The organism is Rugosimonospora africana, assembly GCF_016862975.1.
GTDB classification, from domain to species: domain Bacteria; phylum Actinomycetota; class Actinomycetes; order Mycobacteriales; family Micromonosporaceae; genus Rugosimonospora; species Rugosimonospora africana.
In genome coordinates this window covers 1-91,497 of record NZ_BONZ01000073.1, presented here as the reverse complement: position 1 = coordinate 91,497, position 91,497 = coordinate 1, and the positions used below count along the sequence as shown (strand labels likewise).

The 91,497-nt window shown below is 71.4% G+C and carries 71 protein-coding genes and 2 pseudogenes; 30 read left to right on the top strand and 43 right to left on the bottom strand.

What is annotated here, in order from left to right:
- Together Raf01_RS34910 and Raf01_RS50660 are read right to left on the bottom strand one after the other, a co-directional pair.
- Positions 1 to 1,289: extracellular solute-binding protein (locus Raf01_RS34910; protein WP_203922362.1), on the bottom strand; the 1,289-nt coding region annotated here is incomplete at its 3' end.
- 215 nt (positions 1,290 to 1,504) lie between these two features.
- Entirely contained in the window at positions 1,505 to 2,215 is a 711-nt protein-coding gene (locus Raf01_RS50660) for a GntR family transcriptional regulator (RefSeq protein WP_275413119.1), read from the bottom strand.
- Positions 2,216 to 2,581: 366 nt separating this feature from the next.
- On the opposite strand from Raf01_RS50660, the gene Raf01_RS34900 reads away from it, so the two are divergent.
- The 4 genes from Raf01_RS34900 to Raf01_RS34885 all read left to right on the top strand — a co-directional run bounded on the left by Raf01_RS34900 (position 2,582) and on the right by Raf01_RS34885 (position 5,834).
- The gene (locus Raf01_RS34900) at positions 2,582 to 4,015 is read left to right on the top strand and encodes a cellulose binding domain-containing protein (RefSeq protein ID WP_203922360.1); all 1,434 of its coding nucleotides are present in this window, start codon (positions 2,582 to 2,584) and stop codon (positions 4,013 to 4,015) included.
- 172 nt (positions 4,016 to 4,187) lie between these two features.
- Complete coding sequence (locus tag Raf01_RS34895; RefSeq protein ID WP_203922359.1) at positions 4,188 to 4,922, top strand: hypothetical protein; 735 nt, start codon at positions 4,188 to 4,190, stop codon at positions 4,920 to 4,922.
- Between the two features lie 77 nt (positions 4,923 to 4,999).
- Positions 5,000 to 5,410, top strand: coding sequence for a VOC family protein (locus Raf01_RS34890; protein ID WP_203922358.1), 411 nt, complete (start codon positions 5,000 to 5,002; stop codon positions 5,408 to 5,410).
- A gap of 43 nt (positions 5,411 to 5,453) precedes the next feature.
- A complete protein-coding gene (locus Raf01_RS34885) occupies positions 5,454 to 5,834 on the top strand; it encodes a VOC family protein (protein WP_203922357.1) in 381 nt (126 codons plus the stop codon).
- Positions 5,835 to 5,838: 4 nt separating this feature from the next.
- Here the strand turns inward: Raf01_RS34885 and Raf01_RS34880 are convergent, their stop codons facing one another.
- The 3 genes from Raf01_RS34880 to Raf01_RS34870 all read right to left on the bottom strand — a co-directional run bounded on the left by Raf01_RS34880 (position 5,839) and on the right by Raf01_RS34870 (position 8,241).
- On the bottom strand, positions 5,839 to 6,570 hold the full coding sequence (locus Raf01_RS34880; protein ID WP_203922356.1) for a hypothetical protein: 732 nt from the start codon (positions 6,568 to 6,570) through the stop codon (positions 5,839 to 5,841).
- Complete coding sequence (locus tag Raf01_RS34875; RefSeq protein WP_203922355.1) at positions 6,567 to 7,136, bottom strand: RNA polymerase sigma factor; 570 nt, start codon at positions 7,134 to 7,136, stop codon at positions 6,567 to 6,569. The genes Raf01_RS34880 and Raf01_RS34875 overlap by 4 nt, the downstream gene beginning before the upstream one ends.
- A gap of 133 nt (positions 7,137 to 7,269) precedes the next feature.
- Positions 7,270 to 8,241: an NAD-dependent epimerase/dehydratase family protein gene (locus tag Raf01_RS34870; RefSeq protein ID WP_203922354.1), complete on the bottom strand. Its 972-nt coding sequence runs from the start codon at positions 8,239 to 8,241 to the stop codon at positions 7,270 to 7,272.
- A 228-nt stretch (positions 8,242 to 8,469) separates the two neighbouring features.
- Between Raf01_RS34870 and Raf01_RS34865 the strand changes: the two genes are divergently transcribed.
- Positions 8,470 to 8,841 (top strand): nuclear transport factor 2 family protein, encoded by a 372-nt coding sequence (locus tag Raf01_RS34865; protein ID WP_203922353.1) that lies wholly within the window; start codon positions 8,470 to 8,472, stop codon positions 8,839 to 8,841.
- Positions 8,842 to 8,923: 82 nt separating this feature from the next.
- On the top strand, positions 8,924 to 11,143 hold the full coding sequence (locus Raf01_RS34860) for a serine/threonine-protein kinase (RefSeq protein WP_203922352.1): 2,220 nt from the start codon (positions 8,924 to 8,926) through the stop codon (positions 11,141 to 11,143).
- A gap of 326 nt (positions 11,144 to 11,469) precedes the next feature.
- On the opposite strand, the gene Raf01_RS34855 is transcribed toward Raf01_RS34860, so the two are convergent.
- The 15 genes from Raf01_RS34855 to eccD all read right to left on the bottom strand — a co-directional run bounded on the left by Raf01_RS34855 (position 11,470) and on the right by eccD (position 32,578).
- The gene (locus Raf01_RS34855; protein WP_203922351.1) at positions 11,470 to 13,728 is read right to left on the bottom strand and encodes a transglutaminase TgpA family protein; all 2,259 of its coding nucleotides are present in this window, start codon (positions 13,726 to 13,728) and stop codon (positions 11,470 to 11,472) included.
- Entirely contained in the window at positions 13,725 to 14,939 is a 1,215-nt protein-coding gene (locus Raf01_RS34850; RefSeq protein ID WP_203922350.1) for a DUF58 domain-containing protein, read from the bottom strand. Before Raf01_RS34850 ends, Raf01_RS34855 begins: the two co-directional genes overlap by 4 nt.
- Before the next feature lie 15 nt (positions 14,940 to 14,954).
- Positions 14,955 to 15,947: an AAA family ATPase gene (locus Raf01_RS34845; protein WP_203922349.1), complete on the bottom strand. Its 993-nt coding sequence runs from the start codon at positions 15,945 to 15,947 to the stop codon at positions 14,955 to 14,957.
- A gap of 73 nt (positions 15,948 to 16,020) precedes the next feature.
- The gene (locus Raf01_RS50655; protein WP_203922348.1) at positions 16,021 to 18,366 is read right to left on the bottom strand and encodes a fibronectin type III domain-containing protein; all 2,346 of its coding nucleotides are present in this window, start codon (positions 18,364 to 18,366) and stop codon (positions 16,021 to 16,023) included.
- Positions 18,367 to 18,467: 101 nt separating this feature from the next.
- Positions 18,468 to 18,818, bottom strand: a complete 351-nt coding sequence (locus Raf01_RS34835) for a hypothetical protein (RefSeq protein WP_203922347.1) — start codon at positions 18,816 to 18,818, stop codon at positions 18,468 to 18,470.
- 5 nt (positions 18,819 to 18,823) lie between these two features.
- Positions 18,824 to 20,248, bottom strand: coding sequence for a HEAT repeat domain-containing protein (locus Raf01_RS34830; protein ID WP_203922346.1), 1,425 nt, complete (start codon positions 20,246 to 20,248; stop codon positions 18,824 to 18,826).
- The gene (locus tag Raf01_RS34825; protein ID WP_203922345.1) at positions 20,220 to 26,021 is read right to left on the bottom strand and encodes a WXG100-like domain-containing protein; all 5,802 of its coding nucleotides are present in this window, start codon (positions 26,019 to 26,021) and stop codon (positions 20,220 to 20,222) included. The genes Raf01_RS34830 and Raf01_RS34825 overlap by 29 nt, the downstream gene beginning before the upstream one ends.
- A gap of 10 nt (positions 26,022 to 26,031) precedes the next feature.
- On the bottom strand, positions 26,032 to 26,352 hold the full coding sequence (locus Raf01_RS34820) for a hypothetical protein (RefSeq protein ID WP_203922344.1): 321 nt from the start codon (positions 26,350 to 26,352) through the stop codon (positions 26,032 to 26,034).
- Between the two features lie 7 nt (positions 26,353 to 26,359).
- Positions 26,360 to 26,827, bottom strand: a complete 468-nt coding sequence (locus Raf01_RS34815) for a YbaB/EbfC family nucleoid-associated protein (RefSeq protein WP_203922343.1) — start codon at positions 26,825 to 26,827, stop codon at positions 26,360 to 26,362.
- Between the two features lie 5 nt (positions 26,828 to 26,832).
- Positions 26,833 to 28,320 (bottom strand): hypothetical protein, encoded by a 1,488-nt coding sequence (locus tag Raf01_RS34810; protein WP_203922342.1) that lies wholly within the window; start codon positions 28,318 to 28,320, stop codon positions 26,833 to 26,835.
- A 37-nt stretch (positions 28,321 to 28,357) separates the two neighbouring features.
- The gene (locus tag Raf01_RS34805) at positions 28,358 to 28,765 is read right to left on the bottom strand and encodes a hypothetical protein (RefSeq protein WP_203922341.1); all 408 of its coding nucleotides are present in this window, start codon (positions 28,763 to 28,765) and stop codon (positions 28,358 to 28,360) included.
- A 26-nt stretch (positions 28,766 to 28,791) separates the two neighbouring features.
- On the bottom strand, positions 28,792 to 29,091 hold the full coding sequence (locus Raf01_RS34800; protein WP_203922340.1) for a WXG100 family type VII secretion target: 300 nt from the start codon (positions 29,089 to 29,091) through the stop codon (positions 28,792 to 28,794).
- 145 nt (positions 29,092 to 29,236) lie between these two features.
- A complete protein-coding gene (locus Raf01_RS34795) occupies positions 29,237 to 29,563 on the bottom strand; it encodes a WXG100 family type VII secretion target (protein WP_203922339.1) in 327 nt (108 codons plus the stop codon).
- A gap of 175 nt (positions 29,564 to 29,738) precedes the next feature.
- The gene (gene eccB, locus Raf01_RS34790; RefSeq protein WP_203922338.1) at positions 29,739 to 31,190 is read right to left on the bottom strand and encodes a type VII secretion protein EccB; all 1,452 of its coding nucleotides are present in this window, start codon (positions 31,188 to 31,190) and stop codon (positions 29,739 to 29,741) included.
- A 2-nt stretch (positions 31,191 to 31,192) separates the two neighbouring features.
- Complete coding sequence (gene eccD / locus Raf01_RS34785; RefSeq protein WP_203922337.1) at positions 31,193 to 32,578, bottom strand: type VII secretion integral membrane protein EccD; 1,386 nt, start codon at positions 32,576 to 32,578, stop codon at positions 31,193 to 31,195.
- Between the two features lie 164 nt (positions 32,579 to 32,742).
- On the opposite strand from eccD, the gene eccCa reads away from it, so the two are divergent.
- Positions 32,743 to 36,690 (top strand): type VII secretion protein EccCa, encoded by a 3,948-nt coding sequence (gene eccCa / locus Raf01_RS34780; protein WP_239134208.1) that lies wholly within the window; start codon positions 32,743 to 32,745, stop codon positions 36,688 to 36,690.
- Between the two features lie 24 nt (positions 36,691 to 36,714).
- Here the strand turns inward: eccCa and mycP are convergent, their stop codons facing one another.
- The 5 genes from mycP to Raf01_RS34755 form a co-directional block, all read right to left on the bottom strand.
- Complete coding sequence (gene mycP / locus Raf01_RS34775; RefSeq protein WP_203922336.1) at positions 36,715 to 37,902, bottom strand: type VII secretion-associated serine protease mycosin; 1,188 nt, start codon at positions 37,900 to 37,902, stop codon at positions 36,715 to 36,717.
- A gap of 202 nt (positions 37,903 to 38,104) precedes the next feature.
- The gene (locus tag Raf01_RS34770; protein ID WP_203922335.1) at positions 38,105 to 39,058 is read right to left on the bottom strand and encodes a PfkB family carbohydrate kinase; all 954 of its coding nucleotides are present in this window, start codon (positions 39,056 to 39,058) and stop codon (positions 38,105 to 38,107) included.
- Positions 39,055 to 40,665, bottom strand: a complete 1,611-nt coding sequence (locus tag Raf01_RS34765; protein ID WP_203922334.1) for a purine-cytosine permease family protein — start codon at positions 40,663 to 40,665, stop codon at positions 39,055 to 39,057. The genes Raf01_RS34770 and Raf01_RS34765 overlap by 4 nt, the downstream gene beginning before the upstream one ends.
- Before the next feature lie 14 nt (positions 40,666 to 40,679).
- On the bottom strand, positions 40,680 to 41,729 hold the full coding sequence (locus Raf01_RS34760) for an ADP-ribosylglycohydrolase family protein (protein WP_203922333.1): 1,050 nt from the start codon (positions 41,727 to 41,729) through the stop codon (positions 40,680 to 40,682).
- Positions 41,730 to 41,784: 55 nt separating this feature from the next.
- Complete coding sequence (locus tag Raf01_RS34755) at positions 41,785 to 42,489, bottom strand: GntR family transcriptional regulator (RefSeq protein ID WP_203922332.1); 705 nt, start codon at positions 42,487 to 42,489, stop codon at positions 41,785 to 41,787.
- Between the two features lie 153 nt (positions 42,490 to 42,642).
- On the opposite strand from Raf01_RS34755, the gene Raf01_RS34750 reads away from it, so the two are divergent.
- From Raf01_RS34750 to Raf01_RS34715, 8 genes are all read left to right on the top strand, one after another.
- On the top strand, positions 42,643 to 42,822 hold the full coding sequence (locus Raf01_RS34750) for a hypothetical protein (protein WP_203922331.1): 180 nt from the start codon (positions 42,643 to 42,645) through the stop codon (positions 42,820 to 42,822).
- On the top strand, positions 42,819 to 44,027 hold the full coding sequence (locus tag Raf01_RS34745) for a UbiA prenyltransferase family protein (RefSeq protein WP_203922330.1): 1,209 nt from the start codon (positions 42,819 to 42,821) through the stop codon (positions 44,025 to 44,027). The genes Raf01_RS34750 and Raf01_RS34745 overlap by 4 nt, the downstream gene beginning before the upstream one ends.
- A 62-nt stretch (positions 44,028 to 44,089) precedes the next feature.
- The gene (locus Raf01_RS34740) at positions 44,090 to 45,142 is read left to right on the top strand and encodes an aldose epimerase family protein (protein WP_203922329.1); all 1,053 of its coding nucleotides are present in this window, start codon (positions 44,090 to 44,092) and stop codon (positions 45,140 to 45,142) included.
- An 82-nt stretch (positions 45,143 to 45,224) separates the two neighbouring features.
- Positions 45,225 to 45,827 carry a GNAT family N-acetyltransferase gene (locus tag Raf01_RS34735; RefSeq protein ID WP_239134207.1) on the top strand — a complete coding sequence of 201 codons (603 nt, stop codon included), beginning with the start codon at positions 45,225 to 45,227 and terminating at the stop codon, positions 45,825 to 45,827.
- 71 nt (positions 45,828 to 45,898) lie between these two features.
- Positions 45,899 to 46,369: a GNAT family N-acetyltransferase gene (locus Raf01_RS34730; protein WP_203922327.1), complete on the top strand. Its 471-nt coding sequence runs from the start codon at positions 45,899 to 45,901 to the stop codon at positions 46,367 to 46,369.
- 118 nt (positions 46,370 to 46,487) lie between these two features.
- Positions 46,488 to 47,084, top strand: a complete 597-nt coding sequence (locus Raf01_RS34725) for a GNAT family N-acetyltransferase (RefSeq protein WP_239134206.1) — start codon at positions 46,488 to 46,490, stop codon at positions 47,082 to 47,084.
- 262 nt (positions 47,085 to 47,346) lie between these two features.
- Complete coding sequence (locus Raf01_RS34720; protein ID WP_203922326.1) at positions 47,347 to 47,886, top strand: DinB family protein; 540 nt, start codon at positions 47,347 to 47,349, stop codon at positions 47,884 to 47,886.
- 212 nt (positions 47,887 to 48,098) lie between these two features.
- Positions 48,099 to 48,941 carry an SAM-dependent methyltransferase gene (locus tag Raf01_RS34715; RefSeq protein WP_203922367.1) on the top strand — a complete coding sequence of 281 codons (843 nt, stop codon included), beginning with the start codon at positions 48,099 to 48,101 and terminating at the stop codon, positions 48,939 to 48,941.
- 256 nt (positions 48,942 to 49,197) lie between these two features.
- Here the strand turns inward: Raf01_RS34715 and Raf01_RS34710 are convergent, their stop codons facing one another.
- The 7 genes from Raf01_RS34710 to Raf01_RS34680 form a co-directional block, all read right to left on the bottom strand.
- Positions 49,198 to 50,091: a class I SAM-dependent methyltransferase gene (locus Raf01_RS34710; RefSeq protein ID WP_203922325.1), complete on the bottom strand. Its 894-nt coding sequence runs from the start codon at positions 50,089 to 50,091 to the stop codon at positions 49,198 to 49,200.
- Positions 50,091 to 51,083 (bottom strand): ABC transporter substrate-binding protein, encoded by a 993-nt coding sequence (locus tag Raf01_RS34705; RefSeq protein WP_203922324.1) that lies wholly within the window; start codon positions 51,081 to 51,083, stop codon positions 50,091 to 50,093. The genes Raf01_RS34710 and Raf01_RS34705 overlap by 1 nt, the downstream gene beginning before the upstream one ends.
- Before the next feature lie 554 nt (positions 51,084 to 51,637).
- Positions 51,638 to 52,180 (bottom strand): P-loop nucleotide/nucleoside kinase family protein, encoded by a 543-nt coding sequence (locus Raf01_RS34700; protein ID WP_275413116.1) that lies wholly within the window; start codon positions 52,178 to 52,180, stop codon positions 51,638 to 51,640.
- Positions 52,177 to 52,896, bottom strand: a complete 720-nt coding sequence (locus tag Raf01_RS34695; protein ID WP_203922322.1) for a maltokinase N-terminal cap-like domain-containing protein — start codon at positions 52,894 to 52,896, stop codon at positions 52,177 to 52,179. Before Raf01_RS34695 ends, Raf01_RS34700 begins: the two co-directional genes overlap by 4 nt.
- 31 nt (positions 52,897 to 52,927) lie before the next feature.
- A complete protein-coding gene (locus tag Raf01_RS34690; protein WP_203922321.1) occupies positions 52,928 to 53,947 on the bottom strand; it encodes a hypothetical protein in 1,020 nt (339 codons plus the stop codon).
- A gap of 296 nt (positions 53,948 to 54,243) precedes the next feature.
- A complete protein-coding gene (locus tag Raf01_RS34685; RefSeq protein ID WP_203922320.1) occupies positions 54,244 to 55,536 on the bottom strand; it encodes a sensor histidine kinase in 1,293 nt (430 codons plus the stop codon).
- Positions 55,526 to 56,206, bottom strand: a complete 681-nt coding sequence (locus Raf01_RS34680) for a response regulator transcription factor (protein WP_203922319.1) — start codon at positions 56,204 to 56,206, stop codon at positions 55,526 to 55,528. Before Raf01_RS34680 ends, Raf01_RS34685 begins: the two co-directional genes overlap by 11 nt.
- 231 nt (positions 56,207 to 56,437) lie before the next feature.
- Here Raf01_RS34680 and Raf01_RS34675 point away from each other — a divergent pair, with 231 nt between their 5' ends.
- Entirely contained in the window at positions 56,438 to 57,034 is a 597-nt protein-coding gene (locus tag Raf01_RS34675) for a M15 family metallopeptidase (protein ID WP_203922318.1), read from the top strand.
- Between the two features lie 215 nt (positions 57,035 to 57,249).
- Complete coding sequence (locus Raf01_RS34670; RefSeq protein ID WP_203922317.1) at positions 57,250 to 58,548, top strand: hypothetical protein; 1,299 nt, start codon at positions 57,250 to 57,252, stop codon at positions 58,546 to 58,548.
- Positions 58,549 to 58,733: 185 nt separating this feature from the next.
- Here the strand turns inward: Raf01_RS34670 and Raf01_RS34665 are convergent, their stop codons facing one another.
- Both Raf01_RS34665 and Raf01_RS34660 read right to left on the bottom strand, forming a co-directional pair.
- Positions 58,734 to 59,546, bottom strand: a complete 813-nt coding sequence (locus Raf01_RS34665; RefSeq protein ID WP_203922316.1) for an SAM-dependent methyltransferase — start codon at positions 59,544 to 59,546, stop codon at positions 58,734 to 58,736.
- Positions 59,547 to 59,722: 176 nt separating this feature from the next.
- The gene (locus tag Raf01_RS34660; protein ID WP_203922315.1) at positions 59,723 to 60,427 is read right to left on the bottom strand and encodes a polysaccharide deacetylase family protein; all 705 of its coding nucleotides are present in this window, start codon (positions 60,425 to 60,427) and stop codon (positions 59,723 to 59,725) included.
- Positions 60,428 to 60,679: 252 nt separating this feature from the next.
- On the opposite strand from Raf01_RS34660, the gene Raf01_RS34655 reads away from it, so the two are divergent.
- Positions 60,680 to 61,705, top strand: a complete 1,026-nt coding sequence (locus Raf01_RS34655) for a LacI family DNA-binding transcriptional regulator (RefSeq protein WP_239134205.1) — start codon at positions 60,680 to 60,682, stop codon at positions 61,703 to 61,705.
- Between the two features lie 24 nt (positions 61,706 to 61,729).
- Here Raf01_RS34655 and Raf01_RS34650 read toward each other — a convergent pair whose 3' ends face one another.
- Positions 61,730 to 65,197, bottom strand: coding sequence for a methyltransferase domain-containing protein (locus Raf01_RS34650; protein ID WP_275413115.1), 3,468 nt, complete (start codon positions 65,195 to 65,197; stop codon positions 61,730 to 61,732).
- A 169-nt stretch (positions 65,198 to 65,366) separates the two neighbouring features.
- On the opposite strand from Raf01_RS34650, the gene Raf01_RS34645 reads away from it, so the two are divergent.
- Positions 65,367 to 68,432 carry a LuxR family transcriptional regulator gene (locus tag Raf01_RS34645; RefSeq protein WP_239134204.1) on the top strand — a complete coding sequence of 1,022 codons (3,066 nt, stop codon included), beginning with the start codon at positions 65,367 to 65,369 and terminating at the stop codon, positions 68,430 to 68,432.
- 290 nt (positions 68,433 to 68,722) lie between these two features.
- Positions 68,723 to 69,445: a DUF5995 family protein gene (locus Raf01_RS34640; RefSeq protein ID WP_239134203.1), complete on the top strand. Its 723-nt coding sequence runs from the start codon at positions 68,723 to 68,725 to the stop codon at positions 69,443 to 69,445.
- A 35-nt stretch (positions 69,446 to 69,480) separates the two neighbouring features.
- Here Raf01_RS34640 and Raf01_RS34635 read toward each other — a convergent pair whose 3' ends face one another.
- The 3 genes from Raf01_RS34635 to Raf01_RS34625 form a co-directional block, all read right to left on the bottom strand.
- Entirely contained in the window at positions 69,481 to 70,539 is a 1,059-nt protein-coding gene (locus Raf01_RS34635) for a hypothetical protein (protein WP_203922310.1), read from the bottom strand.
- Positions 70,540 to 71,392: 853 nt separating this feature from the next.
- The gene (locus Raf01_RS34630; RefSeq protein ID WP_203922309.1) at positions 71,393 to 72,442 is read right to left on the bottom strand and encodes a zinc-dependent alcohol dehydrogenase family protein; all 1,050 of its coding nucleotides are present in this window, start codon (positions 72,440 to 72,442) and stop codon (positions 71,393 to 71,395) included.
- A gap of 64 nt (positions 72,443 to 72,506) precedes the next feature.
- A complete protein-coding gene (locus Raf01_RS34625) occupies positions 72,507 to 72,911 on the bottom strand; it encodes a nuclear transport factor 2 family protein (RefSeq protein ID WP_239134202.1) in 405 nt (134 codons plus the stop codon).
- 377 nt (positions 72,912 to 73,288) lie between these two features.
- Between Raf01_RS34625 and Raf01_RS34620 the strand changes: the two genes are divergently transcribed.
- Both Raf01_RS34620 and Raf01_RS49995 read left to right on the top strand, forming a co-directional pair.
- Complete coding sequence (locus Raf01_RS34620; RefSeq protein WP_203922308.1) at positions 73,289 to 74,500, top strand: low temperature requirement protein A; 1,212 nt, start codon at positions 73,289 to 73,291, stop codon at positions 74,498 to 74,500.
- Between the two features lie 188 nt (positions 74,501 to 74,688).
- Positions 74,689 to 75,288 (top strand): annotated as a pseudogene (locus tag Raf01_RS49995) (RICIN domain-containing protein); the annotation flags it as partial.
- A gap of 1,001 nt (positions 75,289 to 76,289) precedes the next feature.
- On the opposite strand, the gene Raf01_RS49990 reads toward Raf01_RS49995, so the two are convergent.
- Positions 76,290 to 77,594 carry an RNA polymerase sigma factor gene (locus Raf01_RS49990; RefSeq protein WP_239134201.1) on the bottom strand — a complete coding sequence of 435 codons (1,305 nt, stop codon included), beginning with the start codon at positions 77,592 to 77,594 and terminating at the stop codon, positions 76,290 to 76,292.
- Positions 77,595 to 77,657: 63 nt separating this feature from the next.
- Here Raf01_RS49990 and Raf01_RS34610 point away from each other — a divergent pair, with 63 nt between their 5' ends.
- Positions 77,658 to 77,873, top strand: a complete 216-nt coding sequence (locus tag Raf01_RS34610) for an RICIN domain-containing protein (protein WP_203922306.1) — start codon at positions 77,658 to 77,660, stop codon at positions 77,871 to 77,873.
- 363 nt (positions 77,874 to 78,236) lie between these two features.
- Here the strand turns inward: Raf01_RS34610 and Raf01_RS34605 are convergent, their stop codons facing one another.
- On the bottom strand, positions 78,237 to 78,704 hold the full coding sequence (locus Raf01_RS34605) for an NUDIX domain-containing protein (RefSeq protein ID WP_203922305.1): 468 nt from the start codon (positions 78,702 to 78,704) through the stop codon (positions 78,237 to 78,239).
- A gap of 54 nt (positions 78,705 to 78,758) precedes the next feature.
- Here Raf01_RS34605 and Raf01_RS34600 point away from each other — a divergent pair.
- Both Raf01_RS34600 and Raf01_RS34595 read left to right on the top strand, forming a co-directional pair.
- Positions 78,759 to 79,688 (top strand): annotated as a pseudogene (locus Raf01_RS34600) (DUF2332 domain-containing protein); the annotation flags it as partial.
- A gap of 139 nt (positions 79,689 to 79,827) precedes the next feature.
- On the top strand, positions 79,828 to 80,691 hold the full coding sequence (locus Raf01_RS34595; RefSeq protein ID WP_239134200.1) for a maleylpyruvate isomerase N-terminal domain-containing protein: 864 nt from the start codon (positions 79,828 to 79,830) through the stop codon (positions 80,689 to 80,691).
- Between the two features lie 330 nt (positions 80,692 to 81,021).
- Here the strand turns inward: Raf01_RS34595 and Raf01_RS34590 are convergent, their stop codons facing one another.
- Positions 81,022 to 81,480 (bottom strand): GNAT family N-acetyltransferase, encoded by a 459-nt coding sequence (locus Raf01_RS34590; RefSeq protein WP_239134199.1) that lies wholly within the window; start codon positions 81,478 to 81,480, stop codon positions 81,022 to 81,024.
- Positions 81,481 to 81,658: 178 nt separating this feature from the next.
- On the bottom strand, positions 81,659 to 82,795 hold the full coding sequence (gene rhaI, locus Raf01_RS34585; protein ID WP_203922304.1) for an L-rhamnose isomerase: 1,137 nt from the start codon (positions 82,793 to 82,795) through the stop codon (positions 81,659 to 81,661).
- Between the two features lie 806 nt (positions 82,796 to 83,601).
- Between rhaI and Raf01_RS34575 the strand changes: the two genes are divergently transcribed.
- From Raf01_RS34575 to Raf01_RS34555, 5 genes are read left to right on the top strand one after another with little or no spacing between them, the layout of a single operon-like run.
- Positions 83,602 to 84,906: an ABC transporter substrate-binding protein gene (locus tag Raf01_RS34575; protein ID WP_203922303.1), complete on the top strand. Its 1,305-nt coding sequence runs from the start codon at positions 83,602 to 83,604 to the stop codon at positions 84,904 to 84,906.
- A gap of 46 nt (positions 84,907 to 84,952) precedes the next feature.
- Positions 84,953 to 85,912 carry a carbohydrate ABC transporter permease gene (locus Raf01_RS34570; RefSeq protein ID WP_203922302.1) on the top strand — a complete coding sequence of 320 codons (960 nt, stop codon included), beginning with the start codon at positions 84,953 to 84,955 and terminating at the stop codon, positions 85,910 to 85,912.
- On the top strand, positions 85,912 to 86,817 hold the full coding sequence (locus Raf01_RS34565; RefSeq protein WP_308442685.1) for a carbohydrate ABC transporter permease: 906 nt from the start codon (positions 85,912 to 85,914) through the stop codon (positions 86,815 to 86,817). The genes Raf01_RS34570 and Raf01_RS34565 overlap by 1 nt, the downstream gene beginning before the upstream one ends.
- A gap of 5 nt (positions 86,818 to 86,822) precedes the next feature.
- Positions 86,823 to 87,554 (top strand): DUF624 domain-containing protein, encoded by a 732-nt coding sequence (locus Raf01_RS34560; RefSeq protein ID WP_203922301.1) that lies wholly within the window; start codon positions 86,823 to 86,825, stop codon positions 87,552 to 87,554.
- Positions 87,551 to 88,678: a Gfo/Idh/MocA family protein gene (locus Raf01_RS34555; protein WP_203922300.1), complete on the top strand. Its 1,128-nt coding sequence runs from the start codon at positions 87,551 to 87,553 to the stop codon at positions 88,676 to 88,678. The genes Raf01_RS34560 and Raf01_RS34555 overlap by 4 nt, the downstream gene beginning before the upstream one ends.
- Positions 88,679 to 88,896: 218 nt before the next feature.
- Here the strand turns inward: Raf01_RS34555 and Raf01_RS34550 are convergent, their stop codons facing one another.
- A complete protein-coding gene (locus tag Raf01_RS34550; protein ID WP_203922299.1) occupies positions 88,897 to 91,476 on the bottom strand; it encodes a polysaccharide lyase family protein in 2,580 nt (859 codons plus the stop codon).
- Between the last annotated feature and the right edge of the window lie 21 nt (positions 91,477 to 91,497).

The window sequence follows — 91,497 nt, the reverse complement described above, 5'->3', positions numbered from 1 at the left end:
TTGAGGGCCTGGCCCAGGTGGGTGTCGAAGTCCTTGGCCGCGGCGGCCGGTGTCTTGCGCCCGGTCGCGATGTCGCCGAAGAACGTGCCGATCGACTTGTCGCCCTCGATGGTCGCCCATCCCGGTGTCGCGGGTGTGGCCACGCTGTCCTTGGCCGCCGTGAAGAACGCCTGCGAGGTGGCCGGCAGCGACGCCTTGGCCTGGTCGATGATCTGGGCGGAGACTGGCGTCCAGCCGTCGATGCCGACCACCGCGTCCTTCTGCACCGTCGGGTCGGTGGCCGCCTTCAGGTAGGCCAGCGCCAGCTTCTGGTTGGCGCTCTTCGCCGCGATGGCGAGGTCCGACCCACCGAGGAAGACCGGCTGGTTCTTGCCCGGCGTCGCGCTGGGAAACGGGAACGTGCCGATCTGGTCCTTCATCGCCGGGTTGTCCTTGAGGATCGTGTTGATGCTGGTGTCCAGGATCGCGGCGGTCTTCCCACCGGCGAACAGCGCCGCCTGGTCGGGCGTCTTGTTGTCGGTGTTGCGCGAGGCGGCCGGCGAGTACGTGTTCTGGAACTGCTTCCACGCCGTCAGGCCCTGCTGCGCCGCCGGGCTTTCCAGCGCGCCGGTCCACTTGCCGCCGCTCTGGGTGGCGATCTGGCCGCCCGCGTCCCAGACGAACTGGACCGCGCCGTGCCAGTACTGGCCGGGGAGGTAGAACGCGGAGAAGTCGGCCGCGGTGTTCTTCGCCCTTATCCTGTCCAGGTCGGCGGTCAGGTCGGCGAAGCTGGCCGGTGCGGTCGTGACCCCGGCCTTGGCCCAGATGTCCTTGTTGTAGATGACCGCGCGGTTGCCGGCGAACAGCGGCGCGGCGTAGAGCTTACCGTCCACTGTGGCCGGTCCGACCAACCCCGACAGCCAGGTCTGGCCCGCGGACAGCTCCGCCCGGTGGCTGGTGATGTCGGCGAGGCCACCGGTCGCCGCGAACAGCGGAACGTCGGTGTTGCCGAGGTCGAGCACGTCCGGCGGGTTGTCCTGGGCGAGCGCTGTGCTGATCTTGGTGTTGATGTTGTCCCACTGCTGGATCTGCACGTTGACCGCCGCGCCGGTGGCCTGCTCGAACTGGTTGTTGATGGCGGCCACCGTCTTGTCGGTGAGGTCACCGTCCATGAGCCACACGGTCAGCGTCTGGCCCTTGCCGGATGCCGTGTCGGTGCCGGAGTTATCGGTGGAGTGGCTTCCACAGCCAGCGGCGGCGAGAACCACGCACATACCAGCGGTCAATGCAGCGATGGAGCGTGTGCGCACGGGATCCTCCTCAAAGAAGCCGCAGGTCATGTCCTATCCGTCGGCAGAGGATCGAAGCGCGCCGACGCCGGACGCGTGGCCCGCGACGATTGAGGAGGATGCTTGCACTTGACCAGTGGTCATGTCAATGGCGAGGATCCGGCGAGGTGGACAACCTCTGGTCAGGTTGGGTCGAGCGGACCGGCTCGGCCGGGCTCAGTGGGGTTCGGCGAGGCTCAGCCGGACTCGCTGTCGAAGCGCAGGTGCGTGGTGATCCGGTACCGGTCGCCCCGGTAGATCGAGCGCACGTATTCCACCACTCGCCCACCCGAGTCCCGGGTGGTCCGCTCGAACATGAGCGCGGGCGCGTACAGCGGGACGCCGAGCAGTTCGGCCTCGGTGGCGTCGGTGACCGTCGGCTCGATCGTCTGTACCGCGTCGGTGACCACCACCTGATATCGCACCCGCAGCAACTGGTAAAGCGAGCCGGACTCCAGGTCCTTCGGGTCCAGGCCGGGCGCGACCGCCTGCGGCAGCTGGATCTTCTCGATGGCCATCGGCTCGTCCCCGACCAGCCGCAGCCGGGTCACGTTCAGCACCGGCTCCGAGGGCGAGACCCGCAGCCGGTGCCCGAGCTGCGCACCGGCCGGCGCGACCTCGAACGCCATCACCCGGGACAGCCAGTTGCCCTCGGCCGGCGGCGCGTAGAACTCCGTCATCGTGGACGGGGTGATCTCCTGGGTCACCTTGTGCGCACTGGTGAACGTGCCCCGGCCATGCTGCCGTACCAGCAGCCCGGCCTGGGCCAGGTCGTCCACCGCGGCGCGCAGCGTCGGCCGGGACACGCCCAGGCGCTCGCTCAGCTCCCGTTCCGAGGGGATGAGCTCACCCGGCCCGCGCCCCTCGATGAGCGTCAACAACTGCTCGCGTACCCGGGCTCTCTTCACCCCGTCCTCCTCGCGCCGCGTCCCGCCGACCCAGACGACAATATCAGTGACCTGCGTTTTCTGACCACTGGTGATATTCATTCGCCGGGCCAGGAACGCCGTTGGTCATCAAATCCCGGGTATGCCCAGGCAGGTGCGTTCCCCTTGACATAACCATCGGTATGGTTCACTGTCCCTACAGGCGCGCCAAAGCTATTCACCACTGGTAAGGACCGAGGGGCGAGGGGCTGCCCCACCGGTCGTACCCGGCCCCGTCCCCGCTCGCCGGCGCCGCACCGCCGCGGCATCCACCCGACTGGTCCGGCTCGGCGCGTCTGGCGCCGCGCGACGACCCAGACCGGTCGCCTCTCCCCCGTCGGAGGATCAGTGCGCAAGAAGACGCTCGCGGCCGTGCTGGCCGCCACCCTCACCGGCCTCGGGCTGACCGCCCTGACCGCCACCGCGTCGTCGGCGGCCACCGGGGTCCACGTGCAGTACCGCACCACCATGACCGGCGCCAGCGCCTACGAGATCGAGCCGTGGCTCAACGTCGTCAACGGCTCGTCGGCCAGCATCCCGCTGTCCCAGCTGACGCTGCGCTACTACTTCACCGCCGACACCGCCGGCTCCTACACGTTCGCGTGCGCCTGGGCGGTGGTCGGCTGTGGCAACCTCACCGGCACCGTGGTCACGATGCCGACCACCACCGGCACCGCCGACCACTACCTGCAACTCGGCTTCACCGGCTCCGGCAGCCTCGCCGCCGGTGCCAGCACCGGGGACCTCCAGCTGCGGCTCTACCGCTCCGACTGGCAAAACGTGAACCAGGCCAACGACTACTCGTTCAACGGGAGCCTGACCAGTTACGCGGACTCCACGAAGGTGACCGCGTACCGGAGCGGCTCACTGGCCTGGGGCACCCCGCCGGTACCCGACGGCACCGGGGGCCCGACCGGCGGCCCGAGCAGCTCGCCGACGACCGGGCCGACCAGCCCGCCGCCGTCCACCGGAGCGTTGTTCGACGACTTCAGCTACACCAGCCCCAACGACGCCAGTTTCGCCGCCCACGGCTGGTCCGCGCGCAGCGGCGCGGGGGGCCCCGGCATCCTGGACAGCTGGAAGACCAGCGCGGTCACGTTCCCCACGGCATCCGGCAACACGGTGATGCAGCTGGCCGCGACGACCGACGGCACCAACGGCGGCACCACGCAGGCGGAGGTGGACACGACCGCGAAGAAGTTCTTCACCGGCACCTACGCCGCACGGGTGTTCTTCAACGACGCGCCCGCGTCCGGGCCGGACGGCGACTCGGTGAACGAGACGTTCTACACGATCACCCCGCTGCGTTACGACAACGATCCGCTCTACAGCGAGCTGGACTTCGAGTACCTGCCCAACGGGGGCTGGGGCGACACCGGTCCGAAGATGTACACCACGAGCTGGTACACGTACCAGAACAACCCGACCTGGGTCGGCGACCGGGTCTCCAGCAACGTGTCGGAGAGCCTGCAGGGCTGGCACAACCTGGTGATCCAGGTGAACAACGGGACGGTGGCCTACTTCATCGACGGCACTCAGGTCTTCACGAGTACCGGCAAGTACTACCCCCGCCAGTCGATGACCATCGACTTCAACAACTGGTTCATCGCCGGCGAGACTCTGGGCAGCGCGACTCCGCGCACCTACAACGAACAGGTCGACTGGGTCTACTACAACGCGGGCGGGATCGTCTCTCCGGCCACCGTGCAGGCTCAGGTCAACGCGTACCGGGCGGCGCACACCACGTTCACCGACACGGTACCGGCGAACAACGGCAGCTGACTCCACTGATGGCGAGCCGGTACCGGCGGCGATCGGGGCCGCCGGTACCGGCCGTCGGCCGAACGTGGGACGAGCACCGCCCGACCGGCCGATGTGGACAGTTCTTCCCACCGTTAGTGTGCTGCGGGCGCCGAGGCGGAACGGATCCGTTTCGACACAACGGGGAGCGACGATGCTGTGCTACGAGTGCGGGTACCAGGACTCGACCATCAACGGTCCGCACACCTGTTCCGAGGCCGACCTGAAGCGGGCCGCCAAGCGCCGCTCGGCCGGGGCGGCGCCTAGTGCTCAGTCGATGCACGACTCGTGGGTCTGGCCCGCGGCCTTCTGGGCCACCGTCGTCATGGCAGTCATCATCGCCGCGATGAACCTCGCCCGGCTCGTCGTGCTGTCCCGGGAGTACAGCGCCGTCAGCGGTCTCGGAGACCCGCCCACCGCCGCACAGATCGCCAACCTGATCAACGCCGACCACGCGGTTCGCGGCGTCGCTTCGTTCGGCTGGCTGACCTTCATGCTCTATTTCGTCGTGCTGGCCGTGTGGTCGGTCGTCACGAGGCGGATGATGCGGGCGCTGGGAGTGTCGCCGGCCGAGCTGCGGCACTGGAGCGGGACCGTGGCGGGCGTCGGCCTGGCGGTACTGCTCGTCGTCATGTTCGCCACCCGGCAGACGGCGGTGGCCACGAACCTGGCGTCGCTCCGCGCGGCCGCGCTCCGGGTGGTAGCCGGGCAGATCATCTATACCTTGCTGGGCATCGGGTTCGCCGGGTTGCTCATCGTCAAGGTGCGCGCACTGCGCGAGCGGCTGACCGAGCTGACGCGGGAGAAGGAGGAGGCTCGGCTGGACCGGGAGCGAGCGGCCGCAGCTCGGGCTCTCGCACCGGCCGCCGAAGGGCCGGCGGCTCCGTAACAAACCGTCCGCCGCGCGGCGCCTGGGTGACCTGGCGCGGCTGCGCCGGGTGCGCAGTCGCGGCTATTGTGACCGCCATGGGCCTCACCATTCACACGACCGTCCTTCCGCATGACGACCCGGACGCGTCCCTGGCCTTCTGGCGCGACACCATCGGCTTCGAGGTCCGCAACGACATCGGCGAAGGCAAGATGCGCTGGATCACGGTCGGCCCCGCCGACCAGCCCGGCACATCCATCCTCCTCGCGCCGCCGGCCGCCGACCCCAGCATCACCGACCACGAGCGTCGCACCATCGCCGAGATGATGGCCAAGGGCACGTACGGCTGGATCATCCTGGCCACCGCCGACCTCGACGGCACGTTCGAGCGAGTGCAGGCGAGCGACGCCGAGGTCGTCCAGGAGCCGACCGAGCAGCCGTACGGCATCCGCGACTGCGCCTTCCGCGATCCCGCCGGAAACCTGATCCGCATCCAAGAGGACCGCTGAGCCATCCAACGCGAGCGACGCGGCGGGGATACCGTCGTTCCCGGTGAAGTCGCTGTGGGGTTACGGCGGCGGCGTACAAGCCCCGGACGGAACGATCGTGACGGTCGCGTCCTCGTCGAAGAAGGACACCGGCCCGGCCACCGGGCAGATCGATGCGTTCGTGCTCCAGCTCGGGGTCGTGGACGTCCCCACGAGCAAGCGGTTCTACACCGATCGCGGCCTCACCGTGGCCAGGAGCTTTGGTGGCAGGTACGTCGAGTTCGACACAGGTCCCGTCAAGCTGACGCTCAACAAGCGCGGTGCCCTCGCCAAGGCCGCCGGTGTCTCCCCCGACGGAACCGGATCGCACCGGTTCGTGATTGGCAGCGACGCTGGGCCTCTCACCGACCCGGACGGGTTCGTGTGGGAGGCCGCATCGCGTTGAGCGGCTAGTGCGGTGTCGGCAGGGCCCCTGCCTCGGGCCCCGCCAGGCAGGGCGGTACCGCGGAGACGACCACCGGCCGCACCAGCGATGTCCGGCCACGTGGCCCGGAAAGGAATTCATATCCGATGACGAGAGTGTCGCCGGACGGGATCCTCGACGGCTGGATGTCGATAGACACCTCGCCTCCCCGCAGCTCATAGGTGAGCGGCAGTTTCGCTTTCTGCGCCGCCCTCTGCTCGGCCGTGGCGTCGGACGGAAGCTGAAACGCGGCGTCGATCGCGGGCTGGGTCGCGCACCGGCGTTCGGGCACCATGTGCATCACCAGGGTGTTCGCCCGGGCGCGGATGAGTTCGGCGTTCAGCTTCGCGGGATCCTTGAGCTGAGCCAACCGCACGGTCACGTAGACCGAACCGTCCGGGCCTTTGTCCACGGTGTACGCCGAAGCCGGCTGCCCAGGTGACCACGGAGCGACGACGGCCAGAGCGCTGACGGCAACGATCGCGGCCGCTCCAGCCGCCCCGATCGCGACTCGTCGCCCGGCCGTCGAGAATCCGGCGGGCGGCCGTACGAGTTTCTCCGTCACGACCTTCTCTGTCACGGCGTTCTCGGTCACGGCCTTCTCGCTCAGGACGCGGTCGAGCATCGCGCGCGCGCCGGGGCTCTGCACGTCGGGCCGCGCGGGCGCCGGGTCGGCTGCGCGCAGCCGAGCGAGAGCGCTGTCTGTAAGTTGGTTCATGTCCGGGTGCTCCCTTCGGAAACAATGGAGGGCAAGGCCGTGCGTCGTGTCGGCTGGTTGCCGGGGTTGTCGTCGGCCTGTAGCCGGGCGGCGAAGCGGCGCCGGGCCCGGTGCAGGCGCACCTTGACCGCTGTGCGGGTACAGCCCAGGACCGCCGCCGCCTCGGTGACGTCCAGCCCCTCCCATTCGGTCAGCCGCAGAACTTCCTGGTCTATCGCCGACAGTTGGGCCAGCACCGCTCGTACCCGCAACTGCTCGCTGACCTGGCCCGCGTGGTCCTCGACCCGAGCGTCGTCCGGGACACCCGCGACGGCCGAGAGCCGGTCCCGCCTGTTACGCGACCGCAGTTCGTTGCGAATGACGCCCCGTGCCGTCGCGTACAACCAGGCCCGGGGATGATCGGCCGGTATCTCGGCGAACCGGCGCCAGGCGACGAGGAACGTACTGGAGACGATGTCCGCAGCCACGTCGGCGCCCACCCGGCGCGCGGCAAAGCGCGTCAACTCCGCGTAGTGGGCGTCAAACAATTGCTCGAAGCGCCGCGCGGCCGCGCCGTCAGGTCTCATACCTGGGAATGTCCGCCTCCGCCATATCGGTTACCGCGATCGGGCGGCAATCATCGCCCACCCACGTCTCCGTGGTCGGCGCGACGCTTCCGGCGCATCGGCTCACCCGCCGCGGCGAAGCCCGGGCCCGGGTTCAGCTCCAGGCGCTCCCGATGATTTCGTCGAGATCCGAGTGGGTCGGCACCCAGCCGAACTCCGTCATGAGCCGGCGGGGATCGGACACCAGGGTGTGCGGTTCCGGCTTCGGCGGGAGGTGTTCGACCGGTACCCGCCGGCCGGTGACCCGCTCCGCCGTCGCGATGAGCTCCCGGACGCTGACGCCACGGCCGGTCCCGACGTTGTAGACCGCCCCCACCCCCGCACCCGCCCCCGCGCCGGTCGCCTTCGCGCCAGTCGCCCCCGCACCGGTCGCCTCCAGCGCGAGCCGGAACGCCGAAGCCACGTCGAGAACGTGGGTGAACTCCCGTACCGCTGACCCGTCGCCGTTCACGCTCACGTGCGGCAGTTCGCCCCGCACCGCCCGCAGGACGTTGGGGATGATCCGGGTCGGGTCGGTGTCCGCGTACCCGTCGACCGCCCCCGCCACGTTGAAGCACCGCAGCGTCACGGCCGAGATCTCACCCGTCGCCGCGTGGTACCCGATCAGCTGCTCAGCTGCCACCTTCGAGGCCCCGTACGGGTTCTCCGGCGCCGGCGGCAGGTCTTCGCTCAGCGCGCCGGTGCGCTGCGACCCGTACACGATGCTGGTCGACGCGAACACGACCCGCACCGGCCGCTGGCCCACCGGCCCGGCCGCCTTGACGGCTGCCAGCAGGTTGACCGTCCCGCCCAGGTTGACGTCGTAGTAGGACAGCGGGTCGGCGATCGAGTCCCGTCCCCGGATCAGCCCGGCGAGGTGGCAGATCCCGTCGTACCGGCGGTCGGCCACCACCGCGGCGATGCGGTCGCGGTCCCGGACGTCTCCCTCGACAAGGTCCGCGCCGGCCGGCGGCTCGACCCCGCCCGTGCCCCGGCTCAGCACGTCGACCCGGTGGCCGGCGCTCACCAGCTCGCGCGCGACGGCCCGGCCGATGAAGCCGAGCCCTCCGGTGACGAGTACCCGCATCAGTCCCCCCTACTCGGCCCGCGCCCGGTGAAACGACGCCATGGGCACATGATCCCCCATCCGGGGCGGCCGTCCGCGCGGGGACCGTGCACGGCTCCGCATCGCGCCTTCGGTCCGGCACGACGCGCCGCCGGATGGATGCTCAGCGCGCGCCGAGCACCAACCCGACGTTCATTCGTTATCCTCGATAGAAATGCGAGCGGGACGCATCAGAGACGGGGAGCCCGAATGAGCCGTGACGTCCGTGCCATCTTCGCCGACATCGACTCCTTCGATCCGGACAGGTTCGTGGCGCATCTCGCCGACGACGTGGTGTTCCGGTTCGCCAGCGCGGAACCGGTCATCGGCCGGGCCGGCGTCAAGGAAGCGGTCACTGCGTTCTTCGCGACGATCGGCGGGCTGACGCACCACATCCTCAACGTCTGGGAGGTCGGGGACACCACGATCACGCAGATCGACGTCGAGTACACGCGCCTGGACGGGGCGCACGTCACCGTACCCAACGCCGACATCATCACGTTTCGCGGTGACCTGGTGAGCCACTGGCTCATCTACATCGACCTCGCACCGGTCTTCGCCGACCCACCCACCGCGACCTGAGCGGGCCGACGGCAGGGGCGCGCGAGGTACCGCGGATATCTAGACTTGGCGGTATCCCAGACGCCTTCGGGAGGCTCCCGCCGTGCCGTTGTTCAAGAAGGCTCCGCAGCCCGCTCCGGCCTCCGCGGGCGAGGCCATCGCCGGGTACCACGACCTCCAGCGCATCGGTCGTGGTGGGTTCAGCGTCGTGTACCGCGCGCGGCAGGACGAGCTCGACCGCGTCGTCGCGCTCAAGGTACTCTCCGTCGAGTTCATCGACACCCAGGTGCGCAAGCGCTTCCTGCGCGAGGTCCAACTCACCAGCAGGCTCACCGGGCACCCCAACGTGGTCACCGTGCTCGATTCCGGGATGAGCACCGCCGGCCGGCCGTACATCGCGATGGAGTACTTCGAACGGGGCTCGCTGCGCGACCGGCTCGCCGCCGAGGGTCCGTTGTCGCTCGCCGAGGTGCTGCGCATCGGTGTGAAGGTGGCCGGCGCGCTTGCCGCCGCACACCAGGAAGGTGTACTGCATCGCGACGTGAAGCCGCAGAACATCCTGGTGTCCCGGTATGGTGAGCCGGCCCTGGCCGATTTCGGCACGGCCCGGCTCACCGACGCGCTGGACGTCTCGTCCCGCACCGAGGCGCTCACGCCGTACCATGCGGCACCGGAGATCCTGCGAGGCAGCACGCCGTCCACCGCGTGCGACGTGTACAGCCTGGGTTCCACCCTGTACCAGTTGCTCGCCGGCCGCCCGCCTTACCAGAGCGACGACGGCGGCATCGCGGCGCTCCTGTTGCGGGTGCTGCGCGACGATCCGCCGCACATCGCCCGAAGTGACGTGCCGCCGGTAGTGGTCGACGCGATCCGGCACGCGATGGCGAAGGAGCCGGCCGACCGGTACCCGGACGCGTGGAGCTTCGCCCACGCGCTGCAGCGGCTGCAGTCCGACCTCGGCCTCCCGGTGACCGAGCTGGCCAACGCCCCGTCGCTGCCGGCCGATCAGGTCCGCCCGGCGGCGAGCCCGTTCGCGGCGCCGTCCGCGACCGCGATGACACCCGCGGCGACACCGGTGACGGCACCCTCAGCGCCACCCACAGCGGCACCGCAGACCGGGAACGCGCCGGGAAACGATCCGGCGCGACCCGACCCGGCGCGACCCGCGCAGGCGGGGGCTGGCGGCGTCGGACCAACGACCGCGGTGCCGGGCGGCACAGTGTCCGGCAGCACAGTGTTGGGCAACGCGGGGCCGAGCAGCGCCGGGCCAAGCAGCACCGGGTCAAACAGCTTGGCGCCGGCCGGCGCCGAGCCGGGCGTCGCGGCGGGAGGTGCGGTCGAGCTACCGCGGCAACTCCAGGCGCCGAGGCCGATCCCGATCGAGTTTCCGCCGCCGCCCGACCAGGTGAGCATGCCCGGGTCCGGGTCACGGGCCGGCTCTCCGACCCACGGCGGTCTACCGATCCCCGGCGGCCCAGCGATTCCGGGCGGCCCAGCGATCCACGGCGGCTCACCGACCCAGAGCGGCTCACCGATGCACGGCGGCTCGGCGATCCCGGGCAGCTCAGCGATCCCGGGCGGCCTCGTTCCCGGCCCGCCGCTGGCCGGGCCGGACGCCGAAGAGACCGGCGGCACCAAGGAGTACACCGCCGGGGACCGGCCCACCCAACCGTCCGGCGTCCGCCTGCCCGGCGCGGGACATCCGGGCCCGGGACAGCCGGACGGTGCCGACGTGGCGGCCACCGCCCCGGCCGGTGCCACGCGCCGCAGGCGCTGGCCGATCACCGTGGCGGTCGGCGCCCTCGTGGTGGTCGCCGTACTGGCGCCCGTCGTCATCTCCGGCCGGCACTCCGGCTCGGACGGGACGCGGAACGTGGTCACCGGGCAGCCCACCGGGCCGGCCACAGCCGCGCCCAACGACCAGGCGACCGGTCAGGCGAGCACTGGCGGCGTCGGGGCGGGAGCCGGAATCGGTACCGGCGGTACCGCGCCGGCTCCGGGCGCCACCGTCAACGCGGACACCCTCAAGCCGACCGGCCTGGCGGTGACCATCGACGCCGGAAGCTCGGTGACGCTGCGCTGGACCCTGGCGCCGGGGACGGCCACCGACAACCTGTACCTCACGGTGACCCCGCGCGACCCCGGCCGCGGCCCGGAGATCCTGAACCCCGGCATCACCTCGCACACGGTCACCGGGCTGAACCCGGCCACCGGGTACTGCTTCCAGGTCGGGCCGATCCTCACCATCGGCGTCGGCCAGGACGGCAGCACGGCGCTGGCGACGGTGTGCATCCGCGGCGCGGTCGCCTCGCCGGCGCCCTGAGCCGGAGGAGTCGCCTCTGAGCTTGGGGCGGCGCTCCGGAGCCAGAAGTGGCACCCTGAGCTGGAAGTGGCGCCCTGAGCTGGAATTGGCTCCCCTGCGCGAAGGCGCCGCCGCCCCGCGCCATAAGCGCCACCCTGCGCAAAGGCGCCACCCTGCGCGAAGACGCCACCCCGCGCGAAGACGCCACCCCGCGCGAAGACGCCACTCCGCGCGAAGCACTCTGCGCGGAGGCGTCGCCATTGAGCCCGGGGCACGAGGCCCGGGCCGCGAAGCCCGGATCCGGCTGCGGGCGCGTGGGGCGGTCGCACCCCCGCCCGGCGAGCGGCCTACGACCGCAGCACCGCCGGCCGCAACCGGTACCGCAGCATCGCGAGCCGCCCGACCGCCCGGGGTATCGCCGGACGTACCGCGTCCACCTGCTGCCAGGCGATGGCACCGTAGTGCGCCGGACCCGGCCCTCCGGACGGTGTCGCGAATTCGGGCAGTGTCCCGGATTCGGCCAGTGTCCCGGATTCGGATAGTGCCCCGGATTCGGGCAGCGCCGCGAATTCTGAGAACGTCGCGAAGTCGGCGAGCGCCGCGAGGTGGTTCAGGTGCCCGCCGGTGTCGCCACCGAGCCGGTTCGCCGCCGCGACGGCCACCTCCCCGGTGGTACGGGCGGACAGGTCGCCCAGGCGCAGCGGGCCGAGCCGGTACACAAGTTCCGTCCAGGCTCCGGCCACCCTGCCGGCCGCCCGCCGCCGCCGTGTCCGCAGGTACGGCACGAGCAGCACCGCCGCGAGGTACCCGACGGCCAGTCCGGCCGGAAGGATCAGCAGGTACGGCCACCAGGACAGGCCGGAGCCGCCGTGCCGGCCGGAACCGTGCGAGACGTGCGGAGCGGTGGAGGGCAGCACCGGCCGGGTCACCGGCGCGGAGGCCAACGAGTCGTCGATCTCCTGCCGGGCACTCGTCGCACCGGCGGGGGTGGCCTGGGCACCGGCCGACGCGCTGCCGGCCACCGGGGTCGGGTAGAACGGGACCCAGCCGATGCCCCGGAAGTCCACTTCGGGCCAGACCAGCGCGTCGGAGCCGCGCACGGTGTAGCTGCCGTCAGGCGCGGGCAGGCCGGTCGCGAAGCCGACCACGATCCGGGTGGGCAGGCCGAGACTGCGCGCCATCACCGCAAAGGCGGTCGCGAACTGCTCGGTGGTGCCCCGGTGGGCGACGGTCAGGAAGTACGCGAGGTGCCCGTACGTGTGGCCGGGCGGCGCGGTCGGGTCGTTGGTCTCGGTACCGCGAAGGTAGGTCTCCAGCCGGGTCGCCTGCTGCGCCGGGAACGTCGCGCCCGCGGTCGCCTGCTGCGCGGTGTCCACAATGGACTGCGGTAGGCCGGACGGAAGGGTGAGCGCGGCCCGGGCCGCAGGGTCCTCGGCGGGTACCGCGAAGCGCAGCGTGGCCGCGTCGAACTCGGGTACCCGCGAGGTGACCTCGTACCGCAGGTCCGGACGCAGCCCGGTCTGGCTCAGCAGCACGCCGGTGGACGGGTCGACGTCCACCGCCGTGCCGGTGACCGCCGACGGGGACTCGGCGGCCGGCAGCCACAGGCCGGTCAGCCCGCCGACGGTGACCTCGGTCGTCATCCGGATGGTGCGCGCCGGTCCGCTTTCCGGGGCCGGCACCCGCTGCCCGGTGGAGACGAACCGGCCGCTGGTGGTCCAGGTCTGCCCGTCGAACACGTCCAGCGACGCGATCCGCCAGTCCACCGCGCTCGGACTCCGCGCGCTGAACAGCGGTAGTCCCGGGGTGGCCAGCCAGGCGGACACCTGGTCCAGCGGGTTCACGGTGGTGCGCGGCTGGCCCGCCGGCATCACATAGTGCCGCAGGTCGAACGGCTTGCGCTGGTCCAGTACCGGCAGCCGGGGACCGAGCAACGCGGCGACCAGGGCGACCGCGCCGAGCATCGGCAGGCCGGCCAGGTATCGGCGCAGCACGGCACGCCGCTGCCCGCGCTCCGGCTGCCGCATCAGCGCGAAGAACAGGGCGAGCGCCAGGAACCCGACCGCCACCGCCAGGTTGGAGCCGGGCCCGCTGACCCCGAGCAGCAGCCCGGCCAGCAACAGGAGCAGCGGCGGCACCATCGGGCCGATCGCGGTGCGGGTGCGGGCGGTCAGCTCGGCGGCGGCGTACCCGGCGACCCAGACCAGCGCGGACACCGCGACCAGCAGCCGGGGCTGCGCCGGCGCGGGCAGGATGGTGGCCAGCAGTTGCAGCCACGAGTCGCGCAGCCCGGCACCGATGTCGCCGAGCGTGGCGGCGCTGGGCAGCACGACCAGTACGGCGTCGGAGCGCAACACGGTCGCTCCGGCCAGCAGCAGCCAGACCACCACCGACAGCGGCGCGGCGAGCCAGAGCGAGAGCCGCCGCGAACCCGTCGACACCAGCGCCACCAGTAACGCCGAACCGAACCCGGCGACGGCGAGTACCGGCAGCAGCGCGCCGACCGCGAAGACCCGGTGCAGGGCCAGCCCGGCGCATCCGGTCAACAGCGCGCTGACCAGAAGCTCGCTCACCACGAGCGCCGGCATCGCCCCGGCCCGGCTCATCCGGCCACCCCGGCGCCGGCGGTGGCGCGCCAGCCTGCGGCGAACGCGGTGAGGTCGGCGGCGTCGATCGCGGTGACCGGCAGCCCGGCCGGCAGCGGCGGCAGTCCGGTGCCGGTGCGCACCAGGACGGTACGGTCGAAGTGCGCCCGTACGCCGGACAGCCGGTCGATCTCCTCCGCGCCCGCCGTGCCGGTGACCATCGACAGCGACCCACCCGACTGGCCCGGGCGGACGGCGCCGATCACCGCGGCCAGGTCGGCCGGCCCAGCCGCGCGCACGAGCGCGAGCTGGCGCAGCAGGGTACCGGTCTCGGCCCGGCCGCCCTCCGCGGTGAAGTACGGCCCGTCCGCGGTCAGCACCGCGATCGGGAAGCCCGAGCGTGCCGCGGCGAGCAGGATGGAGGCCGCCACGTCGACCGCGACCTCGAACCCTTCACTGTCTACATAGGACGCTTCCCGGTTGTCGAGCAGCACGATGGTGCGCGGCAGGCTCGAGTCGACCAGGTGGCGGACCATCAGCCGGCCGGTGCGCGCCGACGTCCGCCAGTGGATGTGACGCAGGTCGTCACCGAAGACGTACTCGCGCAGGGCATGGAACGTGACCGTGCCGCTGGGCGCGGTATCGGAGGTCGGACCGTCCACATTGGCCGCCCGACCGGAGGGCAGCGCGCCGATCGCGACGGTACGCGGGTGCACCAGCAGGGTGGCCGGGTCGCCGTACGCGTGCACGCGGCGGAACAGGCCGAGCGGATCGGTCGCGGACAGCCGCAGCGGCCCCACCGGAATCTCCCCCCGCCGGCTGGTGGGCAGGAAGTACGTCGTGGTGTTCGACGTGCCCGGCCGCAGCCGTGGGATTTCCACCGAGACGTCGCTGTCCCCGCACCGGTCGGTGGCGACCAGCGGGCGGGTCACCCGGCGGCCCAGGTTGCCCACGGTCACCACACCCAGCGCCTCCTCGCCCCGGGTGACCCGGGTCGGGGCCACCTCGCGGTGTACCCGCAACGGCGTCCGGCGCAGCAGCACCAACCGGCCCAGTACGAGCGCCGCCAGGCACCCGGTGCCGAGCACCGCCAGCTCGGCGTAGCCCAGGAACCAGGCGCCGACGAAACACAGGACGGTACCGGCGGCCACCGCCCATCCGCGCCGGCTGATCTGGGTCGTGGCGCGGCGACCGGCGCGCCGAGCGAGAGTGGTCGCAGGCAGACCGGTCATAGGCATAGGCACCGGTCAGCTCCGCGCCACGGTGGCGGTCTGCGGCACCGGTACCCCGGCCATCGTCTCCTCGACGACCTCCGCCGCGGTACGCCCGCGCAGCTCCGCCTCCGGAGTCAACACGATCCGGTGGGACAGCACCGGGACGGCCAGCGCCTTGACGTCGGCCGGCGTCACGTATCCGCGGCTGTCGGCCACCGCCCGGGCACGGGCCGCGCGCAACAGCGCGACACTGGCCCGCGGCGAGGCACCGAGCCGTACCCCGGCCGCGACCCGGGTCGCGGCCACCAGCTCGACGATGTAGTCGTACAGCGACGGGGCGACATAGATGTTGCTGGCGAACGCGATCAGCTGGCCGATCTCGGCGGCGGCGCTGACTGCGGAAAGCCCCTCCACCAGCGACCCGGAACCGGTCGCCGTCCCCATCAACACGGACACCTCGGAGGCGTGGTCGGGGTAGCCGACCGACAGCCGCATCAGGAACCGGTCGAGCTGCGCCTCGGGAAGCGGGTAGGTGCCACTCATGTCGATCGGGTTCTGGGTGGCGATCACCATGAACGGTCTCGGTACCGGCTGCGGCCGTCCGTCGACAGTGACCCGCCGCTCCTCCATCACCTCCAGCAGCGCGGACTGGGTCTTCGGCGACGCGCGGTTGATCTCATCGCCGTGCAGGATGTTGGCGAACACCGGCCCGGGGTGGAACTGGAACGCGCCGTTGGCCGGGTTGTAGATGGACACCCCGGTGACGTCGGAGGGCAGCAGGTCCGGGGTGAACTGGATGCGTTGCAGCCGCCCGTCGATCGACGCGGCCAGCGAGCGCGCGAGCATCGTCTTGCCGACCCCGGGCACGTCCTCGATCAGCAGATGGCCCTCGGCGAGCAGGCAGGTCAGCGCCAGCTCGATGATGTCCCGCTTGCCGCGGATCACCCGCTCGATGTTGTCGGCGATCTCGGTGAAGCGCGTCGCGAAGTACTCGGGCGTGATCGTCGGGGGCTGCGGTTGCGACATCGTTTCTCTCCGGGTTGGTCGCCGTCCGGCGATCGGGTCGAGGGCAACCGCCGGCAGGCGGCGCGGGGGTCGGTCAGCAGTTCCAGGCGCCGGAGGCACCGGTGACGTATGCGGTCGCGATGTATCCGGCGTAGGGCGACGTGACCTGGTACCAGGTATCGCCGGTCGGGCTGCCGGTCGGGTCCGTCCAGCTTCCCCCGTTTTTCTCGCACTTCACCGTCACGGCGGCGGTGCTGCCTTTGTCGAACGTGTGCACGATGTTTCCTGTGCCGCTGGCACTCGTCGACGAGCGCACGTTGACACCATAGAGCGCGTCGCCGCCGAGGTGGCCGTTGACGTTGTGTGCGATCTGCACCGAACCCTGCGCCGGCGGCTGGCTGGATCCGGCGCCGTTCTTGGCTGCGACCGTGACCGTGTAGCTGGAGAAGTTCGTCAGGCCGGTGATGGTCGCCGAGGTGCCAGAGGCACTCAGGGTCTTGCCGCCGCCCTTCACGGTGTACGTGACCTTCGCTCCCCCGTCGCTGCTGGGCGCCTGCCAGGACACGCCGATCTGCCTCTGGGTCGAGCCGTTGAGCTTCAGGCTGCGTGGCATGCTCGGCACCAGGCACGGCTGGGCGCCGCCGCCGCTCGCCTGCTTCGGGCCGGTGCTGTAGTTGGCCACCACGGTGAACTTGTACGGCGTGCCAGTGCAGGCCAGCCCGGTGACGTGGAAGCTGTACGGGCCGCCGGCCGGCACCGAATCCGGGCTCACCGAGGCGCCGGACGGCAGGCCGGACAGGGTGTAGCTGGTCGGCGTGGCACCGGACGACGGGCTGAACTTCACGTCGATGTATCCGGGGCCGGGAGTCTCGGAGACGCCGTGCGCCGAGTCCGGGGGCGCTCCGGCCGGCGTGGTGGCCGGCGGCTTCGGCGAAGGCGACTTCGGCGCCGCTGGCTGGGTTGTCGGCGGCTTGGTTGTCGGCGGTGCCGGCGGGCTTGACCTCGTGACCGGGGGTGGCGGGTTCCCGCCCCGGCCGCCGCCACCGCCGCCGGCTCCACCGCCGCCCTGACCGCCCGCGCCGGACTGGCCGTTGCCGCCACCGGACTGGTTGCCGCCGTTGCCCGAGTTTCCCCTGCGGCCGGGGTCGTCGCCGGGCCCGGGCAGCGACCCTCCGCCGGAGGTCTGGGTCGGGGTCGGCGACGCGTGCGGCAGCGGGCCGCCCGGCAGATCCGGGGTGTACTTGCTGATCGTGTGCACCGCACCCGCGGAATCCACGGACACGGCGGCGGCTCCGCTCGCGTCGTTGGCCCACAGCATGCCGTCGTTGAGGAACAGGTTCAGCCGGCCGGACCGGCCGGACACGTTGACCTGGTTGAGCAGGCGGCCGGAGGCCGAGTCATACACGATCAGCCGTCCGGTGGTGTTGTCCGGGATGTAGACCCGGCCGCCCAACGTCTCCGGCCCACCGAGGTCGTCGCGGTCGAACCCGTCCAGGTTCACCGAGGTCGGCCGGCCGGCCGCGGTGTCCACCACCACCATCTGGTGCGAACCGGTCGCCAGCAACGGAATCACCGCGCCGTCGGTGCTGGCCGGGGCGAGCAGGGTGGCCGGCGGCGGGCCGCCCGGACCGGTCGGCAGGTTGACCGTGCGCCGACCGCCACCCGGGACCAGGACGGTCATCGTCGCGCTCGTCACGTCGGTGACCACCGGCGTGCCGGCGGCGATCGTCAGGGTGAACAGGTCGCCGGGCGAGCCGACCGTCACCGGGGCGCCGGCCGTGCCGCCGCTCACCGGGGTCAGCTGGCCGGAGCGCAGTACCGGAACCCAGGCCGTGCCGTGCCCGTCGACGGCCGCGGTGCCCAGCGGCGCGGTCAGGCCGACCGGCGGCCCGATCACACTGAGCCGATCCGGATCGATCGGCTGCACCAGTCCCTTGACCGGATCCACCACGTATGCCTTGCCGCCGCCCGCGACCACCTGCACGCCCGCGGAGCCGTAGCTCACCGACTGCGTGACGGTCAGCTGTGCCGGGTCGATGCGGGTGACCGTGCCGGTCACCGTGTCCTCGACCAGCACGGTGTCGCCGTCCTGGATCACTTTGAGCGGGTGGCCGGCCGCGTTGGTGAGCGTCACCCGGGTGTCGGCCTTGCCGGACAGCCCGTTGGCGTGCGTGACCGAACCCTGCGAGTCGTTCGCGAGCCACGCGCCGATGTCCGCGATGCGCGGCAGCACGCTGTGCGCCCCACCGCCGAACCCGACCAGCGACACGATCAGCACGGCGACCGCGCCGACCGCGGTGATGCCGGCCAGCCGCTCGGTGCGCAGCACCCGGACAGCGCGCGCCACGGTGCTCTCCTGCCGGCCCCGGGCCACGGTGACCCGGTCGTCCGCGCCGCCCCCCGGACGTTGGCCGGTCCTGGTGTGGTCCGTGCTCACCATGCCCGCGCCCTCCCCAGGGAATCCGAGCGATGCAGCAAAGCCAACGAGAAGGTCAGATCCGTGTATCGACGCCGGCGGAGCATAGCAGCCGCATCCGACAGTCAGCCGTCACGCGACGCCGAGAACGCGTCCCACGCGTGGCGCGCGGCGGCATCGTCCAGCGGCGGGCAGCGGTAGTCGTTGCGGCGGATGTGCTCCACCAGTTCGGGCTCGGGCGGGATGCCGTACCGGTCCGCGTAGTACGCGAGGACGTCGCTCCACACCCACACGCCGTCGCTGCGCACGCTGAGCCCGACCGGTGCACCCATCGAGGCGTCGTACCGGTCGGCCGTGGTCGCGGTGGTGAACAGGATCGCGGTGCCCGACGCGAGATACTCCGCGACCCGGGACGCGTCGGCCGGCGGTTCGCCATCGGGATTGTCGGGCAGCGCGACAGCGGCGACCCGTACCATGGCGGCTATTCTCCCACCGCGAGGCGCTGGGCTTCGTCCTGCGAAATGACGACAAGCCCGGGATCCGCGGTCACCTCGGTGGTCCGCCAGACACCGCCCGCCAACTCCTCGTCAACCGGTTCGGGCCCGACCGCGATCCGGCGCAGTACGCGCACCGGCGGCTGCGCCGTGGAGTAGTAGGTGACCTCGGGTGGCTGGTCGTCGCCGGAGAACCGGTGTATGGCGGTGAGTCCAGCGCCGGCCATCTCCCGTACCTCCGGATCCGGGTCGGCGGTGGCCAACCAGTCGAGTACCGGGCCGAACTCGGCCCACGCCGGATAGCTGACCAGTCCGGCGGTCAGCGCGCGCAACTCCGGTACCGGATCGCGCAGCACCGCCAGGAACGCGACGTAGACGTCGGGCTCGTACCGCAGCGGAGCGGTCGCCGCCAGCACCTGCACGGCCCGGGCCCGGTCCGACTCGGTGTCCGACCGCTGCAGATAGGCCAACGCGTGCCGGGTGGCCACGGTCGGGAACGTCGCCCGGATACCGCTCGCCACCCGCGCCACGGCGCCGCCGCCACCACCGGACAGCAGGAGCAGATCCCGTTCCACGGTCTCGTCGGCGGTGAAGCGGACAGACACCCCGGCGCCGGTTCGCCACTCGCCCGGCTCCAACTCCTCCCAGCCCTGGCCGGCGGCGTAGTTCCCGACGTCGGCGGCCGACGGCCGGTGCAGCAGCGTGATCCGGACCTCCTCGGGCTCGTCGGCCGACCCCGCATCCTCTGGCCCCGCATCCTCTGGCGTTGCCGCCTCCGGCGTTGCCGCCTCCGGCGTTTCCGCCTCCGGCCCGGCGCCGGACCCGGACTCGGCCGGCAGCAGGATCAGGGTGCCTCCCGCGATCCGCCGCACGTCCTCGTCGGGGTCCTGCTCGATGAGCCGCCGCAGGGCCGACGCGAACTCGGGGAGCGCCAAATACCGGATCGCAACTGCGGCGGCCATCCGGACTCCGGCCTGCTCGTCGGTCAGCGCCTCCGCGATCGCCTGGTACGCGGCCTCACGATCCGGGCCCGGGTCGGTGGGTGCGGTGATCGCGACCAGCGGCAGGAACAGCACCCGCTGCCGGTCGCCGGTGGCACTCCGGTACAGCCGGACCGCCTCGGCGGCGGACACCGGCTGGAACAACGACTCGATCTCGCTGGCCAGAACGTCCCACTCGGCGGCCGACTCCGGACTGTCCACCATGGACTCGGTGACGACGACCGGGACGTCGAGCGCCGGCTCGTCGACCAACTCCACACGCAGGCCCCGGGGGGTGAACCACAGTCCGGCGCTGACCTCGCCGTCGTCGCCGGTGGCCTCGGCGTGCTGAGACCACCGGTGAGCCCGTGCGTACAGCGCGAACCGGGCGCCGTCCTGCGAGCTACGCAGGACTGTCCGGCGAACCGCCACGAGACACACCCCCAAAGCGCGAGTAGAGCCGATCGAGCAGTACGGACACTGTATCCTCGCACCGTTGACGGCTCGGGCTCAGCAGGCCCATGCCCAGCGGACCCAGCGCAGCCGGGCCGTACTCGCCGGGCGCGATATTCCCATCCAGCTCGTCGAGATACCTGGCGTAGTCCATGAGAATTCCGCGCTCTCTCGCCTGGAACTCCATGACGCCCAGGCCCGAGCCGACTGTCGTGTGCTGGTTTTCTTTCCGGTACTGCTTCAGGTCGGTCAGGTACTCGGCTAGCGTGTACCGGCGCCGCTCATCGGTGCCGGGACTCAGCTTGTCCTGTTGCTCCCGCACGTAGCGGACGCCGTCGGCGATCGGGTTGGAGCCGACCGGCGCCATCAGATTCCGCTCCGCGATCGCCTGCCCGAGTGGCAACCGGCCGGCCTTCGCCATATCCAGCAACATGAGGTTGGTCGGGTTGGCCTCGTGATAGCGCTCGGCCTCGATGTCCACGACGAGGTAGGAAGTCGCGGCCACGGTACTGATCAGCCGCCCACCGTGAGTCTTCTCCAGCTCGGTCCGGGCGCCGGCCAGGCGGTAGAGGGCATCGAGGTCGATGGGCTGGCGCGTCTGCACCGCGGCGAGGAACTCCGGATCGTGCGCCATGGCGAGCGCGACCACCGGAGCGAGCTGATGCGGCACCCCGGCCGCGATCAGACCCTGGACCTCCGGTGACGGGTGCGGCAGCCCGTCGGTCCAGCCTACGAATCTGACCAGCGCGTCGTCGAGGGCGTTCTGAGGGACGGCCGAATGGTCCGAGGGCGGGTCGCCGGCGAAGAAGTTGAGACGGTCCACGATGGCCTGGTAGCTGTCGCCGCCGCTCTTCGCCTCCTCACCGTCGGCACCGGTCCGCCTCGGGATATCGACCTTCGGCAGATCCACGATCTTGAACCGAGGATCGAACGAAGCCCACAGGTCGGCGAGCGCCTTGTGCACCGCGTCGATCTTCCCGGAAAGGTTCGCCAGCGCCTGCGCCTGGGCTGTCTGCCCGGCCCCGGCCGCTGCTTCCCGAGCGGTCTCGACCGTCCCTTGCGAGGTCTTGAGGTGTTCCTGCAACGACTCCCGGTTGATGGTCGTCTCGATGTCCGGCAATCCGAGCTCCTGCCCGGACGGCAATGTCTTTTCGGCGGCGCGCAGTGCCGTGATCATGTCGTCGCGCGTCGTGTCGTAGACGCCCTGCTCTGCCCCGTACTCGATCCTCCCGGCCCGGCGCTCGTGGATCTGCACGTGATGCGCCGTCACATTCTGATGCCCGTTGTGGAGATACTCCCGGGAAACCTCGGGGTTCAGCTCCGCGCGCTCGACCAGGTTCTCGACCTTCCCGGCGGAGGACGCGTAGCTCACCGGCAGATCCTTGGGATGCGGCGACTGTGCCGCTTCACCCTCGAAGAACGTGTCGAACGACACCGTGCCTACCGCGTGCCCCGAACGGAATTGCTTGGTGAGCTTCGCCAGCAGTCGGTGCAGTGCCAGATCGGGCTCCACGTCAATCGGTTCGTGGCGCCTCAGACCCTTCCTGCCCAGCTCATACAGGTCGGCTCGCGGTTCGGGTCCGCGCGGCTCCGGATTGAGGATCGTCGCCAGCGACTCGCGCGGGGTTTCCCAGCCCGGGGGCGCCTTCGGCAGCAGTTCGTCGCCGGCGGTTAGCTCCCGGGATCCACTGGCCTCCGGGGCGTATACGGTCCACACCCCGTCCGGTGGCCGGCGCGGGTACGGGTCGTGCTCCGGATCGACCGGGCTCGCCGAGACAACCTCGCCGTACTTCGTCAACCACACCGGGCGGTCCGCGGCCACCACCGGGCGACCCAGCTCCCGTGCCAACTGAGCGGCCGCCTCGCCGCCGCCCGCCTCGCAGGCGATCAGCCGGACCACCGAGTCCTTCGGCGGTAGGCCGATCTCGTCGAAGACCGCGCGGAACGGGATGACATGATCGCCGAGCAGGAAGCCGTCCGGAGTCGCGTGCGCCACGATGTTGACAAAACGACCATCGTTCGACATCGCCCCGGCACGCGCGGCCAGTTCCTGCCCGGCCGGATCGTCCGAGTGCAACGACCAGCCCGACGGCGTGCGGTCCAGGATCACCCGGCCCACCACCGGGCCGTCCTCTCCGCCGGATCGCAGCTCGAAGACTCGGCGGTTCTCGGTCGACGCGCCGGGCACCTCGCTCAGGTGTCCGACCGGGTGTGCGGAGCTTTCCCCGTCGCCGAGATGCTGGAGGTCCTCCGGCTCGGAGAGGTCGGCCAGCATGCGTCTGATCTGCTCGGTCTGGTACGGGTTGCCCTCCGCCGCCTTCCGCACCTTCTCCAGGAGCGCGTCGAAGGTGGACTTCTTCGGCGGGCCGAACTTCTCCAGCTCTTCCGGCAGCTTGAGATAGCGGCGGTTCACCTCGATGAGTTCGACCAGAGCATTGAGCTTGTGCACCGGTTGAACCCGGTCGCCCGCGGAGAACACTTTGTACATGTCCTCGGTCAGGTTTTGCTTGAGCCGGAACGACTCGGGTGTGTGGTACTGCAGCTCGAAGACCTTGCCCTCCGGGCTGACCAGGGTCGCGTTGAGCCCGTTGTACCGGCTGCCCCGCTGCCAGAAGTTCTTCATGAACTCGCCCGAGCGCAGAGAGCCGTCATTGTCGAACAGCGGTACGGGCTGTTTGTCCGGCCCCTCGAACAGGCGGTATCCGGCCTTCGACAGCGACCGCAGATGTGCCAGGGTGGAGTCGACGAACCCGTCGACCTCGAACGTCGCGGTGTAGCGCTGCAGATCGTTCAGGTCCCCGGAGAACGAACGCAGCAGCGCGTCGGGATCGTTGGTGAGAGCGAGCACCTGCTCGCGCCGCTCCGACGGCAGCTTTTCGATCTTCTCCGCGATGGACGCGGACCGCTTGCGGAAGTTGTCGAGCCCGACCAGCTTCCCCTCGCCACCTCCCTCGCGCTTGGCGGCGGCGAAGGCGTCTTCCAGGTGCCCGCGCACCTTCTGGTCGCTCACCACGATCTGGTCACGGATCTGTTCGAAGAGGTGCCGTCGGTCGACGGTCAGGCCTTCGAGGAATTCCTGCTCCGCGAGGTCGGCTCGCGCTTTCGCCTCGGCAGCCTCGGTGGGAGTCGGATCGATCTGCCAGGGCCGCAAGGGATCGGGCTGCGCGGAGGACAATTGGGCGGACCGACGGTTCGGGTCGTCGTCGCCCCCGGCAGCCGCTTCCTGGGCCGCCACTGTGGTCTCGGCGGTGCGACCCGCTTGGCCGGATGTCGCCGCAGCCGGGCCGGGCGGCTCAACCGTCTCGACTTTCAACGCGGCGAAGATCTCGTTTCGGCTGGGCGTCCGAGGTAGCTGGGACTCCTCGGTGGCCTGTACCCTCTGGCCCGGCTCCTCCTGGAGCGGCTCCTCCTGGAGCGGCTCCTCCTGGAGCGGCTCCTCTTGGCCCTGCTCCTCCTGGCTTTGCTCCTCCGGGCGCGGCTTTTCTTGGAGCGGCCGGCCGACCTGGTCCTCGAAGACTTGGCCACCGGGAGTCGCCTCGGTGAGCTGCTGTTGCTCGCCGGTGGACGCCAGCGGGTCGCCATGTGCCGGCGACGAAGGCGCCGAGCCGCGCTCCCCCGGGGTGTTGTCGTTGCCCGGAGTCTGTCCGGAGGCGTCACCCGACAGCACTTCGACGGCCGAATACCCCTCCCCGTATCCGCGCGGGCCGAACTCCTCCGACTCCAACGCACCCTCAGGCAACTCACTCGCCGGCAACGGCCGAGTCGTCCGCGCAACAGGCCGCTCCTCGGGAACCACCCCCCGGTAGCCCTCCTCGTACCCGCGCGGTTCGGGCTCCGGCTCCAGCTCGCTCTCGTGCAACGGGCGGGTCGCGCGCCCACCCGGCTGCGACTCGGGCAACGGCTTCGTGATCCGGCGCGACTGCTGCGACTCGTTGAGCGGGCGGAGGACCCGTTGCGGTCGCTGCGGCTCGTTCACCGACCGAGCCCCGGTACCGCCGGTTGGTTGTGAACCGGGGACCGGCGGGGTGGGTACGACGTCCGGCGGCAGCTTCTCCTTGCCCGATCCATTGCCCGATCCGCCGCTGTCCCCCAGCGACAGGAAAGACACCGGCTCGCTCGCCTGTTGTCCCGAGCCGGCACCCTCCGCGCCGAGTGGCTGCTCGGCCTGCGCCAGCACACCCTGATCGGAGGCGTCGAAGGCGTTCTGGTCGAAGGCACTCTGATCGGAGACGTTCTCCACCGGCGGCGAGAACTCGACCGTACCGTTACCCGTACCGGCAGGCGGATTCTGAGCCTCGCTCAAAGCCTGGTGGAACGCGAGCGGCGAGACCTCGTTGCCGCTGGGACCGGTGTACCGCACCGTGTTCTTGGAGACCTGCTCGATCTGGCCGATCGGCGTGAAATCCCCGTTGCCGGAACCCGCGAAGACCGTCTGCTTCGTACCCTCGACGTGAGTGACCTGGATCGGCTGGCTGTCGGCGCCGTACGCGACCGTCGAGCCTTTCGGCGCGGTCCACGACTGGCCGTCCTGGGTGAACGCGAACGTGCTGCCGCCGTTGCTGGGCACCTCAGTGCGCACGACGGTCGGCACACCGTCCTCGAAATTCGAGGTGGTCGTCACCCCGTGCCGGGTTACCTGCACCTCGGACGGCACGGCCTGGTATGTCTCGCCCATCCCGGCCGTCTTCTTGATCTGCAGTACGCCGTTGTCGTCCAGCGTGCCCAGCTGGAGCTTGCCCGCATCCGGATGCGGCTTGCCGTCCGCGGTCGTCTCGGGAAACAGGGTGAACGTCTTCTCCCCGGTCTGTACCCCGGTGAACGTGCCCTCGTCCGTAGTGAAGTGCACACTCGGCTTCTCGGTGGCCTGGTGCACGCCGTGGAAGAGCATCCCGGTGAACATGCCGTTGGCGATCGCGTTCAGCGGGTTCTCGCTCGACTTGTCCTGCGCGTACCCCTGCTGCTGCGCGGCCTCCGGGTCGAACACCGCCTGCTCGATGCCGTCCACAGTGGACACAGCGGCATTCGTGGCGACGTTAGTCAGCGCGCCGTTGACCCCCGCGTTGAGCAGGCCACCCAACCCCTTGCCCAGCCGGTTCTCCAGGGTCGTGCCGAGCACCTTGCCGACACCGGCACCGACCAACCCGCCGATCAGGCCCATCTGCGCGGACTGGGCGGCCTCGCCCCAGTCGATGTCCTGGCGGTGGCCGTCGGCAACCATGACGGCCTGGGTGATCAGGTCCGGCAGTACCGCCATGATGACCGCGTCGAGCAGCTTGAAGAGCAGGCCCTCGACCACCTCGCGGGCGACGAACATGGACGCGAAGGCCGCACCCATGCTCAGCCCGCCGGTCGCCGGCGCGATGAGCAGCTCCCAGGCGAGCTGGATCATCAGGATGATGATCTGGATGTCGATCGAGATCTTCGTGAACTCGGTCTGTTCGGCGAAGCTCAGCAGCTCCTCGGCGAGCATCTGGCACTGCTGGGCCAGTTGCCCGACCGCCGAGTCATCTCCGGCGGTGTACTGCTTCCAATAGTTGTCGAACTCGTCGGTGGAGATCGCCTGAACCGAGTAGTGCACGTTCTGTGTCGCCTGGCCGCCGCTGCCGGAGATCGCCACCAGCCCGGCCAGCGCGTCGGTCCACGCCTGGGCGCAGCGGCGTACCGCGTCCTCGTCGGCCTGCGGCCAGTTCTGCCCGACGACGATCGGGTAGACCAGTGGCCACTCCGGCGGGATGATCGGCTGGACGGGCATGGGTCATGCCTCAGCTGTCCGAGGAGATCTGGCTCGCCGACTGCTGCGCCGCGTCGTCCGCGTTCAGGTAGTTCTTCGCCCAGCTGCAGATGCCGTCGACCATGCTCTGCAGGCCGTCGTTGGTGGCACTCAGCTGCTGCAGGGCCGGCAGGGCGGCCGACACGTACTTCCCGCCGAAGGTCTTGCCGGCGTCGTCGCTGCCCCAGCAGGCGCCCTCGACATTCAGCGCATCGGTCAGCGTGGTGTAGATCTGCCGCACCTGATCGGCGACCGAGTCGTACTGCGGGGCGGTCGACTGCAGGTCGTTGGTGTTGGTGGTGAAGCCGGACACGATGCCCTCACAGCGGTTCGGGGGGTGGCGCGGTGGTGGGGCGGCCGCTGAACCGCGCCCGCCATTCGTCGTAGGTCTCGTCGGTCAGCGGCCGCTCCGGGGACCAGGTGGAGACGTCGGCCTCGCCGGTCAGCAGCTTGTCGTAGGAGATCCCGTCAGGCAGGAACGGTGCCATCACGTCGCCGACGCGGCTGGTCACATCCCGCGTCGCCTCGCCGTACAACCGCCGGATCTCCTCCGCCAATTGGGAGGGAGAGAAGCGGCGGTACGCCTTGGGGTCGATCTCCAATCCGGTCAGCCGGGCGTTGGAGTCGACCTGTACCTTCACCGTCCCGTCGGTCGTGGCGGCGCGGCCGGACATGGCGCGCATCCGCTCGCGCGCCGCGGACATGTTGCGCCGCAGCTGCTCGTAGTCGCCGAGCAGCTGCTCCATCCGGGCCCGGAGCTGCGCGTTGGTGCGCGGGTTCGGCTGCATCCCGCCTACAACAGCCCGTCGCCGGCGTCGGTGTCGGCGCCCCACACGTCATCGTCTTCAGACAGCCACGACTGCCGCTGCCGGTCCTTGTTGTCCTTGCCGGCGCCGGCACCCGCGCCCGGTGCCATCGGCATGCCACCCCGGCCGGCCGCTCCGGACAGGCCGGCGCCCTCGCCGGCGAGTCCACCCGAGCCGTCTGCCCCGCCGAGCCCACCACCGAGCCCGCTGCCCGGGCCCCCACCGAGCCCGGCATCGGTGCCCGGCGTGTAGAGCCCGCCGCCGCCCATCCCGGGCAGCCCGGCGCCGGCCAGGCTGCCGTCCGGGCCGAACGACCCCGGGTCGTAGGCGCCGGGGCCCAATGCGCTCGGGTCGTAGGCGGACGGATCGTAGCCACTGGTGTCGTACGCGTTCGGGTCGTACCCGCTGGGGTCGAGCTGACTGGGGTCGTAGCCACTCGTGCTGGCGGAGTTGGGGTCGTAGCCACTGGGATCGAACTGGCTGGGGTTGTAACCGCTCAGCCCGGTCTGACCCGGCGACAAGCCTCCGAGCCCCGAGTCGCCGTACCCGCCCGGGCCGAAGTTGTTGTTGTCATTGTTCGAGGTCTTGGTGCCCTTGGGAAGCTGTGAGTCATCCACCGGGTCGGGTGGCTTGACGAGCGGGTACTCCTTACCGAGATCCTGGACCAACCTGGTGAGTTGCTTGTACCACTCGGTGGGCCGCATGGCCTTCGAGAAGTTACTCGCGTGCTCGCCGTCGACACGGTCATCGGTACGCCAGACAGTCCAGCCGAGCACCAGTCCGGCGTAGTGGCCGTCCTTGCTTGTGTAGTACCAGACGTTCTGGTATTCATTACCGCCGTCGGTGATCTGGAGGTGCGCTGAGGCGCCACCGGCATGGGAGAACTGGTAGTTCTGGTCCATGTTGACCACGGCACCGTTGAGAAACTCGTAGTAACTCGGGACGACGACCGTGGAGCCTTGGGCCAGGTAGTTGTCGCCGACAGCCGCCCACATGTACCGCATGATCGTGGCGATCCTCGCGCACCACTTGTTCCACATGTCGCCGCACTGCTGGTAGTTCTGTTGCGTGGTGAGCAGCAGTTGGTGCGTCACGTCGGTGGCGCCCATGAAGTCCGGGTTGTTGGGTAGAAGGTAGGACTCGCTCGCCGGCACGGGATGCACGATGGCGTTGACCTGACCGGTAGCGTTGGCGGCCGCCTTGAGCCCGAAGTCCCGGACCGCCATCGCCTTCTGGTGGAACTCCTCAGCGGCGTCCCCAGTCCAGTTCGTCATCGCCGCGGCGAGCATCCCGTCGAATGCGCTCTTGTCCGATGGCGAGCGTCCGGTCACGTACTTCATCAACGCCTGGGCGATGCTCGACCAGTTGGTGGTGGCGGTGTTCATCGCCTCGATTCTGGAGTCCAACCCGTGGAAGAAGGCGTCGAGCTGCTTCGGATCGGTGACATTGTCTGAGACACCAAAGGACGTAGGCATTTCGGACCTTCTTCAACCGGACGGCGCCGGAACGTTGTCACGATGTCGATTGCGTGGTCGTCTGCGTTTGGGCCTGCGCTTGGGGCTGTGACACCGGCGCGGTGTCGAAGGCATCGTCGACGGACTGAGCGCTCACCGCGTCGGCATTCGCGGCATTCTCGTAGTTGGTCGCGATCCTGTCCGCCGCTTCGGCGAGGACCTCCAAGGCTGACTTGAACGACTCGAAGTTCTTCTGGAAGCCGGTGTACTGATCGTTGTACAACCCTGCCAAGTCTTGAGCGGAGTCGAACCCGGCGATGTGCTCACCGAAGTCGACAGGGCCCGGCGCCACCGAATTGAGATGCTCGGTGAGCACCGTGTCCCCTCTGATGGCGGTCAGCAGGTCGTTGAGGTTGTCCCGGAAGGTCTTGAGATCTTCAGGATTGAAGGTCACCCCGCCAGCCATTGCTCACCCCCTTCCAGCGGAACTCCTCAGCCCTGCCAGATGCTGGTGTTCTGGCGCTCGACCTGCTGGTACATCTCGTGGGCGTTGCCCATGTGCACCTGCGCCTTGGCGAGTACCTCGGCCATGTGCGCGAACGCCTTGTCCCAGTCCGACTTCACCTGCACATATGCCTGCTGGGCGTCACCGGTCCACTGGCTCAGGCTCTGGTCGAGCTTCGCTCGCAGTTCGTCGATCGCCGACTTGGCCGCCGTGTATGCGACGCCGAGGTCCGTTTCGGCCTGCTGCAGCGTCTCGTACTGAATCTTCAGGAATCCCGGGTCGGTCATGTCAGGCTCCTCTGGTATCTGGCGGCCACTTTCCGACGGCTACGCCGCTTGACCGGCCCGCCCACAAACCAGGCGGGCCTGGCGGCCACATTTTGACGGCTACGCCGCTTGACCGGCCCGCCCACAAACCAGGCGGGCTTGCCGGCTATATCCCACCGCCGCCGTTGAGCAGCGAGGCGATCTGGTTGGCGCTCTGGCGTTCCTGCTCCATGGTCGCCTCGTACTGCTTGGCGGTGTGGGTCAGCGCCTCACGGATCCGTTCCAGGCCACCGATGATTTTCTGGAAGTCGCCGTCCCACTCGGTCATCGTGTTGCGGAACAGGGTCGCCGCGGCCGACGTGTAGCCGCTGGAGGTGGCCGCGATGGACTGCTGGATGTTGCCGCGGATCGTGGCGAGTGCCTGCCCCGCGTTGTCGACGTGGCGCGACGCCTCGGCCATGGCCGAGGTTTGCGCGCTGGTTTCGCCCGCCATCTTCCTGTCCCCTCATCCCGTCGAGGATCGCCGAGCACGAATGCCACCGGGCACGGATGTCACCGGGCACGGACGTTGCCGAGCACGGATGCCGTCGAGCACCGTTGTCGCCGAGGTGTCGCCGACAGATGTGTAGCACACGGTCACCGGCGGCATCGCGAACGTTCATGTGGATTCATCGAATCGTACTTGTTTTAGGGGACGGCTGGCTTGGGCCGAACGGTTGCGTCAGCGCCGCGGCATCTTCCGCCAGCGTCGGTCCGGTCGGGAACAGGGCCAGCATGCCGACCGGTACCGGCACCGGCGACACGTCCTTGAGCCCGAGGTCGCCGAGCACTCCGGTGCCGGCGACCGGGAACTTCACGCCGAGATCGGTGATGAGGTACACGGTTCCGGTGGTCACGCCCTGCGCGGGCAGCGCGCGGACCACCGCGCCGTGCCCGGGCGGGATGGCGAACCCGTCCGCGACCGGCGTGCCGAGGCCGTCGACGGCCACCGGTGGCACACCGGTGAGGGTCTGCACCGGAGTGGGCACAGTGGACACCGCCGGGGGTTGGTTGGCGTCGGTGACCGACGCGCAGACCGCGACGGCGGTGGTACCGGTGTCGACCAGCCGGGGTGGCTGGGCGGGCAGCTGGCTGGTGGTCGCCGGTGACGTGGCGGACCGTGGCGTCGCGGTCAGGTCCTGCTGGGTCAGCGGCAACGCGGTGACCCGGCCGTCCGGGTACGCGGCGGCACTGGCCGGGCTGGACAGCAACAGGGTCAGCTGGAGCGCGCTGATCGGGGCGAGCCCGTCGCCGAGCATCACGTACCCGGTCGGTCCGGCCCCGATCCGGAACAGCTGGCCGACGGTGCTGGGCCGGCCGCCGATGGCCGGGCCGGTCGAGCCGGCGCCCGGGATCGTGGGAGGGGCCAGGTCGGGCCCCTGGGGTACCGCGTTGACCCAGGCGTCTCCGACGGGCAGCGGCGGTACGGCCGCGTAGCCGAGGGCGGCCGGCACGTAGCTGTCGGCGGCGAGGCGCAGCCGCGAGCCGTTCCAGATCAGGAACTCGTCGTGCTCGGCGTCGCTGACCAGGACACCACCGCCGGGCGGAAGCGGGCTGCCGCCGGGCGGCCGGCCGGTGCTGACTTTGACGATCGGGTGCGGCGTGCCGGTCTGATCGGTGGCCGGCGCCGAGCAGGCGGTCCAGCCGTTCTTCACCACGTCGGCCGGCGCCGGCAGGGAGTCGGGGGCACCGGGGATGCCGATCGGGGCGCCGCGTGGGGTGTGCCCGAGGTCGCCGCGGGAGACCTCGACGAGGCCGCCTCCGCGCAACACGAGCAGGGCGGAGGCGTAGTTGAGCACGGGGTGGAGGGTGCCGCCGCGGTACACGTACCGGGTGCCGGTCTCCCGCTCCACGATGATGGACTTGCCGTCCTTCCAGGACGCGCCGCCGCCGGGGCGGACCACGCCGAACAGCGCGACGGCGGCCAGCACCACCACCGCGACGGCGATGCTCGCGGTGACCCCGCTGGACATCCGGCGCAGCGGGCCCTCGGCGGAGTCGTAGTCGTCGCGCAACAGGGCCGCGGTCTGTCGCCGGGCGAGGAACCGGTACGCCTGGAACTGGTCGCGTCGGGAAACCACGGTCAGCCGACCACCGAGCGGAGGTAGGCGTAGACGCCGAGGACCGAGAGCACCAGCGGCACGGTGGCCACGGCGACGACGATTTCCACGATGTCCAGCAACCGGGCCCGCGGCGGCGAGGGTTCCCGGGTGGGCCGCGCGGTGAGGCCGGTGACCACGAACGCGGCGATCAGCGCGGCCAGGGCCAGCCCGGCCCGGCCCGGCCTGCTGGTCAGGTGGGTGGCGAGCAGCGTGATGAAGCCGCCGGTCGCGGCGAGCGCGGCGAACAGCAGCCAGATCCGTTGCGCGCGGCCGGTGAACGGCCGGGTGCGCAGCAGGGCGAGGGCGGCGGACACACCGGCCAGTGTGGACGGTGCCCAGCCCGGTGCCGCGGCAAGGAACGGTACCGATCCGGCGATCACCAGGGCGATGCCGGCCAGCAGCGCGGTCACGTACCGGTCGGCGATCAGGCTCCGCTCGGTGACCTGGGCGCCGGGCAGCGTGGTGCTCGCCTGGCGCAGGTCCTCCGCGCTGGCCGGCAGGAACGGCGCGGGCAGGCGGGCCAGCCGGTACGCGATGCCGGGAACCATCGGACCGGCGAGGAAGACCAGGCCGAGGGCGAGTGCCGCGACGCCGGCGGCCGAGGTGTGGTCGGCCGCCGCACCGGCGACGAACAGCACCACGGTGACCAGCGCGGCACCCAGGAACGCGGGTTCGCCACCGCCGACCGCGCCGATCGCCAGCAGCAGCGCGACCAGCGCCATGCTGGCACCGGCCAGCAGCGCCGGGCCGCGCAGCCGGGTCACCGGGTCGTTGCCGAGCAGTGCGCACACCCCGGCGAGAAACGCGTACGGGACGGCCGCGCACCCCAACAGCGTCGCGGCCGGGGCGTTGCCGACCGCGCGGGAGAACGCGCCGGCACCCAGCACCAGCAGCAGCGCGGCCAGGCCGGCGGTGGCGGTGGCCAGGTGCCAGGGCGGGCCGGACAGCAGCAGGACGCCGACTCCGGCGCCGAGCAGCACACCGGTGGCGACGAGTCCGGCCAGGCCGGTCGCTGCGGCGTTCCACCGCTGGGTGCGTTCGGCCAGCGTCCAGCCGATCGCCTCGACCACGTCGTCGAAGACCGGCGGCGGCAGTTCGCTGCGGCGCGGGCGCAGATACAGCACCTCGCCGTCCTGGATGCTTAGCGCGGCGGCGCTCTGCCCGGTGTCCAGCGGCCAACCGCCCAGCCGTTGCAGCGCCCAGCCGCCGTGGCCGACGCCGGCGTCGGCCATGTTCTCGCCGGCCTGGCGCAGCAGCGTCGGCAGCAGGTATGCCAGCGGAACGCTCGCCGGCAACGCCACGTCGAACCGGCCCCGGATGCCGACCAACGTCACCCGGCACAGGTCCGCCGCCGGTTCGACGCTCATTGAAACCCCACGCTCATCGAAACCCCACGCTCACCGAAACCCCCTGACAAGCCGTTGGGCCGCCATCACGCACGGTCGGCGGGAACACTATCGGAGACGCGCGCCGCCCGGATACCCTCGACACCGCATCGACGGGCCGACGCACAGAACGGGGCCGCTAAGCCGTGAACGCCACGCCGCCGCGACGCCTGCCGCGCCAGGCCGGACCCCAGGCCCCGCACGGCGAGTTCATGCTGGAACCGCCGCCGGACATGGCCGAGGCGGCCAGCGGCGGGGTCGGCCAGTACCTGCTGTACCTGCCGATGATCGGCGGGGCCGGCGCGATGGTCTTCATGTACGCCGGCCCGGGCGCCACCCCGCTGACCTACGCGGCCAGCGCGATGTACGGGCTGTCCTCGTTCGGCATGGTGGTCAGCCAGTTCGGCCGCAACAGCGGCGACCGCGGCCGCAAGCTGGACGGCGACCGCCGCGACTACCTGCGTTACCTGACCCAGGCCCGCAAGCGGATCCGGGACGCGGGCGCCAAGCAGCGCGAGGCGCAGTTGTGGAACCATCCCGACCCGGACAGCCTGTGGTCATTCGCGATGAGCGCCCGGCGCTGGGAGCGGCGCCCCGGCGATCCCGACTTCGCCGATGTCCGGGTCGCCACCGGATCGCAACGGCTGGCGGTCCGGCTGGTGCCACCGGAGACCAAGCCGATCGAAGACCTGGATCCGATCTCGGCCGGCGCGCTGCGCCGGTTCGTCGGCGCGCACAACACGGTGCCGGAGATGCCGATCGCGGTGGCGCTGCGCAACTACGCGCGGGTCGCGTTCGACGGCGAACCGGAGGCGGTCAGCGGACTGGTCCGGGCCATGCTCGCCCAGGCGGCCACGTTCCACTCCCCCGAGGACCTGCGCGTCGCGATCTGCGCGGACACCGGCCGGATCGCGGCGTGGGACTGGGTCAAGTGGCTGCCGCACGCGCTGCACCCGCAGCGGCGCGACGCCGCCGGTCCGATCCGCATGGTGCGCAACGATCTCGGCCAGATCGAGGCGCTGCTCGGTGAGGATCTGGCCGAGCGGGCCCGGTTCCGGCCGGGTGCCGGCTCCGACCGGGCGCACGTGCTCGTCGTCCTCGACGGCGGCCGGGTGCCGCTCGGTTGCCAGCTCGCGGTCGGTGACGCGCAGGGCGTGACGGTACTGGACGTGCAGGGCATCCTCGGCCGGGCGACCGACCAGCACGTGCTGCGGTTGCGGGTGAGCGCGGAGACCATCGAGCGGGTGACCCGGCCGACCGGCGGGGGCGAGGAGAGGAGCACCGCGGTCGGCGCCCCGGACCGGCTGTCCCTCGCCCAGGTGGACGCGCTGGCCCGGCAGTTCACCGCGTTGCGGATCAGCGGCACGCAGGCCGACGACGGCGCGCCACTGTCCACCCGGTACGACCTGCCGGCGCTGCTGGGCACCGGCGACCTGCGGGCGTTGGACCCCGGCACGGTCTGGCAGCCGCGCGCCAACCGCGACCGGCTGCGGGTGCCGATCGGGGTCGGCGAGGACGGCGCCCGGATCGAACTGGACATCAAGGAGGCCGCGCAGGGCGGGATGGGCCCGCACGGACTGGTCGTCGGCGCGACCGGTTCAGGCAAGAGCGAGCTGCTGCGCACCCTCGTGCTCGGGTTGGCCATCACGCACTCGCCTGAGCAGCTCAACTTCGTGCTGGCCGACTTCAAGGGCGGTGCCACGTTCCTCGGCCTGGAGGAGTTGCCGCACGTCTCCGCGGTCATCACCAACCTGTCCGACGAACTGCCGCTGGTCGATCGGATGCAGGATGCGTTGCGCGGCGAGATGGTCCGGCGGCAGGAGTTGCTGCGCGCGGCCGGAAACTTCAGCTCGGTGCTCGACTATGAGCGGGCCCGGGCCCAGGGGGCGGCGCTGACCCCGCTGCCCAGCCTGCTCGTGGTGGTCGACGAGTTCACCGAGCTGCTCACCCAGAAGCCGGAGTTCGCCGAGCTGTTCGTGATGATCGGACGGCTCGGCCGCAGTCTCGCCGTCCACCTGCTGCTCGCCTCGCAGCGGCTGGAGGAGGGGCGGCTGCGCGGCCTGGAGACCCACCTGTCATACCGGATCTGCCTGCGGACGTTCTCCGCCAGCGAGAGCCGGACGGTGCTCGGCGTACCGGACGCGCACACGCTGCCCAGCGAGCCCGGACACGGGTACCTCAAGTTCGACGTGACGTCGATGACGCGGTTCAAGGCCGCGTACGTCTCCGGCCCGTACGAGCAGCCGTCCACAGTGGAGCAGGTCCGGCGGGAGGTGCCCAGGCACCTCGTCCCGTACGTGGTCGACGAGATCCCGCTCGCCGAGCCGGCCCAGCAGCCGGCGCCGGTGGCCGCGCCCGCCGCCGAGACCGCCGGCGCGCCACGCGTGCTGGATCTGGTCGTGGCCCGGCTGCGCGGGCAGGGCGGTCCGGCGCACCAGGTGTGGTTGCCCCCGCTGGGTGCGCCGACCACGATCGGCGCCCTGCTGCCCAACCTGCACCTCGACCCGGACCGCGGGCTGTGCACCGATGCCCGGCTGCACGGCCGGCTGCAGGTACCGCTCGGCGAGGTCGACCTGCCGTTCGAGCAGCGCCGCGCGCCGCTGGCCGCCGACCTGTCCGGCGCGGCCGGCCACGTGGTCATCGTCGGCGCACCGCAGAGCGGCAAGAGCACCCTGCTGCGCACCCTGATCACCGGTCTCGCGCTGTGCCACACGCCGCGCGAGGCACAGTTCTACGGCCTGGACTTCGGCGGTGGTGCGCTCGGTTCGATCGCCGGCCTGCCGCACGTCGGCGCGGTGGCCACCCGGCTGCAGACCGATCTCGTCCGGCGGATCGTCGCCGAGCTGACCGCGTTGCTCACCGATCGGGAGAAGACCTTCGCCGAGCGGGGCATCGACTCGGTCGCGGCATACCGGCGGGCGCGGCCGGACGACGACCCGTACGGCGACGTGTTCCTCGTGGTGGACGGCTGGGGCATCCTGCGCGGAGAGTACGAGGCGCTGGAACCGGCGATCACCAACCTCGCCGTGCGCGGCCTGTCCTACGGCGTGCACGTGGTGCTGACCGCGGGCCGCTGGGCGGAGCTGCGCCCCGCGCTGCGGGACACCATCGGCACCCGTTACGAGCTGCGGCTGGGCGACCCGTTCGAGTCGGAGGTCAACCGGCACGCCGCGGCGAACGTCCCGGCCGGCGTACCGGGGCGCGGGATCATCAAGGAAAACCTGCACTTCCTCGCCGCGCTGCCCCGGCTCGACGACAAGTCCACTGTGGACGATCTGGCCGACGGGGTGCGGGCGCTGGTCGACTCGGTCGCCAGCACCTGGCCCGGAGCGCCGGCCCCGCCCGTGCGGCTGCTGCCCGAACTGCTGCCGCTGGCCGAGCTTCAGGCCGCGGTACCGGCGGGCGCGGCGGGGCTGGCGATCGGCCTGTCCGGCGAGGACCTCGGCCCGGCGACGCTCGACTTCACCCAGGATCCGCACTTCCTCATCTTCGGCGACACCGAGTCGGGCAAGTCCAACCTGCTGCGCACCGTCGCGGCCGAGGTGGTCCGCACCATGCCGCCGGACCGGGCCCGGATCATCGTGATCGACACCCGGCGCACGCTGCTGGAGGCGGTACCATCCAGCCACCTGATCGCGTTCGCGCACTCGGTGCAGTCGGCCGAGTCGACCGTGCGCGACGTCCGCGAGGCGATGCTTCAGCGGGTACCGGGCCCGGACGTCACTCCGGAACAGCTCCGCGACCGCAGCTGGTGGACCGGACCCGAGCTGTACCTGCTGGTCGACGACTACGATCTGTTGGTCACGCCGACCGGCAGCCCGTTGCAGCCGCTGCTGGACGTGCTGCCGCAGAGCCGGGATCTGGGCCTGCACGTGATACTGGCCCGGGCCACCGGTGGTGCCGGCCGGTCCATGTACGAGCCGGTCCTGCAGCGCCTGCGCGAGCTGGGCACCCCGGGGATCGTGTTGTCCGGCAGCCCCGAGGAGGGGCCGCTGATCGGCAACGTCGCGCCCATGCGGCTGGTCCCGGGCCGGGGCCGGCTGCACCACCGGCGGCACGGCACCCGGCTGGTACAGACCGCGAAAGCGCTCTGAAGCCCGGGTCAGCGGGCAGTAGGGTCAGCGGGCGTCGCGCAGCGCCGAGCGCCAGCCACGGCGGCGGCCCAGCGGGATCAGCACCGCGGTCGCGCCGCCCAGCAGCACCACTCCGAGCGCCGCGCCGGCCAGCGCGTACGCCGTGCCTGACCGATCGGGTTCGGCCGGCCCGGCCGGCGCGGCCAGCGGCACCGGTGACCGGGACGGCGCCGCCAGCGGCTGCTGCCCCTCCTCCGGCAGTACGGCGGTCACCGCCGCGTACGGGTCCACCACGCCCCAGCCGAACTGCCGGTCGGGCAGCGCGCCGGCCGGATGGTCGGCGGTGGCCTCGATCCGGTGCACCACCTGGGCGGCGGACAGGTTCGGGTGGTACGCCCGGACCAGCGCCGCCACCCCGGCCACATACGGCGCCGCGAAGCTCGTGCCGCCCTGCGCGCTGGCGACCAGCCCGGTGCCGCCGGCCCCGGTGCTGATCAGATCCTGGCCGGGCGCCACCACCCCGATGCCGACGGTCTCCGAGTAGCCGGCCCGGTTGCCGGCCGAGTCGATCGCGCCGGCGGCGAGCACGCCCGGGTACACGGCCGGATACTTGGCCGCGTCGCCGTTCTGCGCGTCGTTGCCGGCGGCGGCCACCACCACGATGTTCGCGGCGAGGGCCCGGTTGACCGCCGCGCGTAGCCGCGGATCGTCGCCCGTGGTGGTGGTCGACACGTTGATGATGTCGACCCCCGGGAACTGGACCGCCGCCGAGATCGCATTGGCCAGGTCGTCCACGGCCACCGTGTCGGTGTTGGTCTCCCGGATCGGCACAACCGTCGCGCCCGGCGCGACCCCGGTGAAGCCGATGCCCGACGCTGGCTGTGCGGCGATGATGCCGGCGACGAAGGTGCCGTGCCCGTGGCAGTCGGAGTCGCCGTCGTACGTGTTGGTCAGCACGTCGTACCCGGTGGTGACGTGACCGCGCAGCTGCGGGTGCTTCCCGTCCACCCCGGTGTCCACGACGGCGACCCGCTGGCCCAGCCCGGTCGTCAGCGGCCAGACCCGCTCGACGTCCAGCCGGTTCTGCGCCCACGACCGCTGGGTGAGCCGGGCGGTCGCGGGTGGCCGGCACTGGTCGGCCGCGACCGCGGGCGCGGCCGGCGGCACCAGCACGGGCAGCGCGAGCGCGACGCCCAGCAGGCCGACCCATCGCAACACCCGGCTGCTGGCCACGGCGACCCTTCCCGCTGGACGGACTTGCGCACACGCCAGGATAGTGGCCCCGGCAACCGAAAGCGGACCCGCGAGCCGTCGGCGCCGACCCGGCGCCGCCGCGCAGCGCTGCCGCACGGCGACGCTGTCACACCGCTGCCACACGACGACGCTGCCGCACGGCGCTGCCGCACGGCGTCCCCTGCCGGCGCTACTCCCGGCGCTACCGGCGTGAGGACACCTCGAACGCGTCGATGTCGGCGCCCGCGGGCGCCGTCGCCGAGCCGTCCCGGGTGACCGAGATGGCCGCGCCCACCCCGGCCCGGCGCAGCGCCTCCGGCCAGTCGTGGCCCGCGTGCAGTGCCGCGATCAGCACCCCGGTGTGCGTGTCGCCGGCCCCGGTGGTGTCCACCGCGGTCACCGCCGGCACCGGTACCCGCAGCAACTCCCCCGGCCGCGCGGTCCACACCGCCACGGTCGCCGCGGGACCCCGACGCAGCACGATGAGCGAGCCCGCCCTGCCCAGCCGGGCGGCCAGCGTGCGCGCCGCGGCGGCCGGGTCGTCGGTTGCCGCCAGCAGCGCGGTCTCGCGCTGGTTGAGGGTCAACACGTCGGTACGGGCGAGCACGGCGTCCAGCGGGCCGGCGGGGATCTGGTCGAGCACTGGGCCGGGATCGAACACCAGCAGCGCGGAGGGTGGCAGCCCGCGCAGCCATCCGGCGATGGCCGGCCCGCTGCGCGGGTAGCACAGGTCGTACCCGGACACGTAGACCGCGTCGTCCGGCCGGGCCTCGACCGGGGCGAGCCGCTCGGCGGTGAGCACCGACTCCGCGCCCGGGCTGGTGACGAACGTCCGCTCGCCGTCCGGCTCGATCAGCGTGACCGAGAACCCGGTGTCCGCGTTCGGGTCGGCGTCCAGCAGCACCGGGATGCCGGCGGCGTCCAGGTCCTCGCGGGCCTGCCGGCCGAACGGCCCGGCTCCGAGCCGACCGGCCAGCGCCGCCGGCATCCCGTTGCGTACCGCCGCGACCAGGACGTTGAAGCCGCCGCCGGTCTGCACGTCGGTACGGTCGGCCAACCGGTCGCCGCCGCGCTCGGGCAGCGCCGGTACCGCCATCCGGATGTCGACCAGCACACTGCCCACCAGCAGCAGCCGGCCGGGCCGCGGCGCGCTCACCGGTCGGTCCCGGCGTTCGGCACCGGACCGCCGGCCGGCAGCGGCCCACCCGCTGGCGTGGACGCACCCGCTGGCGCGGAGGCCGGTGCCAGCACCGGTCCGCCGGACGTCCCCGCGCCGGACGTTCCCGCGCCGGCGGAGAGGCCGTCGACTGAGAGGCCGCCGGCGGCCGAGCGCAGTCCCAGCACGGCGTACAGCGCGGCGCTGACCGCGCCGGAGGCCAGCCAGCCCAGACCGTTGACGCCCAGCCAGGTGCCCGCCCACGGGCCGGAGAACCAGACGTCCTGCCCGTTGGACGCGGTGGTGAACAGCAGCCCGATCGCGATGCCGAGCAGCCAGGGCAGCAGCGCTACCCAGCGGATCCCGCCGGTGTACCAGTACCGGCTACCGCGCCGCCGGTCCAGCAGCGCCTCCCGGTCGAACTCCCGCCGGCGGATCATGTCGATGCCGATGGTCGCCGCCCAGGCCGTCATCGGGATGGCCAGCAGGGTCAGGAACGTGGTGAAGGTGCCGTAGAAGTTTTTCGCGATGACGGTGATGTAGAGGCCACCGGCCACGATCAGTACGGCGTCCACGGCGACCGCGGCGGTACGCCGGATGCGGATGCCCGCGGTGATCAGGTTGAGCCCGGACGAGTACATCGACAGGTCGGCGTTGGCGATCAGGCCGATCACCGCGACGATCAGGTACGGCACCGAAAGCCAGCCGGGCAGCGGCCCGCCGATCGCGGCCACCGGGTCGTTCGCGCTGGCCAGCGACGGATCGCTGACCGCCAGCAGGGCGCCCATCGTGACGATGACGGTCAGCGGGAGAACCGAACCGATCGTGGTCGCCGATACGAGCGCCGAGCCGCGGACCCGCCGGGGCAGGTAGCGGGCGTAGTCCGCGCCGGCCGACAGCCAACCGATGCCGGTGCCGGCGGCGATGAAGCCGATCGCGCCGATCAGCGCGGCGGCCGAACCCGGGTGCTGGTGGGCAACCTGGTGCCAGTGCACCTTGTCGATCAGGAATCCGATGACGACCAGGGTGAGGGTACCGAAGATCCAGGTCAGCCAGCGCTGTACCCACATGATGGTGGCGTGGCCGAACAGGCCCACCGACGCGGCGATCACCACGGTCACCAGGAGGGTGATCACGATGAGCGTGTCGCCGCTGCGCAGCCCGGCCCTGCCCAGCAGGTCGACCAGCGCGTAGGCGGCGGTGGTGCAGGTGATGGTCTCCCAGCCGACGAAGGTCAGCCAGGACACGATGGTCGGGCCGACGTTGCCGTGCGTGCCGAACACCGCCCGGGACAGCGTCAGTCCGGGCGCGCCGCCGCGCTTGCCGGTGATGGACAGCAGGCCGACGAGCAGGAACGAGATCGCCGAGCCGACCAGCGCGGCGACGAGCGCCTGCCAGGCGTTCAGGCCCTTGAAGGTGACCAGTGCGGCGCCCTCGGTGATGCCGATGACGCCGATGTTGGCCGCGAACCAGGTCCAGAACAGGCCGAGTGCGCCGCCGCCGCGCTCGCTGTCGGGTACCGGCTCGATGCCCCGGGTCTCGATGCTGCCCGGGCGGTCGGCGCGGACCCCGGTGGTGAGGACTTCCTCGGAGAGTGGAGTGGACATGACGACTCCCTTGTTCAGCCGAGGCCCGGCTCGGGCGGCGTACCGCCGGGATCGGGCCGGGCATCGGTGCCGCCGCGCAGGCCGAGCAGCCGGTCGGCGAGATCGGACAGGTGCAGGTCGGGGTTGGCGGCGGTGAGCTGCTCGACGATCGTCGCGGGGAACCTGCCGGCGCCGTACACCGCGCCGGAGACCGCGCCGGCGATGGCCGCGATCGTGTCGCAGTCGCCGCCCAGGCTGGCCGCGTACCGGGTGACCGCGAACGGGTCGCCGGGAAACAACGAGCAGATGGCCAGGGCGGCCGGTACCGCCTCCTGGGTGGCGACGCCCGCGCCGACCAGGCGGTAGATCAGGTCCAGCGCCTCGCCGGGGTCGCGGCCGGCGACCAGTCCGCGCGCCCAGGCGATCCGGCTGGCCACGTCGGCACCGGCGACGTAGTGCCCGAGACGCCCGCCGATCTCGGCCGCCCGTACCGCGATGTCGAGCGCACCGGACAGGTCGGCGCCGTCGATGCCGGCGCTGACCGCGGCGGCCACCGCGGCGGCGCCGGCGATGGCGATGCCGGTGTTGTGGGTGACCCGGCCGGCCTGCGCCACCCGGGACACCAGCTCGTCCAGCGGCCGCACCGAGAACGCGATGCCGGCCGGGGCGATGCGCATGGCGGCGCCGTTGGTGTCGCCCCAGCGACCGCTCTCCTCCGGCGGTACGCCCCGGTCGAGCTGGTCCAGCGCGCGCAGGGTGGACGGCCCGAGCAGGTCGGCGGAGCCGGCGCCGACCATCCGCTTGTGCCAGTCGCGCAGTTCCCGCGCGAACCGCACCTGGTCGACCCGGCCCCGGCCGTCGATCAGGAGCCGGCCGAGGATGACCGCCTGGTCGGTGTCGTCGGTGACCCGGGCTGCGGGCTGCCCCCGGCTGATCACGTTGTCGTCGGGGGCGGGCCGGAACCCGTCGAGCACGCCGTACCGGGCGGCGATCGTCTCCCGGGGCAGGTACTGGGTGGGCATCCCCAGGGCATCGCCGACCGCCAGACCCAGCAGGGCGCCGTACGCGCGGTCACGGCCCCTCACGGACGGCCCCTAACGGTCGGAGCGGCTTCGCCGCGCTCACCTGGCTGGCGCTCGCTCATCGCAGTTCTCCAAAGGTGGTTTCCAAGCGGAAGTGGTCGGGATCGAGCAGGCTGGTGACCCGTTCGGCGACCCCGCCTCCGGCGACGAACACGGTGCGGGCGGTGTGCAGGAACGGCGCGCCCTCGTCGCGTTCCAGCAGCCGGGCCTGGTCGGCGTCCAGCCTGGCCAGGGACAGGGTTTCCCGGCCGCCGACCGGGTGGATGCCGTGCCGGTGCATGGTCCGCGACAGCGACCCGTCGACCAGACCGTCGCGCAGCACCGCCTCGAACGACGGGCTCCAGGGCAGCCGGCTGCGCTCGTACGAGATGGCACTGCCGGACTCGATGTGCCGGATGCGGTCCACCGCCAGGAAGTCCGGTGCCGGCAGGCTCAGCGCGCCGGCCAGTTCCGGGTCGGCCACACGGTCGAGGCGGACCAGCCGGGTGCTGGTCCGCACGCCGTGCTGGGCCAGGGCACGGGACCAGCCGACGCGCTCGTTGAGCACTTCCCCGTCGTACGTGATGAAGGACCCGGCGCCGGTCCACGTCTCGACGAGGCCGGCGTCCTGCAGGCAGGCGAGCGCCTGGCGGACGGTCGACCGGCTGACCGAGAACTGCTCGGCGAGCTTGACCTCACCGGGCAGGCGCTGGCCGTTTGCCAGCCGCCCGGCCCGGATCTCCTCGGACAGCCGGTCGGCGACCTCCCGATATCTGGCTGGCATTGACCGCTCCTGTCCGAATCTGTACGTACCTGTCTACTGGACAGTAGTGCGCCGGGACGGCCAGCGGCAAGGGCCGGACTGAGTATCTGGTGGGAGCCGGTCTGAGTACCCGGACGGATGCGCCGGACCGGCCCGGCCGCGCCTAATGTCCGTATGACTCATCCCGGTCCTCCCGAACGCCCCCTGCGGAGGGGCAGGACGAACAGCCTCACCTGGATCCTCAGCGTGGTCGGCATCGCCTTCGGCATCGTGTTCGCGGTCGCCGGCCTGGCCCTGGTCGGATTCGCCGTGGCCTTCGTCGCGGCGATGAACTCATACGGGAGCAACAAGTGATCCGCCGGGTGCCGACCTTCCGGGCGCCGAACTTCGGGGCGCTGGGCTTCCGGGCGCTGAGCCGCCGGGTGCGCCTGCTGTACCTGCTCGCCCGGCCGGCGGTCATGGTGCTGCTCGCGCTGTTCACGGCGACCGGACTGGCCCAGGCGGGGCACGGGCAGGACACCTGGGCGCTGGCCCGCGCGCTGGTCGTGGTGGCCGCGTTCCTGCTGTTCTCGGTGGCCTGCAACGACCTCGCCGACGAGGCCATCGACCGGGTGAACCTGCCCGGCGACGCGCGGCGACCGCTGGTCGCCGGCACCGCGAACCGCCGCGAGATGGTGCTCATCGCGTGCGGATCCGCGGTGCTCGCACTCGCCGCGAGCGGCACCCTGCGCTGGCCGGGGATGGTGGTCACCGTCGCGGGGCTCGCCTGCAGCGCGGGCTACTCGCTGCGGCCGGTACGGCTCGCCGACCGTGGCGCGGTCGCGTCGGTGGTGCTGCCGGCCTGCTACGTGGCGGTGCCGTACCTGCTGGGTATCTTCGCGGTCCGGTCTCCGGTACACCCGGCGGACCTGGCCCTGCTGGGCGGCCTGTACGTCGGCTTCATCGGCCGGATCCTGCTCAAGGACTTCCGGGACGTGCGTGGCGACGCGCTGTTCGGGAAGCGCACCTTCCTGGTGCGGTACGGCCGGCGCTGGACCTGCCGGTTGAGCGCGGCCTGCTGGACGGTGGGCGCGGCCCTGCTCGTGGCCGCCGTACCTCGGCCCGGTGCGGCGGGATTCCTGGTGCCGGTCGCCGGCACGGGGTACCTGGCGCTGGCCGCCGGCACGGCGACGTACCTGGCGCTGTCGCTGGGGCTGCTGCGCGCGCTGGCGACCGGAGGGTCCCACCGCCGCGACGACGCGCTGATCGCCGCGCTCGCGATCACCGGCCGGGGAATGGTGGTGTCGGTGCTCGGGTACCTCTCGATGACCGGCGCCGGGTGGCGACCGGGAACCGTCGCGACGGCGCTCGCCGCGCTGCTCGGGCTCATCACCGGGCAGGCGATCCTGATGGCACGACGCGGCCCGACGACCCGCCTCACCGTCCCGGCGGCGATGAGCGAAGCGACCGCCCCGGCAACCGTTTCCCTGGGCTCCGTTTCACCGGACTCCGTTTCACCGTCCAGTGTTGCCTTGGCAACCGTTCCCGCGGACTCCGTTGCACCGGCCTCGCGCGCATGATTCGCTGGACCGGCCCGGGCACGCTGGACCGGCCCGGGCACGGGAACGCGCGAGAGGATGACATGAGCCGGTCTGTGGAACGCCTGCCGTTCGGTACCACGTCGAGCGGAGAACCGATCGAACGCTGGCGGCTGGACAACGGGCGCGGCGTCACCGCCGACGTGCTGTCGTACGGGGCGATCCTGCACGCCTTCGCGGTACCGGACTCGTCCGGCCAGCCCGGTTCGATCGTCCTCGCCCCGCCGGACGCCGAGTCGTACCTGGGCGCGACCGCCTACTACGGTGCGGTCGCCGGCCGGTTCGCCAACCGGATCGCGGACGGCCGGTTCACGCTCGACGGGCAGGAATACACGCTGCCGGTCAACGACCGCGGCCACACCCTGCACGGCGGCACGGACGGCTTCGACAGCCGGATCTGGCGGGTCGAACCGGTCGCCGACCAGCCGGACCGGGCCGCGGTGCGGCTGTCCCTGACCAGTCCGGACGGGGACATGGGGTTCCCCGGCACGCTGACCGTGTCGGTCACCTACACGCTGGACGCCGACGGCACCCTGGCCCTCGACTACCACGCGGTCACCGACCGCCCGACCGTGCTGAACCTGACCAACCACGCGTACTTCAACCTGGCCGGCAGCGAGAACGTCCTCGACCACGTGCTCACCGTCGACGCCGACCACTACCTGCCGGCGGACGCCACCGCGATCCCGCACGGGCCGGCCAAGCCGGTGGCCGGTACCCCCTTCGACTTCACCTCGGCGCACCCGCTCGGCGCCCGGATCGGCGAACCGGACGAGCAGTTGCTCGACGCGGGCGGGTACGACCACTGCTGGGTGCTGCGCCCGCACGAGGGGCTGGCACGGGCGGCCGTGCTGACCGACCCGGCCAGCGGCCGGCGCCTGGAGGTGTGGACGACCGAACCGGGTGTCCAGGTCTACACGAGTAACAAGCTGGACGGCACGCTCGCCGACGCGGGCGGGCGGCGCCACCTGCGGCACAGCGCGGTGTGCCTGGAGACGCAGCACCTCCCCAACTCCCCCAACGTGCCGGACTACCCGACGACGGTCCTGCTCCCGGGTGAGACGTTCACCAGCCGGACCGAACTCCGCACCGCCTGAGGCCGGGGACGCGATGGCTGCCGTCCGGCGGGCTGCCGTCCAGGGGGCTGCCGTCCAGGGGGCTGCCGTCCAGAGGGCCGCCGTGTTGCGGGCTGTTGTGTTGCGGGCGGCTCCGACCCGGTCCGCCCCGGGCCTGGTACTGCGCCCGTGGACCGACGCGGACGCCGGGCCGCTGCTGGAGGCGTACCGGGACCCGGTGCTGCGCCGCTTCACCATTCAACCGGTACGCGACGACGAGGACGCGGCCCGGTGGCTCGTGGCACAGCGGGACGGCTGGGACAGCGGCCGGCGGTTCAGCTTCGCGGTGCTCCAGGACGGCCCGGATCCCGGGGCCGCCCCGCTGGTCGCGAACGTGGTACTGAAGCTGGCCGGCTCGATGGACGGGTACGCCGACGTCGGGTACTGGACGGCCGGGTACGCACGCGGGCGGGGCATCGCCCCACGGGCAGTCGAGGCGCTCACGGCCTGGGCGTTCGGCACGTTCGCCGGCAACGGCCTGGACCGGCTGGCGCTCGTGCACCAGGTGGACAACCACGCATCGTGCCGGGTCGCGGAGAAGACCGGCTACGCCTTCGCGCGGATCCTGCCGGCCCGGCCACCGTTTCCGCGGGAAGGCCACCTGCACGTCCGACACTGGCGGGTGACTGGGCCATCGCAACTGGGGCATCGTGACCGGCCATCGTGACCGGGGCATGGTGACCGGGGCATGGTGACCGGGCATCGTGACCGGGGCATGGTGATGCGCCAAGATGAGGCATGGCCATCCGCCCATTCACGGTAACGGACCTTGCGAGCACCCTGGCCCTCGACCGAGAGGCTTTCGCGGAGCAAGGCTACACGTCGATCGTGCTGCGCCAGGCGCGCGACGTCTTCGACGAACTGTTCCGGGTGTACGAGGACGGCGACGGCGGCATCGCCGGTTACGCGATGGGCGCGATCGCGACCGACCGGGCCACCGCGTGGATTCTCGCGCTGGCCGTGGCGAAGAAGCATCGCGGGGCAGGCATCGGCAGGGCGCTGACGGTGGACCTGCTCAGCCTGCTGCGTGCCCGTGGCGTCGCGGACGTTCTCCTCACCGTCGATCCGGCGAACACCGCGGCGATCAGCCTGTACCAGACCACCGGGTTCACCGTCGCGCGGACCGTCGACGACTACTTCGGGCCCGGCGAACGCCGGCTGGTCATGGTGCACCACCCCGAGCCGGTACCACAGAGCGGCCTGGCCTAGCCGGGTCGGCAGAGCAGCTCGGCACAGCCGAGCGCAGTCCGGCACAGCCGAGAGCGGGCCCGCACAGTCGAGTGCAGTCCGGCGTAGCCGGAGAAATCGGGTGCTCTACAGTCGGCTCGTGCCGTCACTCGCGACTTCGGCGCTGCCGCCCGGCTCGATGGCGGCGGTGGCCCAACCCGAGATCCGCGGCGACGGCGTACTGCTCCGGCCGTGGCGGGCAGCCGACCGCCCGGCCGTCGTCGCGGCGTACGCCGATCCCGCCATCCAACGCTGGCACTGCCGGTCGATGACCGAGGACGAGGCCCGGGACTGGATCGCCGCCTGGCCGCTGCGGTGGCGCGGCGAGACCGGCGCCGGGTGGGCGGTGCTCGACGTGGGTCTCGACGCGGATGTCGACGCGGGTCCCGTTGCCGGTCAGATCAGCCTGCGGCGGGTGAACCTCGGCGATGGGCTGGCCGAGGTGTCGTACTGGGTGCTGCCGCACGCCCGCGGCCGGGGTGTCGCCAGCCGGGCGCTGTCGGCGCTGACCGCGTGGTGTTTCGCCACGCTCGGGCTGCACAGGATCGAGGTCTACCACTCGACGGCGAACCCCGCGTCCTGCCGGGTCGCGCAGCGCGCCGGCTTCGCCGCCGAGGGGACGAAACGGAGCGAGGCCCGCCACGCGGACGGCTGGCACGACATGCACCTGCACGCGCGCCTCGCCGGCGACGGCTGACCGGACCTGGCGGCGCCCGCAGCGCGAACAACGCGGCTAACGCCCGCAGCGCAAAACCCGAGCCCAGGGCCCGCAGCGCAAAACACTCAGCCCAAGGCCTGCGGCGCCAAGACGCGCAGCGCGGAGGCCCGCGGCGCGAAAAGCGCAGCCCAAGGCCCGCGGCGCGAAACGCGCAGCCCAAGGCCCGCAGCGCGGAGCCCGCAGTGCGAGGGCCGGCGCGCGGGACCGCCGGGCCGTGGCCTCGCCGGTAGACTCACCGCACATGACCGACCTGGACGACCAGGGCCGCCCGGAACCTCCGCTCACCGGTGGCGACACCGACACCCTGGTGGGTTTCCTGGAATACCAGCGCGCGACCCTGGAGTGGAAGACCGCCGGGCTGGACGCCTCCGGCCTGAACACGACGGTCGCCGCGTCGTCGATGACGCTGGGCGGGATGCTCAAGCACCTGGCCTACGTCGAGGACTCGTGGTTTCCGCGGTGGTTCCTCGGCCGTGACCGGTCGGCTCCGTGGGACGCCGTGGATTGGAAGGCCGACCGCGACTGGGACTGGCACTCGGCCACCGAGGATTCACCCGAGCAGCTCCGTACGCTCTGGCAGGAGGCCGTGGCCCGGTCCCGCGCCGTGGTCGAGCAGGCGCTGGCCGGTGGCGGCATCGACCAGTTGTCGCAGCGCCGCTGGCCGGACGGCCGGACACCGAGCCTCCGCTGGATCCTGGTCCACATGATCGAGGAGTACGCGCGGCACAACGGCCATGCGGACCTCATCCGCGAGTCGATCGACGGGCTGACCGGAGAGTAGCGCAGACCAGGGCACGACCCGCCAGGGCACGACCTGCCAGGGCACGACCCGCCAGCAGCGACCCACCACGAGCGACCCGCCAGCAGCGCGGGGGTGGTTCGTTCGAGCGGGGCCGATTACGATGAGTCGGCCGTTGATGGACCGTCGGTTGCGAATTTTGAGACCGATCCCGGGGGGATCCTGTGACAGACCATCCTGCGACCGACCACGAGATGACCGACCACGAGGTGACCGGTCACGAGATCCCGTCGCGTGCCGAAGACCGGCCGGCGGCGCGGATCGACACCACGGTGCCGCATCCGGCCCGCCGGTACGACTACTGGCTCGGGGGCAAGGACAACTTCGCGGCGGACCGCGCGTCGGGCGACGCCATCGCGGCGGCGTTCCCGACCATCCGCACCGCCGCTATCGAAAACCGCCGCTTTCTGGCCCGGGCCGTCACGTTCCTGGCGCGGGAGGCGGGGATCCGCCAGTTCCTCGACATCGGCACCGGCATTCCGGCGGCGAACAACACCCACCAGGTCGCCCAGTCCATCGCTCCGGACGCTCGGGTGGTGTATGTGGACAATGACCCGATCGTACTGGCGCACGCGCGCGCCCTGCTGGCCAGCTCACCGGACGGTGCGACCGCGTACATCGACGCGGACCTGCGCGATCCGGAAAAGATCCTCGCGCAGCCGGACCTGCGGTCGACGCTCGACCTGTCCCGGCCCGTGGCGCTGATGCTGATCGCGGTCCTGCACTTCATCACCGACGACGACAACCCGCGCCGGATCGTCACACGCCTGATCGACGCACTCCCCTCAGGCAGCTACCTGGCCGTCTCCCACGCCACCTACGACGGCGTGCCACCGGAGATGATCACCGGCGGAAGCGGGCGGCACGGGACGCTGGCCATGCGCTCCTGGTCCGCGATCGCCGAATTCTTCGACGGCCTGGAGTTCGTCGAACCGGGACTCGTTCCGACCGCCCAGTGGCGCGACGACGACGAGCCGCAACCGCGCCCACTGCTGTCCGACGTCCAGATGTACGGCGGAGTGGCCAGGATCCCCTGACGTGGTGGAACCCGGTCGGTGAGGGCCCCGGTCGGTGAGGGCCCCGGTCGGTGAAGGCGCCCCGGTCGGTGAGCACCCGATCGGTGAGCACCCGGTCGGTGAAGGCCCCGGTCGGTGAAGGCCCCGGTCGGTGAAGGCGCCCCGGTCGGTGAGCGCCCGGCGGGCACCCGGCCGGTGGACACCCCAGCCGGCGGACAACTCAGCCGGCGGACAACCCAGGCGGTTGGCGAGCGGCCGGCGGGCAGCCGGCCGCGGCTCATCCTTGTCGCCCGCGGGCCGGTCCGGCGAGCTGGCCGCTGGTGCTGTGCAACGCGTGGCCGGCCACCACCACCGCCGGGTCGTGCAGCAGCCGGTCGGCCCGCTCCAACTCGGCGGCGGTCAGGCCGGCGCGCATCATGGGCGCGCGTACCTGTGCGGACGCGGCGGAGAGCATCCGGCATCCGGGGCCGCCGCCGGGCCACGGCGTCTGGTACACCGAGGTGCGGACCTCACGCAGCCCCAACCCACGGAACACGGCCTCCGCCCGGCTCGGCCAGACCTGTTCGTTGCCCCGCTCGGCCAGCGCGCCGAGGTACGCCGCCTCGAACCGGCGCAAAAGCGCCGCGTCGTCGGCGGTGGGTGCCTCGATCACGAACGTGTCGACACCCACCGGCACCATGTCCTCGGTCAGCACCCAGCCACCGGGTATCAGCGACAGGATCATGTTGGCGACCGCCGCGCGCGGATCGATGAGCCAGTTGCACAGCGCCCGCGCGTGTACCAGGTCGAACGGCCCGTCGGGCACCGGACCGACGGTGATGTCGTGAGCCCGCGGCAGTACCCGCGGATGCTCCCTGATCAGCGCCGGGTTGACATCGGTCGCGACCACGAGGCCGCCCTCCGCGAGACCGCCGTCCACGAGGCCGTCCTCCGCGAGACCGTCCCCCGCGGGGCCGCCGCCGGCGACCGCGTCGGCGAACCGGTGTGCCATCGAGCCGCCGCCCGCGGCGACCTCCGCGATCCGCAGTCCGGAAAGGACCGGCAGCAGCGCGCTGACGCACCGCGAGGTGGCGTCGTCGAACAGGTCCGCCAGCGCGTCGTGGTGGTCCGGGGAGCGGTCGTGTTCGTTGCTGAACGGGTACCCGGCCGCCGGCAGGAGCGTCTCGTCCATCACGAGCCGTCCGGTACGAGGTCGAACCGCACGATGTCCGCCGGGGTCGGCTTCGTCTTGATGAGCCCGGCGTCCTGCAGCAGCGCGATGCCCCTGTTCACCTTCTCCTCGTCGAGTTGCCCGGTGAACACGAAGGGCGCCATCGCCGCCATGGTACGGGCGGACAGGTCCGCCGCGTCGGTGGAGACCGCGGCGTGGATGAACCGGCCGGCGTCCTCGGGGTGGGCGATGGCGTCCCGCAAGCCCTTCATCAGCGCGCCCACGAACCGGCGTACCTCGTCCGGCTTCTCGTTGACGTAGTCGGTGGGGGCGATGATGACGGAGCCGTACAGATCCGTCAGGTACGTGTCGTACCGCAGAACATTCGTCGTCTTGCCCGGCACGTTGAGGCTGAGCGCGTCGAGGGCGGACTCGCCGATCGCCGCCACCTTGCCGGCCTGCAGCATGAGCGGCAACTGCGGCGTGTTCGCGTTGGTGATCCGCACCCGCTTCGGGTCGAACCCGGCCAGCCGGGCGTACGACGGGAACAGGGTCTGCGTCGCCGCGCCGGCGGCGGTCGCCACGGTCTTGCCCACCAAGTCGACCGGCTTGGTGACCTCGTCGCCCAGGCTGACCATCGACACCGTGGTGGTCCGCTGGATGGCGGCCACCATCCGGAAGTTCCGGTCGTACTTCTCGCTCAGTCGCAGGGCGCTGGCGTACTCGACCACGGCGAAGTCGGCCTTACCGGCGGCCAGGGTGGTCGCGTTGTAGTCGGCGGGCTGGCCGGCGAGGACGGTGACGTCGAAACCGGCGTCCCGGAAGTACCCGCGGGCGATGGGTACCTGCCAGTACTCCTCGCGGGGATTGGTACCGAACGCGGTGAGCACGCGCCGCTGGACGATCGGGCGGTCCTGACGCGGGGTGGAGTGTGATGACTTGCCGCACGATCCGGTGACTGCCAATGCCGCGGCCGAAGCCCCGGCGGTCATCAGTTGTCGCCTGGTCAGCATGGCGGTATCTCCTCGAGAGAGCACACGGATATGGCGCCGGCCGGGAAAGCGGTATCGCTGACGACGTTCCGACCATTCGCACGTTCCGCGGCCACGACGACCGGGCGTGCCCAACGGCGCATGGTCCGCCACCTCCCCGTCAGATGGCCTTAGGGTCCTGCGGCTCTGCCGCCGATTCCCGGCCGCTTGACCGCGGCGCCTCGTTCTTCGGCGCCGCTGACGCCCGGACGACGGATCGACGTCTGGACATCGCCTCGGCTTGACGGGATCGGCAGGACAGGACCTAGACGCCAGAAGTGTGCGGCACCGGCATGCCGGTGGCAATGCAATTGATTGTCGTAAATGCTACTGAGCAAATTGCCGATTGTGAGGCATTCTCACTCTCTCGGCCTCACCCTCCCGGCGCTTCCCAGACAGGGAACCAGAATGCCGGCGCGGTCGAACGCCCGTCCCGGGAAACCGACGACAGGGACCGCACAATGACGCATTTCGATCCGTGCGGCACCGGCGGAATCGACACCGGGCCGATCAGAGCGGAACGGCCCACGTTCCGGTCAACGATCAGCCTCTGCGCCGGGCAGGGCCGGGACGTGATCGCTGACCGGAACGATCTCCTCGCCCTCACCGGACGGTGGCTCAAAGCTGTCGAGGTAGTGGGCGAACAGTTCCTCGGTGATCGGGAACGCGGCATTGGCGTCGAAGCGCGCGGCTCGCACCCGCAGGCGCCCCCGCAGCAGCTCCGGGTCGGCCCGCAGGTAGACCAGGCGCCAGCGCCCGCCGGCCCGCTCGATCAGCTGCTTGTACTCCTGCCGCAGGGACCGCTGCCAGAAGCTGGAGTCGACAACCACGTCCCGGCCCTCGGCAATCAGGGAGAGCATGCGTTCTCGCACGGCCTCCCTCGCCACTCGCGTGTGTCGCTCGTACTCGTCGGGCTCATAGTCGACGCCGTAACGGCCGAAGCGGTCCCAGATCTCCTCGTCGACGGACAGGCGCACGTAGCCTCGGGTTTCGAGGTCCTTGGCATACGTGGTCTTGCCCGAGCCGGCGATCCCGCACAAGAGGACCACTTCAGCCTGCCCTCGCTCGGAGTGCCTCACTCGCCGGCGCGGCTCGCGGTGACGGCGACCGCGGAGGTCGATGCGCCGTCCGGCACCTGCCAGGTCACCACGACGTGCCCGGGCACGTCGCCGTCCGGTGTGGAGCCGTCCGGTGTGGCGCCGTCCGGTGTGGCGCCGTCCGGTGTACCGGCGTCCCCGAGCACTCGCCGTACCCACAACCGCACGCCGGCCGACCCGCCCCGGGCATCCGTGGTCGCGGCAAGGACCCGCGTCCCCGCACGGTCGTTGTCCATGACCGCACAGCCGCCGACGGTGAAGGGCTCGCCGGGCACCGGTGCGTGACGGACCGTCGGGTCCGGCGTGTCGGTCAGGCTCTGCGCCTGCGCCTGCGTCTCGCCCTGCATCAGTGCGATCAGCTGACGCACGAGTACCGGGTCGTGCGTGCCGTCGTAGACGAACCGGTGGCCGAGCACGCCATGCTCCGTCGTACCGATGAGGCCGTCCGCCGCCTCCGCGCACGCCGCACCACGGTAAGTCATCGGCAGGTGGTACGTGACCGGTTCCGGCCCCGAGGTGTCCACAGCGACCATGAACTCGATGCCGACCTCGCCCTCGGGGTCGTCGAGGCGGAATCCACCCACCTTGGCCAGTCGCGGCTCACCCGCGGTGCCCAGGTACCACGGCTGCTTCGGCAGCCAGACGGTCAGCAGTTCCAGCTTCGTGGGTACCAGCGTGGTCTTGTGGATGACGGACATGCGGGAACCATCGCATATTCACGAGCGCGAATCAGTGTGCGGTCCCGGCGCACCACAGCGACGTGCCGTGGTCGGTGACGCACACGTCCCCGTTGGCCTGCAGCACCAGGACCGCACCGTCGTGCCGCTCGGTGTGACTGCTCCACAACGCCTGCTTCGCCGCGTTGTAGACGACGAAGTTCCCGTCCGCCTGGAACGTCGCCTGGCTACCGGCGCCAGCGGTTCCCGACCGCCATCGGGTGGTGCCGTTCTCGTCGACGATGACGAGATCGCCGTCCTGCCGCATCTCCAACTGGATGCGGTTGGTCCGCAACGAGTCCCCGCGGAACAGCGCCTTGGTCGCGACGACCGTCAACGACGTCCACTCGGTGGGCGCGTCAGCCGGCGTCGTGGGTGCAGCGGGCGGTGACGGCGACGCCGCGCCGGGACGGGTCGGTACCGCCGGGATGCCGGGCGCGCGGGTCGGTGAGCGCATCGCCGGCGGTACCCGACTGGGAACCGCGGACGGCGTGCCGCTCGCGACAACGGACGGTACCGCCGCCGGAACGCCGGCAGTGCCGCCGAACATGGACGGCAGCGCGTGGACGGGTTGCTGCGGATCCACCGGCGCCAGATTTTCCGGGCCCCGGGTGATCGCCACGACCGTCACGGCCCCCAGCGCGGTCAGCACCAGCAGTACCGCCACGGCAAGGAACGGCGCCGGACCCTGCCGGGCGACCGACAGCAGGCGCGCCAGCCCCGTACGCCCCGCCCTCGTGCGGTGCAATCTCGTGGCCGGTGCGGCGTCCCGCTCACCGTCCGCGCCACCTTGAGCGTCGCCGCCAGCGTCACCGCCGCCATCACTGCGAGCGTTACCGTCGCCGCCAGCGCCAGCGGGTGCGGCGTCCGACGCGGGTACCGCCGGTAGTTGCACGGTGGTCTCGCTGTCGCCCGCTCCGTCAGTCACCGCGCCACGAATCGCCTCGCTCACGGTGCCGCCGTCCGTCGGGACGGCACCTCCGGTCGCTTCGGTCTCCGCCGGGTTCACTTCGCCGCGATCACCCTTCTGCATCCGCCTGATCGGGTCCGAATCCGCGCGGTCGAACCGCGCCCGCGTGATCGGGTCTCGTCCGTGTGGCCGGTCCTTGCGCGTGTGACTTGGGTCTGCGCGTGTGCTCGGTCTTGCGCGATGTCAGGTATTCCGCGTGTCGGGTCTTGTGCGTGTGATCGGGCTTAGCCGCTGGTCGACGCGTTGGGCGCTCGTCGGGCCGCTGTCGCTAGGACCGGCCAGTCGTGCGGACCGGCCAGTCGTGCGGACCGGCCGGGAGGCTCGACCGGCGGGCGCCCCGGCGTTCCCGCCGCGACAGCCTACCGGAGCCGTACGCCGAAAGCGTTCGCGGCGGTTGCCGCGCTGGCGTCCGGAACGCTGGTGTCGCCGGCAACCAAGCCCGTGCCCGAGTTGCGGCCCGAGCCGCCGCTCCGGCTGCCGGGCGTCGCGTCGCGGTCCGGGAGCGTGACGCTGACGTCGAGTCCTCCCCCGTTCCTGGGCACGATCGCGAGCCTGCCGCCGTGGACCTCGGTGATGCGGGCGACGAGGGTCAGCCCGAGGCCGTGGCCCGGCACCGCCGGCGCACCGCGGCCGCCCCCCGCCGCATCCCGAGACGCCGTGTCCCGGGACGGCCGGCCGGCCCGTCCGGTACCCCGCAGGAACGGCTCGGCCAGCCGCGCCGCGACATCGGCGGGGTAGACGTCCCCGGTGTTCTGGACGCGCAGGGTGACCGAACGGCGCCGGGGGTCGTGGTGCGTGGACACCCACGCGCTGCCCGGCGAGTGGTTGTGCCGGATCGCGTTCTGCACCAGGTTCGCGGCCAGTTGAGCGAGCAGCGCGGCGTCGCCCACGACCGGGGCGCGCTCCAGCCGGGTCGTGACCGTCACCCGGTACCCGTCGGCTTCGGGCGCGTGCTCCGCGACCGCCGCGTCGACGACCGCGGCGAGGTCCACCGGTTCGGCGACCGCGGTGATGGCGTTGGCGTCGGCGAGCCTCAGGAGCGCCTCGGTGAGGCGGATCGCCCGGGCGTTGGTGATGCGCAGCCGTTCGATGAGGGCGCGCTGGTCCTGCCCGTCCGGGTCGCGGCGGGCGACGTCCAGGAGCGTTTCCGTGATGGCCAGCGGGGTGCGCAGTTCGTGCGCGGCGTTGGCCGCGAAGCGCTCGTGCGCGCCGAACCCGTCGGCGATCCGGTCGAGCATGTGGTCGAAGGTGTCGGCGAGTTGCCGGAACTCGTCGTTGCGGCCGGAGAGCCGGATCCGGTGGTCGAGGCGGCCGGTGGCGGCGATCTCGGCCGCCTCGTTGATGCGCCGCAACGGGCGCAGTACCCAACCGGAGAGCAGCCAGCCGCCACCGAGACCGATCACCGCCAGCCCACCGAGCGTGTAGCCGGACAGCTTCACGAGGGTGCCCAGGATCTGAGCGCGCCCCGCGATCGGGCCGGTGTCGCGCGGGTTCGCCGCGGTCAGCGGGTAGTTCGGCACGTACCGCACGACGACGTAGACACCCAGCAACGTCGCGGCGCCGGCCGCGATGAGGAACGCCGCGTAGCCGAGGGTGAGCCGGAGCCGGGCGCTGACCCGGGGCCGGAACACCGGTCGCGACTCAGCTGCCATGGGACTTCTCCGGGGCGGCGAGCCGGTACCCCGCGCCGGACACGGTACGGATGAGGTCCGGTTCGCCGAGCACCTTGCGCAGGGTCGACATGGTGACCCGGGGAGCGCTGGTGAACGGGTCGGCATTCTCGTCCCACGCCTTCTCCAGGAGCGTCTCGGCGCTGACGACGCCGCCGGCCGCGCGCATCAGGAGCTCCAGGACGGCGAACTGCTTCCGGGTCAGTTTGAGGTAGCGCCCGGCACGGTATGCCTCCCGCCGGTACGGGTCCAGGCGCAGGTCCGCGAACTCCAACACCGGGCGCACGGCGGCCGGCGGGCGTCGCGCCAGCGCGCGGAGCCGCACGATCAGCTCCTCGAAGGCGAATGGCTTGGTGAGGTAGTCGTCGGCACCCAACTCGAACCCGCCGACCTTGTCCCGCAACCTGCCCGCCGCGGTCAGCATCAGGACCCGTACCGCCGGATGCTCCCGGGACAGGGTGGCGCAGACGATGTCCCCGTGCGTGCCGGGGATGTCGCGGTCCAGGACGACAGCGTCGTAGTCGTTGACCGCGATCCGCTCCAGCGCCTCGTCGCCGTCGAACGCGACGTCGGCCGCGATGGCCTCGTGGCGGAGCCCGGCCTGCAGAGCCTCGGCGAGGAAGACCTCGTCCTCGACCACCAGCACACGCATCCTCGACCCCCGCTGTTTCGCCTGACCATTTGCCCCGACCACTTGACCGGGGCATTTCACCCAGCCACTTCACCCGGCCATTTCGCCTGGTCACTCGCCTGATCATCCAGTCTAGGCACCGGCCGTGTTGCGAAATTGTGTGCTGATCCGTGAACGCCGCCACAACACGCGCTCCCCTGAGATGGCGGTCGGGAGATCGGGCGCCGGCCCGACCCGACCGGAAGGATTGCCATGCGTTCCCAGCCATCACGATCGACCCGACTCTGGCGCGCGGCCGGTGCCCTCGCCGCCGTCGCGGCGCTCGCCGCCGGTGCGGGCGGCTGTGCCGCGGCGAACCGGGCACGGTCGGCCATCACGGGCAGTCCCGCCCGGGCGGACGGCGGACTGACCGCCGCTGACGGGTACATTCCGGACGGGCAGTCGGTGTCGCCGTTCGACGACAGCGTCCCGGCCATCGGCAAGCTCGACCCCGCCCTGCGTACGGCGATCCAGCAGGCCGCGAAGGACGCCGCCGGGGACGGCGTGACCATGGTGATCGACAGTGGCTGGCGCAGCAAGCGGCTGCAGAAGGCACTGCTGGACCAGGCCATCGTCACGTACGGCAGCGAGCAGGAAGCCCGCAAATGGGTCAACACGCCGGATAAGTCGACACACGTGTCCGGCAAGGCGGTGGACGTCGGGCCCACCGACGCGGACAGCTGGCTCAGCCAGCACGGCAACGACTACGGCCTGTGCCAGGTTTACACCAACGAGATGTGGCACTACGAGCTGACCGTGGCGCCCGGCGACACCTGCCCCGTCCAGGTCTCGAACGCCTCGGCGGGCTGACCGCCGGCCCGCGCCCGACGCGGGCCGATCCCCGCCCGCTCGCCTCGGGCTGACCACCCGGCCGCGCTCGTCCCGGGCTCGCCACCCGGCCGTGCTCGGCGTTCCGCATCCGGATCCGCGGCGCCCCCGGGCATTTGCGCGTGGCCGGTAAAGTGTCCGGACATGTCGGTGGAGATCATGCTCGTGGTCGGCGGATCGATCGATGTGACTCCGCGGTGACCGGCACAGCGCTGGCCCTGCACGCGACCGTACTTCTCACGGTACTGCTCGGCCTGTCGGTGACCTGGCGGTCGCTGCACCGCGACCCGGAACCCGATCCGGCAGCGAGCGCGCCCGGCAGCGAGCAGGCCGACAGCCAACAGGCGAGTAGCCAGCGGGCCCTCAGACGGCACCGGCCCGGTTGGTGGCTCGCCGCGGTGATCCTGGCGATCGTCGTCAACCAGGTGCTCTTCAACGTGTACGCGCTGCGGATCCGGCACGGGGACCTGTCCGACCTCGCCGCCGACGTGCCGGACGGCTGGTTCGCGCTCGCCGACCACAACCGGCTGGTGGTCGCGCTCGCCAACCACTTCCCCGCCGCGCAGCTGTTGTCGGTCACCGCGTTGCGGATACCGTCGTTGCTGGAGCTGCCGTTTGGGCTGCTGTCGTACCTGACCGTGGTGAACTGGCTGGATCCCCGCCGGTACCGGCAACTGGCCACGCCCGCCGTACTCGGGCTGGCCAGCGTCGCGTACACGGTCACCTTCAGCCTCATCGAGTGGGCGCTGCCCACTCCGTACCGGGTGCAGGACCTGGTGCTGCGCGGGATCTCCGGGATCCTGTGCGCGATCCTGCTCCCGTTGCTGAACCGCGGCCGTTCGGCACCGGTGGGCGCCGGTGCTCCGCGTACCGCGAGCGAGCTGATGGCATTCGCCGCTTCGGCGGCCGCACTCGGGTACCTGGTCCTGGCCATGTACGACACGGTCCTGCTCTACAGCCTCGGCCGGGCGGGATCCCACCTGCTCGGGGCCGCCGTGGCGGTCGCGGTGCTCGCCGGCGCCCGGTTCACCGCGACCCGGCTGCGCCGCCGGCCGCTGGACCGGCCGGTCGGCTCCGGACTGGACACCCTCGACACTGGACTGTCCTGGTGGTTGGGCCTGTTCCTGGTACCGGCACTGGCCATCCGGTACGAGCTGGGCTTCGGTTCGTGGAAGGTGGCCGCCGTCGCGGGCACCCTGGTGATCGTCGTCGCGGCCATCGGTACCCTGCGCGAGGTCGCCGGCCGGCTACCGGTCACCGCCCGTCCCGCCGCGGTCCGGCGGACCTGGCTCATGCAGCTGGTCGCCGCGCTGCTCTCCGGCGCGGTGGCGGCCGGCGCCGGACTGGCCTCGCCGGCGGCCTACGCGGAAACCCGGCTGCTTCGCGCGGCGGTCGGCTTCGTCGTGGTCGCGACGCTGGTCTGTGCCGGATCGGATCGGCTCATCGGCCGCCGGCCGAACGAACCCGAACCGGCCGGCTCGAACCCGTCCGCCTGAACGAGGCGCGAACCCGCGGCTAGGCCGTGTCTCGAAGTGCTCGGTCGAGCCGAGGCGAGGTCCAGGCGGCCGTCCGGCAAGGCGTCGTTTCGTCCGGATACCGGTGTTGTATCCGGACGAAACGACAACGCCGCCGGTCGTCGTCTGGATCCGCCGCAGGCCGGCCAGGTACTTCGAGACATGGCCTACCGCTTCACCGCGACCCCGGCCCACTCACCGCTGCGCGAGGGGTCGTCGTCGAATTCCGACGAGGCGGTCGGGTCGGGCCACTGGTGCAGCCACACCAGCCCCGGCTTGACCAGTTCGAGGTCGCCGAAGAACCGTTGGATCTCGTCGTGGTTCCGGGACGCGGCCGAGGTCGTGGTCCGCTGCCGGTACACGTCGATGACCGCCTGGGTCTGCTTGCCGGCGGGTGCGAAGCTCTCCGCGGCCGCGGCGGAGATCACCAGGTAGCTGCCCTCCGGCAGCACGTCGACCAGTTGGCCGACGCAGTCGTACGCCTCGGCGTCGTCGGACAGGAAGTGCAGCACCGCGGCCAGCAGCAGGCCGACCGGCTGGTCGAAGTCCAGCAGCTTCGTCAGCCGCGGATGGTCGAGGATCGCCCGCGGTTCGCGCAGGTCCCCGCGGATCGCGGTGGCCAGCTCGTTGTGCTCCAGCAGTTCCAGGCTCTCGGCGACGGCGACCGGATCGGTGTCGACGTAGACCACTCGGGAGTCTGGCGCCGCCAGCTGGGCGATCTCGTGGACGTTGCCCTCGGTGGGGATGCCGGAGCCGATGTCGAGGAACTGGCGTATGCCGGCGCCGACCAGGAACTCCACGGCACGCCCCAGGAACCTGCGGTTGGCTTGGGCGATCACCGGGAACATCGGGAACTGCTCCATCACCCGATCGGCCGCCTCCCGGTCCGCGGGGAAGTTGTGGATGCCGCCCAGGTAGTAGTCGTACATCCGGGCGGCGGTGGCCGGTTTCTGCCGCCTGACCTGCCCCGCTGTGTCCATCGTGATCGCTCCCTTCGATCTGCCCACGATTCCCGGGTGCAATCCGACATGGCGGGCCAAGCCGTCCGAAATGTTCGCCGCTGTTCTGATCGCCATCATGTTCCTCTTGAGCGCCGCTTCCGGATAGCCGCGCGTTCACTATCTGCAACGAGTGCACGAAAGGGGCGGCGACACGCTCATTCGTCGGTCGCGGCGGAAGCCGGCGACACCGTCGGCGACACCCCTGGCGACACCGCCGGCGACACCGTCTGCGACGCAGTCACCGGCGTCAGGCTCACGGCGCGCAGGCCCAGGTCCCTGATGGCCTTGATGACGCGGGGCAGCGCGGCGACCGTCTGGGAACGGTCGCCACCACCGTCGTGCAGGAGTACCACCGCGCCGTCGGCCAGCGCGGAGCTGACGCCGCTCTCGATCGCCTCGACTCCCGGCCGCGTCCAGTCCCGGGCATGCACGCTCCAGAACGCGGGGATCAGACCGGCGGCCCGGATCGCGTCCAGCACGGCGACGCTGACCCGCCCGTCCGGCGGCCGCACGGCGGTCGGCTCGTGGCCGGTGACCTCCCGGATCAGCGCGCGGGTGCGGTCGATGTCGCGCCGCCGCTGCTCCGGGTCCTGCTCGGTCATCCGGATGTGGTCCCAGGCGTGGACCTCGACCGCGCAACCCAGGTCGGTCATCCGGCGCAGCGTCCGCTCGTTGCCGCGAATCTGCGAGCCGAGAACGAAGAACGTCGCCGGGCATCCGGTGTCTTCGAGAATGTCCAGGACCTCGCCGGTCCACGGTGGCTGCGGCCCGTCGTCGAAGGTCAGCGCGACGCGCCCGGCACGGTGACCGAAATCGGCGAGCCGCGTGACCGGCGTCTCGATGGGCCTGCTGTCATCCATGTGCGTCCCTTGGCGTGCGCCCCTTAGTCGAAAATGTTTCCGACAGAGGCAGCGACGCTTGTCGATAGCGCGAACCTTATGACCCGGCGGCGGACAGCGTCAATAAGCAGATAGACGGGCGTACGCGTGCAAAATGTTTCGGATCCTTCGCCCGATCCGATGGCTCCGCCGGTCCGGAATCCCACCCAAGCCTTGTCCACCCAGGTCAATTACCGCAAGCTAGGCACATCACGTCGACGGACAGGAGATCCCGTGGCCAGCGACGCATCCGAAAACATTTCGACCTCGGCCCGCCGCCCCACGCTGGCCACGGTCGCGTCGGCGGCCGGGGTCAGCATGCCCACCGTCTCCAAGGTGCTGAACGGCCGCCTCGACGTGTCCGCGGCCACTCGGGCGAAGGTGGAGCAGGCCATCCGCGACCTGCGGTACGTGCCGGTCGCCGGCCGGGCGCGCAGCGAAGAGCGGTTCGTCGAGATCGTGTTCGACGACCTGCTCAATCCCTACGCGGCCGAAATCATCAACGGTGCCGCCGACGCCGGCCTCGGCGAGGGCGTCACCGTGATCCCGAAGCGGCACACCGGCGACACTCCGCGCGAGTGGGCCAGGCGGGTCAGCGCCTCGGGCCGCGACGGCATCATCATCGTCACGTCGGTACTCACCTCGGAGCAGATCGCCCGCTTCCGCGAGGCGGGCCTGCCCATGGTGGTCATCGACACGGTCAACCTGCCGAGTGCGGAGTTCACCAGCATCGGTTCGACGAACTTCACCGGAGGTGTCGCCGCCACCGACCACCTGTTGAAGCTGGGGCACCGCCGCATCGGCCACATCAGCGGGCCGCTGACGCTGGCCTGTTCCGTGGCGCGGCGGCACGGGTACCGGGCAGCCCTGGACCGGGCCGGGATCTACGACCCGATCGAGGCGATGGGCTGGTTCAGCTACGACACCGGTGTCCGGGAGGCGTCGACCTGGCTGGGCCGGCCGGAGCGGCCGACGGCGATATTCGCCGGCTCCGACCAGATCGCGTTCGGCGTCATGGAGGCCGCGCGGCTCGCCGGGCTGCGGGTACCGGAGGATCTCAGCGTGGTCGGCTTCGACGACACGTACGCCGCGGCATCCACCTCACCACCGCTGACGACGGTGCACCAACCGCTGAAGGAGATGGGGGAACTCGCGGTACGGACACTCATGCGACTGCGCGCCGGAGAGCCCGTGGCGTCGCACCACGTCGAACTCGCCACCCGGCTGGAGGTCCGCGCGTCGACCGCTCCCGTCCGGTAGCCGCTTCCGTCCCGTGACCCGCGCTCAGCTGGGTCGGGTGCCCACGACGACCCAGATAGTCAGCGCGGCAAGGAACTCGCCCCGCGCGGCGGCCGCGTCGACGGAGGCGAACCACGGGTCATACATGTCGTCGGGAATCATCCCGATCCGCCCCGCGAGTTGCCGGTCGAACATCGGCAGCACCGACGTCGAGGCGACCGGGGTGGCGAAGTGACAGGTGACCGGTACCGCGTGCAGGTCCACCGCACCCGCGCGGGTCAGCCGCCGCCAGAGCGTCCGGCCGATGCTGCACCGGTCGGACATCACCCGGCCGTACAGGTGCGTCTTGAGCGCGGCGACCAGATCGTCCGGCAGCCCGTCGACGGTCATCGACTCCCAGTCGGTGTCCACCAGGCAGACCCGCCCGCCCGGCTTGGTGACCCGGACCAGTTCCGCCACCGCGCGGTCCGGATCCGGAACATGCTGCAGCACCCGTTCACAGCGCACCCCGTCGAAGTGGGCGTCCGGAAAGTCGAGCGCGGACACGTCCCCCTCGACGTAACTGACCCGGCTGCCGTCGTGCCTGCCGGCCGCCGCGGCCACGGTCACCGATGACCGGTCCAGCGCGACCACCTCACCCGGTGCGACCTCGCCGGCCAGCTGCCGGGCGACCTCGCCGGCCCCACAGCCGGCGTCGAGCAGCCGCTCCCCCGGCGCCGGATTCCATGCCTCCCACGCCACCCGGCGTACCCGCTGGATCGCCGGATGCACCGCCATCGCCTCCAGCGCCGACAGCAGGATCTCGACGAATTCCGGCGAGTTCCGGTCGATGTCGGCGAACGGGCTGCGGGCGGCACCCTCCGTCGTCAGGGCACCCTCCGTTAGTGCGCCATCCGTCGTCGGGGCACCATCCGTCGTCGGGGCGCCATCTGTCGTCGGGGCGCCATCCGTCGTCCGGGCACCATCCATTAGGGCGCCGTCCGTCGTTCCGGCGTCCGTGGTTCCGGCCCCATCGTGGCCACTCATCCGCGCGTCCTCCTCGTTCCCCGTACTGGCCGCTGCGTCGGAGCGCGTCGACAAACCGTCGACCGGCCGCCCGGGCGGCGGCCGGGCCGCCCCGCTCAGGCGCAGAGCCCGACCGGAGACCGCGCCGACGGGGATCGCGCCGCCGTACCGCCCCCCGGTACGGCGGCAGCCACCACCCCCGCGGACAGCAGACCGGCCCCCTCGCCCGGTCGCGGCCCGCGGATGCGCACGGCAGGTGGTGGCGTCGGCGATCGCCCGCAGGACCGGGCGGCGGTACCGCCCGGCGTTCCGGCGCAGCCGGCGGGACAGGTCGAGCACCGCCAGCCAGTGCCGGACCCGCCCGGTGGCGGCGTGGCGCCGGTCGCCGGGCCGGCCGTCCCACCACTCGGCGGCCCGGCGATGGTGTTCGATCCGCTCCCGGCGCGGCAGCCGGGCGTACGCCACCGCCCGCACGGCCGGGTCCACGAACGCGTACCCGGAGCCACCGCCCGGCACGTGTGACGCGGTCAGCAGGCCGGAGCGCAGCGGCCGGCGCAGCAGCGCGTGCGCCTCGCCGGCCCGGCGGCCCAGCAGGTACGCCAGCGCCTCGACCGGTACGGTGCTGCCGAGTATGGCGGCGGCCAGCACCGCCCGGCGCTCGTCGGCGGGGAGGCGGTCGAGCCGGGCGGCCACGGCAGCCCGCACCGGCTCGGGTACCGGCAGCTCGGCGTACCGGTCGGGCGTGCCGCGCTCGGCGACCAGTTGCACATATGCTTCGGCGTACCCCGGGTTGCCGCGCACGAGCGGGAGAAGCCGGCCGGCGAGCGCGACCGGCAGGCCGGCCCGGCGCAGCAGGTGAGGCAGCAGCCGACCGGTCTCGGCGTCGGTGAGCGCGCCGAACTCGATCCGGCAGTCCGGCGCCAGCCCGGCACCTGGCTCTCCCCGCCGCTCCGGTGCCGCACCGGCGTCGCTGGCAAGCACGTCGCGCGACCTGGCATCGCGAACCGCAGCGCCGCGGACAGCCGAGTCACGGACAACAGCGCCGCGGACAGCAGCGCCGCGCGAAACGGCATCGGACTCCATCGCGGTGCGGGAAAGCGCGGATCCATCCGCGCGGGAAGGTCCGGCCACGCGGGACAGTCCGCGCCCACCCATGCAAGTACCTCTGTCCACACAGGACAGCCCGGACTCATCCACGCGGGAGCGTCCGTCCACACGGGACGGTCCGGCCCCATCCACGCGGGAGAGTCCATCCACGCGGGAGAGTCCGTCCACGCGGGACAGTCCGTCCACACGGGACAGTCCGGTTCCGTCCACACGGGACGTGACGAGCACCGCCAGCGGCGCGCGCCACTCCGCCGCCGTCGCCAGCACGCGGCGCAGGAACCGGGCCACCGGAAGACCGGCCCAGTGCTCATCCTCGATGACCAGCACGGTCGGCCGGGAGGTGACCGCGAACTCGACGCCGCGCTCGACCAGGTCGTGGAGCGCGCGGTCGAGGCTCTCGCCGGGCAGGCACCGGCCCATCAGCCAGCGCACCCCGTCGCCGGCGCCGATGCCCGGGTGCCGGCGAAGCTCCCGTACCAGCCGGGACTTCCCGGTACCGGCGGCTGCCGCGATCGAGATGAGCTGGGGTACCCGCTGACCGACCGCGTACCCGATGCGGTCGGCGGCCACGGCCAGCTCGGCGGCGCGACCCACCAGCGGGGTGTCGTCGGCGGGGTCGGCCCAGACCGTACCGGCGAGCGGCCGCCAGACCTCGAGCGGCTCGGCCCGGCCGGCGACGGTGGCCGGGCCCAGCCGCTCGTACCGGACCAGTGTCCGGGTCGCCCGTTCGGTGCCGGCGGTGACCGCGACCGTACCCGGCGTCGCGGCCGTCTGCAGCCGGGCGGCCACGTTGACGACGTCGCCGCTGACCAGGCACTGCCCGCCGGTCGCCACGGCGGCGAGGTCGACCAGCGCCTCGCTGGTCGCGATGCCGACCCGGACCCGGACCGGCTGGCCGTCGGGCAGCCTCAGCCGGCTAACCGCCTCGGGCAGTCGCATCCCCGCCCGCACCGCGCGGTACGCGTCGTAGCCGTCCGATCGCGGTACGCCGAAGACGGCCATCACCGCGTCTCCGATGTACTTCTCGACGACGCCGTCCCAACCGTGGATCACCTCGGCGACGGCCGCGAAGTATTCGGACTGCAGCGCTCGCACGTCCTCCGGGTCCAGCGCGGAAGCAACCCCGGTGAAGCCGACCATGTCGACGAAGAGCACCGTGATTGTTCGCCGTTCCTCCAGGCCAGTCGGTATCAGCGGGGGTACCGGGGGGCTGCCACCGACGGCACAATGTCGGTATGTTGTACCAGCAGTTGAGAGAAATCGGACAGCGTCGTCCGAAGCCCAGCGGTCTGGGGCCCAGCCGCGAACGACGGCCAGGCCGGTCAGGCGCGGCCGGCGGCCACCCGGGAAGCCGGTAGCTCGCGCTCGACGCCTGGTCCTCCGTGGTGGGCGAAGGTTCATGCTCTCTCCTGCGCCGAGCGGTGGTTCAGGGTCTCGTCGAGTCGATGGACCTCACACTTCCAGCAGCACGCCCGGCGGGGATCGGTACAACGACGTATGTCGGAAACTCACACTCTTTACGTCAGAGAAGACATTGACATCACTCGCCGAATCTGCACCGTCCGTGGACGTGGTTGACGTCCCACTCATCGGCCGCGCCCGGGATCTCACCGTGCTGCGCGAGGCGCTCGACGAGGTCGAGCGCCGGGACAGCGCCGCCGTGTTCCTGCTCGGCGACAGCGGAGTGGGCAAGACCCGCCTGCTGGCCGCCGCGACCGACCAGCTGCGCGCCACCGGTGCCGTGGTGCTCTCGGGCGCCTGCCTGGACATCGGGGACGCGTCGCCGCTGCACCCGCTGCGCCAGGCGCTGCGCCGGCACGCGGCCGAGCCGGTTAGGGCCGACACGGGTAGGGCCGAGCCGGGTGGGGCCGACACGGGTGGGGCCGAGACATCGGTTGCCGCGGCGGTTGCTGCGTCGGCCGCGGTACACGAGCTGATGGAGATCCTGGACGGCACGGCGATCAGCCCGGACGGCGCCGGGGCACTGCTGGAGCGGGTCTCGCGCGGGCTGGCCGCGGTCGCCGGGGGCCGGGTGCTGGTCCTGGCCGTTGACGACCTGCAGTGGGCCGACCGGAGCACCCGGCAACTACTGCTCTACCTGCTGGCCGGTCTCGGTGGCGTGCGGCTGCTGGTGCTCGGCGCGGTCCGGACCGAGACCGTGCTGGGCACCGATCCGCTCCGCCAGATGCTGTCCGAGCTGCGCCGGCTGCGGTCGGTCCGGGTGCTGGAGCTGTCGCCGCTGGACCGGGCCGAGACCGAGGCGCTGGCCACCGCCGTCGCCGGCCGGCCGCTGGACCCCGTCGCGCTGGAGCTGGTGTGGGTACGCAGCGGCGGCAACCCGTTCTTCGTCGAGGAGCTGGCGCGGGGCGCCCGGGACGGCCGCGTCGAGCTGTCCGACACGCTGCGGGAAATGGTCTTCGCCCGGGTCGGCGCGCTACCGGAACCGGCGCGTCGGGTGGTCACCGCGGTCGCGGCGGCGGTCGAGCCGGTCGAGCACGAGCTGCTGGCGCGGGTCGTCAACCTCCCCGAGGACCCGCTGATCGGGGCCGCCCGTACGGCGGTGGACAAGCGGATCCTGGTGGCCGGCGAGGACGGGTACCGGTTCCGGCACCGGCTCATCAAGGAGGTGCTGGAGCCCGGCCTGCTGCCCGGCGAGCGGGCCGGCTGGCACCGCAGGTACGCCGAGGCGCTGTCCGACCTGCCCGGCGGGCAGATGCGCAACGCGCGGCTGGCCCACCACTGGCGGATGGCCGGCGAGCGGATCCGCGCGTTGCGGGCGGCCGTCGCGGCTGCCGAGGAGGCCGAACGGCTGCACGGCTTCGCCGAGGCGTTCGATCACTGGGCCGACGCGTTGGAGCTGGCCGATGGGCTGAACACCACCGACCGGGCGGAGATCACGGTGGCCTCGCTGTACCAGCGCGCGGCCGAGGCCGCACACCGGTGCGGGGAACACGAGCAGGCGCTGGCCCTGCTGGGCCGTCCGGAGGCCAGCGGCTCGGGCATCAGCCCCAGCCGGCTGCACATCCGGGTGGCCCGGTATCTGGCCGCGCTCGGTCGGCCGACCGAGGCCGAGGTCGAGTACGAACGCGTACTGGCCGGCGACCAGCGCACCGCGCAGGACACCGCGATCGCCGCCGCGCACAGCGCGGAACTGCTCCTCCAGCTCGGCCGGTACGCGGAGGCGGGGCGCCGGGCCGCCCGGGCGCTGGAGGTGGCGCGGAGCATCGACGACCCGGCTTCGTCGCTGGTACTCGCCGGTGCCGTGCTCGGCTTCAGCCAGGCGTACCTCGACGATCCGGCGGCCGGCCTGGCGACGGTACGGGAGGCGTTGGCGACCGCGGAACGGCTCGGCGGCCCGGTCGACATCGCGCGCGCGTACCTGCACCTGGCCGAGTTGCTGACCGGGCCCCTCAATGAGCTGGAGGACGGCGTGGAGGTCGCCCGGCGCGGCGCGGACTACGTCGAGCGCCTGGGGCTGGGCCGCACGTACGGCAGCCGGTTGCTGGCAGTCGCCTCCAACGGGCTGTTCCGGCTCGGCGAGTGGAGCGAGGCGGAGAACATCATCACCACGGCGCTGCGGCACCGGCCAGCCGGCGCGGAGGCCGTCGAGCTGCTGCTGGCCCGCTGCCGCATCCGGGTCGGCCGCGGCGACCTGGACGCCGCCGAGCGCGACCTGGAGGCGACCGACACCCTGCTGGCCGCCGGTGGCGGAGCCCGGCACGTCCTGCCGCTGCTCACCCTCCGGGCCGGCCTGATGATGTGGCGCGGCCGTCCGGACCAGGCCCGGGAGGCGGTACGGCAGGGACTCGACCTGGCCGAGAGCCGGTCCGACGACGTGTGGCTCCAGGCGCCGCTGGTGTGGCACGGGCTGCGCGCGGAGGCCGAAGCGCGCAGCACCGGGGCGGCCGCACCCGACCCGGACGCGATCCGCCGGCTCCGGCTCGTGGCCGAGCGGATCAGCAGCGACAGCGCTCCGGCCGCCAAGCCGGTACGCGAGACGGTCATCGGCTACCGGGAGCTGTGCGCGGCGGAGATCAGCCGGGTCGAGGGGCGGTCCGAACCGGCCGCGTGGGAGCGAGCCGCCGCGGTCTGGGAGCGCAACAACCACCCGTACCCGGCCGCGTACGCCCGGCTGCGCCAGGCCGAGGCGCTGTTCGGGCAGCGTACCCGTAACGCCGAGGCGGCCCGGGTGCTGCGCGACGCGTACCGCACCGCGGTACGGCTGGGAGCCGGACCGTTCATCGAGGAGATCCGGCAGTTGGCCGACCGCGCCCGGACGTCGTTGGACGAGCCGGCGGTGTCGCCCACCCAGCGGCCACCCACCCAGCAGCCGCCCAACACGCAGGCAACCGAGACGCGTCCACCCTCACCGGAGCACGCCGGAACGCAGCCGGCCGGAACACAGCCCTCCCGAACACAGCCGGCCGGAACCGGCGAACTCGCCGGGCTGACCGAGCGCGAACTCCAGGTGCTCGCCCGGGTTGCCGCCGGCGACACCAACCGGGAGATCGGCGAGCAGCTGTACATCAGCCCGCGCACGGTCGGCGTGCACATCTCGCACATCCTCGACAAGCTCGGCATCCGCAGCAGGGTCCAGGCAACCGCCATCTACGAGCGCAGCCGGCGCGGCCACTGAGCGTAGGTTCGGGTGACCGGTGGATTCGAACCGGTCGGGTACCGGACCGCACACGGTTCGGGTTTCCGACACAGGTCGATATCGGGATGCCGGAAGCCGGTTCGGGCTGGAATCCTGCGGCATGGGCCGCGGTGGCGGACAGTGCCATGGCGGACCGTGCCATCGCGGGCAGTGCCAGCGGCGGACAGGGCCATGGCAGACAGTGCCGGCGAAGGAGAGTGCCGGCGACGAACGGGAGGAGTGCGATGTCTGGGTCAGTCTGGGGAACGGTGCAAGGGGAGATCACCGAAGTGCTCTCTCGGACCCCGCAGGACGTCGCCGATGTCGTCGCCCAGCTCGGGGACCTGCAGGTCCTCCTGAACAAGGCCACCCCCGAGGACGACGAGAACCCGGTCGCCGCGTTCAACCACCTGTACTGGACTATCACCAGTACGGTCCTGGAACACCTGAACAACGGCGCGTTCCGCGATTCCGAGTTCCTGACCGTGCTCGACGTCGAGTTCGCCAAGCGGTATCTCAACGCGATGCGCCTGTGGGGGCAGTCGTCGCCGCAGACGCCGCATTCCTGGCAGGTACTGTGCCGGCAGCTGAACAACACGAACGTGCGCTCGCTGCCGGCCGCGGTCGCCGGAGTCAACGCCCACGTGAACTACGACCTGCCGTTCGCTCTGATCCGCACCTGGACGCTGCTGTCCACCGACTCCACGTCGGAGGACCAGCACCAGGACTACCTGCACGTCAACGACATCTTCTACGAGAAGATCCCGCACCTGCGCCGGGGCTACCTGAGCACCTGGCAGCTGGTCGTCGACCGGCTCAACGGCCCGTTCGACGACTGGTACGAGGACCGCGCCGTGGAGGTCGCCCGCGACATCGCCTGGTGCGACGCGAAGCGGCTGTGGGAGATCCGCGACGACCCGCGGGCGCTGTCCCACGCGGACACCTCACTCGACCGGCACACGGCGCTGATCGGCTGGGCGTTGCTGTCACCGGTCTGCGCCATGCTGCAGTAGCGCTCGCCGACCGGAGACCCGGGGCCGTCGCGGACCTATGCCGCGCCGTCCCCGGCGCCTTCCCGCTCCACCGTCTCGCCCGTGGCCCGCCCCGCGGGCACGGTCGCCTCAGCGGGTGAGGGATCTGGGGTCGCCGCGGAGCCGGTCGTCGGCGTGGCGTAGTCCAGCGAGGCTTCGGTCCTCGCCGCCATCTCCATGTCATCCAGCCGGAACAACTCCATGAGGGTCTCGTTGCGCTGCCGTTCCTCGGCGAGATTTCGCGGCGGTGGCAGGTGGAGCCGGTCGTACAGCTTGAAGCGGTTGAGGTCGATCAGGGTGGCAAGTGCGGCGCCGTACTCGTGCGCGATGACTATCGCCCCGCGATAGGACAGGTACGCGACCGTGTACGGCACGATGGCGAGCAACATCCACGAGCCGTGACGCCACATCAGTATCACCGTCGCGGCACACGCCACTAGACTCAGGAACGAGGCGCGGACCGCCAGTTCCAGTTGGATCCGTTGGTTCTCGAGGTAGTTGAGCTCCCGCTCCTCGGCCACCATCGCGATACGCGGTGCGGAGGAGATCGACTCGATGCCGTACGCGGCGCCAGCCAGACCTTCGTAGTGTCTGAGCACATTGCCCAGCCGAGTCGGCAGTACCCGACCGGGATCGTTCGGGTAACCGTTGAGCAGGCGCCTCGCCTCCTGCCCCATAAAGACCGGCCCGATCGCGTCGTCCCGTCGTACCGCCCCTCGCCTCCACTCATCGTCGAGCTGTCCCCTCTTCGTGCGATGGCGGCCGATCGCCACGACCGCAAGGCGGACAGCGAGCCTGGACGTCCCCCAGTAGCCTTCGAAGAGCTGCACCAGCGCGTACTGCAGGGGATGGAAGGCCAGCGCGAGGAGCAGGCTGGCGATACCAAAGATCGCGGCGTCCCTGAGGTCGAGCGACCTGACCGCCGCGACGAACTCGACGCCGGAGTGCCGGGTGCTCTTCACGAGCAGCGACAGGTAGGCGGTGAGGACAGTGGACGGCACCAGACTCACGGCAACGAAGTACTTGCCGATCGATGCCGCGCCCGTCGCGGTCTCGGAGACGCCGGTCGATGTCATCGGGCGGGGCCGCCGTGATCTTCCGGAGTCAGGCAGTACCACGCGCCGTTGCCCCGACGGGTGAGCCAACCTCGGCATTCCGGACACCGCTTGGCCACGAAAGGATGCCGCGCCACGAGGCACTGGTATCTGTCGTCGCCAAGGTATTCGGAGGGGTCGCCGCAGCTGGGGCAAGCGGGACGCGATACGCGACGGTTCGGAGCGCCCCAGGGCACGTAGCCCGGCCCGTTCCTCAGGGTGCCGGCCACGAGAAGCACGACCAGAGTCCATCGACCGGCGGACTTCGCGACAGCTCGCTGACCCCGACGAACCACCACCGACGCCTCCGGACCTGGCTGCTCAGAACCAGCATTGACGACCCGATGTCGAAGGCATGGTCCCATCCCGGCCGGGACCGCGCCTACAGTCTTCCGGTGTGTGATCGATCCACCGAGCGGCGATCGCGGAACCGGCTGGCGGCCGCGCTGGCTCGCCCAACCCCCTGGGTATGGCCGGCGGCGGCGATCCTCGCCCTGTCGATGGCAGCGCAGCGCATAGGGCCGACCAGGTCGGCCTGCGCGCTCCTGTTCTTGGCGGTTGCCGTCATCGCGATCGCCACGGGTCGCGGCGTGTTCGTTGTCTTCTTCGGCGTTCTGCTGCTCGCCGGGCTGCTGGTGACCGCCGATCAGGGCGGCACGTCTCGACCGGTCGGGCTCGGCCAGTCCGGCTCGGCGCGTCCGGCACCGCGCCACGACCCAGACCAGCCCCCGGGCACCCGATCTCCGCTCCGCGGGCACACCGGCTGGCTACCGATGACGCCCGGACCGTTCGCCCCGGTAGCCTCGCAGCTGGGGCGAACGTCCGTCCGGATCGGTCAGGGGCGGATCAGCGACTTGATGGCGCGCCGCTCATCCATGGCCGCGTACGCCTCGGCCACCTCGGACAGCGGCAATTCCAGGTCGAAGACCCGGCCCGGGTCGATCGTGCCGTCCAACACCTCGCCGAGCAGGTCCGGCAGGTAGGTGCGCACCGGCGCCACGCCGCCGGCGACGTTGATGTTGTTGGAGAACAGCTGCCCGATCGGCAACTCCGGGCCGCCGGCGGGGACGCCGACGTAGCCGACGTACCCGCCCGGGCGGTTGGAGTCGATGGCCTGCTGCATCGACTCCTTGGTACCCACGCACTCCAGCACCGCGTCCGCGCCGATGCCACCGAGCAGTTCGGTCAGCCGGGCCACGCCGTCCGCGCCCCGCTGGTCGATGATGTCGGTGGCGCCGAAGTCCATGGCAAGCTTCTGGCGCGCCACGTGCCGGGAGAACATCACGATGCGCTGCGCGCCGAGGCGCTTGGCCGCGATGACCCCGCACAGGCCGACCGCGCCGTCACCGACGACCGCCACGGTGCTGCCCGGGCGCACGTGCGCGGAGACCGCCGCGTGGTGCCCGGTGCCCATCACGTCCGACAGGGTCAGCAGTCCCCGTACCATCGCCGAATCCGGCGTGCCGGGAACCGCGACCAGCGTCCCGTCCGCGAGAGCGACCCGGGCGTACTCGCCCTGGCCGCCGTCGATGAGCAGCCCGTCGCGGTCGGGCGCACCCCAGGCCCCGCCGCGCTCGCATGAGGTGGTGATGCCGTTGCGGCAGTGGGCGCAGGTGCCGCAGCTGAGCACGAACGGCGCGATCACGAAGTCACCCGGGCGCACGGTGGCCACCTCGGCCCCGACCTGCTCCACCACGCCGACGAACTCGTGCCCCATGCGCCGCGGCGCGGTCAGCCGCCGGACGCCCCGGTACGGCCACAGGTCCGAGCCACACACGCACGCGGCCACGACCCGCACCACCGCGTCGGTCGGTTGCTGGATCCGCGGATCGTCGACGTCTTCCAGGCGGATGTCGCGGGGTCCGTGAATGAGGGTCGCGCGCATGAGTACTCCATCGTCGATGCGGGATTCGACCACCAGCCTACGTCGCGCCCCGGTCCCCGCCCGGCTACGCCAGGGCCTGCTGAATCGCCGCGGCGTTCTGATACTCGCGCCAGAGCGTGACTTTGCCCTCACGAACGGTCAATACGCCGATGAAGGTGGCGGTGGCGGTCCGGTCGGTTCGAGTCGAGGTGCCGGTCAGCTCGTACTCCACGACGATGGTGGCCGGGTCGGCGGTGTCGTGGATGGCGACGGTGCGGCACCCATCGAAGCGGACCGGGAACTCCGCGCGTCGCGGATTGGCGAAGTCGAGGAACGACTGCTTGCCCTCGATCCTGGTCGGGTGACCCGGCGGGGCGAACGGTGTCTCGATGACCACGTCGTCGGCGAAGAGATCGCCGGTCAGCTGGGCTGGCAGGCCGATCCACTCCTGCCGCATCCGCTGGAACACGTCACGGGGCGTGCGGTTCACGGCACCAAGCCTCCTAAAGTGAGTGATGACTCATGAACGTACGATAGTGAGTCATGGCTCATCTTGTCGAGCCGCCGCAGAGCCGCCGCAGAGCCGCCGCCGCGTCGCAGCCGAGTCACGGCGGAGTCGCCGCGGTGTCGCAGCGGGGGTAGCAACCGAGCGGCAGCCGAACCTCGCAGCCGAACCTCGCAGCTGGGTCGCCGCGGGCATCCGGAGGCCGTCGACCGCCTCTGAGGGTTGCCCACGTCTCGATCGCGGATCTGCGACGGTAGACATGTGTGTCCGGCCGAGCTCTTCGCCCGGCGCGGCCGTCCGCGCCGGGACCCGCGTTCGCACCGGGACGGCGCGGATGCCAGCGGTGAGCGCCCGGCCGCTCGATGAGACCGGGCAGCGTCGAGCCGCCACCGCTGCGCCGCGGTGCGGGCGGCGGGCCGCAGCGGGCGACCCTGCTGGAACTGTTCTTCGATCTGGTGTTCGTCGGGGCGCTCGCGCTGACCTCGTTGACGCTGAGCCGCGAACCGACCTGGTCCGGTGCCGCGAAGGCCATCCTGCCGCTGATGGCCATCTGGTGGATCTGGACCATCACCGCGCTGGTGACCGACTTCTACGATCCTCAGCAACGGCCGATCCAGGTGGTGCTGGCCGGCGTGATGCTGGGCATCAGCCAGATGGCGGTCGCCACGCCGAACGCGTTCGGGAAGTCCGGGCTCGTGTTCGCGGTGTCCAACGTGGCCATCCACCTCGGGCGCGGGGTCCTGCTGGTGTCCGTGCTGTACCGGCGCGAGCGCGTCGCGGCCCAGCGCGCCGGGCGGTTCCTGTTCTGGTTCTCCCTGACCTCCGTACCGTGGTTGATCGGCGGCCTGTCCGGTGAGCGGACCCGGTTCATCCTGTGGGGCGTGGCGCTGGCGGTGGATTATGTCTCCGGCGGCCTCCGCTACCCGACGCCGTGGATCGGCCGGGTACCCAAGGAGCAGTACGACCAGGCCGGCGAGCACCTCGGTGAGCGCTACCAGCAGTTCATGATCCTTGCGTTGGGCGACATGATCCTGGTCGCGATCCTCGGATACAGCCGCGTGCCGCGCACCGGGATGCACACCCTGGCCGCGCTGACCGCGTTCGTCACCACCGTGGTGCTGTGGCAGATCTACGTGAACCGGGCCGGCTCGATCCTGCAGATGGTGACCGTACGCAGCCCCGGGCGGTCCGCGCGTTGGGCGCCGTACACCCACCTGACCATGGTGACTGGGGTGATCACCATGGCAGCCGGTTTCGACCTGGTCATCCCGCGGCCGACGGGGGACACGCCATTGGGGTGGGGCGGCGTCATCATCGGTGGTCCCGCGCTGTTCATGATCGGCCGGATCACGTTCGAGTACGAGGTGTTCGACCGCTGGTCCTGGACCCGGGTCTTCTGGCTGGCGTTCCTGATCGTGGCGGCTCCCCCCGTGATCCTGTTTCTGCCCCCGCTGGGCGTCGCGGCGTACGCCGCGGCCGTGCTGCTGGGCATCGCGATCACCGATCAGCTGCGGGTCCGGTCGAGAGCCAGCAACGCGACCAGTCACCGGCAGCGCCCGACCAACCCCGAGTGACGGAGGCGTGGGTCACGGCGCGCCTGACCGTCGGCGGAGACGCGTCGGGCCCGTCGGCCACTTTCCGCACCGTTATCGGTAATCCGCGCCGTCCCCGGACCGTCTACTGCGGTGTGGCCCGCAGCGCGGCGGGTCTCCGGCCGTACGGGGAGCGGCCGTTGACAGTCGGCGGACAGAAGGATGAGGCGATGTCTCGACAGGCGAGGTCTCGAACAGACCGGGTGCGTTCCCGGGCCAGAGTGTGGAGCCTGGCGGCGGTCGCCGTCGCGGTCGTGGCGGTACCGGCCGCGGTGGTGGCGGCGGCGCTGCCCTCGCAGGCGCTGTCGTCACAGGCGCTGTCGGCGGCGGCGAGCACTCCGGTGGGCGGCGGCGTGTACGAACTCGCGGCGGGTGCCAGCGGCAAGTGCGTCGAGGTGGTGTCCGGCTCCACGGCCGGCGGCGCGCTGCTCCAGCAGGCGGCGTGCTCGCAGTCCGCCACCCGGCAGCAGTGGCGCGTGGTGCAGGTCGGTTCCGGCGTATACAACCTGGTCAACGTCAACAGCGGGCTGTGCGTCGACGTACCGTCCGGGGCGGGCACGTCCGGCCTGCGGTTGCAGCAGTGGGGTTGCGGGGCCGGCCAGACCAACCAGCAGTGGACGTTCACCGCGTCCGGCGCGGCGGCCGGCAAGTACCGCGTGGTCAGCGCCGGCACCGGCCTGTGCGTCAGCGATCTGGACGGCTCCACCGCCGGCAACAACCCGATCGTCCAGGAGACCTGCTCCGACATCTCCCGCATGCAGTGGTCGTTCAACCCGGTCGCCGGGACGACTCCCACGTCCGGACCGACCACGACACCGACGACGACACCCACGACTCAGCCTCCCTCCGGGCCGGTCGTGGCTTTCCCGGGCGCAGTGGGCTACGGTGCCAGCGCCACCGGCGGGCGGGGCGGCACGGTGTACCACGTGACGAACCTCAACGACTCGGGTACCGGCTCGTTCCGGGACGCGGTCAGCGGCTCGAACCGGATCGTCGTGTTCGACGTCGGCGGGTACATCAACCTGTCCTCGCCGGTCTCGGCGAAGAGCAACCTGACCATCGCCGGGCAGACCGCGCCGGGTGGCGGGATCGGCATCATGGGCCGCGAGGTGTCGTTCGCCAACTCGAGCAACGACATCGTCCGCGACGTGCGGTTCCGCCAGGGCGACCTGGACCCGGACAACGAGAAGAGCGGCATCAACCTGCTCGACACCACGAAAATGATCTTCGACCACGTGTCCATCGAGTTCGCGCAGTGGAACAACGTCGACAGCGTGGGCGCCACGAACATCACGGTGCAGTACTCGATCGACGCGGACCCGATCGGCCAGCAGTTCGCGGCGCACACCGAGACCGGCCCGTACACCTGGTACAACAACCTGTTCGCCAACGCCCACAACCGGTGTCCCCTGGCGAAGGCGAACACCGAGTACATCAACAACGTGGTGTACGACTACCAGGCCGGCTACACCGCCGGTAACTCCAGCGGGCACTTCACGCACGACGTGATCGGCAACTACTTCATCACCGGGCCTCGGACCACCAGCGCCGGCAACGCGTACTACCAGATGGGCAACCAGACCGTCTACAACAGCGGCAACCTGCTGGACAGCAACCGGGACGGCAGCCTGAACGGCTCGGCACTGGGGCTCGGCGGCGGCGCGACCGCGCTGTCCAGCCCGTGGTCCCCGCTGACGGCCGGCATTCCGGCGGTCAGCGCGGCGAGCGCGTACGCCAACGTGGTAGCGCACTCCGGCGCGATGCCCCGCGATCAGGTGGACGCCAACGTGATCGGGAACGTCACGTCGCTGGGTACGGCGGGCGACCTGTGGAGCCACCAGACGGCGACCGGCCTGGGCAACGACGGGTACGGCACGATCAGCGGCGGTACCGCGCCGGCCGACACCGACCGCGACGGCATGCCGGACTCCTGGGAGACCCGGCACGGGCTGAACCCGAACAGCGCGGCGGACGCGACCGGCGACTTCGACCACACCGGGTACACGAACGTGGAGAAGTACGTCGACGGCTTGATCGACGGCCGGTACCCGTAGCCAGCCCGCCGGCCCGGTTCGCGTCGCGGGCCGGGCCGGCCCGCCGAATGCATCGTGGACGTCGGGCCGGCCGCACCGAGGAGCGCGGACAGCTTGCCGGACAAGCGCAGCGGCGCCGGTAGGAAGGCGATTCCGGCGAACAGCCGCTCGACCGGGACGAGGTCGCGTCCGGCTCGGCCGCACACCTCGCAGCCCTTGATGTGCCGGCCGAGCCGCCGCAGCCGGCCCGGATCGTCACCGCCGGGGAAGCCGCTGGGCAAGCCGCTGGGCACGCCGCCCGGGAAGCCGTCGGGGAAGCCGCGTGCCGCCGCGTCCAGGCGCGGACAGCGCGGCATCGCCCGCCAGGCCCGCAACACGGTGCGGGCCAGGTCGAGCTGCCTCTTCACCCGGTGGATACGCACGGCGGTGTGCGCCACGCTCAGGCCGAGTGCGCCGGCGACCTCGGCACGGGTGAGCGAGCCAGCGACCTCCTGGCACCACAGCGCGAGTACCCGCTGGCCGTCGGCGCCGAGCAGCCGGCTCGCCTCGACCATCTCCCGGCGCTCGCCGAACAGGCCCAGCCGCACAATGGTCGCCTCGGCGAAGTCGTCGACCGGGCGCGCGGCCTCCGCGTGGGCGTCCAGCGGGCGCTGCCGGACCAGCGCGGTGCCCCGCATCCGGCCGAGGTCGTGGACCTGGCGGTACGCGATGGAGATGAGCCAGGCACGGAACCGCTCCGGCTCGCGCAGGCCGGGCAACCCCTGGATGGCGTGCAGCATGGTCTGCTGTACCACGTCGTCGGTGTCCGGGTGACCGTTCAGCGCTCGGCCGACGACGTTGTACACCAGCGGCAGGTGCCCGGCGAACAGGTCGGCCAGCGCCTTGTCGTCACCGGCCCGCGCCGCCCGGACGAGCGCGGCATCGGCGCCGTGGGCGACATCGGCATCAGCGGCGTGGGCGACATCGGCATCGGCTTCAGCGGCGGGGTCATCGGCGGCATCGGCCGCATCGGCCCCGGGGGCAGCATCGGCGACGGTTCCCATGTGCCCATCCTTCCCAATCAATCGTCAGGCTTCAATTAGGCTACTCTCCCAACAAACGATTCGGTGTCCGTTATATCCAGCGGCGGTGGGCGTCTACCAACCGTTCCCCCCGCCTGCGCGCCCACCGCCACCGACCAGCAGTTCCGCGCCGTCGCCGTGACGAACAACCAGTACAACCTGATGAAGATCCATAGTGGACGCTGCGTCGACGTGTCCAGCGGAGCCGCCACCTCCGGCCCGCAGCTGCAGCAGTGGGGCAACTACCACCGACGCGAATAAACGACGCCGAACAGTCGCAACCACCGGGGAGGTGACCACCGGGAAAAGTCGTGGCCACCGGGAAATGGTCGTGGCCATCGGGGAAGCCGTAGCCACCGCGCCGTCTCTCATCCGCCTCGCCCGACGCCCTACACACCACGGGCGACGGCAAGAGCACTTACCGAACCAACCCCACCTCTACAGAGACGAAGCGGACCTGTCCTACCACCGCCGCCGCAGTCAGCAACCTCGACAGCCGTCCGAAGGCGCTGCGATGGCACGAGCCGGTCGCAAGGACGGCGAAGCAGCCCACCAAACCTGATAGGCGGAACCTGATAGGCCGTACCCGTAGAGACACCCGCGGCGATCCGGCGAGGCGGCGAACTAGTGGACGGCGCCTCGCTCGCCGGCCAGGAAATCGCGGATGCGAACCCGAATCCGTTCGTGCATGGCCAGCCCTTCGACCTCCTCGGCCGTGAACACGCCGAGTTCGGTCGACTCGTCGCTGATCGCCAGCTCGCCGCCGATCAGCCGGCATGCCACACAGACCGAGTACTCCTGGCGCACGTGGCCGTCGTCGTACGCGAACACATGCTCGGGGTCGGAGTACACGCCGACGACGTACCACGGCTCGACGTCGAGGCCGGTCTCCTCCTTGACCTCGCGGACGACTGTACCGGCCACGGACTCCCCCAGTTCCATATCGCCGCCGGGCAGCGCCCACAGACCGTTGTCGCTCCTGCGGTGCAGGACCAAGCGGCCGGCCTCGTCGGTGACGATCGCCGAGGCACCGGGTACCAGCAGGTTCGGGGCCGGGGCGTCAGGATCGCGGTAGTAGTCGGTCCTGCCCATCCTGTGCCTCCTCCCCGCTGTTCCGGGATCACTCCGCAATGCAATCATGAGCCAGTGACCATCGCGAACAGGCACGCCGAATTCGCGACGCGAGAAGCGCGCGGGGTCTCGCCCACGTACGAGCGCCTGTCGCTGGCCGTCTGCCAGGACGAGGAACTGCTGGCGTTGCTCGCCACTCTGCCGCCGGCCAAGCAGCAGCCCAACCTGCTGTTCGGCGTCGTCCGGTTCCTCGGCGGCCCGGTCGACGATCCGGCCGCGTTCCACGATTTCACGGTCGCTAATTGGCCAGCCGTCGAGGCGGAAGTGCGTACCCGGGCGACCCAGACCAACGAGGCCGGACGGTGTGCCCTGCTGCTGCCGGTACTCGCCGCGCTGCCGCAGCCCCTGGCGCTGCTGGAGGTCGGCGCCTCGGCCGGCCTCTGTCTCTACCCCGACCGCTACTCGTATCGGTACGGCGACTACACGGTTGGCGACGGCGTACCGGTTCTCGACTGCGCGCTCACCGGCACCGCGCCGCCGCGACGGCTGCCCGAGGTGGTGTGGCGGGCCGGCCTGGACCTGAACCCGCTCGACGTGACCGAGCCAGCGGACGTCACCTGGCTGGACGCGCTCATCTGGCCCGAGCACGCCCACCGCCGGGTGCGGCTGCGCGAGGCCGCCGCCGTCGCTGCGGCGGATCCACCCCTGCTGGTACGCGGCGACCTGGTCGACGACCTTCCGGCCCTGGCCGCTAGGGCGCCGGCCGGCGCGACGCTCGTGGTGTTCCACACGTCGGTGCTCTACCAGGTGCCGGCCGAGCGCCGGGAACGGTTCACCGAGACCGTCCGGGGATTGGCCGGGCACTGGGTCGCCGTCGAGGAGCCGGAGGTGCTGGGCTTCGACGGGCTGCCCCGACCACCGGACCAGATGCTGCACAATGTGCTCGCGCTGGACGGGGTGCCGCTGGCCTGGACCCGTGCGCATGGGCAGGCGATGGCGTGGTTTGCCACGGCGGGGCTCCCGGCGGCGAAGGCGCTGGCAACGGACGTGCCGACAGCGGAAGCACCGATAGCTGGGGCGCCGACAGCGGAAGCACCGACAGCGAACGCACCGACAGCGAACGCTCCGGCAGCCCGGGCCCGCCTTGGCGGCGAAGCCGGGCCGTGACGATGGCAGCGCCGATGACAGCGACAACGGCGGCAACGACGACAACGACGACAACGACGACAACGACGACAACGACGACAACGACGATGACACCAACGGTGGCAGTGGCAGTGATGGTGACACCGACGGTGGCGGGCACAGGCAGGGGGACTCCGGCGTGACCGGCGACAGTTTGGTACTGACGGCGTTGCGCGACGAGGCCGCCGCGTTCGCCGCTGCGCTGGACGGGCTGCCCGAAGCGGCCTGGGAGCGGCCGACCCGCTGTGTGCCCTGGCGGGTACGCGAACTGGTCGGGCACGTCATCACCGCGCTCGCCCGGGTACCCGACGCGGTGGCCGCGCCCGCCCCGGGCCGGCCGGACACGACCGCGATCAGCTACTACCGTGCCGATGAGCGGTTCAGCGGCGCGGCCAACGCCGACCGGGTGCGTACCGCCTCGGACCGCGCGGCCGATGGAGACGTCTCCATGCTCGCCCGGCAGTTCGCGGACACCTGGCGCGGCGCGGCCCCGCTGTGCGAGCAGCAGCCGCCGGACCGGGTGATCCGGACCCGGCATGGCGACGCGATGCTGCTGCCGGAGTTTCTTACCACCCGGGTCGTCGAGTTGGTCGCGCACGGCCTCGACGTGGCCGACGCGGTGCCGTGCCAGCCGTGGCTCACGCCGGCCGCCGCACAGCACCTGCTGCTGATGCTGTTCGGGCCGGGCTGGCCCGCCGCGCTCGCCGAGACCGGTGGGGATCCCGTCACGCTGATCCGGAAGGCGACCGGTCGCGCACCGATCGACGGCCAGGAGTCGGCACTGCTGGATCGGTTGGGTATGCGGCGGCTCGCATTCGGCTGAGCTGGCGGCGCCCCGTGCCGCCGCCAGCCCAACCCGTCCCAACCAACCCAGCCCACCAGTCCAGCGGGCCGGCCAAACCAGCCCGGCCCAGCGGACCAGCCCATGCCGGCGCGGCCCAGCGGGACCGACCCAACCAACCGGCCCAGCGGATCGACCCAGCCAACCCGGCTTAGCGAACCAACCCAGCCCACCAGTCCAGCGGACCGGCCCAACCAACCCCGCCCGGCGGACCGGCTCAGCCCCGCAGCCGAAAGACCGCCGAGGCGATCTACGAGCAGCGCGTCCTCGTCCAGAAGCTGCTGAACAGCCCGGGCTACCCGTCACCCGCGGTCAAAGGTCGATAGCTCCGACAACCTCTCCGTGAAAGACTTCGCCGGTCGGCACGAACCCGAGCCGTTCATAGAACGGCCCCGGTCCACCGGCTTTGGGCACCCAGAGAACCGTGGCACGCGCGAAGCCACGACGGCGGCCCTCGGCCAGCACCTGACGCACCGCGTAGCTCCCGACGCCCGAGCGCTGCTCGTCGGCGGCGACATTGAGTCGCCAGATCCCGCAGCGGAAGAAGGCGATCTCATTAGCCGGATCGAAGGCTCCCATGACGAAGCCGACCGGTGCGTCATGCCGGTAGACCAGCCTGGGCCACGCGGTGTCGGGATTCACGTAAGCCTCGGCCAGCGACCACGACACCGGTGCGACAAAGTCCTGCTGGTCGGTGCGCACCGACATGCGGCACGCGGCGCCGACGTTGTCAGGTGTCACCGGCTCCAGCCGCAACTGCCCCTCTTCCATGGCCGCAGCATGCCACGGACGTACGACAAAACCGCCCGGCCCTGGTTAGGGGGAGCCAGCCCCGGCCGGACGCCCCGGCCAGGTGCCCGATCAGGCATCCCGGTCAGCCCCAGCCAGCCGCCATGGTCAGCCCCAACCAGACGGCCCTGGCCAGACGCGCGAGCAAGGCGCGCCGCGGTCAGGCGCCCCAGCCGGCCTGCTGCCCGCCGACGCGTTCCGCGACGATCCGCTCCGGGTACCCGCTGCGCAGGTACGCCGACATCGGGTCCGGGTCCAACCCTGCCGCGGTCCGCATGTCGGCCAGCAGCGGTCGCACGTCGGTGTTGTACGCGTCCATCAGCACCGCGTTGGCGCCCAGCACGTCGCCCGCGTTCTGCGCGGCGGTCAGCGCCTCGGTGTCGACGAGCAGCGCCTTGGCCGCGGCCTCCTGCACGTTGAGCACCGAGCGGATCTGGCCCGGGATCTTCGGCTCGATGTTGTGGCACTGGTCGAGCATGTACGTCACGTCGCCACCGCCGCGCAGTGCACCGGCCGACGCGCACTCGAAGAGGATGCGGAAGAGCTGGAACGGATCGGCGGCACCGACGATGAGGTCGTCGTCGGCGTAGAACCGGCTGTTGAAGTCGAAGGCACCGAGTTTCCCGGCCCGCAGCAGGAAGGCCACGATGAACTCGATGTTGGTACCGGGCGCGTGGTGCCCGGTGTCGACGCACACCATGGCCCGGTCGCCGAGCGAGAGGCAGTGCGCGTACGACACGCCCCAGTCCGGGATGTCCATGGTGTAGAACGCCGGCTCGAACAGCTTGTACTCGACGATCAGCCGGCGGTCGGCGGGCAGCCGGGCGTAGATCTCCCGCAGCGCCTCCGCGAGCCGGTCCTGCCGGGCCCGGATGCTGTCCTGCCCCGGGTAGTTGGTGCCGTCGGGCAGCCACAGCTTCAGGTCGCGCGATCCGGTGGCCAGCATGATGTCGACGCACTCGACGAGGTGGTCCAGTGCTTTGGCCCGGACGGCCGCGTCCGGGTTGGTCAGGCTGCCGAGCTTGTAGTCGTCGTCCTGGAACAGGTTGGCGTTGATGGTGCCCAGGGCGATGCCCTGGTCGGCCGCGTAGCGGGCCAACGACGGGTAGTCGTCGACCCGATCCCACGGGATGTGCAGGGCGACCGACGGGGTCGCACCGGTGAAGCGGTGTACCTGCGCTACGTCGTCGATCTTCTCGTACGGATTACGCGGCACGCCGGCCTGGCCGAACACCTTGAAGCGCGTCCCGGAGTTGCCGAACGCCCACGACGGCAGCTCGACCGGCAGCGTGCGCACGCCCTCAACGACTCGCCGCTCGCTCGACGCGACAGTTCCGGCCGACGCGACAGTTCCGGCCGACGCCACAGAACCGGCCGACGCCACAGAACCGGCCGACGCCACAGAACCGGTCGAGGTCACAGAGCCGGTCGAGGTCACGGGCTCGGCCGAGGTCACAGGCTTATCCGAAGTCACAGCGATGTCTCTTTCGCGGAAGGGGGCCGCGGACGAGCTGGCCTCAAGCGGGGCGGGCGCGGTGGACTGCGTCGCGTTGGCCGGGACGGCGATCCTCGACGGATGACCTACCGGCGGACGAGATGGAACATGCTCGATGCCATGTCCGGCCCCGGATCTCTGGACCGTTTCAGTGCGATCTCGAACGGTAGACACGGCACTTTGTGCTGTCAAGGTAAGGGGAAAGGGCTTTCCAAGTGAGTTGGCGGTTGGTACGGTCCAATCCGGCGAGCACTCAGTCGACGATTTAGGAACGCCATGCATAGTCCGTTCAGCACTCGGCGCGCGAGAGCGCGAGCGGGGGTCGCGGCCGGCACGGTGTCGGAGAAATTGAGCCGCCCGCAGCCCGTTGCGCAGTCTGCCCAGGCCAGAGCCCATCAGGTCGCTGCGACAACGCCCTGCGACCGCACCGGGTCGCAGCGCCGGCGGTCGACGGACACGTCTCGCGTCAAGCTCGGCGCCAGCCGGACTTGACCGCAGAGTGAGGATGAACCGTTTCATCCTCGCAGCGCCTCCCGGCGGGCGGCACGGCACGCGTCGCCGCTGGCCACCGGGGTTCTCCCGCTCCCTTCACGCGAGAGGTTCACACCATGAAGGTTCCCGTCGCCCACGGTCGTGGTCACCGGCGCACGTTGCTGGGGGTCGCGGCCGTCTTCGCCGCGGCGTCGCTCGTGGCCGCCGGCTGTTCCTCCGGCGGTTCGGACAGCTCCGACGGCAAGGTCACGCTGAATTTCTCCTGGTGGGGTGATGACACCCGGGCGAAGGTCACGCAGGACGCGATCGACCTGTTCGTGAAGCAGCACCCGACCATCACTGTCAAGACGCAGTACGCCCCGTTCGGCCCGTACGGCACCAAGCTCGCCACCCAGGTCTCCGGCGGCAACGCGCCCGACCTGTTCCAGATCGACCGCAGCTACCAGTCGCAGTACGCGGGCGAGGGTGTGCTCGCCGACCTGGGCAAGTACGGCAGCGCCCTGAAGCTGGACGGGATCGATGCGAACTTCCTCGCCAGCGGCAAGTTCGACAACAAGCAGATCGCCGTCCCGTTCGGGCAGACCACCCAGGTCATCGTCGTGGACACCACGAAGCTCCAGCAGCTCGGCGTCACCGCTCCGCAGCCCACCTGGACCTGGCAGGACCTGCAGACGTGGGGCGAACAGGTACACAGCAAGTCCGGTGGCAAGGTCTCCGGAATGGCCGACCCCGGCGGCACGTGGGGCGCCTTCCAGTCCTGGCAGTATCAGCACGGCAAGCAGATGTACGCGGACGGTAAGCCGGCCTTCACCCAGGCCGACCTGGAGAGCTTCTGGAACTTCACGCTCGGCATGAGCAAGTCGGGCGCGGCTACACCGGCGAACGTGACCGCGACCATCAACGGCGTACCCGCCGACGAGCCGCTGGCCAAGGGCCTCGCGACCGCCGAGTGGGACTACGACAGCGTGTTCGCCAGTTACGTCGGCGCCACCAAGGACCAGTTGGCGATCCTGCCGCTGCCCAGCGTCGACGGGAAGACCGGGATGTTCGCCGCCCCGTCCATGCTGCTGTCGGTCTCGTCCCGGTCGAAGCACCCGACCGAGGCCGCCGAACTGCTGAACTTCCTGGTCAACGACAGCGCCGCGGCGGGCGCCCTGGGTACCGGTCGCGGTCTGTTCCCCAACACGCAGGTCCGCGCCACGCTGGCCGGCAGCGCGACCGGTCCGGCCAAGCAGGTCTACGAGTACGAGGCATCGGTACAGTCATCCATGATCCCCTCGCCGCCGGCGCCGCCGAAGGGTGACAGCGACCTGCTCGCCGCGATGACCCGCATCTACCAGGGGGTCACCGCCGGCCAGCAGAGCGTGTCCGCCGGCGCGAAGGCGTTCATGCAGCAGGCCCAGAGTTCGATCACCTCGTGACGGCGGGGAGCAGGCCAACCGTGAAGCAACCAACCGAGGGGAACAGATGGCGGCCACAACACTGACGCAGGTGTCGCCAGGCACCGGCACTGCCGGCCGCCCGTGGCGCCACCGCCGGGCCGGGGGCGCCGGGATGGCGCCGTACGTGTTCCTGGTGCCCTGGTTCCTCGGTCTGGCGGTGTTCACGGTTGGCCCGCTCCTGTACTCGCTGTACCTGTCGTTCACCGACGACAACCTGCTGCAGTCACCGACCTGGGTGGGCCTGGCGAACTACCGGAAGATGTTCACCGACGACCCCCGGTACCTGCACTCCGTGAAGATCACCCTGATCTACGTACTGATCTCGGTACCGCTCAAGCTGGTCATCGCGTTTCTCGTCGCGCTGCTGCTCAACCGGCCGCGGCGCGGCATCGGCCTGTACCGCTCGCTGTTCTACCTGCCGTCCCTGCTCGGCGCGAGCGTGGCGGTGGCGCTGGTCTGGCGGTCGATGTTCAGCCAGTCCGGCTCGGTGGACGGGGCGCTGGGCCTGGTCGGTGTGCACGGCCAGGACTGGATCAACAATCCCACCTGGGCGTTGGGCACCATCATCGTCCTGGCCTGTTGGCAGTTCGGCGCTCCGATGGTCATCTTCCTGGCCGGGCTCAAACAGGTACCCGGCGAACTGTACGACGCCGCCTCCGCCGACGGTGCCGGGCGGTGGGCTCGGTGGTGGCACGTCACCCTGCCGATGCTCTCCCCGATCATCTTCTTCAACGTGCTGCTGGAGACGGTGAACGCGTTCCAGGCGTTCACGCCGGCGTTCATCGTCAGCGGCGGCACCGGCGGGCCGGCCGACTCGACGCTGTTCTACACGCTGTACCTGTACCAGGAGGGCTTTTCGTCGTTCCGGTTCGGGTACGCCTCGGCCATGGCCTGGGTACTGCTGGCCACGGTGGCGATCGTGACGGCACTGATGTTCTGGGCCTCGCGAGCCGTCGTGTTCTACGCCGATGAAGGGGAACACTGATGACCGCGTCCGCCGCCGTGTCCGCCACCGCCAACACGACCCGCGCCGCGCGCCGACCGGCCGGCCAGCGGCACCGCGGCATGCCCCGGTGGCTCTGGCATGCGCTGGTCGTCATCGTCGTGCTGATCATCGTGTACCCGGTGGTGTGGATGCTCGGCACGTCGTTCAAGCCGGCGGCCGAGGTGGTCTCCTCGACCCGGCCCTGGCCGGTCTCGCCGACGTTGCACAACTACCCGCAGGGCTGGACCGGGAACCCGGGCGTCACGTTCGGCCGGTTCTTCCTCAACTCGGCGATCGTGTCGATCGCCGCCGTGGTCGGCAACCTGTTCGCGTGCTCGCTGGCCGCGTTCGCGTTCGCCCGGCTGCGCTTCCGGGCCCGGCGCTTCCTGTTCCCGATCGTCGTGGTCACCCTGCTGCTGCCGTACCACGTGTTGATCGTCCCGCAGTACGCCATCTTCAAGGACCTCGGCTGGGTCAACACGTTCTGGCCGCTGATCGTGCCGAAGTTCCTGGCCACCGACGCGTTCTTCATCTTCCTGATGGTGCAGTTCATGCGCGGCATCCCGCACGAACTGGACGAGGCGGCCAAGCTCGACGGCTGCGGACCGTACCGGACCTACTGGCACATCGTCCTGCCGCTGGCCCGGCCGGCGCTGATCACCAGCGCCATCTTCACCTTCATCTGGACCTGGAACGACTTCTTCAGCCAGCTCATCTACCTGAACGACACGAGCAAGTTCACCGCGCCGGTGGGCCTGTCGCTGTTCGTCGACCAGGCCGGTTTCTCTTCGTACGGGCCGATGATGGCGATGGCGGTGCTGTCCGTGGTACCGGTGTTCCTGTTCTTCCTGGCGTTCCAGAGGCTGTTGGTCGAGGGCGTGGCGACCAGCGGCTTGAAGGGGTGACCGCGATGAGTCAGGGTCCGGCCGGCCCCCGCGCCCGCCCGTCTGGTTTGTGGACGGGCCGGTCAAGCGGCCGGGTGGAGCGGGCACTGGAGAACGGCCGGCTGGCGGCCGAGTGCGCGGCGGTCGGGCTGTTGTGGGCCGCGTTCTCGCTGCCGGTCGTCACCGCCGGGGCGGCGTGGCTGGCCGCCGCGACCGTCTTCGACGCGTGGACCCGCGACGAGGAGCCCAAGCTGCTGCCCACGTTCGTCGCGGCGCTGCGCACCCAGCTGCGTACCGGCCTGATCGCCGAGGTCGCGCTGGCCGTCATCGGCGCCGCCGGATACTTCGACATCCGGTTCGCCGGTGCGGCACACGTTCCCGGGGCGTGGCTGGAGAGGCTCGCCCTGGCGCTGATCGCCGCCGGCGCGGCCGGCCTGGTCCTGCTGGTCCTGGCCGACCGCGCGCACACCGGCGGTGGCGTACGGGACAGCCTTCGTGGCGCGCTGGCGCTGGCGGGCGCGGCACCGTGGGCGGTACCGCTGGTGGTGTTCGCCGCCGCGGTGTGCGCCACCCTGGTGGCCATCATCCCGGCGCTGCTGCTCATCGTCGCCGGTCCGCTGGCGTACGCGGTGAGCGTCGTGCACGCCCGAGCCAGGCTGCGTTCCGAGTCCGCCCCGGCAAGCGCCGAGCCCAGCCTGCCAAACGCCGAGCCCACCCCGGCGACCGAACGGGCGGCATGGCAGGGTAGGACGCGATGAGCACACGAGTGGCCCTGGTCGGGGTCAACGGGCACGGCCGCTGGCACCTGGACAACATCGCGCGCCTGGCAGCGACGGGCTCCGTCACGCTCGCCGCCGCCTGCGACCTCGCGCCCGTGCAGGCGGACTCCGGCCGGATCCTCGACGCGCTCGACGCGCCGTTGTTCACCTCGTACGAGAAGCTGCTCGACGCCACCCAGCCTGCGGTGGTGGTGCTGGTGACCCCGCCGGCCACCCACCTTCCACTAGCCACCCAGGCGATGGCGGCCGGCGCGGACGTCCTGGTGGAGAAGCCGGCGACCGTGCGGCTGGACGAACTCGACACGCTCATCGAGACGGCCGGGCGGCTCGGCCGCCTGTGCCAGATCGGGTTCCAGTCCTCGGGTTCGTACGCCCCGGAACGCATCGCCGAGACCTTCGCCGCCGGCACGCTCGGGCCGCTGCGGCAGGTGTACGCCGCCGGCGCCTGGAGCCGCCCGCCCGCCTACTTCCGGCGGGCACCCTGGGCCGGCCGGCGTTTTCTGAACGGCGCCGCTGTCGGCGACGGGGCGCTGGCCAACCCGTTCGCGCACGCGCTGATGAACTGCCTGCGGATCGCCGGGGTGACCGGGGAGGCGGTGGCCGGTTTCGAGACCGAGCTGTACCACGCCAACGACATCGAGAGCGACGACACCAGCAGCGTGCGCCTGCGCCGGGACGGGTTGACGGTCAACCTCGCCGTCACCCTGGCCGCCGACCGGCTCGTCGAGCCGTACCTGGTGGCCGCCGGGGAGCACGGCGCCCTGCGCTGGCAGTACACGACGGACGAGCTGTGGCTGGATCGGGACGGTACCGCGATCCAGGACGGTACCGCGATCCGGGTTGACCTGCCGCCCGCCCGCGACCTGCTGCCCGACCTGCTGGACGCGCGCGCCAGCGGTCGCGAACCGCTCTGCCCGCCGCGGCACTGCCGGGCGTTCACCGCGCTGTCCGAGCGCCTGCTGGATGGCCCGGAACCGGCGCCGATCGGCGCGTCGCACCTGACCGGTACCGATCCGGTCACCGTTGCCGGGGTGACCGACCTCGTCGTGCGCGCCGCGGCGGCCGGCGAGCTGTTCTCCGAGGCCGGCGCCACCTGGGCTTGACGCCCGCGCGTTTCCCAAGCCCGGGCCAGCGCCCGCCGGCCCGGCAGGCCGGCCCAGCACTTGCCGGCCCAGCCGGCTGTGCCACCAGCCGCCAGCGCCCGCCAGCGCCCGCAGTGCAGCCGGACCCGGAGTCGACAGACGCCAGTGGCGCCGGGAAAGTCCGGCGCCACTGGCGTTTCGCTGAGCAACCGTGCCTCGGCCGCCGCCTCGTCGAGGCGCTACCAGCGGTGGTCGATATCGACGGTGCCGGTCACCCGCCCACCGTTCGCGCTGTACCCCACGGTGACGCCACGCAGCAGCAGCGCGGGCGCGTCCGCGAAGTCGACGCGCAGCGTGATGGTCGACGACCCGCCGGGCGGGATCGTGGCCGCCACCGGTACCGGGAACGCGTTCGGATCCCGATCCTTGACGATCGGCCCGGAGTGGCCCCGGCCGAGCGCCGGTTGCTTCTGCGTGAGCCCGGTGACACGGACGTCGTTCGCCGGGCCGTGCCCGTGATTCGCGATCTTCAGGGTGATCTCGGTGTCGTCGCGCGGCCCGCTGATGCGCACGACGGAGCCGGAGAGCTTCGCCGGTGCCGGCGGCGGGGCCGGTGCCAGTGGCGGGGCGGGGGCCGGTGCCGCGTCCTCGTCGACCTCCGGGACAGCCTCGTCGACTTCCAGGACGAAGGTGTCCCAGCCGAGGCCGTTGCCCGCGGTCAGGCCGTTGCCGGCCGACGGGCCCGCGTCGCGGGTCAACGTGATGGTGTTCTCGCCGACGACCAGGCTCGACGCCGGAAACGTCAGGGTGGCCAGGCGGGGGTACCCGCTGCGGTCGGCCTGCCGCCCGAGGGTGCCGCCGAGCCGGTTGCCGTCCAGGGCGTCGTTGTCCGGCAGGGTACCGGTGATGACCGACGCGTCGCCGTTGAGCGCGACCGTCGGCGCGGCGCCCTGCTGGAACGAGGTGGACACGGTCAGGTACCCGGTGCCGGCGTACGGGCGGTCCACGCTGAATCTGATCGTCCAGGTGCCCGCCGCCGTCTGGGCGTAGTACCAGTCGGTCGGCTCCCAGCTCTCGCCGACGGTGAAGGTGAGCTGAGCGGGTACCAGAGTGTGCTTCTCGTAGGCGCGCGGGGTGGCGAACGTGGCCGACTCTCTGGCCGGTTCGGTGGCTGGCTTGGTGGCCAGCGCGTACTCGCCGCCGGTGCGGCTCGCGGTGCCGATCTGCCAGAGGAAGGTGCGGTTCGCCGGCGCCCAGGTGATCGTGCCGAGGTTCTGCTTCCTGCCGCTGACCGTGATGCCGGTCCGCTGGTACTGGTCCGTGATGGAGCCGTCCGCGGAGAACACGTACAGGGTGTACGTGGCCGGGTCGGTGGTACCGGCCTGCCAGGCCGGCGGGATGCCGGGCAGCGTGAAGGTGCCGTCCGGCTCGGTACGCACGAAGTAGGTCGGCTCGTGGATCGTGTAGACGTCGGTGGCGACCTGCGTGGACAGCAGTACCCACAGGTTGCCGGCGGGGCGGCCGTCGGCGACGCGTACCCGGCCGGTGACCGTGGTGCGCTCGGCCGGCGCCGGATACAGCGGATCGGAGATCCAGGCGGATCCGCCCCGGTTCTCGGCGATCTCGGCGCGGGCGGTGGTGGCCGCGTCGGCGATCATCGCGTCCGGGTCGTCGGCAGCGCCGGTGGTGACGTAGGTGAACCACGGCCCGTACAGCCGGCGGTAGCCGGCGTCGAGGTGGTAGCCGGGCAGGTCGTAGTGGTTGGCACCGAAGTAGTTGAGGATCAGCGCGTCCTGGTGGATCGCCAGGTCCTGATGCTGCGGCCCGACGCCGTAGAACCCGGCCAGCGTCTGGTCGGTGACCCCGCCCAGCGGGGTGAACCAGACGCCGAACCCGTTGCCGTAGTGGCCGAACATGGGGTTCTCGTGGTGGTACAGCGACCAGTGGTACTTCGTGTAGACGCTGCCCGCCGGCAGGTTGCCGGAGTTGCTGTCCGGCGACGGAAGGCCCGGGTTGTTGACGCCGTCGACGATCCACGTCTCGTCCTGCACGTTGGTCTGCGTCGCCAGGTACGCGTACGTGGGCTGCTGGCCCTTGCCCCGCTCCCAGTTGTACGAGTGGTCGAAGATGGACCGGTCCCAGCGGGTGTTCATCCGAACCTCGCTGATCGAGGTACTGGTCACCGCGGTGAGAATGTTGTAGCCGTACAGCCCGCGCTTGCCCGCCCGCATGATGAGGTGGTGTTCGTGGCGCAGCGTGGCGCTCGTGGTGTCCACGAACGCGACCTCGACCAGTTCCCGCTCGACGCGCAGCACCGCGATCTGCGAGCAGACCAGGCGGCTCTTTCCGCCGCCCGCGTCGACGTAGAACGAGTGCGCCCGGTCGGGGTCGCGGGGGTCGACGCCGTTGAGGTTGTGCGCGAGTTCCCGACCGTTCACGACGACCGACTGCACGGTGATGGACACGTCGGTCCAGCCGGTCAGCACGCCGGCCGCGGCGTCGTCGCGCCCGAAGGTGAACCGGATCAGGCCGTTGTCCAGCACGACGGTGCTCACGTCGGTGAGGAATCCGTACGTGCCGACCAGCGCCGGTGCGCCGTCCAGCAGCAGCCGTACCGAGCCGTGGTCCGCGCCGGACGTCGCGGCGGATGTCGCAGCCGAACCGGACGCGCCAGCCGGGCTCGCCGCCGCGGGGGTTGCGGTGACCGCGGTGCCCAGGACCGTGGCGCCGACGGCGGCACCGACTGTGGCGCCAACCGCGGCGCCGGCACCCGCGCCCAACACCGAGCGCCGGGACACCTGCGGGGATTCGTTCTGCATGACCCTCCTTGGAGTCGTCGC

Coding starts and splice junctions, on each gene's coding strand:
- Raf01_RS34895 (WP_203922359.1), top strand. CDS start 4,188: ATGCTGTGCTACGAGTGCGGGTACCAGGACTCGACCATCAACGGTCCG.
- Raf01_RS34890 (WP_203922358.1), top strand. CDS start 5,000: ATGGGCCTCACCATTCACACGACCGTCCTTCCGCATGACGACCCGGAC.
- Raf01_RS34880 (WP_203922356.1), bottom strand. CDS start 6,570: ATGAACCAACTTACAGACAGCGCTCTCGCTCGGCTGCGCGCAGCCGAC.
- Raf01_RS34875 (WP_203922355.1), bottom strand. CDS start 7,136: ATGAGACCTGACGGCGCGGCCGCGCGGCGCTTCGAGCAATTGTTTGAC.
- Raf01_RS34870 (WP_203922354.1), bottom strand. CDS start 8,241: ATGCGGGTACTCGTCACCGGAGGGCTCGGCTTCATCGGCCGGGCCGTC.
- Raf01_RS34865 (WP_203922353.1), top strand. CDS start 8,470: ATGAGCCGTGACGTCCGTGCCATCTTCGCCGACATCGACTCCTTCGAT.
- Raf01_RS34855 (WP_203922351.1), bottom strand. CDS start 13,728: ATGAGCCGGGCCGGGGCGATGCCGGCGCTCGTGGTGAGCGAGCTTCTG.
- Raf01_RS34850 (WP_203922350.1), bottom strand. CDS start 14,939: ATGACCGGTCTGCCTGCGACCACTCTCGCTCGGCGCGCCGGTCGCCGC.
- Raf01_RS34845 (WP_203922349.1), bottom strand. CDS start 15,947: ATGTCGCAACCGCAGCCCCCGACGATCACGCCCGAGTACTTCGCGACG.
- Raf01_RS50655 (WP_203922348.1), bottom strand. CDS start 18,366: ATGGTGAGCACGGACCACACCAGGACCGGCCAACGTCCGGGGGGCGGC.
- Raf01_RS34835 (WP_203922347.1), bottom strand. CDS start 18,818: ATGGTACGGGTCGCCGCTGTCGCGCTGCCCGACAATCCCGATGGCGAA.
- Raf01_RS34825 (WP_203922345.1), bottom strand. CDS start 26,021: ATGCCCGTCCAGCCGATCATCCCGCCGGAGTGGCCACTGGTCTACCCG.
- Raf01_RS34815 (WP_203922343.1), bottom strand. CDS start 26,827: ATGCAGCCGAACCCGCGCACCAACGCGCAGCTCCGGGCCCGGATGGAG.
- Raf01_RS34810 (WP_203922342.1), bottom strand. CDS start 28,320: ATGCCTACGTCCTTTGGTGTCTCAGACAATGTCACCGATCCGAAGCAG.
- Raf01_RS34805 (WP_203922341.1), bottom strand. CDS start 28,765: ATGGCTGGCGGGGTGACCTTCAATCCTGAAGATCTCAAGACCTTCCGG.
- Raf01_RS34800 (WP_203922340.1), bottom strand. CDS start 29,091: ATGACCGACCCGGGATTCCTGAAGATTCAGTACGAGACGCTGCAGCAG.
- Raf01_RS34795 (WP_203922339.1), bottom strand. CDS start 29,563: ATGGCGGGCGAAACCAGCGCGCAAACCTCGGCCATGGCCGAGGCGTCG.
- eccD (WP_203922337.1), bottom strand. CDS start 32,578: ATGAGCGTCGAACCGGCGGCGGACCTGTGCCGGGTGACGTTGGTCGGC.
- Raf01_RS34765 (WP_203922334.1), bottom strand. CDS start 40,665: ATGTCCACTCCACTCTCCGAGGAAGTCCTCACCACCGGGGTCCGCGCC.
- Raf01_RS34755 (WP_203922332.1), bottom strand. CDS start 42,489: ATGCCAGCCAGATATCGGGAGGTCGCCGACCGGCTGTCCGAGGAGATC.
- Raf01_RS34750 (WP_203922331.1), top strand. CDS start 42,643: ATGACTCATCCCGGTCCTCCCGAACGCCCCCTGCGGAGGGGCAGGACG.
- Raf01_RS34740 (WP_203922329.1), top strand. CDS start 44,090: ATGAGCCGGTCTGTGGAACGCCTGCCGTTCGGTACCACGTCGAGCGGA.
- Raf01_RS34730 (WP_203922327.1), top strand. CDS start 45,899: ATGGCCATCCGCCCATTCACGGTAACGGACCTTGCGAGCACCCTGGCC.
- Raf01_RS34720 (WP_203922326.1), top strand. CDS start 47,347: ATGACCGACCTGGACGACCAGGGCCGCCCGGAACCTCCGCTCACCGGT.
- Raf01_RS34715 (WP_203922367.1), top strand. CDS start 48,099: ATGACCGACCACGAGGTGACCGGTCACGAGATCCCGTCGCGTGCCGAA.
- Raf01_RS34710 (WP_203922325.1), bottom strand. CDS start 50,091: ATGGACGAGACGCTCCTGCCGGCGGCCGGGTACCCGTTCAGCAACGAA.
- Raf01_RS34705 (WP_203922324.1), bottom strand. CDS start 51,083: ATGCTGACCAGGCGACAACTGATGACCGCCGGGGCTTCGGCCGCGGCA.
- Raf01_RS34695 (WP_203922322.1), bottom strand. CDS start 52,896: ATGTCCGTCATCCACAAGACCACGCTGGTACCCACGAAGCTGGAACTG.
- Raf01_RS34690 (WP_203922321.1), bottom strand. CDS start 53,947: ATGCAGAAGGGTGATCGCGGCGAAGTGAACCCGGCGGAGACCGAAGCG.
- Raf01_RS34685 (WP_203922320.1), bottom strand. CDS start 55,536: ATGGCAGCTGAGTCGCGACCGGTGTTCCGGCCCCGGGTCAGCGCCCGG.
- Raf01_RS34680 (WP_203922319.1), bottom strand. CDS start 56,206: ATGCGTGTGCTGGTGGTCGAGGACGAGGTCTTCCTCGCCGAGGCTCTG.
- Raf01_RS34675 (WP_203922318.1), top strand. CDS start 56,438: ATGCGTTCCCAGCCATCACGATCGACCCGACTCTGGCGCGCGGCCGGT.
- Raf01_RS34665 (WP_203922316.1), bottom strand. CDS start 59,546: ATGGACACAGCGGGGCAGGTCAGGCGGCAGAAACCGGCCACCGCCGCC.
- Raf01_RS34660 (WP_203922315.1), bottom strand. CDS start 60,427: ATGGATGACAGCAGGCCCATCGAGACGCCGGTCACGCGGCTCGCCGAT.
- Raf01_RS34650 (WP_275413115.1), bottom strand. CDS start 65,197: ATGAACCTTCGCCCACCACGGAGGACCAGGCGTCGAGCGCGAGCTACC.
- Raf01_RS34635 (WP_203922310.1), bottom strand. CDS start 70,539: ATGACATCGACCGGCGTCTCCGAGACCGCGACGGGCGCGGCATCGATC.
- Raf01_RS34630 (WP_203922309.1), bottom strand. CDS start 72,442: ATGCGCGCGACCCTCATTCACGGACCCCGCGACATCCGCCTGGAAGAC.
- Raf01_RS34620 (WP_203922308.1), top strand. CDS start 73,289: ATGAGACCGGGCAGCGTCGAGCCGCCACCGCTGCGCCGCGGTGCGGGC.
- Raf01_RS49990 (WP_239134201.1), bottom strand. CDS start 77,594: ATGGGAACCGTCGCCGATGCTGCCCCCGGGGCCGATGCGGCCGATGCC.
- Raf01_RS34605 (WP_203922305.1), bottom strand. CDS start 78,704: ATGGGCAGGACCGACTACTACCGCGATCCTGACGCCCCGGCCCCGAAC.
- Raf01_RS34590 (WP_239134199.1), bottom strand. CDS start 81,480: ATGGAAGAGGGGCAGTTGCGGCTGGAGCCGGTGACACCTGACAACGTC.
- Raf01_RS34575 (WP_203922303.1), top strand. CDS start 83,602: ATGAAGGTTCCCGTCGCCCACGGTCGTGGTCACCGGCGCACGTTGCTG.
- Raf01_RS34570 (WP_203922302.1), top strand. CDS start 84,953: ATGGCGGCCACAACACTGACGCAGGTGTCGCCAGGCACCGGCACTGCC.
- Raf01_RS34565 (WP_308442685.1), top strand. CDS start 85,912: ATGACCGCGTCCGCCGCCGTGTCCGCCACCGCCAACACGACCCGCGCC.
- Raf01_RS34560 (WP_203922301.1), top strand. CDS start 86,823: ATGAGTCAGGGTCCGGCCGGCCCCCGCGCCCGCCCGTCTGGTTTGTGG.
- Raf01_RS34555 (WP_203922300.1), top strand. CDS start 87,551: ATGAGCACACGAGTGGCCCTGGTCGGGGTCAACGGGCACGGCCGCTGG.
- Raf01_RS34550 (WP_203922299.1), bottom strand. CDS start 91,476: ATGCAGAACGAATCCCCGCAGGTGTCCCGGCGCTCGGTGTTGGGCGCG.